Genomic DNA, 109,340 nt, shown 5'->3' on the forward strand with positions numbered 1-109,340 from the left:
GTCGGCAACATGCTTGATTGCGACCGCATTGGTGCCGCCGTTCGCGCTGAGCAACGGCAGGGGCGAGCGAGCGTATTTGACCAGTGGCCCCCATAGTGGCTCGCGGCCGGGAATCGTCCCGAACAAGTAGGGAATTTCGAGCGCCGTCAACGCCATATCGTCACCCGCGGCCGCGAACGCGGCTTCCTCTTGCTCGCGGCGCACCCGGATGTAGGGGTGGTGCCGAGCCAGTTCCAGATCCGGCCAGATTCTGTCGAAATACGCGAAGTAGGAACTGCACACCAACGCTCGGTCAGCACCGCCCTCTTTGGCCAGCCGCACGACTCGCACCGTCGGCTCCACGTTGGCTTGGCGGAAGAATTCGTACGCCGGCCGCGGCGGCACCACGCGGTCGTCCTTGCCGAGTGCGAACACGACCGCGTCGCAGCCGGCGAACGCCGGACGCAGTTCCTCATCGCTGCAGGCGTCGAGGTCAGCCAACTTGACCTCGACACCATCGGGCAGCAGCCCCTCGGCTGGCATGTCGAGGGCAAGCACCGAGACCGTGTGGCCGCGTTCGCAGAGTCGGCGTACGGCGTGGTAGCCGATGAGGCCCGTACCGCCCAGAACAAGCACACGCAGTCCGCTGTCGGACATTCGGATCGGCCTCCTCGTATGCAGCCTTTGGCGGCAAGCGCTGACGTAGGTTTCACACCGTGAGCGCAGTCGAAACCACAGAAGAGTTCGCCGCACGCACGATGGGTGCGATCGACAGTGCGAGTCTGGCCCTTCTGCTATCCATCGGCTGCTCTCGGGCCCGACCCTGAAGGAAGCGATCGAGACGATCGACGCGCAGACCGGCGATGACCGGCCCGCCTTCTACGGCATCAACTGTTCTCATCCGCTCGAATTCCTGCCCGCGATCGAGCCAGGTGACTGGTTCACCCGCGTGCGGTGCCTGCGGCCGAACGCCGCGCTGATGGACAAGATCTCGTTGTGCACCCTCGGCCACCTCGAAGCCGGCGATCCGGTGGCACTCGGTGAGCTCATGGGTCAGGTGGCCCGGCAGCATCAGCACGTCGACATCTGGGGCGGGTGCTGCGGCACTTGGGACACCCACCTCGACCAGATCACGCGCAACGTGCAGGCGGTTCGGTAGCCGGTGCCGTTAGGCTTCCACCGATGTCTGCTCTCGACGCGATCGGCGACTGGCCCGTCGACCACGCCGCAGCGGCCGTCGTCGATCCGTCCGGCGTGCTGGCCGAATTCGGTGATCAGAACCGGGAATTCGCACTGGCATCGGTGACCAAGCCGTTGGTGGCGCGCGCCGTGCACATCGCGGTCGAGGAAGGCGTGCTCGACCTCGACACGGCCGCCGGACCGCCCGGGTCGACGGTCCGTCATCTGCTGGCGCACGCGTCGGGGTTGTCGATGCGCTCTGACGAGCGGATCAACGAACCGGGCCAGCGCCGGGTCTATTCCAACTACGGCTTTCAGGTGCTCGCCGAAGCGGTGCAGGACAAGTCGGGAATCGAGTTCGGCCGCTACATGCACGACGCGGTGTTCGAGCCGTTGGCCATGGACCACAGCCGGCTCGACGGAGGCGCCGAGGCGGCCGGCTACGGCTGCACCTCGACCGTGGCCGACTTGGCGCGGTTCGCCGATGACCTGCTTCGCCCGGTGCTCGTGGCCGCCGAGACCCACGAGCAGGCGACCACCGTGCAGTTTCCCGGTCTCGACGGCGTCTTGCCCGGATTTGGTGTGCAGCGGCCCAACGACTGGGGCCTGGGTTTCGAGATCAGGGACGACAAGTCGCCACACTGGACCGGCTCGTCGAACTCGCCGCGCACCTACGGCCACTTCGGTCAGACCGGCACGTTCATATGGGTCGATCCGGCGGCTGACCTGGCGCTGGTGGTACTCACCGACCGTGGCTTCGACGACTGGGCGCGGTCACGCTGGCCGGAGCTGTCCGACGCGGTGCTGGCGGAGTTTGGTAACGGCTAGCGCGGCACACTAGCGCAACAGGCGTCACACAAGGCACAATAGGCACGCACGACTCAAGCTCATCGGTTACGCCAGGTCGTTGGGGAAGACGTCCCTCGTGGAGCCGAAGGAGCTGAGCATGCGTGCGTCGAACCAGTTCGCCGACGCGACGACGGGCGTGGTGTACATCCACGCCTCACCCGCGGCGGTGTGCCCGCATGTCGAGTGGGCGTTGTCGTCGACCCTGGAATCCCGCGCCAACCTGAAGTGGACGCCTCAGCCGGCGATGCCGGGGCAGCTTCGCGCGGTGACGAATTGGGTGGGGCCGGTGGGCACCGGCGCTCGGCTGGCGCACGCGCTGCGCGCGTGGCCGGTGCTGCGGTTCGAGGTCACCGAAGATCCCAGCCCCGGCGTGGACGGTCAGCGGTTCAGCCACACGCCGCAGCTGGGCATGTGGAGCGGGGCGATGAGCGCCAACGGCGACATCATCGTCGGCGAGATGCGGCTGCGGGCACTCATGGCCGCCGGCGCCGACACACTGCTGGCCGAGCTCGACTCTGTGCTGGGCACCGCGTGGGACGAGGCGCTCGAGCCCTACCGCGACGGCGGCCACGGCGCCGAAGTGAGTTGGCTCAATCGCGGCGTGGGGTAGGCCGGTTCGCCGAGCGTGAGCGCACTGCGAAACTCGCGACTGTTTTTCGCAACCAGCTCACGTTCGTTCGGGTTGCGGCACACAGATTCTCAGTGCGTCGCTGACCGCTGACACTTCTACCGGAAGCGGCATCGCGAAGTCGCCGTCGGCGTAGGCGTTGATGCCCGGGCACTCGACGGTGACCGTCGAGGCCCGATCGGTGGTCACGTCGTCGAGGAGGATGTGCGTGCCCTTGAAGACCGTCGGGAACAGCCGAACAAGCTTTGTGCGCGACGCCGTATGCACCATTGTGATGTCCAGCAGGCCGTCGGCGGGATCGGCGTTGGGACACATCCGCATTCCGCCGCCGTAGCTTTTCGTGTTGCCGAACGCGGCGAGCGTCAGGTCCGCGACGATCTCTCGCTCGCCGTCGAGCACGAGCCGAAACGGCAACAGCCGCAGCTTCGAAAGCTCCGCGACCATCGCGAGGTTGTAGCGCATTCGGCCGTGCGGCCAGCGCATTCGGTTGGTCCGGTCGCTCACCAGCGAATCGAACCCGGCGGCCATCACGGTGCCGAACCATTTCTCAGTACCGTCGCGGCCACGGATCAACCCGAGGTCGACGGTGTCCACCCACCCGTCGGCCACCACATCTGCGGCAGCTTCGGGATTCTTTGTGGGAAGGCGGTATTCGCGGGCGTGGTCGTTGCCCGTTCCGGCCGGGATGATGCCCAGCGGAATGTCGCTGCGTGCCAAAGCCTGCAGCGCCAGCGAGATCACGCCGTCGCCGCCGACGATCACCAGCGCGTCGGTCCCAGCCGTCAAGGCTTCGTCGATGAGCCGACGGGCGTGTGCGGCATCCCGCCCCACGATCCCGACCACGTCGACACCGCGCTTCTGCAGGTGCGCCACCGCCCGTTCGGCCGCGTGCGGCGCATTACCGTGTCCGGACGCGGGATTGGTCAGCAGCGTGACCCGGCTGATCTCGCGCTGCGTCATGGCGGCGGAATCAGCTTGCCCGGGTTGAGGATTCCGGCCGGATCAAGGGTTGCTTTGACGGCCCGCAACACCTCGACGCCGAGGTCGCCGATCTCGTCGCGCATCCACGGCCGATGGTCAGCCCCGACCGCGTGATGGTGCGTGATCGTCGCCCCGGCGGCCACCATCGCGTCGGTCGCGGCTGCCTTCGCCGTACGCCACTGTTCGATCGGATCGCCGCGCTGAGCGGCCACCACCGTGAAGTACAGCGACGCCCCGGTGGGGTAGACGTGCGAGATGTGACACAGCACAAGGGCCGGCGTCCCAGATGCTTCCAGTGATGACGTAAGGGCCTGTGTCACAGCATCTTTCACGTTTCCAATGTTCGACCATGTGGTGGCTGTTTCGAGCGTCTCGCACAGTGCGCCGGCCGCCAACAGCGAGTCACGAAGGTACGGTGCGCTGAATCGGCCGTGTTCCCAGGCCCGCGCGGGCGCTTCGCCCAAAGACGTCGCACCATGCTCCAACAGCACCGCGCGGGTTTCCGCGTGGCGGCTCTCGGCATGTGCGGCGGTGCCCTCGAAGACGGTGATGGCGAGGCAGCCGCCGGTGATCGTCTCTTCGCCGATGCTCTCGGTGGTGGCGAGATTGACGCCCGTCTCGGCTTCGTCCGACAGCCGGATGACGGTAGGGCCGGTGCCGATCTGCGTGACCGCGCGCAAAGCCTCTGCGCCGCTGGCGAAGTCGGGGAACGACCACCCTTCGAAGCGAGTGCACTCGGGTGCCCGATGCACCCGCACCCGTACCCGGGTGATCACACCGAACACGCCTTCCGAGCCGATCAGCAGATGCCGCAGATCCGGTCCCGCCGCCGACTCGGGTGCGCGCCCGAGGTCGAGCGTCCCGGCGGGCGTGACTGCGCGGACGCCGCGGACCATGTCGTTGAACCGGCCGTAGCCGGCCGAGTCCTGGCCCGACGAGCGGGTGGCTGCGAAGCCGCCGATCGTTGCGAACTCGAAGCTCTGCGGAAAATGGCCCAGCGAAAATCCGCGCTCACCGAGCAGGCGCTCGGCGTCGGGTCCGGTCAACCCAGCGCCCAGTACCGCCTCACCGGACACCTCGTCGAGCGAGTGCAGCGCGTCGAGCCGACGCAGATCGAACGCGATCACCGCACCGAATCCGTTCCGCAGCGGATCGAGCCCGCCGACCACACTGGTGCCGCCACCGAACGGGACCACGGCGATGCGCTGCTCCGAACAGTGTCGCAGGATCGCGGCGATCTGGTCCTCGTCGCCCGGCAGCACCACCGCGTCCGGAGCATCCTGTTCGATCTGCTTGCGCCGCAACAGATCCAGTGTCGACTTCCCTCCCGCGTGCAACAGCCGTGCACGGTTGTCGACGAGGACGAACTCCGGTCCGACGATCGCAGTCAATGCGTGGCGGTCGGCGGGGGTCAATGCAGACGACCGCAGCCGCACCTCGTCGATATCGGGGCCGGCGATCTGCGCGTCACCTACCCCGAGTGCCTGCTTGAGCAGAGAGCGGATGCCGTCGGATAGCGGCTTGGCCGCGGCCGGGTCACCCCAGGCGTTCCACGTCATCGGCGGCAGCAGGCCTGGATTCGTCGGCATGCGTTACAGTATTACGGATGCTGTCAACCAGTAACGGCCAGGACATCGGGGAGCGCATCCTCGAGGCCGCCGCCAGCTGCGTCAGCGCCTACGGCATCGACCGCGTCACGCTGGCCGAGATCGCCCGCCGCGCCGGCGTCAGCCGACCGACCGTGTACCGGCGCTGGAGCGACACCCGGCAGATCCTCGCCGCACTGCTGACCTCGCGCGTTGTCGGAGTGTGGCGCGACGTGCCTTCGCACGGGCACGGCAGAGAAGCGCTGGTGCGGCGGATCGTCGCGGTGGCCGACCGATTGCGCCGCGACGAGCTGATCATGTCGGTGTTGCACAGCGACCCGGCATTGGCGATGGTCTACATCACCGAACGACTTGGCACCAGTCAGCAGGTGCTGATCGACGCGGCCGCGGCGGAAATCGAAGCGGCACAACGTGACGGCAGCGTCCGTGCGGGCGATCCGCGAAAGCTCGCGGCGATGGTCTTGTTGATCACCCAGTCGACGATCCAGTCGGCGCAGATCGTCGCGCCGATTCTCGACGAGCGGGAGCTGGCGCGCGAATTGACCCACTCATTGAACGGATACCTGTCCTGATGGCCCATCCCGCCGCACTCAATGCGGCTCGCCGTGGCGCCGATCTCGCTGCGTTGGCCGACGGCGCACCCGTCGACGTTGTCGCGATCGGTGGCGGCATCACCGGAACCGGCGTGGCATTGGACGCGGCCGCGCGCGGTCTGCGCACGGTGCTCGTTGAAAAGCACGACCTGGCGTTCGGCACCAGCCGGTGGAGTAGCAAGCTCGTCCATGGCGGCCTTCGGTACCTGGCGAGCGGCAACATCGGGATCGCCCGGCGCAGCGCCGCCGAGCGCGGAATTCTGATGACGCGCAACGCTCCTCATCTCGTCCGTGCGATGCCGCAGCTGGTGCCACTGCTGCCGTCGATGAGCCGCGCCAACCGCGCGTTGGTGCGTACCGGTTTCCTCGCGGGTGATGCGTTGCGCCGGCTGGCGGGTACCCCGGCGTCGATGCTGCCGCGGTCCCGTCGGGTCGACGCCCGCCGCGCCGTGGAGCTGGTGCCGGCGGTACGACGTGACGGCCTCGACGGTGGACTGCTGGCATACGACGGGCAACTCGTCGACGACGCGCGGCTGGTGGTGGCCGTCGCCCGCACCGCCGCACAACACGGCGCGCGCATCCTCACCTACGTCGCCGCGTCAGACGTCAGCGGGGATTGCGTGCGGCTCACCGACCAACGGACAGGGGAGTCGTTCGTCGTGACCGCACGCGCGGTGATCAACGCGACCGGCGTGTGGGCCGGCGACGTCGACATGTCGATCAAGTTGCGGCCCAGCCGCGGAACCCATTTGGTATTCGACGCCGCGGCCTTCGGCAATCCCGTTGCGGCACTGACGATCCCGATACCCGGCGAGATCAACCGCTTCGTGTTCGCGATGCCCGAGCAGCTGGGCCGCGTCTATCTCGGGCTGACCGACGAGGACGCGCCGGGGCCGATTCCCGACGTGCCACAGCCCAGTTCCGATGAAATCGCTTTCCTGCTCGACACCGTCAACACCGCGCTGCGAGTCGGTCTGAACCGTGACGACGTGATCGGTGCGTACGCCGGACTGCGGCCGCTGGTCGACGCCGGACAAGGCCGCACCGCCGACATCTCCCGCGACCACGCGATCATCGAGTCCGATTCAGGAGCGTTCAGCATCATCGGCGGCAAGCTCACGGAGTACCGGCACATGGCCGAAGACGTTCTTGACCGTGCGGTACAAGCGCGTGGGTTGGCCGCCGGGCCGTGCCGGACGCGCAATCTGCCGCTCGTCGGCGCAGTCGGTGCGGTGACTGCCGGTGTGCCGGCGTCACTTGTTGCGCGCTTCGGCGCGGAAGCACCGGACGTCATCGCAGCGGCCACGTGCGAGCGGCCGCAAGATCCTATCGCCGATGGAATCGACGTCACACGAGCCGAATTCGAGTACGCGGTCACCCACGAGGGGGCGATGACCGTCGACGACATCCTCGACCGGCGCACGCGAATCGGGCTGGTGCAGTCCGACCGCGACCGCGTGATGGACGTGGTGCGCGAATTCCTGGCCGAAGCCGACTGACTCCGCGACGACCTACAGCGGGATGTTCTTGTGGCGGCCTCGCCGCGGCGGGTCTTCAGCCAAGGCCTGCGTCAGCGCGCTGCGCGTGTGCGCCGGGTCGATCTTCGCATCCACCACGCCGATCTCGATCGCGGAATCCACTCCGCCCGCAATCTTTTCGTGCTCGGCGGCCAGCTGCTCATGCAGCGCCTCGCGTTCGTGCTCGGGTGCGGCGGCCAGCCTCTTCTTGTGCAGAATGCCGACGGCAGCCTTTGCGCCCATGACCGCGACTTCGGAGTCGGGCCACGCGAACACCTTGGTGGCGCCCAGCGAGCGCGAATTCATCGCAATGTAGGCCCCGCCGTAGATCTTCCGGGTCACCAGCGTGACCCGCGGAACCGTGCATTCACCGAACGCGTGCAACAGCTTTGCGCCGCGGCGCACCACACCGCCCCACTCCTGGTCGACACCCGGCAGATAACCCGGCACGTCGACGATGCAGATCAGTGGGATACCGAACGCATCGCACAGCCGCACGAAACGTGCTGCCTTCTCGGCGCTTTCGGAGTTCAGGCAGCCGCCGAGACGCAACGGATTGTTGGCCAGCACACCGACGGTCCGGCCCGACAGCCGGCCCAAGCCGATCACCATCGACGGCGCCCACTTGGCCTGGAACTCCTCGAAGGGTGCGTCGTCGTCGAGCAGGGCCAGCACGATCGGGTGCACGTCGTAGGCGCGTCGCGGCGAATCGGGCAGCAGCGCGTGCAGGTCGGTGTCGCCGGCCTCGGCTTTGGAGCGGTCGAAATGCCCCTGCTGGCAGAACAATCCGACCAGCCGGCGCCCACGCTCGTACGCATCGAGCTCGTCGTCGGCCACGATGTGGCACACACCGGACTTCTTGTGGTGCGTGTCGGGACCGCCCAGCGACGCCATGTCGACGTCCTCACCAGTGACGCTGCGCACCACGTCGGGCCCGGTGACGAACACCCGGCTCTCCGGCGCCATCACGATCACGTCGGTCAGCGCAGGGCCGTACGCGGCGCCGCCGGCTGCGAAGCCTACGACCACCGAGATCTGCGGGATGTAACCCGACGCCCGGATCATCGCCTCGAACACCAAACCGACGGCGTGCAAAGCTTTTACACCTTCTGCCAGCCGCGCGCCGCCGGAGTGCCAGATGCCGACGATCGGGCTCTGCTCCTCGATCGCGAGGTCGTAGGCGTCGACGATGTGGCGGCAGCCTTCGACGCCCATCGCGCCGCCCATCACGGTGCCGTCGGTGCAGAACGCAATGGTGCGGACACCGTTGACGGTGCCGGCCGCGGCGAGCACGCCGGAGCGATCCCGCTCGTGCAGCAGCTCGAGGCTCTGGTCGTCGAAGAACGTGGAGAGCCGCAGCAGCGGGTCCCGCGGATCGAGCGATTCGCCGACAGCCTTAGGGGCCATGGTCGTCATCGGTGTCTCCTAGCTGGTTTGAAAAAACCGTCAGTACTTCCCGAAGGCGAGAGCCACGTTGTGCCCGCCGAATCCGAAAGAGTTGTTGATCGCGTACTTGAAATCGCCGACCCGAGGCTCACCGTGGACCACGTCCAGGTCGATTTCGGGATCCTGGTTCTTCAGGTTCAGCGTTGGCGGGATCACGCCGTCGCGCAACGCGAGCACGGTCAGGATCGACTCGACCGCACCGACCGCACCCACCGAATGGCCGAGCGCTGACTTCGGTGCGTATACCGCGGCGTCGTGGCTGCCCAGCGCATTGCGGATGGCCTTGGACTCCGCAAGGTCGCCGACGGACGTGCCGGTGGCGTGGGCGTTGACGTGGTCGATGTCGGTGGGCTGCAGACCCGCGAGCTGGATCGCCCGTGTCATCGCATATCCCGCCTGCTCACCGTTCGGGTCCGGCGCCACGATGTGGTAGCCGTCCGAGGTGATCGCCGCACCCATGATCCGCCCGAGGATGGTGGCGCCGCGGGCTTTCGCGTGCTCCTCGGTCTCGATGACGATCAGCGCACCGGCCTCGCCGAAGACGAACCCGTTACGGTCCTTGTCGAAGGGTCGGCACGCCCCGGCGGGGTCATCGTTGGTGGTGGACAACACGATTCGCATCTGGGCGAAGCCAGCGATTGGCACCGCCTCGATTCTCGTCTCGACCCCGCCGCAGATTGCGACGTCGGCTTCGCCGAGCACGATGTTGCGCCACGCATGAGCAATGCCCTCAGACCCGGAGGCGCAGGCCGACACCGGGGTGATGACCCCGGCGCGGGCCTTGCGCTCCAGCCCCACCGCAGCGGCCGCGGCGTTGGGCATGTATTTCTGCACGGCTAGCGGCGAGACCGCTCGCATTCCCTTCGCGCGCATGTCGTCGTAGCCGAAGACCAGCTCCTCGGTGGAGCCCATCCCGGTGCCGATCGACACCATCAGCCGCCGCGGGTCCACTTCGGGCGATCCGGCGTTGTCCCACACCCGCCGGCTCAGCACCGTGGACATCTTCTGTAGATACGAGAGCCGACGCAGTTCGACCTTCGTCAGTTCTTGGTCGAAATCCTCCAGAAGATGCCCGCCGATGCGCACCGGCAGGTCGTACTCCTCGACGAACGGATCCTCGAGCTTGCGAATACCGCTTTGCCCGTCCAGCAACTTCTTCCAGGTGTCCTCGGCGTCGGTCGCCAACGCGGTCGTCATCGCGATACCGGTGACGACCACGTTGGGCAACCCGTCGCCCGTAGACAGCAGTGCCATCGCTTCTCCGAGAATCCTTCCGCCGCTGTCAGTACTTCCCGAACGCGAGCGCGACGTTGTGGCCACCGAACCCGAACGAGTTGTTGATGGCGTACTGGTAGTCGCCGTAACGGGGTTCACCCGCAACGACATCCAGGTCGATCTCGGGATCGGGGGTTTCGTAATTCAGCGTCGGCGGGATGACTCCGTCACGCAGCGTCAGGACCGTCAGCACGGACTCCAGCGCCCCGACCGCGCCGATGGAGTGGCCGAGTGCCGACTTCGGCGCGTACACCGGCGCGTGCTGGCATCCCGCAACCCGAATCGCGTTGGCCTCGGCGACGTCACCGATCGAGGTGGCTGTGGCGTGAGCGTTGATGTGGTCGATGTCCTTGGGGGACAAGCCCGCAAGCTCCATCGCCCGCTTCATCGCCTTGCCGGCGCGTTCGCCGTCCGGCGCGGGCGCCACCATGTGGTAGGCGTCCGACGTGATGCCGGCACCCATCAGCCGGGCCAGCGGCTTGGCGCCACGGGCCTTCGCGTGCTCCTCGGTCTCGATGACCATCAGTGCACCGGCCTCACCGAACACGAACCCATCGCGGTTCTTGTCGAACGGCCGCGACGCGCCTTCCGGGTCGTCGTTGCGGGTCGACATCGCGCGCATCATCGAGAACGCCGCGATCGGCAGCGCCTCGATGCCGCCCTCGACACCGCCGCAGACGGCGATGTCCGCGTCGCCCATCACGATCTGCCGCCACGCATGTGCGATGGCCTCAGAGCCCGACGAGCACGCCGACACCGGGGTTATGACGCCCGCGCGGGCGCCGAGCTGCAACCCGACCACCGCGGCCGCGCCGTTCGGCATGATCATCTGGACAGCCAGCGGCGAGACCTTGCGGGGACCGCCCTCGTTCATCAGGTCATAGGTCTCGACGATCTTCTCGCCGCCGCCGAGACCGGTGCCGATGACGACCGCGAACCGATCCGGGTCGACTTCCGGGGTGCCTGCGGTCTCCCAAATCCTGCCGCCGAGCAGCTTGGCCATCCGCTGGACGTAGGACATACGCCGCAGGTCAAGCCGGCCCATGTGGTCGTCAACCGGGTCCTTGAGGTGGCCGCCGATGCGGACGGGCAGATCCCACTTGGTGACGAACTCGTCCTCGAGCACGTGGATGCCGCTCTCACCGGCCAACAAACTCTTCCACGTGCTTTCGACGTCGGCCGCGATCGATGTGGTCGCCTCGACGGCGGTTACCACAACGCTGGGGTAACCGCCGTTAGCAGTGGAAGGTTTTGTCATGCGCGCTCCGCTTCGATCTTCGCGCGGATCGCCTCGGCAGCCTCGGGGTTCTCTTCCTCGAGCTTCTGGATGTAGGTGACCACGTCACCGACGGTGCGCAGGCCGGCGAGGTCCTCGTCGGGGATCTTCACGCCGTACTTGTCCTCGGTCTGCACGGCGATCTCCACCATTGACAGCGAGTCGATGTCCAGGTCGTCGACGAACGACTTCTCCGGGGTGACTTCCGACGGCTCGATGCCGGTGACCTCTTCGATGATCTCGGCGAGACCGGCGATGATTTCTTCCTGAGTAGCAGGCACTATGGCTCCTTCTATCGATGGTGCAACTGGTAGAGGTGATACGTCCGTTATGCGGTTGTACTGGCGAGGAGCCGGCTTATAACGCCGCTAACCCGTCCAGGTCTGCGGGTGATTTGACGGCATGCGTGCCGATCCCCCGAAGTTCGCGTTTTGCGATACCCGTGAGCGCCCCGGCGGGCGGGAACTCCACGATCGCGGTGATGTTGCGCTGACGCAGCGTTTCGGTGCAAAGGTCCCAGCGCACGGGCCGAGTCAACTGCGCGACCAACTTGGTCATCGCGTCCTGTGCCGAGGCTACCGGCTGACCGTCGGCGTTGGAGAGCACGACGGCGGTGGGCTCGGCGGTTTGCACGGTTGCGGCGGCCGCGGCATATGCCTGCTGAGCCGGTGCCATGAAGTGCGTGTGGAAGGCGCCGGCCGTGGCCAGCGCACGGACCCGGGCCTTCTCCGGCGGGTTCTCGGCCAGCTTGGCCAGCGCGTCGAGGCGGCCCGCGGCGACGATCTGCCCCGCGGCGTTGCGGTTGGCCGGGACCAGTTCGAGGTCCTCAAGCCGGGCCAGCACGTCAGCCTCGGCTCCGCCAAGGACCGCCGACATTCCGGTCGGCTCCACCGCGCACGCCTTGGCCATCTCGCGGCCGCGGGTCGCGGCCAGCGCGACGGCGTCGTCGGCGGAGATGATGCCGCCGATCGCATAGGCGGCGATCTCGCCCACAGAGTGCCCGGCCAGGATCACCTCGTCGTCGGCCAGCAGGCCGCGCTGGGTCAGTTCGCGATGGGCCAGCAGCGTCGCCGCGACGACGAGCGGCTGGGTGACCGCGGTGTCGGTGATCTCTTCGGCCGACGCGATGGTGCCAAGGCGGACCAGGTCCAGGCCGCTGATATCAGACCATGACGCCAGGGTCTCCGCGGCGCCGGGCAGCTCCAGCCACGACGAGAGCATCCCGGGGGTTTGCGAACCCTGGCCCGGACACAGCAGCGCGATCGTTCGGTGAGCCGACGGATTTTGAGGCACGGATTAAGAGAACACTGTGAAAGTGGTTTTACGCGGTGTAAGAGATTATGAACCTCGTCTTAGGTTTTTGTGGAGCCTCCACAAATCCGCATGTGATGCGACTCCATTGCAATCAAAACGCAACCCTTAACCGGCCCGATGCACCCCGCGAGCCGGCGTGACATGCGCCACAGCGGGGTGATACACCGTGCCGCGGTTCGTGGCCTGCGACGCCAGCCGGCCGACGGTCGCGGCGACCCGCAGCACGTAGGCGTCGCGCGGGGTGGTGGGGTCACGCCCGGTGAAGTCGGTGATGCGCTTGAGCCGATATCGCACCGTGTTCGGATGAACGAACAGTTTCCGCGCGCAGGCCTCGATGGCGCCGCCGGAGTCCAGGTACGCGTCCAACGTCTCCGTCAGGGCGGGGCCGGCGTCGGCCAGCGGCCGCATCACCTCCGCGTCGAGCACGGCGATTGCGGACGCGTCGCCCAGCAGCGCCCGCTCCGGCAGCAGCTCGCGGGCCAGCACCGGCCGAGGCGCACCGCTCCAGCCGGCCACGGCGTTCATGCCGGCGATCGCCTCGGTGGCGCTGGTGTGTGCGGCGGTGAAGGTCGGTGCCGTCGGTCCGATCACCACCGGTCCGTCGGCGAAGACGTCGACGAGCTCGCGCAGAAATTTGTCCGTCGCGCTCAGCGGTCCCGAGATGATCGCGATCAGCCAGGTGCCATGCACATCCGACAGCGCGGCGCGGCCATGGCGTGAGGCGATCTCGCGAACGTCGTCACTGGCAAGGTCGATGCGGTCGGCTCTCGGCAGACCGACCACGACCGTGGCCGGCGCCGTGGTGTCCCAGTTCAATGCCGCCGCCCGGGATTGCAGCTCGGGGCCGGTGTCGCCGCGCACGACGGCGTCGACGAGGTTGGCCTCCATCCGGCTGTCCCAGGCGCCGCGGGCCTCGGCTGCGTCGGCGTACGCGGATGCCGCGGTGAAGGCCAGGTCGCGGCTGTACCGCAGAATTCCGGTCGTCAGCGCGGTCGCCTGCTCCTCGGAGCGGGCCAGCATCGGCACCACTTCTTCGAAGAACTCCATGGTGACCCGGACCATGTCGACGGTTTGCCGCAAGGCGATCCGCCTGGTCAGGTCCTGCGGCACCACCTCGAACGCCTGTACGGTGTAGCTGACGTTGCTCTTGGGGTTACTCATCCACTCGACGAAGTTCACGACCGCGGTCTGCACCACCAGGTGCACGCTGGCCCGTTGTGAGGCCTCGAGTTCGGCGAAGAACGGCAGCCGCTCCTGCATGGCTGCGACCGCCTCGGTGGCGAACCGCCCGGAGTACTGCTTGAGCTTGCGGAGCAGCGATTCCGGGACGTTGTCGAGCAGCTCGAGCGTCGACTTCGGCGGTGCCGGCCGATCATTGTCGGGCATCCCTAAAAGTTACGCTTCTCTGCTGGAGAGAACTTCCAATGGGGCCGAAGCTCCGCTCGGATTTTTTACAGCGCCGCAGCGTTGAACTCGCTGCGACGGATCAAGCCACACCCGGGTCGGACGTCTGTTCCGGTGCCGCGAGCACGTCGTCGATGCGGTACCGGCGAGCAGCCTCGGCGGCGACGGACGCGTCGATCTCGCCGTCACGTGCCAGACCCGCGAGCACGCCCACCGCAATCGACTCGGCGTCGGTGTTGAAGAAACGCCGAGCGGCCGGGCGAGTGTCGGAGAACCCGAAGCCGTCGGTGCCCAACGTGATGTAAGTGCCCGGCACCCACGGCCGGATCTGTTCGCTGACGGCTCGCATCCAGTCGGACACCGCGACGACGGGCCCGCGGGCGTCGGCCAGTGCCTGGGTTACGTAGGGCACGCGCGGTGACTGGTCCGGGTGGCGCAGCCTCTCCTTTTCTATCTCGACGCCTTCACGGTTGAGTTCCCCCCAGCTGGTCACCGACCACACGTCGGCGGCGACGTCCCACTCGTCGGCGAGCAGTTTGGCTGCCCGCAGCGCCTCGGGCATCGCGACGCCCGAGGCCAGGATCTGCGCGGGATACTTATGCTCCGGCGCGGGTCGGTAGCGGTAGATCCCCCGAAGCAAGCCCTCGACGTCCAGGTCCTCAGGCTCGGGCGGCTGTACGTAAGGCTCGTTGTAGATAGTGATGTAGAAGAAGACGTTCTCCGGGTTTTCGCCGTACATCCGGGCGAGCCCGCTTTCGATGATGTGGGCGATCTCGAAGGCGAATGCCGGATCGTAGGACACCACAGCGGGATTGGTGGCCGCCAGCAGCAGCGAGTGACCGTCGTTGTGTTGCAACCCTTCACCCACCAGCGTGGTGCGGCCCGCCGTGGCGCCCAGCGCGAAGCCGCGGGTCATCTGGTCGCCGGCTGCCCAGAAGTTGTCACCAGTGCGCTGGAAGCCGAACATCGAATAGAAGATGTAGATCGGGATCATCGGCTCGTTGTGTGTCGCGTACGAGGTTCCCGCGGCGATGAACGACGCCGACGAACCGGCCTCGTTGATGCCCTCGTGCAGGATCTGGCCGGCCTCACTTTCCTTGTACGCCAACATCAGTTCGGCGTCGACGGAGGTGTAGAGCTGGCCGTTGCGGTTGTAGATCTTGAGCGACGGGAACCACGAATCCATGCCGAAGGTCCGTGCTTCGTCGGGAATGATGGGGACGATCCGCCAACCAATCTCCTTATCGCGCAACAGTTCTTTGAACACGCGGACCGTCGCCATGGTGGTGGCGACTTCTTGGTGGCCCGAACCCTTCTTGACCGACTTGTACGTGTCGCGCGGAGGGAGCGTCAGAGCCTTCGACTTGGTGCGCCGTTCGGGCACGAAGCCGCCCAATGCACGTCGACGATCCAGCAGGTAGCGGATCTCCGGCGCGTCGGGTCCTGGGTGGTAGTAGGGAGGAAGATACGGATTTTCCTCGAGTTCCTTGTCCGAGACCGGAATTCGTTGTGCATCGCGGAAGTACTTGAGGTCTTCCAGCGCCAGCTTTTTCATTTGGTGCGTGGCGTTGCGGCCCTGGAAATGCTTGCCCAGCGAGTAGCCCTTGATGGTCTTCGCGAGGATCACGGTGGGCTGGCCCTTGTGTTCCACTGCCGCGCGGTAGGCGGCATACACCTTGCGGTAGTCGTGGCCGCCGCGCTTGAGGCTCCAGATCTCGTCGTCGGACATGTTCTGCACCAGCGCCTTGGTGCGCGGGTCGCGGCCGAAGAAATGCTCACGGACGTAGGCCCCGTCGTTGGCCTTGTACGTTTGGTAGTCACCGTCGGGCGTGCTGTTCATCAGGTTCACCAGCGCGCCGTCGCGGTCGGCGTGCAGCAGCGCGTCCCATTCCCGGCCCCAGACCACCTTGATCACGTTCCAGCCCGCGCCGCGGAAGAACGACTCGAGCTCCTGGATGATCTTGCCGTTGCCGCGCACCGGGCCGTCGAGGCGCTGCAGGTTGCAGTTGACGACGAACGTGAGGTTATCCAGCGCCTCGAGTGCGGCCACATGCGCGGCGCCGCGGCTCTCCGGCTCGTCCATTTCGCCGTCGCCGAGGAACGCCCACACATGCTGGTCGGAGGTGTCCTTGATTCCGCGGTCGTGCAGGTAGTGGTTGAACCGGGCCTGGAAGATCGCGTTGAGCGGGCCCAGGCCCATCGAGACCGTCGGGAATTCCCAGAAGTCCGGCATCAACCGGGGATGCGGGTAAGACGGCAGCCCGCCGCCGGGATGGCTGTGTTCCTGGCGGAATCCGTCGAGCTGATCGGCCGTGAGCCGGCCCTCCAAGAATGCTCGCGCGTAGATGCCGGGGGAGGCGTGGCCTTGAATGAACACCTGGTCGCCGCCGCCGGGATGGCTCTTGCCGCGGAAGAAGTGGTTGAAGCCGACTTCGTAGAGGGCCGCCGACGACGCATACGTGGAAATGTGGCCGCCGACGCCGACTCCCGGTCGTTGTGCGCGGTGCACCATGATCGCCGCGTTCCACCGGATCCAGCGCCGGTAGCGCCGTTCCACCTCCTCGTCGCCGGGGAACCACGGCTCGAGTTCGGTGGGGATGGTGTTGACGTAGTCGGTGGACGTCAGGGCCGGGATCGCGACGCGTTGTTCGCCGGCGCGTTCCAGCAGGCGCAGCAACAGGTACCTGGCACGCGCGGGACCGGAGCGGGTCAAGACGTCGTCGAATGACTCCAGCCATTCACCGGTTTCTTCCGGGTCGATGTCGGGCAGGTATGCCGCGACGCCTTCCCGGATCACCCGTACTCGGTCGGAATCGCTTGAGCCGCTTGAGTTTTGGGCTAGGTCACGGCGCGCGAACTCGGTGGTCAACGCACTACTCCTCGTCAGGCGGTGCACGGATAACCTCTATCGTGCCCCTATCGTGCCCCACGTGCACCGGCCGCGGAATTTTCGGGTTGTCGCGGGCACCAGCCGGTAACCTCAACCGCTGTGGCGGGGGTCCGCGCGATGCGGCGATGGCGAGTCGGTGCTCTGGCGTCCGGGCTGACTGCCACGGCGGTCATGGTGGTGGTCGGCTGCACCACGATGACGCGCGGAGAACCGACCGTCGACAGCGCCGACGCCCGCAGCTATCGCAGCTGGGTGGCGGAGTCGTCGTCGCAGGCGGCGGCATCGGCGAGCGAGCGAGAGTCCACTCGACAGGAGTCGATGACCGCCGAGGCCGTAGCCAATGCGTGCGAAATGCTCAGTGGCACCAGCGTCGACGCCGTGACGGCCATCAACGCGTATGTCAACGCGGTGGCCACGCGCAACGAGGCGGACGTGGTCGCGAAGGGCCAGGCCGCCGTCGACACACTCAATGGCGGCGCGGACAAGGTGGCGAGCACTCTCAATTCCGCGCTGTTGCCTCATATGCACCACGCGTTCACGGCCTGGGTGGACGCCACCCGCGCGGTCGCCAAGGCCATCGCCGAACGCTATGGCCAGCAGGAATTCAACGCCGAAGTCGACCGGTTCAACAATGCCAACGAGATCGCGCTGGACACCTGCGGCGGTTCGCGCTGAGCAAACTGGCCGATGATGCTAGGGCGCTGCGGCCTGGCGTGCGACGATAGGGCGGACAGGGCTCGCGTATTGAGGAGGTCTCGACGGTGGTGGCGGCGGGTGACGCCCCGAACTACGCCCGCAGGCTGGGCATCCAAAAAGATCAGGTTGTTCAGGAGTTGGGGTGGGACGAGGACGTCGACGACGACATCCGTGCCGACATCGAGGAGGCCTGTGGCTCTGAGCTACTCGACGAGGACGCAGACGAGGTTGTCGACGTCGTGTTGCTGTGGTGGCGCGACGGTGACGGTGACCTGGTGGACAGGTTGATGGATGCGATCACGCCGCTGGCCGATGACGGCATCATTTGGGTGCTCACGCCCAAGACCGGCAAACCGGGTCATGTGGTGCCGGCCGAGATCGCCGAATCGGCTCCGACGGCCGGTCTGATGCAGACGTCCTCGGCGAACCTCGGCGACTGGAGCGCAAGCCGGCTGGTGCAGCCGAAGTCACGGGCGGGGAAACGCTAGTGCTTGAGGTAGGCACTTCTGCGCCTGACTTCACCTTGCGCGACCAGAATCAGCAGCCGGTGACGCTGTCGGACTTCCGCGGTCGCAAAAACGTGCTGTTGGTGTTCTTCCCGCTGGCGTTCACCGGTGTGTGTCAGGGCGAGCTCGACGAGATCCGCGATCATCTGCCCGATTACGAGAACGACGATGTGCAGACGCTGGCGATCTCGGTGGGACCGCCTCCGACGCACAAGGTTTGGGCGACCGAAAGCGGTTACACCTTCCCGGTGCTGTCGGACTTCTGGCCGCACGGCGCGGTGGCGCAGGCCTACGGGGTGTTCAACGAGGACGCCGGCTTTGCCAACCGCGGCACCTTCGTGGTCGACCGGGAAGGGATCATTCGGTTCGCGGAAATGAAGCAGCCGGGCGAGCCGCGCGACCAAAGGCTGTGGAAGGAAGCACTGGCGGCCCTGCCGTCGTGACATCCCGCCCTCCCTTCGGCGAGCGTGCGGGTTTGTACGGCGACACGCCGGTGTTGGGCGGGCGTTAGCGCTCGGTCGTCGATGACGAGCGAGCGGATTTCCACACCGACGGCGCAGCCGGTAGCCTCCCGGCACGGGGCGCGTAGCTCAGTGGTAGAGCACTGGTTTTACACACCAGCGGTCGGCGGTTCGATACCGTCCGCGCCCACCAAGGTTATTGCAGGTCAGCGGTGCTGATCGTGCGCAAGCGATGGTCGGATGCGCGTCCGACAGGTGGCCAAGTTGCCAAGGAGTTGCCAACGGGGTTCATGCACCGCCTTGATGCGGCGGCGCTGTGGCCTCCGGTCGCCTCGGGCGCTGCCACATCGAGTGGAACTCGGCCTCACCGGTCAGCGCTCGCATAAAGGTCTCCGGCTCGGGGATCGTGGCGTTCGGGTTCGGGTTGTAGTCGAGGCGATAGGCAAGCTGATTCGGCGGGGCCACGCGGCTAGTTCTGACGTGGAGGACGCCCGACAACCAATTGCACCGGGGGTTCGGCCACAGTCGCTCCTCGATGAGCGGGCCGAGGACGTCCCAGGTGTTCGCGAACTCGTTTGGCCCGACCGCGATCCTGGGGAATGTCGATGCAATGGCGATGAAGTGCGGTGCGTTGGGGTCGCGTTGGCGCTTCTTCCGGTCGATGGACCGGCGTAGCGATTCCAGTGCAGCGGTGTGGTCGTCGTCGCCGATGCATGGATTCACGGCGTAACCGAACATCTGCCCGACGTGCGGCCCTGCCGCAAACGGCGGACCGCCATTGGCCGCGACGGGTTCCCAGTCGATGTTGTCAGGGTCCGGGAAGTGGAGCATCGGACGCCACGTCGCTCTGATCGGTCGCGGTGCTGCTTCGTCGGTGGTAACGATCTCGCCGAATTCGTTGTCGCACACCTGGTCGCAGAACTCATGGCTCCACAGGTCTTTGACCACATCCTGCGGTGACCCAATGGGCAGCTCGATGCGGACGTTTCGGGCGATGCCGCGCTTCATCATCCGCGACGACAGCGCGGTGTGGATGGTCTCGTTCATCCGGTGCCAAGCGGCGTAGGCCTCCCAATGCCACACCGTGACCTCGACGGTGACCAACCCTTCGGGCACCCGGACTCCGTAGTCGGGGGACATTGGTTGGTCACCGTGGCTTGGTCTCCAGGTGTCCGGCACCAATGGTTCGAGCAGAACAGGGGTAATTCGCGATGCGACGACGCCGCCCACCTCCAGCTCGATCAACGCCTCCTCGTAAGCGTGATCGTCAGGTGGGCGCAGCACCGTGCGGAGCCTCTGGGTGAGCGTCCTGCCGACGCCAGGGGAGGCGTTTGCCATCAGTTGGTAGAGCACGTTTGCGACGTTCATCAAGTAGTACGTCGATTGGGCACTCCCGACACCACGCCACTGAGTGCCGAGCGGGCCGACCGGATCATCCGGCCAGGCTTCGTCCTCTACCAGCTCGAAGATTTGTCGGTAGAAGTCCTGCACCCGTTCGATCAGACGTTGCCCCTGTTCGCCGAGCGCAGCCTCCTCGGCAAGCGTCGCCGCATCACGCTCGTGGAAGCCAGGCCGTGGAGGTTCGACGGGTGTGGTGTCGCCGCTGGACGAGGCAGTGGACATATCGGCATCGTATGGACAAGCGCTGACGAGTTGGGCCTTCCGCGCCGCGTGACCGACTGCGGAGTTCAGATCATCGGGGGGTTCAACCGAACAGCGCCGACCCCGCCGCGTGCAGCTCGGGAGCCTTGACGTGGGTGTAGATGCGCAACGCCACCTCGGGCGAGTGCCCGTGCCAGGCGGCGACCACATGGGGCGCGACGCCACGGTCGAACATCAGGCTGACGCTGGTGTGCCGCAGGCCGTGCAACGTGATCCGGCGCAGCCCCGCGCGCTCGCGCAGTCGGTCGAACGCATCAGACCACCATTCGGGCCGGATCGGTGTGCCGTCCTCGCGCGCGGCCACCAGGCGATCGTCGGACCACCCGACGCCGAGCGCCAGGGCCTCGGTCCGCTGGCGCTGACGCAGAGCCCGCAGCGCCTCGGTCACATCGGCGGGCAGCGGTAGCGTGCGCTTGGACCGCTTGGACTTCGGGTCGTCCTCGACGGTCGCGCCGCCGACGGTCACCCGGCCCTTGCGCACGCGCAGCGTGCCGCTGTCGAGATCGACCGCGCTCCACCGCAATCCGACTACTTCGCTACGGCGCATCCCGTAGAGCGAGCACAGCCACAGCCCGAACAGCCGATCATCGGCCACCGCCGCGCGGAACGTCTCGGCCTCGGCCAGGGTCCAGGCGCGCTCGACGTCGCTATCGTCGTCCTGGCCGTCGGCGTCGTCGGCGTCGCGGTCCTTCGGGCGGTCTGCCAGCGCGACGACATTGCGCGCCAGCACGCCCTGATCGACGTAGCTCTGGACGACCATTCCGAGCGTGGTCAAGCTGGACCGGACCGTTTGCGGTGCCAGGCCGCGCTTCTCGCTGGCGGCGGCGGTGTCGGGCTGTGCAGGCGCGTAGACCCCGCGCCGGGGGCGGGTCACCCGGCCAGTCCGCAGCAGCGCCGACAGCGCCGAGTGCACATCGCCGGGGAGCGCGGCGGCGAGGTCGGCGGCGGTGATCCCGTCGGGGTGCTCGGCCACCAGCGCGACCACGCGACCGGCCAGGCTGTCGGTCTGGTAGTGGCGGTGATCGGTGCGGGCCTCGGTGAGCATCCACGACACCAGGCCATCGACGTCGGCCTTGGTAAGGGCCTGGAGCTTGCGCCCGCCGAGGTGGCGGACAACGGGCTTGAGGTCCATCAAATAGCCGTATTTCGTCACGTGACGTATGCCGCGCCGACCGGCCAGCCACGCCTCGCACGCCTGCTCGACGGTGACGGCGGTCGGGCGGTTGTAGGTACCTGCCGACACCTCGGAAGCGATGCGGCGCAACTCTTTCCGCGCCTCGGTCTTGGTGCGGTAGGTGAACTTTCGCCGGTCGCGTGAGCCGTCGGGCTTGGTGCCGAGGTCGAGCTGGAACCAGTAGGTCACCGTGCCGTTCTTGGCGGTGTGCGTGTTGATCGGCTCAGCTCGCCGGGTGCGCTTGGCGGTCGGTGTGCTGGCCCGCTCGGGCTGGCTGTCGGTGCTCATGTGGTCGAGACTCCTCGGGTCGTGGTCGTTGGTCGGCGCGGGTACGGGTCAGTTGGTGGGGTCGACGGCGGTGGCCCAGTCGCGCCGCAGGAAACCGCGCTGCTTGGCCTGTTTGATCCAGCGGTCAACGGTGGGCAGCGGGCTGCCGAGTTGGTCGGCCACATATTCGCGCGGCGACTCGCCAATCTCGCGCGCCCACAGCAGCAGCTTGGCCACCTGGCGGTAGTGGGCGTCATCGAGCTTTCGCCGGTTCGGCGGCTCGATGTCTGGACGTCGCAGGTCGGTCGGGTCGTAGACGTCACCGGCCAGCGCGACGCCGTGCTCGGTCAACGCGATGAACCGCGCCGCCGCCTTGGCCAGCCGCCGGACAGGTATCTGCCGGATCGTGTCGGGGTCGATGTCGGCGGCGTCGTCGCTGATCAGGTGCAGCTCGACCAGGCGCGGCGCTGGCCCGCTGCTGTCGATCCGCACGCGGTAGTGGTGGCGGTGACCGACCAGCGGAATCTCGATCAGGCCGTCGGTGCTGCCGGGCTCGCCGGTCACGCGCCGGATGGCGTCGGCCATCACGTCACCTTTGATCGCGTCGGGGCCAGGGCGGTCATTCCCGCCCTTGTCGGGGTTATCACTGGGCACACAAAGACGATAACCGAATGCTGTGGCAATTATCAACAATTCGACCCATAGTGGACGCCATGACAACCACCACGACCACAACGTCGCCCACCGCGCCGGGACGGGCGGCGTGCCCGGTCATCCGGCGCGGACCCGTCACCGTCGACTATCTGCGCGTGCACCCGACCGTCAGCGTCGAGCAGGCCGCGCAATTGCTCGGCATCAGCCGGGCTTACGCCTACCAGCTCACTCGCACCGGGGAACTCGACGCGATCACGTTGGGGGAGAAGCGCGTTCGGGTCAAGTCCGCAAGCCTGCTGCGGGTGCTTGGCGAGGACTGACCGACCCCGAAAACGCAGTGCGCCCCGGCCCGACAACGACACCGGACCGGGGCGACTTACCACCGAAGCGAGGACATACCGCCATGCCCAACGACAGTGACCAGCTTACCGACAACGACGGCCAGGAGCCGGAGCACGCCGAGCGCATGGCGGGGGAGCACCTGGCGGTGCTGCTCGGCGTCGAGCCCGCCACTGCGCTGAGCGCCGTAGTGCCCGACGGTCGCGCCAAGCTGATCGCAGACTGGCTGCGCGACACGATCTATCACGGACGAGACCTGATCGACCCGCACACCGGCCAGCCGGACCGCGACCCGTGGCTGTGCGACATCCCGGTCGTGCCGACCGACATGGTGGCCGAGGCGCTGGTCGACAGGGGCGTGGCTCTGCCGACCCGCAAGGAGGTCCGCGCGTTCGCCGAGGCGAGCGGCGACACCGACCCCGACGATGAGTTTCTGCGGGCCGCGTACATTCCCGACCCCGATCTGGACGCCGCCGCGACGTCTGCGGCTGAGAAGCGCATCTGTGGGGTGCCGGAGTCGATCTTCAAGACCCTGAACGCCGACGAGCAGGACAAGGTGTTGGCCCGCAAGGTGATCGCGCCGCCCCAAGCGCCCACGGCGGTCGCGCACTGGCTGGTCCGCGAGAAGTTCAGCAGCCGCAGGCTGATGCCGCCGCCTCCCGGCAGCCCGAACCGCCGCCGCCGCGCGTGGATGCCGATGCTGGTCCGCATCGACCAGGTTTGGTACAGCTACGAGCGCCCCGGCAAGGGCGATCCGCCGCGCTGGGTGGCCCACACCGACCCCGAGTGGATGCGCGGGCGGCTGCGCGAGGTGCTGGAGAAGCTGTGGTACGTCAAGGTCCGCCAGCTCAAGGACGGCAACGAGTATTCGCTCAAGTGGTGGAACCCCGACGATCGCGGCCTGATCCAGGTGGAGAACGCCCTGGCCGACAAGCTTAGCGGCGGGACGGGCACCGCGCCGCGCGAACTGGCCGACATCTACGGTCACCGCCACGGCGTCTACTCCGGCGGCACGCGGGTGCTAGTGCGCAACGGTCTGCTCGATCTGGAGACCGGCCACGTCAGCTCCAACACCTCGCTGTGGTTCTCCCTGACGCGCATCGAGGCCGACTACGACCACCGCGCTGACCCGTACGCCGACAGTCGTTGGCTGCGCATGCTGCGCGCCCAGTGGGGCGATGACCCAGGCTCGATGCTGCTCGCTCAGATGTGGTTCGGCTACGTGATCAGCGGGCGCACCGACTTGCAGAAATTCCTATGGATGTTTGGTGAGCCCGGCAGCGGCAAATCCCAGATCACCCGAGTGCTCGACGCGCTGATCGGCAACACGGTCGAGATCGGCCTGGAGGGCCTCAACGACAAGTGGGGCCTGGAGGACGCCTACGAGACCGGAGCGGCGCTGGCGTTCATCAACGATGCGCGGTTCAACCCGCGCGACTCCAGCCTGGCGATGAACCGGCTACTGGCGATCACCGGCGGTGACCCCGGCATCCGCATCCCGCGCAAGAACCGCCGCGAGATCACCGGGCGGCTGCCGCTGCGCTTCCACGGCGTCAGCAACACCCTGCCCAACCTCAGCGACCACACAGGCGCGCTCAAGGACCGGATGCTGATGCTGGAGACGAGCGTGGCCATCAGGGACACCGCTGACGACATCAAGGACTTGGGCAAGCTGATCGCGGGCGACCCCGACGAGCTGGCGCTGGTGCTGCGGTGGGCGGTGGAGGGGTTGCGGCTGCTCAACGCCGCCGGGGGCCAGTTCGCCCGGCCCGCCCGCGCCGAGGAGATGGCCGACGAGCTGGCGCTGGCCACGTCGAACGTGCTCCAGTTCATCACCGAGTGCGCCGAGCTGGGCAGGGCCGACAAACACCAGCATCGCGGGTGCGGATGCGCCGTCGTGGACGAGGACGCGCTGTTTTACGTGTGGGGCAAGTGGACCGGGAGCAGCAAGACCGGCCAGCACATGTCCAAGGTCGCCTTCCGGCGCGCGCTGAAAACGCTGGGCATCACGACGCCCGACGGTGGCGTGGTCACCCCCGGCCAGAAGCCCAGCACGCCCGGCGGCAAGGCCCGGCGCGTCGTGTACGGCATCGTCGGGGCGGAGACGTCCTACATGGCGGCTGACCGCTTCGGCGGCATCGAGACCGTGCGGCGCGCCTCGACCGACAGCAGCGACGTCGCCGACGGCGACCCCTGGCAAAGGCCCCGCAAGACCGGCTGACGCGGGTCGTGGGCGGTGCGCCCGGCAGTTGGTTATGTGGCGGCGACAGTTGGTTATGTCGCCGCCACAGTCGGTTATGTGGGCGGTGGCGACGTCGGGGCGGGGGCGTCGCGCCGTCGGCGGCACCCGCGCGCGGTCACTGGCGGTCACATAACCAACTTCGGTCGCCACATAACCAGCACATAACCAGGTAACCCGCACCGTCGAGCGCGTTAGCGGTGCGGCGGATCGGGGCAGCTAGAACACCATCCGCGGATTAGCTGAATTTCACATAACCAACATAACCAACATAACCACCTCTTCTATCGCGTGAGGAGAGAAATGGGGGTGTATCTACACAGTGGGGGAGAACAGGTAGTTATGTCGGTTATGTCGGTTATGTGGGCTGTCGGGGGTCGATGACACCGCCCCACCGCTGCGCGCAGCCAGGCGACGGAGCCCGCCCCAACGTCGCGCCGGGCGGTGTCGTCCACGGCCGAATCGACCAACAACCGACTACAAACGAGTTTCCCGACTTTGTAGGGATTGTCAACGCGCGCAACAACATTCGGCAAGAACTGTCAACAAAGTGGGTACAGTGGCCTGCATGAACACCACTGCCCGGCGGCAGCCTCCGCGCCACCGCGACAGCCGCGCCCGTGCGGCCAAGGCGTACGAGATGCACCTGGACGGGCACACCTGGGCCGAGATCGCCGACGAGCTTGGTTTCCGTGGTCGCTCGGGTGCCCAGAAGGCCGTCAATCGGCACCTGGCCGAGACCACGCCCGACCCGTCGAACATCGCTCGCCGCAAGTGGATCGACGGGAAGGTGCGGCTGCGGGCTCGGGTCTCGCGCCAGCTCGCCCTCGCCGAGAAGGCCGAGGACGCGGATGCGGTGGCGGCACTGTCCAAGGCCGTTGATCGCATAGACGACCAGTTGGCCAAGGCTTCGGGGTATTACGCGCCGACCAACGTCAACGTCGCCGTGGATGCCGCGCCCTCGGCGGCGACCGTTGAGTGGCTGCGCCAGGTGTCGGCGGCTGCGGCTGCGGTGAGCAGCGGTGGCCAGCCTGCCGCGCTGGCGTCGGCTGCCGAGGTCATCGACGCCGAAGTGGTCCGGTGACCGCCCCGGCGCGTCCCGCCCCCGACGTCGCTGCTGCCGAGGCGGTGGCTGTGTTGATGATCGAGGTGTCGGAGGGCAGGCTTACCGCCGACATGATGGCCGACCGAGCCGCCGCCCGCATCCGCGAGGTGTTCGGTCGATGCGACGGGCCGACTGATCCGTTGTGGAGCGTCCACGCCGACCTGGCCCGCCAGGTGCTTGGCCACGGTGGCCTGAGCGCCGCCGAGCTGACCGAGTGGCTCGCTGTCCAGCGGCGTCGGGAGACCGGCGCGGAACCGGCCTCGCCGACCGAGGACGACGCCAGCGCCGACACTGACGCGGAGGTTGACCCCTTCGCCGATGTTCCCGACGAGGTGATGGCCGAGGCCGAGGAGGCCGCGCTGGCAGTGATCGAGCGATACCGCCGCGAACAGCGAGAGGACCAGACCGATGACCGATAACCCGCAGCGACGCCAGTTGCTCGACCGCCTCCGCAGCCGGGCCACAGCAGCCAAGAGCACCGAGCCGATCGCCCCCTCCGAGCTGGTCGCCGCGCCCGAGGCTGCGCCGCCCGAGCCTGCACCGCCGCGCCGCGAGCACCTCTACGGCTCGACGTACGCCGTCAAGATGTCCTTCGAGGAGCTGATGAAAACTCGGGGATACCTCGGCGAGCGAGTGCTACAGCAGCGCCGCAGCCTGGCCGCGCCGACCGCCTCCCAGCGGCAGCGTGCCGCCGCCGAGCGCCGCGCCGGATACCGGCCCGGTGAGGTGCTGTGGCCGGACGAATGACCATCCGCCGCAACGGCTTTTACCCCCGCGCGCTGGTGCCATGTCGGCAACTCGGGGTCAGGCCGGACCGTTGCCGGCGTTTGCCTGAGCATCTATCTGCGCAGCTCAAGGACTTGCAAAACGTTAGCCATATATCCGGTGACCGCTGGTGACCCGAGCAAGCGGGTCGCCGATGACGATGCGAAACGCCAGGTCAGGAGCTTTCATGTTCGCCGACACCGAGACCGCCGCGCGCGCCCTGGCCGAGGCCGAGCACATCGCCCAGCAACGCGCCCGCCGAATGCCGACGACCCCGACCGCGCTCGGGCGGCGGCTGATGGGCACCCGCTACCGCATGACCCCGACGGTCTCGATGATCGGTGAGGCGTTCGCCGAGACAATCAAGCAGCCTGATGGGCGGTTGATCGTCTCGGTGCCGCCGCGTGAGGCCAAGTCGACCACGGTCGCCGTTCTCGGCACGGTGTTCGCGCTGGCGTCCGATCCCGATACCGAGGTGATTCTGGCGAGCTACGCCGACAGCCTGGCGCAGGAGCACAGCGCCAGCGCCCGCGCCCTGATCGCCGAGCACGGCGACGCCCTCGGCATCCACCTGGCCGACGACCGGCAGGCTGTGGGGCGGTGGCGGATCGCCGGGCGTCGCGGCGGGCTGCTGGCGACCGGCCTCATGGCCGGAGTCACCGGCCAGGGCGCTGACCTGCTCGTCCTCGATGACATCGTGAAGAACGCCCAGGAGGCCGACTCCGAGACGCATCGCCGCCGCGTGCTGCATGAGTTCCGCTCGACCCTGATGACCCGTATTCACCCCGGCGCGAGCGTGATCATCATCGGTGTGCGCTGGCACCCCCAGGACTTGATCGGCACGCTGCTCGCCGAGGAGCCGGAGCGGTGGACGCACATCAGCGTTCCGGCGATCGCCGAGGCCGGGATACCCGATTCCCTTGACCGGCCCGTCGGCCAGGCGATGACCAGCGCGGTGGGCCGGACCCCTGAGCACTTCGCCGACCTGCGCCGCTCGGTCGGCGAGCGGACCTGGTACGCAGAGTTTCAGGGCGTCCCGGCCTCGCCCGAGGGCAACGTCATCCGGCGCGAGTGGCTGGACCAGTGGCGTCTCCCGGCGATGCCGGTCGCGCCGCTGCGCACTGTCGTGGCGGTCGATCCGAGCGACAGCGGCCACGGCGACGCGGCGGGCATCGTCGCGGCCAGCCTGACCCGCGACGGCGTGGTGGCCATCCACCGCGACATCAGCGAGCCGATGACGCCGGAACGCTGGGCGCGGGCGGCGGTCGAGCTGGCCATCGACACCGGGGCCAGCGAGATCGCCATCGAGACGTTCACCGCGCGCGAGGGTTATACGTCGGTGGTCAACAGCACGCTGCGCCGCTACCGGCTGCCGCACCCGATTCGTGTCACGTCCTGGCCACCGAAGCGCGACACCACTGGGCGGGGGCGCGGTGACGCGCTGGTCCGCAGCACGAAGCTGGTCGCCGGGCTGGAGAACGGCACAGTGCGGCTGGTCGGGCACCTCGACAGCTTCGAGGGCCAGGCGGTGCACTGGCAGGGCACACAACACCAGCCGGACTGCATCGCAGCGGCGGTCATCGCCCACGATGTGCTGGTGCACTCCGTCGGTCTGCTGCACGTCGTCTCGATGGGCGACATCAAGCGCCGTGCCCGCGAGGGCACGTTGCCGCCGCCGCCCGCGTGGATGCGTCGCACGATCGGTGGTCGATAGTGACCGAGACGCCGTGCAGCCCCGACCCCACCGACGTGGCGGTGTGTCACCACGACCCCCGCTGTCTGTATGGGGACAAGGCGGGCAACCTCGCGCGCGGCGGGCGTGAGGAGCTGCGCGCGTTCCTGATGGCCGAGCCCGAGAAGGCCGACAGCCACGGGCGCGGCTGTGGCTGTCACCGTTGCTTGGGCATCGAGCGCCCGATGTCCGAGGCCGACGTCGAGGCTGTGCTGGCGCATTTGTCGCCCCGCATGGCGACGCTCTACGCCCTCGGCAAGGTCGACGTTCGCGGGTGCGAGGAGTGCGGGCGCTGCGGGCATCTGAGCCCGTTGTTCGCCGACTCGGCGGGCTCGGTGCCAGGAGTGCTCGCACAGCGGCGCTGCCCGTACCACGGCTATCCGCTGCGGGCGGTGTGAACGCTGGACTGACGGCATGAGTTGCCCACCAAAGTCGGGAAACTGATTGCCTCGCAACGAGTTTCGGACACGCCGAGCTGCTTCCGGTGTTAGGTAGCTTGCACCCTTAAGTGTCAGACTGGGGTCGTGACGACAGCGACCCAGGACTACATTGCCGCCCATCCGCGCACGCGCTCGATGGCTGGCTGGCGTGCCCGCCTCGGCGCGCTGGCGTCGCGGGGCGAGACCGACGGCCCCCGCGTCGAGGAGTGCAAGGCGGCGCTGGCGTTCTGGCGCACGCGCAGCTTCCTGATCCGCGACATGGGCCTGAGCCCCGAGCGTGCCGACGACTTGCTCGACCAGATCGACTCCGAAGCGCAGACCGAGCCCGAAGCGGTGTCAGCATGATCAACGCCCAGAACCGGACCTACTCCGCGAGCGCTGCCGCCGCGCACCGACCGCCGCGCCGGTACACCCAAGCCGAGAACCGCCAGCGCCGCCGGATCGGCAAGCTGACTACCAACGGCGGCGACTTCAGCCTGGCCCGCGAGATCGCCGAGGTGTGCGAGCCGCTGGCCTGCCGGATCACCGCCGCCGACCGGCCCGCACGCTTCAACCACTGCTCGGGCCTGGCCTCGGTGCCCTGGCTGGCCGAAGCCGTCCACGAAGCGGTCGGCGTCGTCGTCGGCTGGCTCGCCGAGGTCGATGCTCGCCGTCGCACTGCGCACCTGGCCGACGACGAGGGCAAGCGCCGCTACGCGATCACGACTCTGGTGGACCTCGCCCCGCGCCCGCCGTTGCCCGAGATCGACAACGCGGCGCTGGCCGACGGCTCCTGGGTGGGCCAGCTCGTCGCCCTGGCCGACGGGCTCGACGCCCCGCTGGCCGACATGCTCGCCCGGTCCTGGCCGCCCGGTGCCAACGAACTTCGCGGCCAGACCAGCCGTTCCGAACGGCTCGACCGGCTGCTGTGGGAAACCATCGACCGCGCCGCCCTGGCGCTGGAGCGGCGACTGGACCGCGACGAAGCGCGCCCGACACCCGCGCCCGCCGCGCCCGCTGATCCGCGCGCCGAACTCGAATCGCTGGGAGTCTCCCTATGACCGCGCCCGTGCTCGCCCCCGTCCGCTTCGAGCCGCCGGTGCAGAATCCTGCGCCCGGCGGTCTCTACCCGAATGTGGTGTGGACCGACGTCGCCGCCGAGGAGGCCAGCCGCCACTTGACTGGCGTGGAGGTGCGCCCGGTCGGCAACTTCGGCGGCGCGGCATCCTCGGGCGTCTGGGATGCGCCGTGGTGCACACCGCCGCAGCTCGACGGTCCTCGCAAGGACGGCGCGCGCGCCGACGGGCTCGACCCCTTCGACCCGATCGTGGTGTGGGCGTTCGACTCCTGCGACCTGACCGCGCCCAGCCGGGCCGAGGTCGAGCAGCGGGCGGCGCAAACGCTGCGGATGCGCGAGTCGGTGATGGTGGCCCGCCAGTTCGCCGACCGCCTGCTCACCGATGCCGCACCCCAGGTGGTCGATGACGTGGTGACCGCGCTCGCCCACCTCGAAGGCAAGTTCGCCGAGGCCAACGCGGTGGGCTTCGTTCACCTCTCGCCGGAGTGGCTGCCGGTCCTGGTCGGCGAGCACCTGGTCACCAAGTCCGGCGCGAAGTGGCTCACCCCCGCCGGGCACACCCTGATCCTCGACGGCGGCTATCGGGCGGGGCTCGGAGCCACGATGGTCGCCACCAGCGCGCCGCTGTTCGGCTGGCGCGACGCGGCCCAGGTCAGGACCGCGATGGACGAGCGCGCGAACATCTTCGCCGCTGTGGCGGAGCGCAGCGTCCTGGTCGGCTACGAGGCCGCGATCGGCGCGGCCACGGTGACGCCATGACTACCGCGACCGCCACCCTCGACAACGCCGAGCCCGATGCTTACGACGGGCCGCTCTGCCGGGTGTGCGGCGGTCCGACCTGGCTGTGGCGGGGGAGCGTGCACGGCTATACGTGCACGCCGTGCCTGGACCGCTACCTCGACGCGGCGGCGGCGCGGGCTGACGCCAAGCAGCGCAAGGCGCGGGAGCGATTGCGCCACAAGGTGTTTCACGACAATGACTCAACTCCGCTCACTGCGGATCGGCGTCGGGGCGGTGGTGGCCCGCGTTGTGTACCGCGCCGCCGTCCCGGCGTCGATCCAACACCGGGCGATGTCTCGCACCGACCACTAGAAGGAGCACACCGATGACCCGAAGCAAGCCGCTCACCCTGGCCGACCTCCCCGCCAAGAAGCGCGAGCACCTCGAATTGTGCGTCCACGAAGCCGCGCACGCCGTCGCCGGAGTGGTCTACGGCGCGCGGCTGCGCTCTGCCGTCGTCGCCAGTGGCCGGATCATCGGCAATCAGGGCATGACCCGCTTCGAGCCCGATGACTTCCCCGAATACCGCAAGGCCGAGGTCGCCTACTCCGGCTCTTACGGCCAGGCCAAGTTTCGCGCTGGCGGTCGCCGCCCGAGCCAGCGCGAGCTGTACGCGGTGCTCGGCACCTGTGGCTACAAGGACGAGCGTTCACTGGTCGCCGCCGCCGCCGCGAGCGCGACCGGCGATCACAGCGCCCGCGACGTCGTGCCGCTGCTGGAGCGCTGCTGGCCAGCGGTGATCACTCTGGCTCAGCAGTTGCGCCGCAGCGGCGAGGTCCGCCACGACGACGTGCTCGCCGCGCTCGGCGTCACCGACGGCGGCGGGCTTACCAGCGTGCAGCTCGCCAGTCTCCGGTCGGGCTCCCGGTCGGTGCCGCCGATCGCCCCGAAGCAACCCGCCCCCGCCTGACCTTCTGCACTACCCGCGCTGCCAACAACCACGGGTCTGACCTCACCCAACGACAGCACGACCCGAGGGAGCCCGAAATGACGACAACAACGACGACGACGACAGCCGAACGCTGGGCGGTGGACTACTGCCCGAAGTGCAACCCGCTCGGCCACCACGCCGAGAGCCCCATCCGCGCCGCTACGCTGACCGAGCCCTACGCGGTGACCGCCGGACGTGGGCGCTGGGCGCTGTGCAAATACCAGTGCGCGGAATGCGGTCACACCTGGCAGCGGGCCGACCTGTGGACCGCCAAGAGCGCGGGCCTGCCCGCTGCCTGAACGGCCCCGAACACCCGTTCGTCGTGTTGCCGCCAAGTTGCCAAGACACGGCGAAACACTGTGGACACGGCGGCATCAGTCGGACACGTCCACGGCGCTGACCTGGACGTCCTGGACACCGTAGAACGCATGTTCACTTTCTCCGGTCCCTTTACACACCAGCGGTCGGCGGTTCGATACCGTCCGCGCCCACTTAGACCACTAGGCGGCAGTCAGCCGAAAGATCGGAATGGTCCGGCCTACCTGTGCCGTCTTCGCCTTGTAGTCGGCGAAGCCTTCGTAGTACTGCTCGGCGAGCCTGTAGAGGTGTTCGTAGTCGGCGGGATCGGTGACCTCCTCAGCGCGGAACGCCTCCCCGCCGAATTCGCATTCGGGATGCGCTTTGAGGTTGTAGTACCACTGCGGATGCTTGTCGCGCCCGTAGTTCGACGCGACCACGATCACGTCGTCGCCGTCGTGAAAGTAGGCCAGTTGCGTCTGCCGCGGCTGGCCGGTCTTGGCGCCTCTGGTCTTGAGGGTTGCCGACGGCACGTTGAACATGCCCCAGCTCACCCGACCCTTGGTGACGCGGCTGAGCCACGGGTCAGTTTTCGACGCAATGTTTCGTGCGAGGAACTGACCGGCCGACGAACGCGCAAAGTTGTTCAGCGCGCGTCTGAGCGCGGTGTCGGGCGGGGTGGGGTCGACGTGACGCAATGGCATGGACTGACGTTACCCGGCTCGCTTGTCATCGAGCCTGCGCGTAGAGCGCGGTTCATCGCTGCAACGCGATCTGTGCGCAGTGTCGACGAGGTCACCGACTACCGAGCTGCCGGCGGAGCGAAGAACTCCAGGGCTATGCCGTCGGGGTCACGGAAGCTCAACCCGGATCCGTAGCCGGCGTCGACGATCCCGCCGTGGCTGATTCCGAGCTGGTTGAGCCGTTCCATCCACTTCTCGAGTTCACGGCGATCGGCCACACCGAAGCCGACATGGTCCAAGCCGACCCGGAACTCGGTGAACCGCTCGTCGGGCACGCCGCGCTCATGTTGGTGGATGCCCAGCAGCGTGCCGCCGTCGAGCAGCCACACCAGGTGCCGGAATCCGGCGTCGGTGTGCTCGTCGAGCACCGGCTCTGCATCGAGCAGCCGTCGATACCAGGGACCACTGACTTTCATGTCCTTGACGGTGAGCGCGACGTGCGCGAGACCCGGAAAACTAGACAACACGCCGACCCTTTCTGTGCCGAGAACGCATGTCCCGCAGATACATCTGATAGCCCAGCAGCCACAGCCGCCGCGGAATCACCTTGTCCGCCAACCGCAGTCCGGTCAGCAGCAGTTCGAACCGGCGCTGCTGCGCGGCGCTCCACGGCAACCGCATGTGAGCCCGGAATTCAGGGGGCAGAAAGCCGGTGGTGGCGAACAGGTTCAGCGGACCGCCGACTACTCGCAGCGGCCAGGGCAGAAAGGCCAAACTGGCCACGCCGTAGAGGTGCTCGCGCACTGGCGGGTCGATCCTCAGCTCGTCCAGCGAACGCTTCCAGTACTCGTCGAACGCGGCCCGGTCCGCCGGCCACATGCTTTCCGGCACTTGCAACGTGGTGCCGAGCCGTCTGGCGTCGCGGTACACCGCGTCGGCGGCGTCGTCGTCGAGCGGCCCGTACAGAAACTCGTGCTGATCGACGAAGTAGCGGTACAGGCACGCCGCTACCCACAGTTGCAGCTTGGGGTCAAAAGCGTTGTAGCGCACCGGGCTTTGCTTCGTAGAGCGCACCTGCGCGTGGGCGGTGTCGACGGCGCGCCGGATCACCTCGCGGTCCTCATCGGTGCCGACGGTCGCCGCCGCCAGATAAGTCCCCGTGGTGCGGGCTCGTTTGAACGGATGCTTGTACACGTTGCCAGAGTCGACCGGACTCTCCAGCAGCCCGTAGCCCACGGCCGGCGCCGACAGCTGCATGACCACGTTCGCCGCCGGCAGCAGCAATGCGGCGGGGTTCAACAAATCGGCGACTCGCTGCGGGCGGCGCTTCACAAAAAGTAGTACACCACGATGTGAGACGCTGCCGGAATGTTTGGGCACAAGGCCGTCGGCATCTCCGCCGGCTGGCTCGCGGACCTGGTGTTCGCCGACCCACAGCGTCTCCATCCGGTCGCAGGGTTCGGTGCAACCGCGGCGGCTTTGGAGGGTGTCACCTACCGCGATGCGCGCTGGGCCGGGGTGGCGCACGTCAGCTTGCTGCTCGGCGCGGTAGCGGTAGTCGGCCTGACCGTCGACACCCTGGCGGGCCGGGTCAGGTGTGCGACGACCGCCGCTGCGACCTGGGCGGCGCTCGGCGGAACGTCGCTGCTGCGGACGGCATCGCAGATGGCCGGGACGCTGGAGCGGGGTGACCTCCGGGGCGCACGCCACCTCCTGCCGTCGCTGTGCGGTCGTGACCCCGAAGCTCTGGACCGCGACGGGCTGGCCCGCGCGGCGTTGGAATCGTTGGCGGAGAACACATCTGACGCGCATGTCGCGCCGCTATTCTGGGCAACCCTCGGCGGGCTGCCCGGTGCGCTGCTCTACCGGTCGGTCAACACACTCGACGCGATGATCGGCTACCGTTCGCCCCGCTATGCTCAATTCGGTTGGGCCGCAGCCCGATTAGATGACCTCGCCAACATGATCCCCGCCAGGGTGACCGCGGCGCTCGTCGTCGTATGCGCTCCGTTGGCCGGTGGATCGCCGACGCGCGCCGTGCGGGCTTGGCGACGCGACGCCGGCCGGCACCCGAGCCCCAACGCAGGTGTGGTGGAAGCGGCGTTCGCCGGCGCGCTCGGAATACGGCTGGGTGGCCCTACCCGCTATCCGCACGGACTCGACATCCGGCCCGTCCTCGGTGACGGGGCACCGCCCGGCGTACCGGACCTGCGCCGCGCGATCCGATTGTCGCGGATGGTGCAGACGGCTGCGGCGCTTTTGGCGGTGGCCGGCGCGAGCCGTATCGACCGGCTCTGTCAGCGCCTGCGGCCGTAGCGGTCGGCGAGTTTCTCCTCAGCCGTCACCGGCGCCGTCCGCTGTTCCGAGCTTTCCCGTCGACGCTGCCGGACCTCCGCATAAATGAAGTAGCCCAATCCGATCGGCGCCAGAATCCCGAACGCGATCCACTGGATCCCGTACGACAAGAACGGTCCGGCATCCAAATGCGGCAGCGGCAGCACGCCGAGTCCGCCCGGCTGGTTCTCCACGAGTTGCAGGTACGGAGCCGCCAACGCGACCCCGGTCAGCTCGCTCACCTGCTGTGTGTTGATCGAATACACCTGAGCCAGACCGCTTTCGACGATCGGCGCCTTGTCGGCTCGCTGCTCCGAATCACGCAGCCGAGCCGTGATGGTCACCGGTGTCGGGGGCGCAGCAGGAATGGGCGGCACCCGCGAGCCTTCCAGCGGCCGCAGATAGCCGCGATTCACCAGGACGACAGGTCCGCCGTCGACGGCGAAGGGTGTCAGCACCTCGAACGCCGGCTGCCCGTCGACCACTCGTAGGCGCGCGAGCACCGTCTTGTCGGCCACGTAGTGGCCGGTTGCCGTCACGCGTCGCCACTGCGCCGAATCTGCCTGCGGCAGAACCGAATTGAGCGGTACCGGGTCCGCCTTCAGCGAGGCCGCGATCTGGTTGTTCTCACGCGACGTCTTGGTGTTCTTGCCCAGCTGCCACGGCGCCAAGACGGTGAAGCACAAGTAGGCGAACGCCGCGACCACCACGGCCAGCACAAGCCAACCCGGCCGGAAAACGAACGCCCAGCGTCGCATCAGCGCCTCACGCCCCGCGTGGCCAACTGTTGGTCGACCCACTCATGCAGGCCGGGCAGCGACGCCTCGATCACTTCGAACGTCTCCTCGAAGTCGGCGTGCGCGCCGTAGTACGGATCCTCGACGTCCAGCGCGTGCGCGCCCGACCGCGGGTCGAACGAGCGCAGCAGCCTGATTCGTTCGCTCGGCACCCCCAAATGAGCGAGCATCCGGGCGTGATTGCGGCCCAGCGCCACCACCAGATCGGCGGCCAGGTGGTCGTCGTCGAGTTGGGCTGCGCAGTGCGCGGTGGGATAACCGTGGGCACGCAGCACCCGGCTCGCGCGTTCGTCGGCCTCGCAGCCCACGTGCCAGTCGCCAGTGCCGGCGCTGCTCACGCGCACGTGCTCGTCCAGGCCCCGCTCGCGAAGCTGATGAGCGAACATCTTCTCGGCCATCGGCGACCGGCAGATGTTGCCGGTGCACACGAACGTCACGTGCAAGCGCTCAGACACCGAGCACCTCGCGCAGTGCAATCACCAATTGCGGCCGTGCGGTCACCCGTCCATTCTCTCTGATCGCCGCGCACTACTGTTTCTGCTGTGCGGTACCACGGCGACCAGGCGGCGACGCCCGGAATGCTGGACTTCGCGGTCAACGTCCGCGGCGCCGCGCCACCGGCGTGGTTGCTCGACCGGTTGGCCGCCCGCCTGGCGGATCTGGGCCGGTATCCGAGCCAGGACGACGAACACTCGGCACGGGCTGCGGTAGCCGCCAGGCACGGCCGCGACGCCGCCGAGGTGATGCTGCTGGCCGGCGCCACCGAGGCATTTTCGCTGATGGCCAACTTGCGATCGCGTCTTGCCGCGGTGATCGCGCCGTCGTTCACGGAACCCGCGGCCGCGCTGACGGCCGCCGGCGTTCCCGTCGTCCACGTCGTGCTGGCCCCGCCGTTCGGCCTTCGCGGCGCCGTGGTGCCCGACGAGGCCGACCTCGTGGTCGTCGGCAACCCCACCAATCCGACGGCGGTCCTGCACGGCCGCGAGCTGATCGAGGCCCTGCGCCGGCCGGGCAGGATCGTCGTGGTCGACGAGGCGTTCGCCGATGCCGTTCCCGGCGAGCCGCAGTCGCTGGCGCGTGAGCCGCTGCCCGACGTGGTGGTGCTGCGCAGCCTGACCAAGACGTGGGCGCTTCCGGGCCTGCGGGTGGGCTACGCGCTGGGCGCCCCCGAAGTGCTGGAGCGGCTGGCCGTCACCCGCCCGCACTGGCCGTTGGGCACGTTACAACTCGAGGCGCTGACGGCCTGCAACTCCGCAGCCGCTGTGATGGAGGCCGCGAAGGCGGCGGCCGGGTTGGTGGCGATGCGCGCGGAAATGGTCGACGCGCTGACCGCATCCGGGTTGCGGGTGATCGACGGCGACGCACCGTTCGTGCTGTTCGAGGTCCCTGATGCACACTTGGCCCGAAAGCGGCTGCGCGAGAAGGGGATTGCCGTGCGTCGCTGCGACACCTTCGAAGGTCTCGACGGGCAGTACCTGCGTGCCGCGGTGCGACCGGAATGGCCAACGCTGGTCGCCGCGCTTGCGGAGATCCTGACGTGAGTGTGCTTCTGCGTGACGTCATCGACGTGCTGGAGCAGGCGTATCCGCCGCGGCTCGCGGAGGAGTGGGATTCGGTGGGTCTTGTGTGCGGCGACCCCGACGATGTGGTGACCGACGTCGTCGTCGCCGTCGACGCCACCCCCGCGGTGGCTGCCGAGGTACCCGACGGCGGCCTGCTGCTGGCGCATCACCCGCTGCTGTTGCGGGCGGTCGACACCGTCGCGGCCAGCACCCCCAAGGGGGCGCTAGTGCACTCCCTGATCCGCACCGGCCGCGCACTGTTCACCGCCCACACCAACGCCGACTCGTCGTCGCCGGGGGTGTCCGACGCGCTGGCGCAGGCCATCGGTGTGCAGGTGGACGGCGTGCTGTCTCCGATGTCGGACGGTCCGGCGCTGGACAAGTGGGTGGTGTTCGTGCCGCCGGAGAACGCCGACGCGGTCCGCACGGCGATGTTCGCCGCCGGCGCCGGGCAGATCGGTGACTACTCGCACTGCAGCTGGAGCGTGACCGGTACCGGCCAATTCCTGCCGCATGAGGGGGCTAGGCCCGCCATCGGCAGCATCGGATCGGTCGAAAAGGTCACCGAGGATCGGGTGGAGGTGATCGCGCCCGCATCGGCCCGCCCTGCGGTGCTGTCGGCGATGCGTTCCGCACACCCGTACGAGGAACCGGCGTTCGACGTGTTCGCGCTCGCGCCGCTGCCCGGCGACGTCGGCCTCGGCCGGACCGGTCGGCTTCCCACCCCAGAGCCGTTGCGCGCGTTCGTATCCCGGGTTCGGCGGGGCCTGCCTGCGACGTCGTGGGGGGTGCGCGCAGCGGGAGATCCGGACCGGACGGTATCGCGGGTGGCGGTCTGCGGGGGAGCGGGTGACTCGCTGCTCGACGCGGTGGCTCGCGCCGGAGTCGACGTCTACGTCACCGCCGATCTGCGCCACCACCCCGCAGACGAACATCGTCGGGTATCCGACGTCGCACTCATCGACGTCGCGCACTGGGCCAGCGAGTTCCCGTGGTGCGCTCAGGCGGCCGACGTATTGCGCAGTTCTTTCCGCGAGTCGCTGACCGTGGGGGTTTCGGACATTCGCACCGACCCTTGGAACGTCGAGGAGGTGAGTTCATGAAAGCTGCTGTGGATCAACAACGTTCGCTGGCCGAGATCGTCGAGATCGACGCCGAGTTGGCACGCGCCGCGCACCGTCGCTCGCGGCTCCCCGAGATCGAGCGTTATGAGGAACTGCAGTCGCAGCAGCGCAGCGCCAACGATCGCCTCGCCGCACTGGAGCTTGCGCTCGATGACCTGCAAACACAGATCAGTCGTTTCGAGGGTGAGATCGAAGCGGTACGGCAACGGGAAGAACGGGACCGCAAGCTGCTGGCATCACCGGGAACGGATGCCAAGCAGCTCAACGACTTACAGCATGAGTTGGAGACGTTGCAGCGCCGTCAGGCCAGCCTCGAGGATTCGCTGCTGGAGGTGATGGAGCGCCGAGAGGAGCTACAGCTCGACCAGAAACGCGAGCTCGCCGAAATCGACCGACGGCAGGCCGAGCTCGGCGTCGTCCAGCAGTCTCGCGACCAGGCGCTGGCCGAGATCGACCGAATCGCCGAAGAGCGAGCACAGCGCAGGGCGCAGCTTGTCGCGAGCCTGGATCCCGAACTCGCGGCGCTGTACGAGCGGCAACGGTCCACGGCCGGGGTGGGTGCCGGATTGCTGCAGGGACGACGGTGCGGAGCGTGCCGCATCGAATTGGACCGCGGCGAACTTGCCCGCATCTCTGCGGCCGCCGAAGACGAGGTCCTGCGCTGCCCCGAATGCCGGGCGATCCTGTTGAGGGTCGCATGAAGGTGATCGTCGAGGCCGACGGCGGCTCACGCGGCAATCCGGGCCCTGCCGGTTTCGGCTCGGTGGTGTGGTCGGCTGATCACTCGACCGTGCTGGCGGAAATCAAGGAAGCGATCGGCACCGCCACCAACAACGTCGCTGAGTATCGCGGATTGATCGCGGGACTCACCGAGGCGGTGCGGCTGGGTGCCCGCGACGTCGAGGTGGCACTGGACTCCAAGCTCGTGGTCGAGCAGATGTCGGGGCGCTGGAAGGTCAAGCACCCGGATCTAGCCGAGCTGCATCGCGAGGCGCGCGAGCTTGCCGCCCGGTTTGACACCATCTCGTACAGATGGATTCCGCGGGAACAGAATTCGCATGCGGACCGGCTGGCGAATGAGGCGATGGACGCGGCCGCGGAGCTCACCGATCCGCCGCCGCGACAGCCACACGAGACTGCGGTGTCGTCGTCTCCTGCCCGCTGGACCGGTGCGCAGGGAGCTCCGACGCGCATGTTGTTGCTGCGCCACGGCCAAACCGAGTTGTCGGTGCAGCGCCGCTACTCGGGCCGCGGCAATCCGCCGTTGACTGATATCGGTCGGCGCCAAGCGGAAGCGGCTGCCGAGTATCTGGCTGAGCGCGGCGGCATCGCCGCCGTGGTGACCTCTCCGTTGCAGCGCGCCTACGACACCGCGGCCACCGCGGCCAAGGCGCTCGGCGTCGACGTCGTGGTCGACGACGACCTCATCGAAACCGACTTCGGCGCCTGGGAGGGGCTGACATTCGCCGAGGCGGCCGCACGCGACCCGGAATTGCACCGAAAATGGCTGGGCGACACCAGCATCGCCCCGCCGCGCGGCGAAAGCTTCGCTAGCGTGCAGCATCGCATTCGTCGGGCCAAAGACCGGATCATCGCCGAAAACGGCGGTGCCACAGTGCTTGTGGTGTCGCACGTGACGCCGATCAAGACCATGCTGCAGCTGGCACTCGGGGCCGAATCCAGCATCCTGTACCGGCTGCACCTCGATTTGGCGTCGCTGTCCATCGCCGAGTTCTACCCCGACGGCAATGCGTCGGTCCGGTTGGTGAACCAGACCGACTATCTTCGCCATCTGCGCTAGCGCGGCGTCAGATGCACAGGCATGTGCCGCACGCCGGTGTGCTTGTTGCTGCGGACATACTCCACCGGTCCGGCAGGTGACACCTCGGCGACGCGGTCCAGCAACGCGTCGAACACGACGCGAATCTCCATCCGCGCCAGAGCCGCGCCCAGGCAGAAGTGGGTACCCCGTCCGAATGCCAAGTGGGCGTTCGGGTTTCGGGTGATGTCGAAGGTGTAGGGGTCGGCGAACACCGATTCGTCGCGGTTGGCTGACGCCCACCACAGCGTGACCTTGTCGCCGGCTTTGATCCGCTGACCGCCGATCTCGACGTCACGGGTGGCGGTGCGGCGGTTGTACGGCGTCGAGGACGCCCACCGCAGAATCTCCTCTACGGCTCGAGGCAGCAACGAGCGGTCGTTGCGCAGCCTTTCCATCGCCTCCGGGTGCTCGCTGAGCGCCATCATGCCGATCGCAATCGAGTTGCGGGTGGTCTCGCTGCCCGCCGCGATGATCAGCGAGAAGAACATGTGCTGTTCCATCTCGGACAGTGGCTCGTCGTCGATCAGCCCGTGCGACACCACCGACAACAGATCGTCGGCAGGGTCGCGGCGCTTGCGCTCGAGCAGCATCGTGCCGTACGCGAACATCTCCGCGGACGCCTGCTGGGTTCGGGCGGTAGCCTCGCCGACTTCGCGGTCGTCGTAGTCCAGGGTGACGTTGGCCCAATTCAGCAGCTGGTGGCGGTCCTCTTGAGGCACACCGACCAGCTGCGCCACCGCCTGCAGCGGCAACTCCGCCGCCACGTCGACCAGAAAGTCGCAGTCGGCCTTGGCCACCGCCGCGTCGACGATCTGACTCGCGCGCCGGCGTAGGTCTTCCTCGATGGCCGCCAAGGTCTTGGGCGCGACGCTGGGCGTCAGCAGCCGGCGGAATTTGGCGTGCCGGGGGTCGTCCATCATGTTGAGCAGGACGCCGATTGCCCAGTCGCGCGCCATGTCCTCGAGCGTCGTGCCGCCCCCCTCGCGGTCGCCGCCCGTCTCCGACGAGAACGTCGCCGGGTCGGCCGCGGCGGCGACGATGTCGGTGTAGCGGCTGAGCACCCAGAACCCTTCGCCGCCCGGCGTGTGCGGCGTCGGCGGATGAAACCACACCGGCGAGACGCGCCGAAGTTCGTCGAACCAGTGGTACGGAAAACCGGCCGCGAACCGGTCGAGGTCGGTCAGGTCGATCTCGTCGTGCATGCAGATACGGTCTCACAACGGCGTGTGACCGCTGTTTTTGTTGTTACCAGTGATACGGTCCGCGCCTGTGGCAGAGCTCAACCGGCGCAGGTTCATGGCTGGGCTTGCCGTCGCGATCGTGTCGGGTGTCGGCATCGCCCGCTGTGAAGTAAGTACGGCACCGCGCGTGCTGGCAGCGGCAAAGGATCCCGCGCCGGTGCCTGCGCCGGCCCGGTTGCCCGGGCTGCTGCCGCCGCCTCCGCCGGCGTCGCGAATCACGTTGCCCGGCAACGGGGCATTGTGGAGTCTGCCCGGCAACGGCGACGCGTTGGCGCTGACCCTCGACGACGGCGTGGATAGCGACGTCGTGCGGATGTACACCCAGTTCGCGAAGGACACCGGGCTGCGATTCACGTATTTCGTCAACGGCCGCTACAGCTCGTGGACGGACAACAAGGACCTGTTGCGGCCGCTGGTGGAGTCGGGCCAGATCCAGTTGGGCAATCACACCTGGTCGCATCCGGACCTCGCGACGCTGCCGGTGAAGCGGGTGATCGACGAAATCGGCCGCAATCACACGTTTTTGAAGAAGACGTACGGCGCGAACGCCCGACCGTACTTGCGGCCGCCGTACGGCAGCCGCAATCCCCGCGTCGACCAGGCCGCCGCCGCACTCGGCTACACCGTGATGACGTTGTGGTCAGGCGACTTGGGCGACTCCAACGTCGTCACCGAGGACTACATCGTCAAGCGGGCCGACAAGTACTTCACCCCACAGACCATTGTGATCGGCCATCTCAACCACAAGCCGGTCACCCATGTCTACGGCCAGCTCGTCGACATGATTCGCGACCGTCAGCTCCGGTCCGTCACGCTGAATGACGTCTTCTTGAAGCCGTCGTCGGCGATCGTGTAGGAACGCCGCCGATTAGGTGCAGGGCACTCCGTGTGTGCCGCCGACCCAGTGGCCTGGCGATCCCGCGGTCATCGGGAAGCCGCCGATGTCGGTGGCCACTTCTATGATCGAAAGCATGTTCGAACCCGTGCGGAGTGCGCCGGTCGAGACGTTTTCAGGCGTCGACGACGCGGGCGTCGTGGCGGCGATCGGGGCTGCTGCGGTGGAGGAGAACGCCGCGTGTGCGCGCCGGTTGGTCGCGATGGGGGAGTTGTATGCGCGGCGCGCGCCCGAGGATGACGACGACCGCGCCTGCTGGCTGATCGACGGATATGAGAGCTTGACCGCAGAGGTGGCCGCGGAGTTAGGCATCAGCCGCGGCCGAGCGCGCGGGCAGTTGCGGTACGCGATCGAGTTGCGCGACAAGCTGCCGCAGCTGGCGAAGGTGTTCGTGACCGGGGCGATCGACATGCGGATGGTGATCACGATCGTCAACCGGGTGCAGTTGATCACCGACACGCAGTTGATGGCGAGGGTAGATGCCGAGCTGGCGCGACGGGCTCCGGGCTGGATGCGGTTGTCGGGGCCCAAGCTCGAGGCGCGCATCGATTGGTGGGTGGAGCGCGTGGATCCTGCGGGGCGGCGCCGCCCGCACGAGCGCCCCGAGGACCGCCATGTGGTGTTCATGCCGGCGACTGGCGGGTTGGAGTCGATGTATGCGCAGGTTCGTGCCACAGACGGAGCCCTTATCGATGCGCGCCTGGACGAGTTGGCCGCGACGGTGTGCCCGGATGATCCACGCACTGCCGATCAGCGCCGCTCCGATGCGCTGGGCGCGATGGCTGCCGGACTGGACGGGTTGCGCTGCGAGTGCGGCTCGCAGGAGTGCAGCGCGACCGCCCGGCCCACCGGTGTGAGCGTGGTGATCCAAGTGCTCGCCGAGCAGTCCACCGTCGACGGCACGTCCGATACCCCGGGCCACATACCCGGTCGGGGGGTGGTGCCGGCGGCCGTGGTGCGCGAGTGGGCATCGCAGGCCCGGCTCAAGCCGTTGGCGGTTCCGGGTCCGAATACCACCGCGGAGGCGGGGTATCGGCCCTCGGCAGGGTTGGCGGCGTTCATCCGGGCGCGCGATCTGACGTGTCGGTTCCCGGGTTGTGACGCCCCGGCAGTGATCTGCGATGTCGACCACACGATTCCATGGCCGTCGGGTCCGACGCATCCGTCGAATTTGAAACTGCTGTGCCGTGGGCATCACTTGCTGAAAACGTTCTGGGTCGGGGCGGGCGGTTGGGCCGACAAGCAAGCACCTGACGGCACGGTGACCTGGAGGGCGCCGTCCGGACGCACCTACACCACCACACCCGACGGTGCGGCGTTGTTTCCCGTATTGGGCACGCCCACAGGCGAATTCGCGGTCAAGCCAACCGTCGCCGACGACGCCGGGCCGGGTCGGGCGCTGATGATGCCGCGACGCCGACGTACTCGCACACAAGAACGCCGCGAACGTATTGACGCCGAACGGCGAATCAACGAGCAACTCATCAAGCGCCAGCGATGGCTGTTCGCCGAACTCGAAAAGCGCCGACAAGCCAAAGCCGACGACGACCCGCCACCCTTTTGAGGCTCGCGGATTACTCGCTCGACCCAGTACGTTGATAGGGCGGACGAGTTGGCCGGGCGGCCGCGGGTCGTAGCAATACGGCTCGAGGAAAGTCCGGACTTCACAGAGCAGGGTGGTTGCTAACGGCAACCCGAGGTGACTCGCGGGAAAGTGCCACAGAAAACAGACCGCCACCGCTTGCGGTGGTAAGGGTGAAACGGTGCGGTAAGAGCGCACCAGCATTCCGGGTGACCGGGATGGCTAGGTAAACCCCACCCGAAGCAAGGCCAAGAAGGCCGTGGCGAAAGCCGCGGCTGCGCGTGCGTCCGAGGGTTGCTCGCCCGAGCACGCGGGTAGGCCGCTTGAGGCACCCGGCGACGGGATGTCCAGATGGATGGTCGCCGCCGCGCCGCCGTGGTCAGCCGCGACGGTGCGGAACAGAATCCGGCTTACAGGCCAACTCGTCCCTCTACAACGCCTTCGAAACGGCCTGGGCAAGCGCCTTCAGCGCCGGCCTCAACTGCTCGCGGCTGCGACGCGCGATCTCGGTTTCGCGTTCGTAGAGCAGCCCGTAGGTGAACGTGTCCTCACCGGCGGCGTGCGCGGCCTGCGCCTGCTGAGCCAGATGCGTCCGGCTGACCACGCTGTCCTGGTGGTCGCCCAGTAGCGATTGGATGTTCTTCGCCGCCTCGGACACCTTCTTCGACCCGGTGGCCGCAGCGGTATACCGTAACCGCTTGGCGCTCTTGCGAATTCGATGCAGCGCCTCGTCTCGGTGCTCGACCGCGGCCTTCTCGGCCCGCTTGGCCTGCTTTCGCACCCGCTTGTAGCCGGACTCGATGGTCGCATCCGGCGACGACTCCTCGTCCTCCGCGGGCGGAGGCGGCTCAGCGGCCACCAGCCCTTCCAGCGCGTCGAGCAACCTGAAGTACCGCTGAGAACGCATGGCGGCGAGCGACTTTCGCCATCCCGACCGGTACCGCCGGCGAGCCCCTTCCACCAGCCGCTCCCGCACGGGCCCGCGCACCAGCTCGTCGGGCAGCTCGTCGAGCGCCTTCTCGTACCGTTCGGCGAGCACCTCGGCGTCCCGGGCAACCCCCAGTACGCTCGCCAACTGGCGCAGTTCGTCGAGGATCCACGCGTCGTCGGACAACCCGAACGACGACTCCGCCGCCTGCAACAAACTGCGGATCTTGCGGGTAGTCACCCGCATCTGGTGCACCGAGTCGTAGACGTCCGCGCGCACCGCGCGATCCCACATCAGCAGGTTCTCGACCTCCTCGGCCACCGCGCGGTGCACCGGATCGTCGACGGCAGGCACCACGGGCCGTTCCGGCGCCGAACCGTCCAACACGCGCGCCAGCTTCGACCCGTGGCCCGCCGGCTGCGCTCCGGCGTCCAGCAACCGATTGGCCAACCGGTCCAGCAGCGCACTGTCCGCCGCCCCGTTGCTCAGCGCCTCCTCGGCCAGTTCCAGCTCCCACTCGCGCCAGTGCTGTTGCGACTCATCGCCGTTGGCCTGGGCCGTCACCTCGTCGTCGGCGAATTCCGCCAGCGGTGTCCCGTCTGCCCCGTACAAATGCTCGACGGTCCGGTTCGTCGTGATCCGCGCGACCGGCTGCAGCGGACGGTCGCGCACGATCGCCAACACCACGTCGCGCAGCTCGGCCGGAACCTCGTCACTGTCGCCGAGCGGTGCTCGTACTTCGGTTCGGGAGTCGGGCCCGGCGGGCAGCTTCAGGTGCCAGCCGGCATCGGAGCCGCCGGTGCGCCGGCGCAACGTGATGCGGTGGGCGGCAAGGTCGCGCCCGGGGGTGTCGTAATAGACGGCGTCGAGTCTTTGTGGAGACTCTCGCTCCACCCGCGTCACCGCGGCAAGACCTTCGAACGACGGAGACACCGTCGTGTCGACGACGTCGAACTTGCGCTCAACCTCCAGATGTTTGGAGGCGCCTTCCGATGGTGCCATCACGCACAGCGTGCCACACCAAGGTGAACGCTAGAAGCTGTGCTCCTCGGCCGGAAACACCCCGGCTGCCACCTCGTCGGCGTATTGCCTTGCCGCACGCGACAATTCGGCACCGACCTCGGCGAAGCGCTTCACGAACCGGGCTGTCTTGCCGGATGTCATCCCGGCCATGTCCTGCCAGACCAGCACCTGCGCATCGCAGTTGGGGCCCGCGCCGATCCCGATCGTCGGAATGGTGAGCTTGCCGGTGATCTGAGTGGCCAGCTCGGCAGGCACCATCTCCATCACCACCGAGAATGCACCGGCCTCGGCAACGGCGATCGCGTCGGCGATGGTCTGTTCGGCGGCATCGCCCCGACCCTGCACTCGGAAACCACCGAGCGTGTTCACACTCTGCGGGGTGAAGCCGATGTGGGCCATCACCGGAATGCCGGCCGCGGTCAGGTAGGCGATCTGTTCGGCCACCCGCTCGCCGCCCTCGAGCTTGACCGCATGCGCGCCGGCCTCCTTCATGAAGCGGGTAGCGCTGGCCAACGCCTGCTGCGGCCCGGCTTCATAGCTGCCGAACGGCATGTCGGCGACCACCAACGCGTGCGGTGCCCCCCGGACCACACCGCGCACCAGTGGGATCAGCTCGTCGAGAGAAATCGGCACGGTGGTGTCGTAGCCGTACACCACATTGGCGGCCGAGTCGCCGACCAGCAGCACCGGAATGCCGGCTTCGTCGAAGATGCGCGCAGTGGAGTAGTCGTAGGCCGTGAGCATCGCCCACTTGTGGCCTTCGGCCTTCATTTTCTGCAGGTGATGAACGCGGGTTTTGGGACGGGACTGGGCGGCACCATAGACCGTCTGCTCAACAGACATCGTTGTCCTTAAACATCGCCGGATCGATCCTCGTGGCCCGCTATCGGGTCCCCGGGTTCGCTGACCAGTACAGTCTGCCACTCGGCAGATTCCCGCTGCACACCACCGCAAAGTGGGCTTCCTCACATGTCGGGTACGGACCTACCATCGGCCACATGCAAAGGCTCAGCGGACTCGACGCCAGCTTCCTTTACCTCGAGACGGCGCAGCAGCCACTGCATGTCTGCTCGATCCTGGAATTGGATACCTCGACAATCCCGGACGGCTACCGTTTCGAGCGGTTCAAGGACGAATTCGCCACGCGCATCAGGGGATTGCCGACGTTCCGGGAGAAGGTCGTCGACAGCCCGTTCAACCTCGACCACCCCGTGTGGGCAGAAGACGAAGACTTCGACCTCGAACGGCACGTACACCGCATCGGCTTGCCCAGCCCAGGAGGCCGCAAGGAACTCGCGGACTTCTGCGGCCACATCGCGTCGGTGCCGCTGGACCGCAGCCGTCCGCTGTGGGAGGCGTGGGTGATCGAGGGACTCGACGGGACCGATCCCACGCACGGCGGTCGGCTTGCGGTCATGACGAAGGTGCACCACGCCGCCGTCGACGGCGTCAGCGGGGCGAATCTGATGTCGGTGCTGTGCGACACCGAGCCCGACGCGCCGCCACCCGATCGTGTGCAGGGGGCCGGCGGCGTCAACCAGCTCGAGCTCGCCGCGTCGGGACTCGTGCGGTTCGCCACCCGGCCGCTTCAGCTGGGAAAGGTCCTTCCGCTGACCGCCGCGAGCGTGGTCGAGACCGTGCGGCGCGGGCTCAGCGGTCAGTCGATGACGGCGCCGTTCAGCGCGCCGAAGACCCCGTGGAATGCGAAGATCACCGGCCACCGCAACGTGGCCTGGGCTCAGCTGGACCTCGACGACCTCAAGACGGTCAAAGACCGGTTCGGCGTCAAGCTCAACGACGTGGTGATGGCGCTGTGCGCCGGGGTGCTGCGCGGGTTTCTCGCCGGACGTGGTGAGCTGCCGACGGAGCCGTTGGTCGCGACGGTGCCCGTATCTGTGCGTGGAAAGACGCACCGACCCGGCCGCAACCAGGTGTCCGCGATGTTCTCGCGGCTCGAGACGCACATCGAGGACCCGGGGGAGCGGCTGAAGGCGATCGCCGCGGCGAACTCGACCGCCAAAGAACACTCGTCGGCCATCGCTGCCTCACTTCTGCAGGACTGGACCGAGTTCGCCGCGCCGGCGGTGTTCGGCATCGCGATGCGCGTTTACACCAGCAGCCGGCTGACGGACAGCAGACCCGTCCACAACCTCGTGATCTCCAACGTGCCCGGGCCGCAGACGCCGCTGTACTTCGTCGGTGCGGAGATCACCGCGATGTATCCGCTCGGGCCCATCTTCCACGGCTCGGGCCTGAACATCACGGTGATGTCGCTGAACGGCAAGCTCAACGTCGGCCTGCTGTCGTGCCCCGAGTTGCTGCCCGACCTGTGGGATCTGGCCGACGGCTTCGATGCCGGGCTCAAGGAATTGCTGGCAGCGAAACCCTGATCGGTGGTGCGGCGCTTCGGCGCGCCGTCATGGCAGCATGTGGTGCCATGAGCCGAACTCGCCGCCTTGCCGGTGTCGCTCGTACGGCGACGATGTGGATCGCGGTTGCTGCGGCCGCCGTCCTCGCCGTCAGTTGCAGCCGCCTGGTCGATGGCCACGCCAAGATGGCCCTGCCCAAGGTGGGTGCGCCGATCTCCTGGGACAAGTGCGTGTTCACGTCCCCGAACGTCAGCGCGCTGTTGGCCAGCGCGCAGTGCGGCAAGCTCGGCGTGCCGATCGACTACTCCAAACCTGACGGCGACACGGCGGCGCTTGCGCTGGTGAAGTTTCCGGCCACCGGCAAGAAGATCGGTTCGCTGGTGATCAACCCCGGCGGTCCGGGCGAGTCGGGAGTCAATGCCGCCCTGGCGATGATTCACAACCTGCCCCAGCCGCTGCGGGAACGGTTCGACCTCGTCGGCTTCGACCCGCGCGGTGTCGCGTTCTCCAAACCGGCACTGTGGTGCAACTCCGACGCCGACAACGACAAGATCCGCGCCGACCCGCAGGTGGACTACAGCCCGGCCGGCGTTGCCCACATCGAGCAGACCACCAAGGAGTTCGTGCAGCGTTGCGTCGACAAGATGGGCAAGGAGTTCTTGGCCAATGTCGGTACGGTCAACGTGGCCAAGGACCTCGACATGCTGCGCGCCGCTCTGGGCGACCAGAAACTGACCTATCTCGGCTATTCGTACGGCACCCGTATCGGCTCGACGTATGCAGAGCTGTTTCCCCAGAACGTGCGCGCGATGGTGCTCGACGGTGCGATCGATCCCAACGCCGATCCGATGGAAGCAGACATCCGCCAGGCCGAGGCATTCCAGAAAGCGTTCGACGACTACGCGGCCGATTGCGCGAAGTCGCCCGACTGCCCTCTGGGCACCGATCCCGACAAGGCCGTCGAGGTCTACCACAGCCTGGTGGACCCGCTGGTCGAAAAGCCGGCTGACACCGCCGATCCGCGCGGGCTGTCCTATCCCGACGCGATCGTCGGCACCATCCTGCCGCTGTACTCGCCGACGCTGTGGCCGAATCTGACAGCGGCGCTCCAGGAACTGAAGAACGGCAAGGGTGACAAGCTGCTCGCGCTGGCCGACCAGTACATGGGACGCGACGAAAACGGCCACTACACCAACTCCACCGACGTTCGCCAAGCGGTGAATTGCGTTGACCGGCCGCCGGTCACGGACCGCGCCAAGGTGGTCGAGCAGGACCGCCGGATCCGTGAGGTCGCCCCGTTCATGAACTACGGCGAATTCACCGGCCACGCCCCGCTGAGCACCTGCGCGTTCTGGCCCGTCCCGCCGACGAGCCGGCCGCACCAGATTTCGGTGCGGGATCTTCCGCCGACGCTGGTGATTTCGACGACCGGCGACCCCGCGACCCCGTATCAGGCCGGCGTCGATTTGGCCAATCAGCTGCACGGCTCCCTGCTGACATTCGACGGCACTCAGCACACCGTTGCGCTGGAAGGCAATCCGTGCGTCGACGAAATCGTCACCCGTTATCTGATCGACCTGACGGTTCCGCCGCCCGGGGCGCGGTGCTGACGGGGTGAAGCGGTCGCCTCGGGCGGCGGCTGCAGTGACCGTTGTCCTCGCGGTGACGTCGTGCACACACGTCGTCACCGGGCGAGATATGCGGGCGCATCCCGCGCTGGGTGCGCGCATCCAGTGGGAGTCGTGCAACTTCCCGTCGTCCGACGACCTTCCGCGCAGCGCCGACTGCGGCGAGTTGGCCGTGCCGATCGACTACGAGCACCCCGAGGACGGCGTCGCCACGCTGGCCGTGATCCGGTTCCGGGCCGCCGGCAACAAGATCGGGTCACTGGTGATGAACCCCGGCGGCCCCGGCGGTTCCGGGGTCCAAGCCGCCACCTGGATGCTGCGCGACGTGCCACCACCGTTGCGTGAGCGCTTCGACTTCGTCGGCTTCGACCCACGCGGCGTCGGCGAATCGCGACCGGCTGTCTGGTGCAACTCCGACGCCGAAAACGACACAGAGCGCGCCGATCCGCAAGTCGACTACAGCCCGGCCGGTGTGGCCCGCATCGAAGACGACACCAAAAAGTATGTCCGCCGCTGCCTGGACAGGACCGGCAAGAAGTTCCTGGCCCACGTCGGCACCGCCTCTGCCGCCAAAGACCTCGATGTCCTGCGTGCGGCGCTGGGCGACGACAAGCTGAGCTACGTCGGGTTCTCCTACGGCACCGAGTTGGGAACTGCATACGCACAAGCTTTTCCGCAGCGCGTCCGGGCGATGGTGCTCGACGGAGCCGTGGATCCGGCGGTGTTGCCGATGGATTCGCTGCTGCGTCAGGCCGAAGCGTTTCAGAAGGCGTTCGACGACTTTGCCGCCGACTGCGCGAAATCGCCGGACTGCCCGCTGGGAACCGACCCGGCCAAGGCTGTCGACGTCCTGCATTCGTTCGTCGACCCGCTGGTGGAAAAACCCGCACAGACCAAAGATCCGCGCGGGCTCAGTTACTCGGATGCGCTGACGGGTGTGACGTCGGCGCTGTACTCGCAGAGCACGTGGGATCAGCTCACCTCCGGTCTGAGTGCCCTGCGCCGCGGCGACCCGGCTGACGACCTGCTCGAGCTCGCCGACGAATACCTCGGGCGCGACCCCAGCGGCCACTACGACAACTCGTCTGATGCGTTCAACGCGATCTCCTGCGTGGACAACCCGTTCCCGACGGACTCGCCGCCGTGGATCTCCTTCGACGAACAGCGCCGGGTGATCTCGCCCTGGGACAGCTACGGCACCTTCACCGGTGACGCGCCAAGGGGAACGTGCGCGTTCTGGCCGGTGCCGCCGACCAGCCGGCCCCACAGCGTGTCCGCGCCCGGCCTGCCGCCGGTTCTCGTCGTGTCCACCACAGGCGATCCGGCGACGCCCTACCAAGACGGAGTGCATTTGGCCCAGCAGCTGCACGCTGGGCTGTTGACGGTCGAAGGCACTCAGCACACGGCCGCGTTCTACGGCGACAACTGCGTCGACGACATCGTCACCAGCTATCTGATCGACCTGACCCTGCCCAAGTCGGACGCTCGATGCTGACCACCCATGCCGGCTAGGTAACGTTTCGCTACCACGATGGGCACTGGTGGGGCGGGGATGACGGGGGGCATGCGACCATGATCGCCATGTTGCGGCGGACACCTTTGTGGTTGACGCCGCTCGCTTTCCTCACGATGTTCGTCACGGTCCTGCCGACGGCAATGGCTGCACCGCCTGCGGACAACACGAATTCTGTTGTGCCACAACCTAACTGGGGCAGCTGCCAGCAGTGGTTGAGTGACACCAGCGGTCTGCCGACCGCGCGCTGCGCGACGGTGTCTGTGCCGGTGGATTACAGCAAGCCCGGTGGCGCCCAAGCGCAGCTCGCGGTGATCAAGGTCCCCGCCCGCGGTCAGCGGCTCGGCGTGCTGATGATCAACCCGGGCGGCCCCGGTCAATCCGCCGTCGACGTCGTCGCCGGAATGGCCGTGTCGTTCGGCGACAACGAGATAACCCAGCACTTCGACCTCGTCGGCTTTGATCCGCGCGGCGTCGGCCACTCCACCCCGGAAGTGCGCTGCCGCACCGATGCCGAATTCGACGCCTACCGCCGGGAGCCGATGGTCGACTACAGCCCGGCCGGCGTCGCGCACATCGAGGACATCTACCGCCAGCTCGCCGCGCAGTGCCTGAACCGGGTCGGTGCGGATTTCCTCGCCAACGTCGGCACCGTCAACGTCGCGCGCGACATGGACGTCGTCCGGCAAGCGCTCGGCGAAGCGCAACTGAACTACCTCGGCTACTCGTACGGCACGCAACTCGGCACCGCCTATGCGCAGGCATTCCCGCAGAACGTGCGCGCGATGGTGCTCGACGGCGCAGTGGATCCCAAGCTCGACGCCGTCGAGAAGAACGTCCGCCAGATGGCCAGCTTCCAGCAGGCGTTCAACGACTTCGCTGCGGAATGCGCGACGATGACGGCCTGCGCGCTCGGCAGCGATCCGACCAAGGCGGTCGACCGCTACCACGCGCTGGTCGACCCGCTGGCCACCAAGCCGGGGCCGACCCTCGACCCGCGCGGCCTGTCCTACCAGGACGCGATCACGGGTACGGCCAACGCCCTCTACACGCCGCGCTACTGGGAGTTCCTGGCCAACGGCCTGGCCGCGCTCGGCCAGGGCACCGCCGCAGAAGAGCTGCTGCTGCTGGCCGACGACTACTGGGGCCGCAACAAGTCCGGCCAGTACGGCAACCTGCAGGACGCGTTCACGGCTGTCCGGTGCGTCGACTACGTGACGCCCACGGATTCGGCGTCGTGGGTGGAGGCCGACAGGCGCATCCGCCAGGTCGCGCCGTTCATGAGCTACGGGCAGTTCACCGGCTACGCCCCGCGCGACGTGTGCGCGTTCTGGCCGGTGCCGCCGACCACCACGCCCGCGCCGGCGACCTCGCCCGGCCCGAACAAGGTCGTCGTCGTCTCCACCACCCATGACCCGGCGACGCCGTATCAGGCCGGTGTCGACCTCGCCCGCCAGCTCGGCGCGTCGCTGATCACGTTCGACGGCACCCAGCACACGGTGGTGTTCAAGGGCGTGCAGTGCGTCGACTCAGCAGTGGTGAACTATCTGGTCGATCTGACTGCGCCCGGGGATCGGCACTGCTAGCGCGCGCGTAACACAGAATTAACAGCCGCTGCCTACGCTGCCGTCATGGACCGTCAGAAGGAATTCGTGCTGCGCACGCTGGAAGAACGCGACATCCGCTTCGTGCGGCTGTGGTTCACCGACGTGCTCGGATTCCTCAAGTCCGTGGCGATCGCACCCGCCGAGTTGGAAGGCGCCTTCGAAGAAGGCATCGGTTTCGACGGCTCGGCGATCGAAGGCTTCGCCCGAGTGTCCGAATCCGACTGCGTGGCCCGCCCTGATCCGTCGACGTTCCAAGTCCTGCCGTGGACCACCAGCAGAGGCGAGCACCACTCGGCGCGGATGTTCTGCGACATCACGATGCCCGACGGATCGCCCTCATGGGCCGACTCCCGCCATGTGCTGCGCCGGCAACTCGCGAAGGCCAGCGATCTCGGGTTCTCCTGCTACGTGCATCCCGAGATCGAATTCTTTTTGCTCAAGAGCCTCGACGACGGCGCCCCGCCCGAACCCGCCGACACCGACGGCTACTTCGACCAGGCCGTCCACGAGGCCGCGCCGAACTTCCGCCGCCACGTGATCGAGTCGCTCGAATCCATGGGCATCTCAGTGGAATTCAGCCACCACGAAGGCGCGCCGGGCCAGCAGGAGATCGACCTGCGCTACGCCGACGCGCTGTCGATGGCCGACAACGTGATGACCTTCCGCTACCTGGTCAAGGAAGTCGCGATCAACGAGGGCGTGCGGGCGACGTTCATGCCCAAGCCGTTCGGCGAATATCCCGGCTCGGCCATGCACACGCACATGAGCTTGTTCGAGGGCGAGGTCAACGCGTTCCACAGCCCCGACGACCCGCTGCAACTGTCCGACGTCGCCAAGTCGTTCATCGCCGGCATCCTCGAGCACGCGACCGAGATCAGCGCCGTCACCAACCAGTGGGTGAACTCCTACAAGCGGCTCGTGGTGGGCGGAGAGGCGCCGACGGCGGCGTGCTGGGGCGCGGCCAACCGGTCGGCGCTGGTGCGGGTTCCGATGTACAGCCCCCGCAAGACGTCGTCGCGGCGCATCGAGGTGCGCAGCCCCGACTCGGCGTGCAACCCGTACCTGACGTTCGCCGTGCTGCTGGCCGCAGGTCTGCGCGGGGTGGAGAAGGGCTACGCGCTCGGACCGCAAGCCGAAGACAACGTCTGGAGCCTGACGCCCGAAGAACGCAGTGCGATGGGCTACAAGGAGCTGCCGGGCAGTCTCGGCGTTGCGCTTTCCGAGATGGAGAACTCCGAGCTGGTCGCGGAAGCGTTGGGCGAGCACGTGTTTGACTTCTTCCTGCGCAACAAGCGTGCGGAGTGGGAGAACTACCGCCGCCAAGTGACGCCGTACGAGCTCAAGACCTACTTGTCGCTGTAACGCTCGGTAGTGTCGGGGGCGTGACGAGACCAGCGACCCAGCGGCCGAAGCTGCCCAGTCCCGGTCGGCTTGGTCTGATGGCAGAGCGCGCGCACGACGATCTGGCTCGGCTCGGCTGGACCACCGAGGACCACGTCGAGCTGCTCTGGTCGCTGTCGCGCGCCCCGGACGCCGATGCCGCTCTGCGCACCATGGTGCGGCTGGCCGACGCGCTCGGGTCCGACTACGACGATCTGCACCCCGCGCTGCTCAAAGACCGGTCGCTGCGAGGCCGGCTGTTCGCGTTGCTGGGCTCGTCGCTGGCCCTGGGCGATCACCTGGTGGCCAACCCACAGGCCTGGCGGCTGCTGGCTGGCAACGTGACACTTCCGTCCGCCGCTGACCTGCGCGACCGGTTCTTGGAGGTGGCGCGCGAAACATTCAGCGCGGAAACGCTTTCGGAGCTGCGCACGTTGTATCGCAACCGGCTCATGGTGCTCGCCGCGCTCGACGTCGCGGCGACGGTGGAGAACGAACCGGTGCTGCCGTTCGCGACCATCGGTGCCCACCTGTCGGATCTCGCCGACGCCGCGCTGGCCGCCGCCCTGGAAGTGGCCACGCTGCGGGTGTGTCAGGACGACGCCAGCCGGCCGCGGCTGGCCGTGATCGCGATGGGCAAATGCGGTGCGCGCGAACTGAATTACGTCAGCGACGTCGACGTGATCTTCGTCGGCGAGAAAGCCGACTCAACCGAGACGCGGGTCGCAGGGGAGATGATGCGGCTGGCGTCGGAGACGTTCTTCGAAGTGGACGCCGCACTGCGCCCCGAGGGACGGCACGGCGCGCTGGTCCGCACGCTCGATTCGCATGTCACCTACTACAAGCGGTGGGCCAAGACGTGGGAATTCCAGGCTCTGCTGAAGGCACGGCCGGCGGCGGGTGACGCCGAGCTCGGCGAGCAGTACATGGCCGCACTGATGCCGATGGTCTGGACCGCTTGCGAGCGTGAGGATTTCGTCGCCGAAGTGCAAGCCATGCGGCGGCGCGTCGAGGAACTCGTGCCCGCCGACGTGCGCGACCGCGAACTCAAGCTCGGTACCGGCGGGCTGCGCGACGTCGAGTTCGCGGTGCAGCTGCTGCAACTGGTGCACGGTCGCAACGACGAGAGTTTGCACGTGTCATCGACGGTCGACGCGCTGGCCGCATTGGGCGCCGGCGGTTACGTCGGCCGCGACGACGCGGCGAATCTGACTGCGTCTTACGAGTTTCTGCGGCTGCTCGAGCACCGGCTTCAGCTGCAACGGCTCAAGCGCACCCACATGTTGCCCCGGTTCGACGACGACGAGGCGATGCGCTGGCTGGCCCGCGCCGCGCACATGCGGCCCGACGGCCGCCACGACGCACTCGGCGTGCTGCGCGAGGAACTCAAGCGGCAGAACATGCGGGTGTCGCGACTGCACGCGAAGCTGTTCTACCAGCCACTGCTGGAATCCGTCGGCCCGGAACTCTCCCTGGGGTTGAGCGCCGAGGCCGCCGAGCGGCAGATCGCCGCGCTGGGCTATCAGGCACCGCAGAACGCGCTGACCCACCTGGCGGCCTTGACCAGTTTCAGCGGAAGGCGCGGACGCGTGCAGTCCGTGCTGCTGCCCACCCTGCTCGACTGGCTCTCCGACACGCCAGATCCCGACAGCGGCCTGCTGGCGTATCGCAAACTCTCCGAAGCGCTTTCGGATCAGCGGTGGTTCTTGGCGACGCTGCGCGACGAGGGCGCGGTGGCCAAGCGGCTGATGCACGTGCTCGGCACGTCGGCTTATGTGCCGGAGTTGTTGATGCGCGCTCCGGAAGTGATCCAGTCGTACGCCGACGGTCCGGCCGGCCCGAAGCTGCTCGACGTGGAGCCCGATCAGGTGGCGCGCTCGCTGCTCGCGGCGGCGTCCCGGCACGCGGACCCGGTGAAAGCCATTGCCGCAGCGCGTAGTCTGCGTCGGCGCGAGTTGGCTCGCATCGCGTCGGCGGATCTGCTTGGCCTGCTCGACGTGCGGGAGGTGTGCGCGGCGCTGACGTCGGTGTGGGTGGCGGTGCTGCAGTCGGCGCTGGACGCGGTCACCCGCTTCAACACGCCGCAAAGCGGTGAGCCGCCCGCGCGGGTGGCGGTGATCGGTATGGGCCGGCTCGGCGGCCATGAGCTCGGCTACGGCTCCGACGCCGACGTGATGTTCGTCTGCGAACCGGTCGGCGGCGCCCAGGAATCGACGGCGGTGCGGTGGTCCACGACGATCGCCGAACAGGTTCGCGCGCTGCTGGGCACACCGAGCATCGACCCGCCGCTCGAGGTGGACACCGGGCTGCGGCCTGAGGGGCGCAGCGGCCCACTGGTGCGCACGCTGAATTCCTACGCGGCGTACTACGCGCAGTGGGCGCAGCCGTGGGAGATCCAGGCACTGCTGCGGGCGCATCACGTGGCCGGCGACCAAGACCTGGGCCGGCGGTTCCTGGTGATGGCCGACAAGACGCGCTACCCCCCGGATGGTGTTTCGCCGCAAGCGGTCCGGGAGATCCGCCGCATCAAGGCCCGGGTGGACGCGGAGCGGCTGCCACGCGGCGCCGACCCCAACACGCACACCAAACTCGGCCGCGGCGGACTCGCCGACATCGAGTGGACGGTGCAGCTGCTTCAACTGCGTCACGGGCACAAAATGCCTGAGCTGCATAACACTTCGACGCTGGAGACGCTCGACGCGATCGGCGCGGCCGAGCTGATCCCGTCAAGCGACGTCGACATGCTCCGCGAGGCATGGCTCACCGCGACGCGAGCCCGCAACGCGCTGGTGCTGGTGCGGGGCAAGCCGAGCGACCAATTACCAGGGCCCGGTCGACTGCTCAACGCGGTGGCCGTTGCGGCGGGATGGCCCACTCCGGACGGCAGTGCTTTTCTGGACCACTACCTGCGCGTCACCCGCCGCGCAAAAACGGTGGTGCGCAAGGTTTTCGGCAGTTAGCGGCGGAATCTGGCGAGCAAGCTCGGTCGCCGCTGGCCGACGGGCGGCGCGGTGCCTGCGACCACGCGCCGGCGGCGCATCGTGTCGACGGCGTATGGGCCCGGGCCGATGAACAGGATGAGAAAGAACGAAAAGCAGAAGAGGATCGCCAACTCGCCGTTATTGCCGCCGATGCGTTGGTCGAAGGGCCAGAACACCTTCGGCCCTTCGTTGAACGGCCAGTGCTGCCAGAAGTAAGCCACCGCCATCGTGCCCGATGCCAGGAAAGCGGCTGGGCGCGTGAACAATCCGACGAGCACCAACAGCCCGGTGACGAACTCGATGAGACCGGCCCACCAGCCCGGCCAGGTGCCGACGGGCATCTTCATCGAGAGCGGCCAGCCGAACAGGATCATCGACCCATGCAGGGTGAACAGTAAGCCGATGATGATTCTGAAGAGGCTGATGATCTTGGGTGCATGGACGTTGAGCCTGGCATCCAGATTCGGTGACGTCATGGCGCAGAGATTACGCGAGTTCGAGCATGACCGTCACGGGTCCGTCGTTCACGAGTGCGACGTCCATGTGCGCTCCGAACACGCCGGTTTCAACCGTGGCGCCGAGTTCGCGCAGCGCGTCGGCGAACGCGTCGACCAACGGTTCCGCCACGGCACGCGGCGCCGCAGCGTTCCATGACGGCCGGCGGCCCTTCTCGGTGTTGGCATACAGCGTGAACTGGCTGACCACCAAGATCGGTGCGTTCACGTCTGCCGCGGATCGCTCGTCGTCGAGGATGCGCAATTGCCAGAGCTTTTCGGCCAACCGCTGCGCTGTCTGCTGCGTGTCGCTGTGCGTGACACCGACAAGCGCCAGCAGGCCTTGTCCATCCGGGCGGATCTGTCCGACCACTTCGCCGCCGACCGAGACGCTGGCCGACGCGACCCGCTGTACGAGAACGCGCATGGTGGTACTGATTACCAGACCCGTCACCGCGATCGCCTACGCTACGCAGACACCGCTACGTGGAAGGACCTCGATGACGTCTCGGCTGGTGTCGGTTGTCGCTGTTGCGCTGGTTCTGTTCGGCGCCGTCGCTTGTGGCGGTTCCAAATCGAATTCACCGTCGTCAACTTCGACGACATCGCCGACGACATCGCCGGGTGCGAGCTCACAGCCGTCGAAACCGGCGGGTTTGGTCGTCGACCTGACCGTTGCCGACGGCGTCGCGAATCCACGCAACGCCTCGTTCGACGCGAAGGCGGGAGAGCCGATCACGTTCCACGTCACCAGTGACGCCGCCGACGAGCTGCACGTGCATTCCGTGCCGGACCACACCTTCGAGGTAGCTGCGGCACCCAACCAAACGTTCACCTTCACTGTCGACGTACCCGGCCGGGTGGAAGTCGAGCTGCACCACCTCAACGTCGTCGTCGCCACGATCAACGTCCGCTAGTTCGCGGTAGGTCCCGGTTTGTGAGCACGCTGGCGGCGCGGGCGGCCTACCTGCGCGGCGCTCTGCTCAGCGCGTGCTCGGCGCTGCTGACCGTGGTGGCGCACGTCAGCGCCGGCGGCGAGGCACCGGGCGGTTCGCCGTCTGTCATGGTGCTGCTGGTGTGCGGCTGCGTCGGTGCCGCGGGTAGCGGGCGGACCCCGGAAAGTCGCTATGCGAAATTCGCCGTCCTGCTTCTCGGATTGTCTGCGGGGCAGGTGGCGGGACACCTGACGTTGGCGACGTTCGGTAGCCATCATGGCTCCTCCGGTGCGGCGATGACCGCGCCGATGCTCACTATGCACGCGGCCGCGGTGATCGCGATGGCCCTGCTGATCGGCTTGGTCGAATACCTCTACGTCGTCTGCTCGACGGTGCTGTGCTGGCTGCGGCTCTTCGCCTTCCTGGCCCGCCCGGCCGAAGCCGCGCAGGTCCGCCGGTTCACCAATGTGCTTGTCCTACAAGAAGACCTGTCGCGTAGCGGCCTGAGGATGCGAGCACCACCGCTCGCGGTGTTCTTTCCCTGACACCCATTCCTTCGCCCAGCACCCTTCACCGACAGGCACTTCTATGACCACAACACCTGACGATGCCGTTCGTCCTCGCAGCCTGCGACCGCTGCTGCTGCGCTTGCACTTCTACGCCGGAATCTTCGTCGGCCCTTTCATACTCATCGCCGCGATCACAGGACTTCTGTATGCGGCGATTCCTCAAGTCGACTCCATCGTGTTCCGCCACGAGTTGACCGTCGACCACGTCGGCTCTCACCGCCTTCCGCTGGCGGATCAGCTGATCGCCGCGCGGCTCGCTCATCCCGAGGGCACGGTGACGAGCGTTCGTCCACCGGCGGCCGCTGACCAGACCACTCAGGTGACATTGGCGGTGGACGACGTCCCGCAGGACTACGCCCGATTGGTGTTCGTGGACCCGTACACCGGCGAGGTGCGTGGCGCGCTCACCACCTATGGCCAGTGGATGCCGCTGCGGGCCTGGTTCGACGAACTGCACCGCACTTTGCATCTGGGAGCGTTCGGCCGCAATTACAGCGAACTGGCCGCCAGCTGGCTATGGGTCATCGCGTTGGCCGGCACGCTGTTGTGGTTGAGCCACCGCAGGCAAACAGGCAAGCTGGCCCGTATCGCCGTGCCCGACCGGGCGACCAGGGGCCGTGGTCGAACGCTGTCCTGGCATGGGGCCGTTGGTATCTGGGTGTTGTTGGCGTTGCTCGGCCTCTCCGTCACCGGCATCACGTGGTCGCGCTACGCCGGTGAATCCGTCAACCAACTGCAGAAGCACCTGAACACCACGGAGCCGACAGTCGACACCGCACTTGGCCGGCATCAGCACGCAGCGGCCGACGCGACGTCCGGCGGGGACGCCCTGCTGCGGGGCGCGGACGTCGCGCTGAGCACCGCGCACCAGGCGGGGCTGTCCTCCCCGATGTGGATGTATCCGCCGTCGGGGATGGGCCAAGCCTGGAAGGTGGCGGAGAACAAGCGCGACTGGCCCACCCGCTACGACGCGATCGCCGTCGACCCCCACAGCGGAGCGATCACCGACCGGGTGAACTTCGCCGACTGGCCTTTCCTCGCCAAACTGACGGATTGGGCCATCGGCGCCCACATGGGCATCCTGTTCGGGGTAGCGAACCAGATCTTGTTGGCGCTCACGGCAATCGGCTTGATCACCGTGGTCGTGCGCGGCTATGTCATGTGGTGGCGCCGCCGGCCGACACGCGGCTCGGCCTGGGCAGTGGGCCGGCCACCCATTCGTGGGGCGCTGCGCGAGGCGTCGCGAGTCACCGCCACGGCCGTCGTCGCGGCGGCAGTAGTGGTCGGCTGGTTCCTGCCGCTGTTCGGGGTCAGCCTGCTGGCGTTCTTGGTCGCCGACCTCGCCGTCGGCGCGGTGAAGCGGCGATGTGTCGGGAATCACATCGACGCCGAAAGTGTTGTCGGGGACAGGAAGTGAGCAACATGTTCGGTGAGCAGACGCGCTTCGCGCAGGACTACAAGGACGCGGTCGACGCCGTGCTGGAGGCCCTTTCCGCCTCCGGCGACGAACGGCGCCGCCACCTCAGTGACGCGAAAGCGGCGGTCGGCAAGGCTCTGCATGAAGCGTCCAGGAATGAGCAATGGCACCTAGCCGAGCACCTTCGCCAGTCGATCAAGGAGGTGGAGGTCGCGTAAGCGATGCGAGGAGGGGATGACCATGACTGAGGCAAGCGAATACTGCAAGAACTGCGGTCACGCCAAGGAGGCGCACGGCGACTCAGTGGGCAAGTGCCAAGAGATGTCTCATCACCACCAGTGCATCTGCCGTCACTTCTTGAGCTGGTTCGGCAGCACGAGGCGAGCTGAACCGGCGGCGGCCGCACAGCGCTGACCGACGCGCCGCTGATCGCCCGGTCAACGGTGAGGGTCTTTCGTGGCCCCGCCGTCGGCCGGGCCATTCGGCGTCGCGGTGTATTGGTTAGGAAAGCGCACGGCGGGGTACGCCGTCGCACGAGGAATTGCCACCTCAGACGGCCTCAGTGAAACCGGACTCGATCGCGGTCTTGATGTTGCGCCCGGCGTCTACGGCTGCAGAACCCGACACCGCGAGGAGTATCCGAGTGAGTCTCGTCGACGCGGCGGTGAACGTCGCCAAAGACCGTTTACAGCCGCTCGTCGAAAAAGCCGTGCCGGCGTTAGGCCGCCGCGCCGCCTCCCAGGCGGTGACGATCGCGCGCCCGGAGCAGACCGTCAAGGACTTCTTTCACGACCCGGCAAGTCTGTCAGCACTGCTCGGCGATATCGCCGACGTCGAGTCCACCGGCGATCGCCGATTCCGGTGGACCTTCCGCGCCGGCCCGCTCACCGGCAGGGGGTGGGATTGCCTCCTGGTCGACGACGACGGCCGCATGCGTTTCGTCGACGCCGGCGCGCAGGGCATGGGCAACGAGTTGATCGTTGATTTCAGTGCCGCGCCGCACGACCGCGGCACCGAGGTCACCTTGCGGGTGAAAAGTCCTGCGCCAGCGTTGTTTTCGAGCGCGTTGGCGTTCAAGGCGCTCTACCGCGCGCGGGCGTTGCTGCAAACCGGAGAGATTCCCACGCTCGAGCACAACCCAAGCGCACGCCCGTCGGCGCGATAACAGGACCCAGGGAGGAACGCTGATGCGAGCGCTTTGTTGGAACGGTGTGAACGACCTGTCGGTCGAGACGGTTGACGACCCGACGATCATCAACCCTCACGACGTCATCGTGCGGGTTCGACTGACCACCACGTGCGGTTCGGATCTTCATTTCATCGACGGTTACCTGCCGGGGATGCGGGAGGGTGATGTGTTCGGCCACGAGTTCATGGGTGAGGTGGTCGAAGTCGGGCGGGAAGTGAGCAAGACCCACGTCGGTGACCGCGTGGTGGTGCCGTCGTTCGTCGCCTGCAACCACTGCACGTACTGCGAGCGGGGCCTGTATTCGCTGTGCGACACCAGCAACCCGAATGCCGAACTGCTGCAACCGATTCTGGGCTATCCGTGTGGGGGCGTGTACGGCTATACACATCCGTTCGGCGGCTACGCCGGCTCGCACGCCGAGTACATCCGGGTGCCTTTCGGAGACGCGAACTGCTTCGCGATTCCCGACTATGTGACCGACGAGCAGGCTCTTTTCATGTCCGACGCCGTGCCAACCGGCTACATGGGCGCCGACTTCTGCGACATCAGTGCGGGCGACACCGTCGCGGTGTGGGGAGCGGGCGGCGTCGGGCTCATGGCCGCACGCAGCGCGCTGCTGTCCGGCGCCGATCGGGCGATCGTCATCGACCGGATACCGGAACGACTCGCCTTGGCCCAAAGGCTGGGCGCCGAAACCATCGACTACACCGCGGTCGACAGCGTGCAAGAAGCCCTGCGCGACTCCACCGGCGGCCGTGGGCCCGACGCCTGCATCGACGCCGTCGGCATGGAGGGCCACGGCACCGGCCTTCAGCAGGTTTACGACCGGGCCAAGCAGATGCTGCGAATGGAGACCGACCGGGCCAGCGCGTTACGGCAGGCAATCCACGCCTGCGGCAAGGGCGGCACAGTCGTCGTCCTCGGCATCTACGGGCTGACCGACAAGTTCCCGATGGGAATCGTCACCAACAAGGGACTGACGCTGAAATCGGCACAGCAGCACGGGCAACGCTACATCGCGCAGTTCTTCGACTATGTGCAGCAGGGCGACCTGGATCCGTCGGTCTTGATCACCCACGACATGCCGCTGGACGACGGTGTTCGCGCCTACGACATGTTCAAGAACAAAAAAGACGGCTGCATCCGCGTGGCGCTACGGCCCTAGTGCGTAGCGTGGGCGCAATCATGACCGCGACCCAGGCCGACTACCTCGTCGTGGGAGCGGGCGCCATGGGCATGGCGTTTGTCGACACGCTGCTGGCCGAGACCGACGCGACCGTCGTCCTGGTCGACCGCGGTCATCAGCCCGGCGGCCACTGGACCTCGGTCTACCCGTTCGTGCGCCTGCACCAGCCGTCGGCGTACTACGGCGTCAACTCGTGCGCGCTGGGTACCGACCGCATCGACGAAAGCGGCTGGAACGCCGGCTTCTACGAGCTCGCGACCGGCAGCGAGGTGTGCGCCTACTACGAGCGCGTGATGCGTCAGCACCTGCTCCCGACGGGGCGGCTCGCCTATTTCCCGATGGCGGAATACTTGGGCGACAATCGCTTTCGCACACTTGACGGCGCCGAGCATGCGGTGAACGTGAGCCGTCGGCTCGTGGTCGCCACCTACCTGGAGACGATCGTGCCGGCGATGAGAGGGGTCCCGTTTCCGGTGGCCGACGGCGTCGACGTGGTACCTCCCAACGAGCTGCCGCGGCGCGCACCTCGGAACGATCACTACACGATCGTGGGTGCCGGCAAGACCGGAATGGACGCGTGCTTGTGGCTGATGCGCAACGGGGTGTCGGCCGACCGGCTGCGCTGGATCATGCCGCGCGATTCCTGGCTGCTCAACCGCGCCAACGTGCAACCCGGCCCGTTGTTCGCCGACCAGCTGAAGGCCAGCATCGCGGCGCGCATGCAAGCGATCGCCGCCGCGACCTCGATCGAGGACCTGTTCGCTCGGCTCGAACGGGCCCAAGTTCTGCTGCGCTTCGACACCTCGGTGTGGCCCACGATGTACCACTGCGCCATCGTCTCGCTCGCCGAACTCGAGCAGCTGCGCAGCATCGGCGATGTAGTGCGCCTCGGTCACGTGCAACAGGTGGCGCCTGACCGGCTCGTCCTCGAGCACGGCTCCCTGCCGGCACAGCCTTCGCTGTACGTGGACTGCACGACCGGCGGGCTGCCCCGGCCGCCGTCAGTGCCAGTATTCGACGGCGAGCGGATCACGCTGCAGAGTGTGCGCGGCTGTCAGCAGGTGTTCAGTTCGGCGCTGATCGCGCATGTCGAGGCGGCGTATCCCGACGACGACTCACGCAACGCATTGTGCGAGCCCATCCCGCACCCCGACGAGCCAATCGATTGGCTGCGAATCACCATGTCCGACAACGAAAATCAGCTGCGCTGGCTGCAGGACAGCGCCCTGACCGAGTGGCTGGAAACCGCCCGGCTCAACGTCCTGCAGGGGTTGTTCGCCGACCTGCCAGACAAACCGCGTGTCCGGGAAAAAGCCATCGGGCTCATTCGAACGACGTTGCAGGCCAGCAACCGCCGGCTGGCTGAACTGATGGACGGCGCGGTGGCGGCGCGCTGACTCAGACGTCGAAGTACAGCGCGAACTCGTACGGATGCGGCCGGATCTGCACCGGCTCGATCTCTTCCGTGCGCTTGTAGTTGATCCACGTCTCGATCAGGTCGGGCGTGAAAACGCCACCCTCCGTGAGGTATTCGTGATCCTCCTCGAGGCGGTCGATCACCGCGGACAGCGACGTGGGCGCCTGGGGGATGTTTGCGGCCTCGTCCGGCGGCAGCTCGTAGAGGTCCTTGTCCACCGGAGCGTTGGGCTCGATCTTGTTCTTGATGCCGTCGAGCCCGGCCATCATCATCGCCGAGAACGCCAGGTACGGGTTGCCCGAGCTGTCAGGGCAGCGGAACTCCAGCCGCTTGGCCTTCGGGTTGTTGCCGGTGATCGGAATGCGCACACACGCCGAGCGGTTGCGCTGGCTGTACACCAGATTGATCGGCGCCTCGTACCCGGGCACCAGCCGCTTGTATGAGTTGACGGTCGGGTTGGTGAACGCCAGCAGCGAGGGCGCGTGGTGCAGGATGCCGCCGATGTAATGGCGCGCCGTATCCGACAGGCCGGCATAGCCGGACTCGTCGTAGAACAGCGGCTCGCCGTCCTTCCACAGCGACTGATGGGTGTGCATGCCCGAACCGTTGTCGCCGAACAGCGGCTTCGGCATGAACGTCACCGTCTTGCCGTGCTGCCACGCGGTGTTCTTGACGATGTACTTGTACAGCTGCATGTCGTCGGCCGCGTGCAGCAGTGTGTTGAACTTGTAGTTGATCTCGGCCTGGCCGCCGCTGCCGACCTCGTGGTGGCTCTTCTCCAGGACGAACCCGGCGTTGATCAGGTTCGTGGTCATCGCGTCGCGCAGGTCGACGTACTGGTCGTTGGGCGCGACAGGGAAGTAGCCGCCCTTGTGGCGAACCTTGTATCCGCGGTTCGGGCTGCCGTCGGCATTGGTGGGCTCGCCGGTGTTCCACCAGCCCGAGATCGCGTCGACCTCGTAGAACGCGCCGTTGGCACGGTTCACGTCGAACGACACCGAGTCGAAGATGTAGAACTCGGCCTCGGCGCCGAAGTAGGCAGTGTCGGCGATGCCGGTGCTCTTGAGGTAGTTCTCGGCCTTGCGGGCGACATTGCGGGGGTCACGCGAGTAGGGCTCCAGCGTGAACGGATCGTGCACGAAGAAGTTCAGGTTCAGCGTCTTGGCGGCGCGGAACGGGTCGATCTTGGCGGTTCCGGGGTCGGGCAGCAGCAGCATGTCGGACTCGTGGATGGACTGGAAGCCGCGGATCGACGAACCGTCGAAAGCCAGTCCCTCTTCGAACACCGTCTGGTCGAACGACGACGCAGGAACGGTGAAGTGCTGGACGATGCCGGGCAGATCGCAGAACCGGACGTCGACGTATTCGACCTCCTCGTCGGCGATCAGCTTGATCACGTCATCGGGTGTCATATCTGCCACTGTTGGAGGTCTCCTTCGTTTCTCTAACCCGCGGCCGACGCTAGGGAGCCGATGTTGCACGCCAGTCAACCGTATGTTGCGCCGACGTTACGCAATGGAACAGCGGGGCCCTATGGTGGGGCGCATGGCGGTGGGTAGCGACATCGCGGTGGCCTCGTTCGGTCGCCGGCTCGCGGCGCTGGTGGTCGACTGGTTCATCGCCTACGGCTTGGCCGCCCTGGCCGTGGGAGTGGGCTTGCTGACGCAGGCCGCGTTGTCAACCGCCGTGCTCGCCGTGTGGTTCATCATCGGCGTGGTCTTCGTCCGGCTTTTCAGCTTCACGCCGGGCCAGTTCGCGCTCGCCCTGATGGTGGTGTCCACCGACCACCGACGTCATGTGGGCCTCGGCCGCGCAGTGCTGCGGGGGCTGCTGATCGCGTTGGTGGTGCCGCCGCTGTTCGTCGACTCGAACGGCCGGGGACTGCAGGACCGGCTGACTGCCACCGCCGTGGTCCGGCGCTAGCAGCCAAGAGCGCGAGAACTCAGCGCCGACGGACCGTGCGCTGCACGTTGCGCATCTTCGCCTGGCTGGGCAGCGGCCCCTTCGGCATCTGCGCCGCGCCCGCACGGGCGCCCAGTGCGACGAGCCGCGACTCCAGCGAATCCATCTGCTTGGCCGTGATGTTGGCCGGCAGCTTCGTCAGGTGGCGCTCCAGCTTGGCCAGCGGCACCTGACCCTCGCCGTTGCCGACGATGACGTCGTAAATCGGAACGTCGCCGATGAGCCTGGCCGTGCGCTTCTTCTCTTGGGCCAGTAGCGGTTTGACCCGCGTCGGTGACCCCTCCGCGACCAGGATCACGCCCGGGCGCCCGATCACCCGGTGCACCGCGTCGAAGTGGCCCGTCGCCGCCACCCCGGGCGTCACCCGCCACTTGCCGCGCATGTTCTCCAGAGCCCACGCAGCCGCGCCGGTCTGTCCCTCGGCCTTGCTGTATACCGATTTCTGGGCACGCCGGCCGAAGATGATGAATGCGACCAGGGCGCCAAGCACCACCCCGAGCGGAATAAGCGTCAACCCGGCGAGGCCGCCGATGTAGAGGCCGGCGGCCACCGCGACGCCGACGATCAGCACGAATGCGCCGATCATGTACGGCAGTAGCCGCTTGTCCTCTTTGCGCTGCATCTGGAACGCCTGCCACAGCTGGCCTCGGCGCTCTTTCGCGGCGGCCTTGCGGGCTGCTTTCGCCTCGGCTTTGGCGGCCTTGATGGCGTTGGGATCGCGGGTCTTGGCCATGCAGCCAAGAATACGGGTCGGGCTTACGTCCGGGCGCGGCCCGCGATCGCCTCCCGATACAGCTTCCCGGCCCGGTACGACGAACGCACCAGCGGCCCGGCCAGCACCCCGGCGAAGCCCAGGCCGGTCGCGAACTCGGCGAGCTCGACAAACTCGTCGGGGTGCACCCAGCGGTGCACCGGGTGGTGGCGCACCGACGGGCGCAAATATTGGGTAATCGTGACGATGTCGCAGCCGGCGTCGCGCAGGTCGGCCAGCGCTGTGCGGACCTCATCCGAGGTCTCACCCAGGCCGAGAATCAAGTTGCTTTTGGTGACCAGCCCGTCGTCACGCGCGGCGGTCAGCACGTCGAGGCTGCGCTGGTAGCGGAATGCGGGCCGAATGCTCTTGAAAATGCGGGGGACCGTTTCCACGTTGTGCGCCAACACTTCTGGACGTGCCTCGAACACCTGCGCCAGCAGCCCCGGCTCGCCGTTGAAGTCCGGGATCAGCAACTCGACGCCGGTGCCGGGGTTCAGTTCCTTGATCTGTCGCACAGTCTCGGCGTAGAGCCAAGCGCCGCCGTCGGGCAGATCGTCGCGCGCCACCCCGGTGACCGTGGCATAGCGCAGACCCATCGCAGCCACGCTTTCGGCGACCCGCCGCGGCTCGTCGCGGTCCAGCTCGGCAGGCCTGCCGGTGTCGATCTGGCAGAAATCGCAGCGGCGGGTGCACTGCTCGCCGCCGATCAGAAACGTCGCCTCGCGGTCTTCCCAGCATTCGTAGATGTTGGGGCAGCCGGCTTCCTCGCACACCGTGTGCAAGCCCTCGCGGCGGACCAAGTTCTTCAGCTCGGTGTATTCCGGGCCCATCTTCGCGCGGGTCTTGATCCACGGCGGCTTGCGCTCGATCGGTGTCTGCGCGTTGCGCACCTCGAGGCGCAGCAGCTTCCGCGGGGCGGTCATGGCATCGATGCTAGTGCCGGGCGGCCGTCCAGGACGGCGCACACCGCGTCGGCAACCCGGTGCCGCACGTCGTCGGCGCCGACGCGGCGCCCGAGTTCCCGACTGATCGAGGTGACACCCGCATCGCTGATCCCGCACGGGACGATCGACGAGAACGCCGCCAGGTCGCAGTCACAATTCAGCGCGAAGCCGTGCATGGTGGTGGCGCGCTGCACCCGCACTCCGATCGCGGCGACCTTGCGGTCCGGGGACCGCAGCCACACTCCGGACCGGCCGTCGACCCGACCGGCGGCCAAGCCGAGCTCAGTGCACACGCCGATCAACGAATCCTCAAGGCGTCGAACATAATTCACTACATCGATGGGGTCGGCCAACCGGATGATCGGATAGCCGACCAGCTGGCCGGGCCCGTGCCAGGTGATCTTGCCCCCGCGGTCGGTGTCGACGACGGGCGTGCCGTCTTGCGGGCGTTCGTGCGGCGCCGTGCGTTTCCCGGCGGTGTACACCGGCGGATGCTCGAGCAGCAACAAAACATCCGGTCCGCCGTCGGCCCGGGCGGCGACCAGCTCACGCTGCAGCTGCCAGGCCTGCTCGTAACCGAGCGTGCCCAACTGACGCACCTCGATCGGTGCGGCGCTGGCCCGGATCGAACGCATGCCTCGACGGTACTAGCGCACAGCGGCACCCGACACCGCGTACGACAGCGCCTCGCCGATCGTGTTGTGGTGGAACGTGAAACCCGCGCGCTCCAACGCCGCCGGGATGGCCCGCTGACCGGCAAGCAATCCCTCGTCGGCGAACTCGCCGAGCAGCCGCCGCAAGACAAACGCAGGCAGCGGCAGCGGAGTGGGGCGGTTCACCGCACGGCCCAGCGCGGCAGTGAACTCGGCGTTGGTGACGGGCGCGGGCCCGGTGAGATTCACGGGACCCGACAGCTCGTGTGACATCAGGAACAGCAGCGCCCGCACCTCGTCCTCGAGGCTGATCCACGGCATGTACTGGCGACCGTTGCCCAGCCGGGCGCCCAGGCCCAGCGAAAAGATCGGCCGCAGCCGGCCGAGCAGCCCGCCGGTGGGGGAGAGCACCAGCCCGGTTCGCGCCAGCACCACACGGGCCCCGGCCTGCTGTGCGGGCAGGGTGGCCGCCTCCCAGTCCTCGCACAGCTGAGCGAGGAAACCCGTTCCGGCAGGGGCGGTTTCGTCGACCACCCGATCGCCGGTGTTGCCGTAATACCCTACGGCGCTGGCATTGATCAGCACCTTCACCCCCGCCTCGGCGACCGCGGTCGAGATCACCTCGGTGGGTGCGATCCGGCTGTCACGCAGTTGCTGCTTGTAGGCGCCCGACCACCGTTTGTCGCCGACTCCCGCGCCGCACAGGTTCACCACTGCGTCGACGCCGTGCAGCGCCGCCGGGTCGAACTCGCCGGCTTGGGGATTCCAGTGCAGCTCGTCGGCGTTGGCCGGGGCGCGGCGCACGATCCGCACGACGCGGTTGTCCGACGCGCGCAGCGCGGAGACCAGTGCCGACCCAATCAGTCCCGACGACCCGGCGATCGCTATCAGTGCATCGGCCACGGTTTCGCGTCCCGTCAGAGTCCCAGGTCGGCCTCGAACGCTCCCTCTTCCAGCCGGCGTCTGATCGTCGTCAAGAACCGTCCTGCGTCTGCGCCGTCGATCAACCGGTGGTCGTAGGTGAGCGGCAGGTAGCACACCGAGCGAATGCCGATCGACTCGTTGCCGAGTTCGTCGACGATCACCCGCGGGCGCTTGACGATCGCGCCCGTGCCCAGCATCGCCGCCTGCGGCGGGACCAGGATCGGGGTGTCGAACAAGGCGCCCTGGCTGCCGATGTTGGTGATCGTGAACGTACCTCCGGACAGCTCGTCTGGCTTCAGGTCGTTGCTGCGGGCGCGCGCGGCGATGTCGGCGATCGCACGGGCCAGCCCGGCCAGCGACAAGTCACCGGCGTTGTGGATCACCGGCGACAGCAGGCCTTGCTCGGTGTCGACCGCGATGCCCAGATGCTCGGCGTCGTAGTAGGTGATCTCTTTGGTTTCCTCGTTGTAGCTGGCGTTGATGTTGGGGTGGATCTTCAGCGCGTCGATCACCGCTCGCGCGATGAACGGCAGGAATGTCAGGTTGACGCCTTCGCGTTCAGCGAACTCGTTTTTGGCGCGTGCCCGCAGCGCCACGATCTTCGTCATGTCGACTTCGTGGGTCTGCGTGAGTTGCGCTGTGGCTTGCAGAGATTCGCGCGTTTTCTTCGCGGTGATCTGACGGATGCGGCTGGCTTTCTGGGTGGTGCCGCGCAGATGCGCCAATGCCGGCGCAGGCTTTTGCTCGGCCGCCGCGGGCGCCTTGGCCGGTTGCGCCTTGGGCTGCTCTTCGGCGGCCGGCTCCTTCGCCTTCTCGGCGGCGGCCAGCACGTCCTGCTTGCGGATCCGTCCGCCGACCCCGGTGCCTTTGACCTTCGCAAGATCGACGTTGTGCTCGGCAGCGAGCTTGCGCACCAGCGGAGTGACGTACGGTTTGCCGTCACCGTCTGACGACGCCGCGGGTTCCTTTTCAGGTTCAGGTTCTTCCGCGGGCTCGGGTTCGGGCTCCGCTTGCTTCTTCGGCTCTTGTTTGGGTTCTGGCTTCGGCTCCGGTTGCGGCTCCGGCTCGGGCTTTTTCTCTTCGGGTTCGGGCTTTTTGTCTTCTGGCTTCTGGCCGCCGTCGGCGCCGGGCTCGCCGATTTTGGCCAGCTCACCGCCGACCTCGACGGTGTCGTCCTCTTCGGCGGTGACCGACAGCAGCGTTCCCGAAACCGGGGAGGGGATTTCCGTGTCGACCTTGTCGGTGGACACCTCGAGCAGCGGCTCGTCGGCCTCGACTCTGTCACCGACCTTCTTCAGCCAGCGGGTGACCGTGCCCTCGGTGACCGATTCGCCGAGTTCGGGCATCTTCACCGAGGTCGCTTGGCCTCCCGACGAGGCCGCCGGCCGGGTATCGGGTTCAGGCTCGGTTTCCCCGGACTCCTGCGTCTCCTCGGCGGCCGGCTCGGGCTGCGCGCTCGGCTCCTCGGCCGGCTTCTCCTCTTCGGCGCTTTCGCCGGTTTCGTCGTCACCGCCCTCGTCGCCGCCGGACTCGCCGTCCTCGCTGATGACCGCGAGCTCACCGCCCACCTCGACGGTGTCGTCCTCCTGCGCGACGATCTTCTTCAGCACGCCCGACGCCGGGGATGGAATCTCGGTGTCGACCTTGTCGGTGGACACTTCGAGCAGGGGCTCGTCGCGTTCGACCGTGTCGCCCTCTTGCTTGAGCCAACGGGTCACGGTGCCTTCGGTCACGCTCTCACCGAGTGCTGGCATCTGCACGGAGAAGGCCATCTTTGTTGACTCCTCGAGCTCAGTCGGACGCGTCGACCTCTGGCTTACCACATCATCTTTGCCCACAACGCCCACTGCTGAACCCCTCGGGGTCCTCCGACCACGTGGCACTATCGGAAGACGACGCGACAGGGAGCCGTTTTCGTTGGGATTGTTCGACAGATTTCGCAACGCGGGTCGCCGCGGCTCCGCCCGCCAGCGCGCCTACGATGCCGACTCATGACCTTCGTCCGCAGCGGTGACGTGGACATCGCCGTCTACGAGCAGGGCAATTCCGACGGCCCGACCGTGGTGCTGGCGCACGGCTGGCCCGACTCGCACGTGCTGTGGGACGCGGTGGTGCCGCTGCTGACCGACCGCTTCCGCGTGGTCACATACGACAACCGCGGAGTGGGCCGCTCGTCGTCGCCCCGCAAGATCGCCGACTACACGATGGCCCGCTACGCCGACGACTTCGCCGCCGTGCTCGACGCCGTGAGCCCGGGCCGCCCAGTGCACGTGCTGGGCCACGACTGGGGCTCGATCGCGGTGTGGGAGTACCTGTACCGCGACGACGCGGCCAGCCGCGTGGCGTCTTTCACGTCGGTGTCCGGACCGAGTCTCGACCACCTCGCGGCCTATGTGCTGGGAAACCTGCGGCGTCCGTGGCGAATTCGGCGCTTCTTGTGGGCGCTGGACCAAGCCGTGCGGATCTCGTATCCGATCCCGTTCTCCGTCGGCGCGCTGATTCCCGCGGTCGTGCGACTCATCTGTACCGAGCGCAATTTCAGCCGGCTGATCAGCGTGACTGAAGGCACGCCGCGCTCGCGGATGCACCATGCCGACACATTCGCCAGGGACGCCGCGAATTCGATGAAGGTGTATCCCGCCAACTTCTACCACGCGATCGCCAACGTGCGGTACGACCATTACGTCGACGTGCCCGTCCAGCTGATCGTCAACGCGCGAGATCAGTTCGTGCGCAAGCATTCTTACGACGACGAGTCACGCTGGGTGTCGCGGTTGTGGCGCCGCGACATCAAAGCCGGTCACTGGTCGCCGTTCTCGCATCCGCAGGTGCTCGCCGCGTCGGTGGGTGAGCTGGTCGATGTCGTGGAGGGGCGGCCGCCGTCGCGGGCGATGCGACGTGCCGAAGTCGGCCGGGCGAGGAAGGAATTCGGCGACACACTCGTGTCGGTCACCGGCGCAGGCAGCGGGATCGGTCGGGCAACGGCACTCGAATTCGCCCGGCTGGGAGCCGAATTGGTGGTCAGCGACATCGACGAGGCCACAGTGCGGGAGACCGCGGCGCAGATCGCTGCCCAGGGCGGGATCGCGCACGCTTACACGCTGGATGTGTCCGACGCAGCTGCCGTCGAAGCGTTCGCCGACGAGGTGTGCGCCGAACACGGACTGCCCGACATCGTGGTGAACAACGCCGGTGTGGGTCAGGCCGGCCGATTCCTGGACACTCCGGCCGAGGAATGGGATCGCGTGCTCGACATCAATCTGGGCGGTGTGGTGAACTGCTGCCGCGCTTTCGCGCGCCGGTTGGTGGAGCGGGGCACTGGCGGGCACATCGTGAACGTCGCCTCGGCGGCTGCGTTCGCTCCGCTGCAGTCGCTCAACGCCTATTGCACCAGCAAGGCGGCGGTGTACATGTTCTCCGACTGCCTGCGCGCCGAACTCGACGCCGCCGGAGTGGGTTTGACCACGGTGTGCCCCGGGCCGGTGCAGACCAACATTGTCGGTACCGCGCGGTTCGACGCGCCGCCCGGCAAGGATGCCATTGTCTCCGGCCGGCGCAAGCAGTGGGAAAGGTTCTTTGCCGCAAGGCATTACGGTCCCGATAAGGCGGCGAAGGCGATCGTCTCGGCAGTGCGGAAGAACAAGCCGATCCGTCCGGTGACACCAGAGGCCTACCTGCTGTACGGCACCTCCCGCGTTGCCCCGCAAGCGCTTCGCAGCACGGCCCGCGGCCAGGTCATCTGAGCCCTGAGCCCTGAGCCGCTGAGCCGCGACGGTCAGCCGTTGGCGGCGATGTCCTCGAGGACCGCGAACATCGTGCGCGTCGGCACACCGGTGCCACCCTTGCCGGTGTAACCCCACGGTGCGCCGGTGTTGTACGCCGGCCCCGCGATGTCCAGATGCGCCCACTGCACCCCGTCGGCGACGAACTCGCGCAAAAACGTTCCCGCGACCAGCATTCCGGCGTAGCGCGATCCGCTGACGTTGGCCAGGTCGGCGACCGTGGACTTGAGGTCATCCTTGAGTTCCTCGGGCAGCGGCATCGGCCAGGCGTTCTCGCCGACCTGCTGACTGATTGCGGCCACCCGGTCGCGGAACTGATCGCTGCCCATCACTCCCGGGGTACGCGCACCGAGCGCGACGGTCTGCGCGCCGGTCAGTGTCGACGTCTCGATGAGATAGTCGGGGTTGTCCTCGCAGGCACGCACAATCGCGTCGGCCAGGATCAGCCGCCCCTCGGCGTCGGTGTTGAGCACCTCCACCGTGGTGCCGCCGTACTGGGTCAGCACGTCGCCGGGCCGCTGCGCGGTGCCCGACGGCATGTTCTCGGCCATCGGCACCGTGGCGATGACATCGATCGGCAACCGTTGGCGCGCCGCGAGCACCGTGGTCGCGATGACCGCAGCGGCCCCGCCCATGTCGGAGGTCATGTGGTGCATGTTCTGTGCGGGCTTGATCGAGATGCCCCCCGTGTCGAACGTGATGCCCTTGCCGATCAGCGCGACGGTCTTGCCGCCGCGGCGTTTTGCGCTGCGGTACGTGAGCCGGAGCAGCCGCGGCGGACGAGACGAGCCCTTGCCCACGCCGATGATGCCGCCGTAGCCCTTGCGGGCGAGCACCTTCTCGTCGAGCACCTCGACCGCCAACCCTGTGTCAGTCGCCAAAGCTGCTGCGCGGGAAGCAAATTCGTCTGGAAACAGATGACTGGGCGGGGTGTTGACGAAGTCGCGGGCGGTGGCGACCGCTGCCGCGATCGCAGTGGCGCGCTCGGCTTCGGCCTTGGTCGACGCCTTGGTGTCGGCTGCCAGCACCGTGATCTTGCGCAGCCCCGGCTCCTTCGGCGCCGTTTTGGCGCTGCGGAACTCGTTGAACTTGTAGGCGCCCAAGATCAGCCCTTCGACGGCGGCCCCCAGATCCAGCGCCGACAGCGTCGTGATCACGGTCTGGGCCTTGTCCAGCGATCGGGCGGCGACTCCGGCGGCGCGGCGCACCTTGTCGGCCGGCCAGTCGTCTTTGCGTGGCCCCAGGCCGACGGTGAGGACGCTGGCCACCGGCAGTGCAGGCACCACGACGCGGTGGAGCTGCCCTTCGCCGCCGGTGGCTCCGAGCGCCGCCAGCGCGTCCTCGATGGCGCGGACCGCGTCGGCGTCCAGATACGGTTGCGTGGCCAGTACCGTCGCGCGCTCGTCGGCACTGGCGACCGGCACGACCAGTACGGAGCCGGGCGCACCCCGCTTGGGCAACGACGAACTGACAGCGACCGAGGGTGGTTGGTACCCGAATTGTGTGCTCACGGCCGTCAACCCTAGCGGTCAGCTGAGGCGACGCAGCTGATAAGCCGTCACCGGGGCGTGAAACCTTTTGAGCGTCAACGGCTCCAGCGCGACGGTGGCTTCGTCCGGCAGTTGCTCGTGCAGGATCTGCGTGACGAGGATCTGGCGAGGCTTGGCTGCGGCCACCAGCCGGGCAGCAAGGTTCACCACGTTGCCGAAGTAGTCGCCGTTGATGGCCAGCATGTCGCCGTAGCTCAGCCCGGCGCGCACCTGCAAGCCGGCCTGCTGCGCCTTGGGGTGGTGAACCAGATCCAGCGCGGTCTGGGCGAGACGTTGCGGCGTCGGGCTGACCCACATCACCTCGTCGCCGATGAACTTCACCACCCGGCCGCCGCTGGCGTGCACAACGTCGCTGACCGTGGCGTTGAACTGAGTCAACAACATCGACAGCTCAGCCGGCGGCAGCACCTGCGTGAGCGCGGTGAAACCGGACAGGTCGGCGAACCCCACGCCGCACGCCACGCTGTTGGCTGTCGGATCACGGATGACGCCTTCGAAGTAGGTTCGCGCGCTGACGAGGTGATGGCGGTGAACCACGTCGATCAAGGCGGACAGGCGGGGAATGAATTCTGCGACCGCGCGGTACGCCTGCGCGGTGGCGAGCTCGTCGTGCCCACGCGTGGGCCACCTCGTCGACGGCCACGCCCAGCGCCTCGGCGGCCGTGCCCAAGCTGTAGACGGGCGGCCCGGACCACTGCAGCACGTCGCCGGCCAGGCCGAACAGCCGGCCGCGGCGTTCTGCCTCGACCATCTCCTCGGTGGTGAATCCGAGGCTGTCGAGGTACTTGATCAGACCGGCGCGGTCGCGGGCATTCGCAATTCCGGCGGCTTCGAGCGCGTCGAAATCCACCACCGGTCTAGGGTATCGGCCGTGACGGACATCCAGCACGGGCCGCTTGAAGACCGCCATCGCGAACTGGGCGCCACGTTCGCCGAATTCGGTGGCTGGCTGATGCCCGTGTCGTACGCCGGAACGGTGACCGAGCACAACGCCACCCGCCAGGCCGTCGGGCTGTTCGACGTCAGCCACCTGGGTAAGGCGTCGGTGCGCGGGCCTGGCGCCGCCGAGTTCGTCAACTCCGCATTCACCAACGACCTCCGTCGCATCCGCCCGGGCAAGGCGCAATACACGTTGTGCTGCAACGAATCCGGCGGTGTGGTCGACGACTTGATCGTCTACTACGTCGCTGACGACGAACTGTTCCTGGTACCGAATGCCGCCAACACCGCGGTGGTGGTCGCTGCCCTCAAAGCTGCTGCGCCCGAAGGGATCTCAGTGACGAACGAGCATCGATCATATGCCGTGCTGGCAGTGCAAGGTCCGCGCTCGGCCGATGTGCTCGCCGGACTGGGATTGCCCGTGGACATGGATTACATGGGATTCGTCGACGCGCAGTTCGATGGCGCGCCGGTGCGGGTGTGCCGCACCGGCTACACCGGCGAGCACGGGTACGAGTTGCTGCCGCACTGGGACGCCGCGTCAGCGGTTTTCGACGCGCTGGTCGAGGCAGTGCGCGCAGCTGGGGGCGAGCTGGCCGGTCTGGGCGCACGCGACACGCTGCGCACCGAGATGGGCTATCCGCTGCACGGCCACGAGCTGTCACTTGAGATTTCGCCGCTGCAGGCTCGGTGCGTGTGGGCGATCGGCTGGCAGAAGGACGCGTTCTGGGGCCGCGACGCCCTGCTCGCCGAGAAGCAAGCGGGGCCGCGCCGCGTGTTGAGGGGGCTGCGCGCGACCGGTCGCGGCGTGCTGCGGCCCGAGTTGACCGTGCTGTCCGGTGACACGCCTGTGGGCGTCACCACGTCCGGAACGTTCTCTCCCACACTGAAACTCGGCATCGGGCTGGCGTTGCTCGACACGTCCGCGGGCATCGAGACCGGACAGCGTGTGGACGTCGACGTTCGCGGCCGCAGACTGGAGTGCGAGGTGGTCGATCCGCCGTTCGTCGACGCAAAAACCCGGTAGCGCCCGGACGTACAATCGCCGCATGGAAACCGGCCCTCTCGAGTTCACCGTCGAACGCAACCCGCATCCGGCGAGCGACGAGCAGCGGACCGCGATCATGACGAATCCGCCGTTCGGGCTGCATCACACGGATCACATGGTGTCGATCGACTACACCGACGGTGACGGCTGGCATAACGCGCGGGTGATGCCGTACGGGCCGATCGAGCTGGACCCGTCGGCGATCGTGCTGCACTACGCGCAAGAGGTGTTCGAGGGCCTGAAGGCCTACCGCTGGGCCGACGGGTCCATCGTCTCGTTCCGGCCGGAGGCCAATGCCGCCCGGCTGCGGTCGTCAGCGCGGCGGCTGGCCATTCCGGAGCTGCCCGACGAGGTGTTCATCGAGTCGCTGCGCCAGCTGATCGCCGTCGACGGCGCGTGGGTGCCGCCGGCCGGCGGGGAAGAGTCGCTGTACCTGCGGCCGTTCGTCTTCGCCACCGAGCCGGGACTCGGCGTGCGGCCCGCCAAGCAGTACCGCTACATGGTGATCGCGTCACCGGCCGGGGCCTACTTCCCGCGCGGCATCAAGCCCGTCAGCGTGTGGCTGTCCACCGAGTACGTCCGCGCAGCACCAGGGGGCACGGGTGCCGCGAAGTTCGGCGGCAACTACGCCGCCTCGCTGCTGGCCCAGGCCGAAGCCGCCGCCAACGGGTGCGATCAGGTGGTGTGGCTGGACGCCGTCGAGCGGCGCTACGTCGAAGAGATGGGCGGCATGAACCTGTTCTTCGTGTTCGGCAGCGGCGGCTCGGCGCGGCTCGTGACCCCCGAACTGACCGGCACGCTGCTGCCCGGCATCACGCGAGATTCGTTGCTGCAATTGGCCACCGACGCCGGATTCACCGTCGAAGAGCGCAAGATCGACGTCGATGAGTGGCAGAAGAAGACCGCGGCAGGGGAGATCACCGAGGTGTTCGCGTGCGGCACCGCAGCGGTGATCACGCCGGTGTCGCAGGTCAAGTACAGCGACGGCGAGTTCACCATTGCCGATGGGCAGCCGGGCGAAGTGACGATGGCGCTGCGCGACACGCTCACCGGCATCCAGCGCGGCACGTTCTCCGACACGCACGGCTGGATGGCGCGGCTCGATTAACCAATAGCCAGGCCCAGCGCCGTCAGCGTGGTGGTCAACTCGATTGCCCCGCCGAGAACGTCGCCGGTGACGCCGCCGAACCGGCGCACGGAGTGCGCGACCAGCAGCGCGGAGACGGCGAGCGCCGCCACTACGACGATCGGCCCTTGCCAGAGCAGTGGGGTGGCCAGTGCCGATCCAGCTGCCGCGACGAGCGTCCAGGCCACGACCACCGGCAGCGGCTGCGTGCCTGCCACCAGCCGCCCCAGCACGCTGCCCTGCGCCGCCGGTACGCCGCGCCGAGCCGCCCACACCGCGGCGAGCCGCCCGGTCGTCACCGCCGTCACCACCGCGGCAGGCGAGATGTCGGCGTACGCCAATCCCTGTGCGACCACCACGACGACGACCGCGGCCACCCCGAACGGCCCAGCCGAGCCGTCGCGCATCACCGCCAGCGCGCGCTCGGGCGGCCCGTAGCAACCCAGCGCGTCGGCGGTATCGGCTAGCCCGTCGACATGCAGGCCCCGAGTGGCGGCCAACAGCGCCGCGACCGTCAGCAGACCCGCCAGTGGGCTGTGCTGCCCGAACGCCCACTCAGCCGCCCAAAGCACCCCCGCTGCGAATGCGCCGAGCGCAACACCCACCACCGGAAGAGCGGTGAGCGTGCCGCGCCCCACCGTTGTCCCGCGCAGCGGCACCACCGTCGCGAATCCGAAAGCGCTTGCGACAGAACGGATCACGAGTTCGACGAGACCGAGGCTTCGTCGAACGTCGCCATCGACGCCAGCGTGGCGACCGCTGCCCGCAGGATTGGTAGCGCCACCAGCGCGCCGGTGCCCTCGCCGAGCCGCATGTTCAATTCGAGGATCGGTTCCAGTCCGAGTCGCGTCAGCGCCAGCGCGTGCGCTGGTTCGGTGGAGCGGTGCCCGGCTCGCCACCACTGCCGCGCACCCGGCGCGAGCAGATCGGCCACCAGCGCGGCGGCGGTCACCACGACGCCGTCGAGCAGCACCGGCGTGCGCCGCACCGCAGCCTGCGCATAGAAGCCGGCCATTGCAGCGAGATCCGCACCGCCGCAGTGGGTCAACAGCGCGACCGGATCACCGGCGTGGTGTCGTGCCCGGTACATCGCATTGCGCACGGCGGTGGTCTTGCGCATCCAGGCGGCGTCGTCGATCCCGGTGCCGCGTCCCACCGCCGCCACCGGCTCGGTGCCGGTGATTGCCGTGACCAAAGCCGTTGCGGGCGTGGTGTTTCCGATGCCCATATCGCCGGCGATCAGCAGGTCTGCGCCTGCGTCCACCTCCTCGTCGGCGATCCGCCTGCCAGCTTCGATCGCGGCCCGGGCCTCATCGGTGGTCAGCGGGTCCTCGACCGCGAGGTTGCGGCTGCTGCGGCGGACTTTGTGCGCACCTACCTGCGGGCTCAGCGGCGTTTCGCAATCGACGGCGATGTCGACCACCCGCACGCCGGCGCCGGCGGCTGCGGCGAGCGCGTTGACTGCGGCGCCACCGGCGGCCATGTTCGCCACCATCTGGGCGGTGACCTCCGGCGGGTACGCCGACACCCCGGCCGTCGCCACACCGTGGTCGCCGGCGAAGACCACGACCCGAGCGCGTTCGAATTGCCTTGGCGGGCAGAGACCTTGACAGCTAGCCACCCACACCGACAGTTCCTCGAGTCGGCCGAGCGAGCCGGGCGGTTTGGTCAGCGAATTCTGACGCTTGCGGGCCGCCGCGGCGACCTCGGCGTCGGGCGCAGCGATGTCGGCGAAGTCCGTCATTTCACCGCCACCGGTTGTCCCGCTATCACCAGCACCACGCGGTCGCACACGTCGGCGAGGCGTTGATTGAGCAATCCGAGTTCGTCGGCGAATCGCCGGCCGGATTCGGTGGCGGGCACCACGGTGAGGCCCACCTCGGGGCTGACGACGACCAGTGGCGCGGTGAAAGCCTCCACGGCAGAGAGTAATTCGTCAGCGTCAGCCCGATCGAGGTCGGCCGCCAGCCAGCCGCCGACGTCGTCGACCAGAGTTGCGGTGGTGGGGTTGCGGCGCAACAGCGTTGCGACGTCGGACGTTTCGACCGTCGACCAGTGCTGCGGCCGACGGCTCCGATGCTTGGCGACGCGCTCGGACCATGTGGGATCGAAGTTGGAAGCGGGCCCGGTGGCGATATAGCAGACACGTTCTTCTGCGGTCACGGATTCGGCGATCGCCGCCTCCGCCCATCGTGATTTGCCCGACCGGATTCCGCCGAGCACCAGTGTGCGCACGGCGCTTAGGTTACGGGGTCGCCGCGCTTGACTTGCGGCCGCGGTGCCCGCATCCGGCGCAACTGTGACGCGCGGCTCGCGGCGTAAAACCCCAGCCGCCAACCTGATTCGGTGTTCTTCGGGAACTTTGCGTCGACCAGCTTCTTCACTTTGCGGCTCAAGAGCACCGCGTCGACAAGCATGATCACCACCAACACCAGCATGCCGAGGGAAATCAGCGCGTTCATCTGCGGCGTCGGAATTGCCAGCATCAAAAACACCATGCCGAACGCGACCGGCATGAAAATGCCGAGGAGGTTGCGCCGGGCGTCGACCACGTCGCGCACGTAGCGGCGCACCGGTCCCTTGTCGCGGGGCAGCAGATAGCCTTCGTCGCCCGCCATCATCCGCTCCCGCCGCTGCGCCGACCGCTCGCGCTGCTCGGCGCGGACCTCCCGGCGTTCGGCGCGGGTCAGTTTGCGCCCCGCCACCTCCTTGCGCCGCCGCCTGGCCTCTGCAGCCGTCATCGGGGCGGGCGCCACCGGTCCGCGGCGTCTGGCGGCGTCACGCTTAGGCGTCGGCCGGCCTTTCGGTGCGGTGGTCTTGCGGGCTCCCTGCTGCGCGGCCGAGTCGAGGTCCGACTCGGCGGCATCACCGGCCGGCGGCTCTTGCGTCGACGGCTTCCTGCGGCCCAGCAGACTCACGCCGCCAGGGTACTTGCCCTTACAGTGCGGTGATCATGCGTGTGCTGATCGCTCCCGACTGCTTCGGCGACTCGCTGTCGGCCGTGCACGCCGCCGACGCGATCGCCGCCGGCTGGGCGCGGGCCCGACCTGACGACGAAGTGATCCGCGCGCCCCAATCCGACGGCGGCCCAGGGTTTGTCGACGTGCTCGCCGCCCGGCTGGGCGAGCGCAGGACGACGTGGGTCTCGGGTCCACTGGACGGTGACGTCGCGGCGAGCTGGGTGTTCGACGCCCCGACGGCGTACCTGGAATGCGCGCAGGCGTGCGGCCTGGCGCTGCTCGGCGGGCCGCCGACTCCGCAGACCGCGCTGGCGGCGCACACCCGCGGGGTGGGCCAGCTGATCGCCGCCGCGCTGGACGCCGGAGCCGGCCGCATTGTCGTCGGCCTTGGCGGCAGCGCCACCACCGACGGCGGTCGAGGCATGGTGGAAGCGCTCGCCGCGGACGTCAGTAGCACAGAAAGCTCCAGATTGGCGCGTGCGCGGGACCGGCTGGCCGGCACCGAGTTGATCGCGGCCACCGACGTCGAGCACCCGCTTCTGGGCGCGATGGGTGCCGCGCACGTGTTCGGCCCGCAGAAGGGTGCCGACGCACGCACCGTCGCCGTGCTCGAAGAGCGCCTGACCAGCTGGGCCGACGAACTGGACGCCGTGGCCGGCCGCCGTATCCGCGACCTGCCGGGTGCCGGCGCGGCGGGCGGGCTCGGGGCCGCGCTGCTGGCACTGGGCGCACGCCGGGAATCCGGCGCTGCGGTGATCGCCGCGCACACCGGGCTGGCACACGACCTCGCGGCCGCCGATCTCGTCATCACCGGGGAAGGCCGGTTCGACGATCAGTCGCTGCACGGCAAGGTGATCAGCGCGCTGGCCGCAGCGGCCGGCGGTACCCCGGTTCTGGTCTTGGCCGGGCAGGTGACCCTCGACGAGGTGACGCTGCAGCGGGCCGGCGTCGCCGCGGCATATTCGCTGGCTGAGTACGCGGGCTCGGTGGACGTGGCCATCGCCGACGCGGCGAACCAGTTGACGGGAATGGCTCACAGGGCTGCGCTGGAATACGGGAATAGCGGCTGAACAAGGTACCGTTGAACACGTGAGCTCGAAGGTTCGGGCGAGTCAAGCTTGTTGAGGAGACGCAATGACTGTTCAGGGCGAGTCGGCTACCGGCACGGCCACCCATGGCGTGATCCTGACCGACGCGGCGGCCGCCAAGGCCAAGGCGCTGCTCGACCAGGAGGGCCGTGACGACCTGGTCTTGAGGATTCAGGTGGAGCCCGGTGGCTGCGCGGGCCTGCGGTACAGCCTCTACTTCGACGACCGGTCGCTGGACGGCGATTTGACCGCCGAGTTCGGCGGTGTCACGTTGACGGTGGACCGGATGAGCGCGCCGTACATGCAGGGCGCCACCATCGACTTCGTCGACACGATCGAAAAGCAGGGCTTCACCATCGACAACCCGAACGCCACCGGATCGTGCGCGTGCGGGGACTCGTTCAACTGACGGTCAGTACTGACCCACGCCGCGCAGCAGGTACTGGCACACCAGCACCTGATCCCCCTGGGACAGCAGCTGCGCGGTGGCCTGTTCCTGGCGCTTCTGCGAACCCCTGGTGAGCGGGACGACCTGCATCGAGAACAGCACCTGCGCCTGGTACTGCGACAGGTAGACGATCTTGTCGATCGAGGTCACCTCGACGTTCGAGAACTGCTTGCGAAACGTGTCGGACAGCAGCCGCGCCAACGCCTGGTCTGACCGCTTGTCCTTGACCTTGTCGTAGAGCCCGCACAGCGTATTGCGGGCGACGGTGTCCGAATCGCCTCTCTCCAGGGCGGTGAGGTAGTTCTGGATCACAGATTTGGCCGCAGTTTCGCTGATCCGTCCGCCCGCAGCGGTGCTGCCGTCGCCGGAGCCCTCGTTGACCGCGTACACCACCGCTGTGACTGCGCCGGCCACCACGGCGAGCACCACCAGCACCGCCAGTACCAGCTGCCAGCGTCGCCGGCTCGGATACGGCACCGGCGGCGGCAGCGCACCGGGGTACACCGATGCGGCGGCGGGCTGATCTGGCCTGGGGGACGGGTCGCTATAGTTCGACGGACTAAGGGCAGGGTCGGAGTACTGCTGGTACGGGCCGGCCATGGTACGCAGGCTAGCGTGAAAAGGATGACCACGTGACGATTGCCGTGACCGGCTCCATTGCGACCGACCACCTGATGCGCTTCCCGGGCAGGTTCTCCGAGCAGCTGCTCGCCGACCATCTGCAGAAGGTTTCGTTGAGCTTTTTGGTCGACGATCTGGTGGTGCACCGCGGCGGCGTGGCCGGCAACATGGCGTACGCGATCGGCGTGCTCGGCGGCGATGCCGTGCTGATCGGTGCCGCCGGCATGGATTTCGCGGACTACCGCGAGTGGTTGCAAGAGCACGGCGTCAACTGCGACCACGTGCACATCTCGCAGTCAGAACACACCGCAAGGTTCGTCTGCACCACGGATCTCGAGATGGCCCAGATCGCGTCGTTCTATCCGGGCGCGATGTCGCAGGCCCGGCACATCTCCCTGGAGAAGGTCGTCTCCGCCATCGGCACACCGGATTTGGTGATCATCGGTGCCAACGACCCCGACACCATGTTCCTGCACACCGACGAGTGCCGCAGGTTGGGGCTGGCGTTCGCCGCCGACCCGTCACAGCAGCTGGCCCGCCTTTCCGGCGAGGAAATCCGCAGGTTGATCGACGGGGCCACCTACCTGTTCACCAACGACTACGAATGGGATCTGCTGCTGCAGAAGACCGGGTGGACCGAAGACGACGTGCTGGCGCAAGTCGATCTGCGCGTTACGACATTGGGGCCCAAGGGAGTTGACCTGGTAAGCCGCGACGGCAGCTCATTGCACGTGGGCGTGGTACCCGAGACCAGCAAGGTCGATCCGACCGGGGTCGGCGACGCCTTCCGGGCGGGCTTTCTCACCGGCCGCAGCGCCGGACTCGGGCTGGAGCGCTCGGCGCAACTCGGCTCTTTGGTTGCGGTCTTGGTGTTGGAGACCAACGGAACCCAGCAATGGCACTGGGATCGCGAGGCCGCGTTGTCGCGGCTCGCCGGCGCGTACGGCCAGGACGCGGCTGACGAGATTGCCTCAGCGCTTTAGATCTGGACCGGATACTGGGGTTCGCTGATCTGCGGCACGATGCTGCCCTCGACGAAGATCGCATGCCACAGCATGAAGATCAGCACCGTCCACAGCCGGCGGCTGTGATCGCTGGTGCCGGCCAGGTGCTCGTCGAGCATCCGGCGCACCGCGCCGACGTCGATCAGCTCGTCGGCCTGCGTGGTGGCGATCATCTGGTGCGCCCAGTCGAGTAGCTCACCGGCCTGCAACCAGTGCCGAATCGGCACTGGGAAACCGAGTTTCGGCCGGTGCAGCACATGCGCGGGCACGATCGGCTCCAACGCGCGCCGCAGCGCGTACTTGGTGGTGGTGCGGGTGATCTTCTGCCGCATCGGAAGCCGCGATGCGACCGCGAACACCTCCGGATCCAAGAACGGCACCCGAAGCTCCAGCGAATTGGCCATGGTCATCTTGTCGGCCTTGACCAGAATGTCGCCCCGCAGCCAGGTGAACAGGTCGAGATGTTGCATGCGGGCCACCGGATCCCAGTCACGGGACTGCTCGTACACCGAGGCGGTGACGTCGGTGTGGGTCCATTCCGGCCGGAAGTTCTTCAGCACCGCACGCAGCGCAGGATCGGAGAAGCTGCGCGCGTTGCCGTAGTAGCGCTCCTCGAGGGTTTGCGATCCCCGATGCAGCAGGCTCTTGCCGCGCATGCCTTCCGGCAGCGGTGCGGACACCTTACGCATCGACCGGCGCACCTTCCCGGGAAGGTACTCGAAAGGCTTGAGCGACAAAGGTTCTCGATAGATCGTGTAGCCGCCGAACAGTTCATCGGCGCCCTCGCCCGACAGCACCACCTTGACGTGTTTGCGTGCTTCGCGGGCGATGAAGAACAGCGGCACCAGCGCCGGGTCGGCCACCGGTTCGTCGAGATACCAGACGATCTCGGGCAACGCTTCGACGAACTCGGCGGGGGAGACGACCTTCGAGACGTGCCGGGCGCCGATCGCCTCGGCCGACGCCACCGCGACGTCGACCTCCGAAAACCCTTCGCGCTCAAAGCCTGTGGTGAACGTGATCAGCCGCGGATTGTGACGGATGGCCAGCGCGGCGATGGCCGTGGAGTCGATGCCGCCGGACAGGAAGGCGCCCACAGTGACGTCGGCGCGCATGTGCTTGGCCACCGAGTCCTCGAGCACGGCGGTGATCTCGTCGTAGCGGGCCTGTTCGCTCCCGTTGACGAACGGCACCGCGGCGAACCTCGGCTGGAAGTAGCGGGTGCTCTGCGGCGGCTGCCCAGGGCGGATGACGGCGTAGCAGCCCGATTCCAGGCGTCGGATACCGCGGTGCAGCGTCTCCGGCTCGGGCACGTACTGCAGCACCGTGTAGTGCTGCACGGCGCGTTCGTCGAGCGTGAGGTCGGCGCCCAGCACGCCGGCGAGCTCCTGAAGGCATTTCTTCTCGCTGGCCACCGCGGTGCCGCCCGGTCCGGTCGCCATGAACAGCGGCTTGATACCGAACGGGTCACGTGCGCAGAACAGTTCGCCTCGTGCGGTGTCCCACAACGCGAACGCGAACATCCCGCGCAGCCGCGAGAGCGCGTCGGCGCCCCAGTAGTGATAGGCCGCAATGATCGCCTCGCCGTCGCCGTCGGTGTGAAACACCGCGCCGTGCTCGGCGGCCAGCTGCGCCCGCAACTCCAGGTAGTTGTAGATCTCTCCGTTGAACACCAGCACGTATCGGTCGGCTTCGTCGGCCGGCCCCCAGCGCAGCGGCTGATGGGAGTGCTCGATGTCGATGATCGACAGCCGGTTGAACCCGAACACCACCTGCGTAGACGACCACGTGCCCGGCTCGTCAGGGCCCCGGTGGCGCATCAGATGCGACGCTTCGGCGACCTCGTCGACCAGCTCGGCGGTGCCTCCGGCCGACGGGTCACGCACCAGGGCCAGCAGTCCGCACATCGCGCCAAGTATGGCACCGCGGAGTTGCCCGGTCGCCTCACTGCCTCGACAAGGGGTGGTCTACGCTGCGTAGTAGCAACATCCCAACCGTTCGCCCTGACCACCACAGGAGGCGCCCACGTGAGACGGCTGCGGCTTCTCGGCTTGACGGTCATGCTCAGTGTGGCAGCCGTCACGCTGTCCGGGTGCAACGCCTACGACGCGCTGAAATTGGGCTGGCCGGACGGCATCACGCCCGAAGCCCACGACAACATGAAGCTGTGGATCGGCTCGCTGATCGCCGCGTTCGTCGTCGGGATCATCGTCTGGGGCCTGACGTTCTGGAGCGCGGCGTTCCACCGCCACAAGAAGGGCCAGACCGAGCTGCCGCGGCAGTTCGGCTACAACATGCCTCTCGAGCTGGTGCTGACGGTCACGCCGTTTCTGATAATCGCGGTGCTGTTCTACTTCACCGTCGTCGTGCAGGAACGGATGCTGAACAAGGACCCAGACCCCGAGGTGGTCGTCGACGTGACGGCGTTCCAATGGAACTGGAAGTTCGGCTACCAGAGCGTGAACTTCAAGGACGGCACCTACCGCAAAGACCTCGCCGACAACGAGCGCAAGCTGGCTCAGGCCTCGAAGCCGGAAGGTAAGGACAAACACGGCGAGGAGCTTGTCGGGGCGATCCGCGGCAAGAATCCCGAGGACCGCAGCTACCTCAACTACGACAAGGTCGAGACGCTGGGCACCAGCGACGAGATCCCGGTCCTCGTGCTGCCCGCGCACAAACGCATCGAGTTCCAGCTGGCCTCGGCCGACGTGGTGCACTCGTTCTGGATCATCGACTTCCTGTTCAAGCGCGACGTGCTGCCCGACCCGGACGCCAACCACACCGACAACAAGTTCCAGGTCTCCGAGATCGAGAAGACCGGCGCGTTCGTCGGGCGCTGCGCGGAGCTGTGCGGCACCTACCACGCGATGATGAACTTCGAAGTGCGCGTGGTGGAGCCCAACGACTTCAAGGCCTACCTCGACGCCCGGCTGGCCGGAAAGACCAATTCGCAGGCGCTGCAGACGATCGGGCTGCCGCCTGCGGCCATCACCACCAAACCGTTCGACACGCGCCGGGGTGAACAGTCCCTGTCGGCGCCGAAGTAAGGACACGCCATGCATATCGAAGCCCGGCTGTTCGAGATCCTGACGGCCTTCTTTGCGCTGGCAACAGTGGTCTATGCGTTTCTCACCGCGTATTTCTTCTCGGGCGGCGTCGAGTGGGCGGGCGTGACCGCACTGGTGATGACCACCGGACTGACGTTGATCATCGGAACCTTCTTCCGGTTCGTCGCGCGTCGGCTCGACACCCGGCCCGAAGACTACGAAGACGCCGAGATCGCCGACGGCGCAGGGGAATTAGGCTTCTACGCGCCGCACAGCTGGTGGCCGATCATGGTGGCACTGGCCGCCTCGGTGGCCGCGGTGGGGGTGGCGTTGTGGCTGCCGTGGCTGATCGTCGCCGGCGTGGTGTTCGTGCTCAGCGCGGCGGCCGGTCTGGTGTTCGAGTACTACGTCGGGCCCGAGAAGCACTAGCGGCCGTCCCAAGGTCACAATCCGGCTCCAAGTTCCGGCCGGGAGGCTGCGGGAGGAGTCGACCGCCCGGTGCCGTTGGGTAGTGTTGCCACGGGCATTCTGCGTGGCCCGCGCACCTGTAGAGCGGTAACTGAGAAGGAATCTAGAGATGAGCGGGCCGAATCCCCCAGGGCCTGAGGAGTCTTTCGGGGATGAGCCAGGCGGCGAGACCACCGACACAGGATTCTCCCGGGCTTATTCGGCTCCCGAGTCCGAACAATTCACCAGCGGCCCCTACATTCCCGCCGACCCGGCGCTGTACGACTACGACGTTTACGACGCGCCCGGATACGAGGAGCCGCCGCCGCCGCGCTGGCCGTGGGTGGTCGGCATAGCCGCCATCCTGGCCGCCGTCGCGCTGGTGGCCTCGGTGTCGCTGCTGGTGTTTCCCAGCCTCACGTCCAACCAGGCCGCGCCCTCCACCACGAAACCCTCGACGCCGCCGGTGCAGGACGAGATCAGCAAGTCGACGCCGCCTCCGCCGCCGCCGACCAGTGAGCCGCCTCCGCCGCCGCCCCCGACCGAGACGATCACCGTGACGTCCGAGGCGCCGCCGCCTCCGCCGCCGCCGAGCTCGGAGGCGCCCCCGCCGCCGCCGGCACCGTCGGCCGCACCGAGCAGCAGCGCACCCCCGCCGCCGCCGACCACTACGACCACCACCCCGGCCGGTCCGCGGCAGATCACCTACTCGGTGACCGGCACCAAGGCGCCCGGCGACATCATCACGATCACGTTCACCGACGCGTCCGGCCGCAGCCGCACCCAGCGCAACGTGTACATCCCATGGTCGTTCACACTCACCCCGATCTCGAATTCGGAGGTCGGTTCGGTCGAGGCGTCCAGCTTGTTCCGGCTGAGCAGGCTGAACTGCTCGATCACCGCCAGCGATGGGACAGTCCTGTCCCAACGAACCGACAACTCCCCAGTGACGAGCTGCTGATGGACCGATCCGATACCGTTTTTCGCACCCTGCTGATCGCCTGCGCGGTGGTCTGGCTTGCCGTGATCGGAGTCAGCGTCGCGGCGATCGTCGCGCTCGTCGAACTCGCCTCCGGTAGGGCGGGGGACCAGGCCGCCGACTCCGGCACGCCGTGGGGTCTCTACGTCGTCATCGCAGTCTCGGCGGTTTTCATCTTGGCGTCAATTCCGTTGCTGCTGAGGGCCCGTCGTGAAGCACAGCTGGAACCACCGCGCCGCGCGCCGGCGCCACCTCCTCCGGCGTATCCGCCCGTCGAGGCGACCACCGAGAAATTACGCGTGTTCGGGTCGGTCACCGACCCGGCACAGCGGCAAGCCGGGGGTGACCCTGCGGCGGCGTCGTCCAGAGTCGGTGGCCTGTCCGATGACGAGATGGACCACGTGTGGCTTCGCTTCACGCTGTCGATGGCCACGGCGATCGGCGCGGCGACCTTGGCGGTCGCGACGGCTACCTATTTTCTGGGCGTCCAGCAGGACAGTTCTGCATGGGCCGCGCTGACACTGGCGGGCATCATCACCGTGCTGATGCCGCTGATTCCATGGCGGCAGCTGCGTCGGCTGGACGCGTCAGTGGTGTCCGTTCGGTGACTCGCCGTCCCGCGACCCGTTCAACCCGTTGACGCTTTCCTGACGCTCGCGCACCGCGATGAGCGCCCGCTGTTCGGCGGCGTGCTGCGCCTCGGCCAGCGCCTGCTGCTCCGCCGGCGGGTCGGCCGTCAACAGGCTGCCCAGGCCAGGTGCACCGCCCAGGCCCAGCTTGTTCATCCGCTTGGGCACCGGGGCGCCCTGGTACTCCAGCGGAATGGGGTGGCCGTGCTCGTCGACCGGTCCGAGCGGCTGATGCAGTTCGATGTACGCGCCGTGCGGCAGCCGCTTGATGATGCCGGTTTCCACCCCGTGCTCGAGCACCTCACGGTCGCTGCGCTGCAGCGCAATTGCCCAGCGGTAGGCAATGAAGTACACGATCGGCGGCAGCACCACCATTCCGATCCGGCCGATCCACGTGGTGGCGTTCAGCGAAATGTGGAACTTCAGCGCGATGATGTCGTTCATCGCGCTCATGGTCAGCACCATGTAGAACGCGATCGCCATCGCGCCGATCGCGGTGCGCACCGGCACGTCGCGCGGCCGCTGCAGCAGGTTGTGGTGAGCGTCGTCCTTCGTAGCCTTCTTCTCGATGTAGGGCCACAGCGGGAGCAGCACGAACACCAGGCCCATGAGCAGCGCCACCCAGACCGGCGCGGGGATGGTGTAGTGGCCGATGTAGATCTCCCATGGCGGGAAGATGCGAGCCAATCCCTCGGTCCACATCATGTAGAAGTCGGGCTGCGAGCCTGCGGACACCTGCGACGGCTTGTACGGGCCGAGCTGCCAGATCGGGTTGATCTGCAGCAGGCCGCCCATCAGTCCCAGGATGCCGACGACGATCGCGAAGAACGCGCCCGACTTGACCGCGAACACCGGCAGAATCCGCACCCCGACCACGTTTTGTTCCGTGCGGCCCGGGCCGGGGAACTGCGTGTGCTTCTGGTACCAGACCAGCGCGAGGTGAACACCGATGAGCGCCAAGATGATTGCCGGGAACAGCAGCACATGCACGACGTACAGCCGCGGGATCAGGATGTCGCCGGGGAAGTCACCGCCGAACAGCGCCCAATGCAGCCAGGTGCCGATCACCGGCATTCCCAACGTGATCGAGCTCAGCGCGGCGCGCAGGCCGATGCCCGACAGCAGGTCGTCAGGCAGCGAGTAGCCGAAGTAGCCTTCGAACATCGCCAGGATCAGCAGCAGCGACCCGATCACCCAGTTCGCTTCGCGTGGCTTGCGGAACGCGCCGGTGAAGAAGATGCGTGCAAGGTGCACCATGATCGCCGCCGCGAACATCAATGCGGCCCAGTGATGGATCTGCCGCACGAACAATCCGCCGCGGACCTCGAAGCTGATGTCCAGCGCGCTCTCGTACGCACGCGACATCTGCACGCCGTTGAGTGGTTGGTACACACCGTGATACGTGACTTCGGTCATCGACGGGTCGAAGAACAGCGTCAGGTAGACGCCGGTCAGCAACAGCACGATGAACGAATACATCGCGATCTCGCCGAGCAGGAACGACCAGTGGGTGGGGAAGACCTTGTTGATCTGGCGCTTCATCCCCGCGGCGAGGTGGTAGCGCTGATCCATCGCCTCCGCCTGATGGGCGGCGATGTCACCGAGTTTCGGGGGTTTCAGTGAAGGACTCATGTTGTCTTCCGTTCCCAGAATGCCGGCCCAACGGGCTCGATGAAGTTGCCGTTGGCTACCAGATACCCGTCCTTATCGACCGTGATCGGCAGCTGCGCCAATGCCCTGGCGGCAGGGCCGAAGATGGGCTTGGCGAAGTGCAGCAGGTCGAATTGCGACTGATGGCACGGGCACAGGATGCGGTAGGTCTGCTGCTCGTAGAGCGAGGCGGGGCAGCCCAGGTGCGAGCAGACCTTGGTGAACGCGAAAAGGTCGCCGTAGTTGAAGCTTTCCTGCCCTTGGCGTTTGACGACCTTGTGCATGTCATTGGGCTTGATCCGGATGAGCATCACCGGATTGCGAACGCCCATCGCGATTTCCGTGAGCTTCTCGTGCGACTCGACGGTGCTGCCGTCGCCGTCCGACTCCCGCCACGGGAACACGGTCATCATGCCGCCCGCGTCGAGGTCCTCCGGCCGCACCTTGATGAACGGCGACTCACCCGGCCGGCCCGTGGCAGTCGCCAAAAAGATCGTCTCGCCCTTGTACCGCGGCGTCCATCCCGACGTCCACAGCACCGCGGTGGGCCCTTCGGAGGTTTGCACCACCGGCTTCCACGGATTCTTGATGAGGCCACCGATGAACGCCACCACGGTGCCCAACCCGAAGGCGCCCAGGGCGACTCCGAACGAGGTCTTGATCACCTTGCGGCGGCCAATCGTCGAAGCGTCCAAGGTCTCGGTCAGCTCGGCCACGATGGTCTTGCGATTGACCTCGGACGACGGCCCGTCGTGGCGGTCCTGCACCACGATCTCTTCCGGGATGAACCGCTTCTGGTAGAGCACGGCGCCTATGCCGATCGACAGGATCGACAAGCCGAACGTCAGCCCGTACAGAGGCGTGGTCAAGGTGTAAAGCAGGCTGCCGGGAGCGTTCTGCGGCTTCCACTCCCACGGCCAGAACAAGAAGATCAGCAGAAGCGCCAGACCGGAGAAGCCGCCGAGCAGCAGCCAGAACGCGACCCCCCGCTCCGCGCGCTTTTCGGCGCGCGTGCCCTCCACCGGCCAGCGCGGCTCCTTGTAGAGGACCTCGACACCGTCGAGTTTGGTGCCGAGCCGCACCAGCTCGTCGCGGTCCATCTCATTGAGCTCTTGATCGCTGGGCACCTTCGGCGTTTCCGTCATGTTGAGCGTGCTCCGATCCACAGGGCGGCGGCGATAACTCCCACGATTCCTATCAACCACATCGCCCAGGCTTCCGACGTCGGCCCGAACCCACCCAGGCCGTACCCGCCCGGGTTCGGGACCTCAGAAGCCATCTTCACGTAGGCGATGATGTCCTTTTTCTCCTCCGGCGTGAGCTGGCGGTCGGAGAACTTCGGCATGTTCTGAGGTCCGGTGAGCATCGCAGTGTAGATCTGTGCCGGGTTCGGCTCGGCCAGGTCCGGGGCATACTTCCCCGACGAAAGCGCACCCCCCTTCCCGGTGAAGTTGTGGCAGGACGCGCAGTTCAGCCGGAACAGGTCGCCGCCACGGGCGACGTCGTCGCCGATCAGCGACTCCATCGCGATCTTGCCGTTCTGGTCGCGCGGCACCGTCGGACCGCCGCCGTTGGCCTGTACGTAGGCCATCAGCGCGTCGATCTGGTTCTCGTCGAAGGCTGGCGGCTTGCGGGGCGCCTGCTGATTCTGGCTGGCCAGCGGCATGCGCCCGGTGGACACCTGGAAGTAGACCGCCGCCTCACCGACGCCGACCAGGCTGGGGCCGCGCTCAGCGATGCCCTGCAGGTTCGCCCCGTGGCAAGACACACAGGACGTCTCGTAAAGCTGCTTGCCGTTGCGCACCAGCGCCTCTTGGGACTGGTCGGCGACGGCCACCTGCGGCTTGGGGGTGAGCGTGGCGGCCAAGCCACCGGCAATGAACAGCGCGGCCAACAGCAGCAGGCCGGCCGACAGCCGTCGGCGCAGCCGCCGACGGGACCGGCTGGTCGGGCCGAACCGGGCAGAAGCCGTCTTGCTCTTCGCGTCCGCGCCTGACAACTGGGCTCCCTTCACCTTCCCTGTGCTGCGGGTCATCGGACGAAGTAGATGGTGGCGAACAACGCGATCCAGACGATGTCGACGAAGTGCCAGTAGTACGAGACGACAATCGCCGCGGTGGCCTGCGCAGGAGTGAACTTGCTCAGTGTGGTGCGGATCAGCAGCAAGATGAACGCAACCAACCCGCCGATGACGTGCAAGCCGTGAAATCCGGTGGCCAGGTAGAACACCGAGCCGTAGGCGCTGCCGGGGATGGTGGTGCCGTGCTGCACCAGGTGGATGTACTCGTAGCCCTGGCCGGCGATGAAGAAGGCGCCCATCAGGAACGTGACCACATACCAGCGGCGCAGCCCGAACACGTCCCCGCGCTCGGCGGCGAACACGCCCATCTGGCAGGTGAACGACGACGCGATCAGCACCAGCGTCACCGGAACCGCCTGGTACAGGTTCAGTTCGGTGGGCGGCGGCGGCCAGTTGCCTGCGGCCTGGGCACGGGCAGTGAAGTACATCGCGAACAATCCAGCAAAGAACATGAGTTCGCTGGAAAGCCAGACGATCGTGCCGACACTGACCATGTTCGGCCGGTTCAGGGAATGTACTCGCGACGTGATCGCGGTTCCGGAGGTCCCTACAGCGCTCGTCACAAAAGAAGTATGACGCTTTGTAGTTGTCGGATTCCAGCGGGGGACCCTTTTGGTCACAAAGTGATCGCACGTGGGACCATCTGCGCGTGACGGCATTGTCGTGGCCGCAGGTGCTCGCAGCGCTGACCTCCGGGAATGAGCTCCAACCCGGAGGCGCGGCCTGGGCTATGGAGCAGGTGATGACGGGCGCGGCCACCCCCGCTCAGATCGCCGCGTTCGGTGTCGCGATGAAGATGAAGGGCCCTACCGCCGCCGAAGTCCGTGAGCTCGCCGACACCATGCTGGCACACGCGCGCAGACTGCCGGGGACGCAGCTGGGGTCGGACGCCGTAGACGTCGTCGGCACCGGGGGCGACGGGTCCAACTCCGTCAACCTGTCGACGATGGCTGCAATCGTGGTGGCTGCCAACGGTATTCCGGTGATCAAGCACGGCAACCGCGCCGCGTCGTCGCGCAGCGGCGGCGCAGACGTGCTGGAGGCGCTCGGCGTGCGCATCGACCTGTCGCCCGACGACGTCGCGCGCAGCCTCACCGAGGTGGGCATCGGGTTCTGCTTCGCGCCGCTGTTTCACCCGTCGTTCCGCCACACCTCTGTCGCGCGGCGCGAGGTCGGCGTCCCCACGGTGTTCAATCTCCTTGGGCCGCTGACCAATCCGGCGTTGCCGCGAGCCGGTCTGGTCGGTTGTGCGTTCGACGAGCTGGGCGAGGTGATGGCCGGCGTGTTCGCCGAGCGCGGGTCCAGCGTGTTGGTGGTCCGCGGCGACGACGGCCTCGACGAGCTCACCACGACCACCACGAGCACGGTCTGGCGGGTGCGGGCCGGGACGGTGACCAAGCTGAGCTTCGACCCCAGCGAGTTCGGGATCGCCAAGGCCGAGTTGGCGCACCTGCTCGGCGGCGACGCCGAGCAGAACGCCGAGGTCGCCCGATCGGTGCTGGCCGGCGCCGCCGGCCCGGTGCGCGACGCGGTGCTGCTCAATGCCGCCGGGGCGATGGTGGCGCACGCCGGGCTAGCCGGCGACGTCGAGTGGCGTTCCGCCTGGGAGTCGGCGTTGCAGCGGGCCGCTACCGCGATCGACTCGGGGGCGGCCGAACACCTGCTCGCGCGTTGGGCGCGGTTCACACAGAAGGTCTAGCGTCCCTTCGAACGCTTGAATGTCTTGCTCCGCAGCCAGTTTGGCCGAGCGCGCAGCCGCGGCCCAGGCCGCCCACGGGCCCGCGCTGGCCATCGGGACCGCATAGCCGCGTTCGGTCCGCACAATCCGCACGCCGGGCCTCTCGAGCCATCGGGCGATCAGCGCGGACTCTTCGACTAGCGCGCCACCGAGCGGCGCGTCGGCCGGCAGAACCGTCTGCGCACCCGCGCACGCCGCGTCGACCACCGGCATCGGCGGCACGCCGCGTGGCGCGGTGACGGCGGCGGCCAGTTGGGCGTGCCGGATCACCGCGATGTGCCAGCCGCCCTCGCCGTCGGGCGCGGCTGCGACGAGCTCGGGGATCTCGGCGAACGCGCGCAGCCGCTGTGCCCGCCACAGCACCTCGACCGCCGCGGCCGCGTGATCCCGCAGCCGGCCGGCTGATTCGTAGTGGCCTCGCGCGGCGAGTTCGGCGATCCGCTCCGCGATCGCCGCCAGCGCTGCGTTGTCGCGGCCGTCGATCAGCGCTTCGGCGCGTCGCGGAGCGTCGGCGTAGTCGGCAGCCGAAAGCCCGCGGGTCGCCGGGCAGGGTGACACCTCCCGTTCGGGGCAGCTCGGGCCGTGGGTGGCGGAGCGGCCCAGCCGTGTGCTGCAGGTGCGCACTCCGGTGAACCGCGCCAGCAGTGCAGCGGCGTCGGCGGCGTCGGTGCGGGAGCGAAACGGGCCGACGACGCGGCTGCTCCGCGGTTCCCGGACCACGGTCAACCGCGGGAACGCCTCGTCGGACAGCGTCAGCCACCACCAGCGGCGCGGGAACCGTGAGCGCCGGTTGTAAGGCGGCGCGTGCGCGGCCAGCAGCCGCAGCTCGCGCACCCCGGCCTCCAGCGCATGCGCGCACTCGACCACGTCGACGCCGGTGGCCAGCGTCACCATCTCGCTGATCCGCGCCCGGCTATCGGCGCCGGTGAAGTACTGGCTGACACGGCGTTTGAGGTTCACCGCGGTGCCGATGTAAAGAACTTCTGCTGCCGGGCCGCGGAACAGGTACACCCCCGGCCGCGGCGGCACGCCGTCGGCCAGCACGCGTTTACGTCGTTGCGCCGCAGTGACATTCGGCAGATACGCCCGCAGGTCGGTGTAGGTGTGCACGCCCTGGTTGCCCACCCGCTCGATGAGCGCGTGCAACACGTCGACGGTGGCGCGCGCGTCGTCGAGCGCGCGGTGGGTGGGCTGACACGAAACCGAGAACAGCTTGGCGAGCGCGGCCAGCCGCACGCTGGGCGCCTCCTCCCGCGACAGCACCCGTCGGGCCAGCCGCACGGTGCACAGCACCGGCGCACGTGGCCATGTGATGTCGCAGCGCCGCGCCGCAGCCTTGAGGAAACCGACGTCGAATCCGGCGTTGTGGGCGACCAGCACGGCGCCGCGGGCGAACTCGAGGAACATGGGCAGGACTGCGTCGATTTTCGGTGCGTCCGAGACCATCGCGCTGGTGATGCCGGTCAGCTGCACGATCTGCGGTGGGATCACGCAACCGGGGTCCACCAGCGTCGCGAACTCGCCGAGCACCACGCCGCCCCGCACCTTGACCGCCCCGATCTCGGTGATCGCGTCGGTGGCCCGCCCGCCGGTGGTCTCGAGATCAACCACCACGAACGTGGTTTGAGCCAGCGTCACTTCCGCCGCAGGGTCCACGTCGGCGAAGCTGAGCTGCTCCATGACCATTGACGCTAGGCAGGGGCACTGACACCGCCCGGGATTTGCGCGGAACCTGTCGGTGGGTGTCGCTACCGTCGCGGCCATGATCATTGACTGCGACGACTGCGCCGTGCGGGGCGCCGCCTGCAAGGAATGCGTGATCAGTGTTCTGATCGGTGTTCCGGGCTCACTTCAAGACGACGAGTGCGCGGCGCTGGAAGCGCTTGCCGAAGCGGGGCTTGCGCCGCGGCTGCGGCTGGTTCCGATTCGGCGGCGGGAAGACCCTGGCGTTGCGTGACTTCTAAGATTGCCTCTTAGATTCGCCTGCCTGTTGGACAAGGTGGATGCCGTTTCGTAACCTATCTGAGACCTAAGCAGCTACGGGCCTCGGCCACGGCACTCGAAGGATTCTCCGACTTTGAGATCTGATCGTGCGCGGTGGATCAGCCGCCGTTCCAGGCGATCGATAATCGTTGCGACAGCAGTACTTTCATTATTCGGCAGCATCCTCGCGGGCAGCGGGCATGCCGATCCGGCTGACGACGCGTTGGCCAAACTCAACGAACTGTCACGGCAGGCTGAGCAGACCACCGAAGAGATGCACACGGCCCAGCTTGATCTGGACCGCAAGCTCGCCGCGCAGAAAGCCGCCGAGCAGAAACACGACGCCGACGTGGCGGCCGTCGAGTCCGCCAAGGCGCAACTGACGGGATATCAGGCCACGGTCGACAAGCTGGCCGCGGCGATGTACATGGGCGGCCACACCGACAGCTTCAGCGCGATGATGACCGCCGATTCGCCGCAGCACCTCATCGACCAGATGACCGCACAAGAGGTGGTGGCCAGCGAGATGTCGGCGCAGATGGCCAGCTACCGTTCGCTGAGCCAGAAGGCCGCCGCGGCCGAGGCGGCGTCGGCCAAGTCCGCTGATGCGGCCCGCGTCGCCGCCGAGCAGGCCGCCGCAGTGCGCGCCGACGTGCAGGCCAAGCAAAGCAAGCTGCAGACGCAGATCGCGGTGGTCAAGTCGCAGTACCTGGCGCTCAGCCCCAACCAGCGGGCCGCATTGGGCGCTCCGCCGCAGGCGCAGGCCACGCTGCCCGACGCGCCGGAGGCGCTGCCGAACCTGCCGCCGCCGGACGTCTCGATCAACGCGATGCCCGCTCCCGAGGGCGCCGTGCCGCCCAACGGCGACGTCGCCGCGCCGGGCGGCTCGCCGGAGGCCGCGATCGTCGTGCAGGCTGCGCTGAGCCGAATGGGTTCGCCGTACTCGTGGGGCGCCGAGGGCCCCAACGCGTTCGACTGCTCGGGCCTGGTGAAGTGGGCATTCCAGCAGGCCGGTGTCTCGCTGCCGCATTCCAGCCAGGCGCAGGCCGCCGGCGGGCAGCCGGTGTCGCTGTCGGACATGCAGCCCGGTGACGTCGTCACCTACTACGGCGACGCGTCGCACGTCGGCCTCTACATCGGCGACGGGATGATCGTGCACGCGTCCACCTACGGCACACCGGTGAAGGTGGCGCCAGTGGGCAATGCGCCGATCTACAACGTCCGCAGGTACTGAGCACCCGCACCGGCGCCTGCTGACCGCCGCTCTGGGCCTGATCTTGGTCGGCCAGATCGTAGCGGCCGCACTGTTGCTCGGCCGCTCACCCGCACCGACCGCCGCTCCTGCGCACATGATGCGGCTCGTCGACCGCGGCGCGCCCGCAGAACTGCCGGGCCGCATCGCCGCGGAGATGCCCGACGCCGTCGCCGCGGTGTCGGCTTTCTGGGGCGACGACTGGCCCCGCGAAATCGTCGTCGTCACCACCGGCAGCGACACCGACTTCGCCAGCCAGACCGGGCAGCCGAACCGCGACTGGACCGGAGTGGCCGCGGTCGCGGTGGCCGACCACGTGGACGTCGGCCGGCGCGAAGCGTCCGGGCAGCGGATCGTGTTCGCCCCCGGCGCCGCTGCGATGAGCCGGCACGCCTTGCGGATTGTGTTGCGCCACGAGCTTTTTCATTACGCCGCCCGAGCCGATACGACGCTCGACGCGCCGCAGTGGCTGACCGAGGGCGTCGCCGACTACGTCGCGCGCGGCCCTGCGACGCCGCCCGGGCAGACCGCGGTGCCGGCACGGCTGCCGTCGGACGCAGAACTCGACTCGGTCGGCGCGGGCCGGTCGGCGGCCTACGACCGCGCTTGGTGGTTCGCGACGTTCATCGCCGACGCGTACGGCACGCCTGCGCTGCGCCGGCTCTACCTATCGGGTGGAGACCCGCAGGCCACGCTGGGAGTGGGATGGGACGTGCTGCTTGCGCGCTGGCAGCGCTGGCTCGCTGGGTAGATTGGTCAGCCGTGTCGCGGGTCCTGCTGGTCACCAACGACTTTCCTCCGCGTCCCGGCGGCATCCAGGCCTATCTCGAGGCGCTGACGCATCACCTGGCCCAGACGGCTGCGCACACGCTGACGGTCTATGCGCCGCACTGGAAGCGCGCGGAAAGCTACGACCGGAACGCCCCGTTCGACGTCATCCGCCACCCAGGGACGCTGATGCTGCCGGTTCCCGACGTCGACGCGCGGATGCGCGCACTGATTGCCGAACGGGGCATCGAGACCGTGTGGTTCGGGGCAGCCGCGCCGCTGGGGCTGCTGGCGCGGCGTGCCCGCAAGGCCGGTGCGCGGCGGGTGCTGGCCAGCACGCACGGGCACGAAGTGGGCTGGTCGATGTTGCCGGTGGCGCGTTCGGCGCTGCGCCGCATCGGCGAGGACAGCGACGTGGTGACCTACGTGAGCCGCTACACCCGCGACCGGTTCGCGTCGGCGTTCGGCCCCAGGACGTCGCTGGAACACCTGCCGCCGGGCGTCGACGCGGACCGGTTCCGTCCCGACCCGGCCGCGCGAGCGGAGATGCGCACGCGCTACGGGCTGGGGCAGCGGCCGGTGATCGTCTGCCTGTCGCGGCTGGTGCCGCGCAAAGGCCAGGACATGTTGATCCGCGCGCTCCCGGCGATCCGGTCGCGGGTCGACGGCGCGGCGCTGGTGATCGTCGGCGGCGGCCCGTATCTGGACAGGCTGCGCCGGCTCGCCCGCGGCACCGGCGTCGACGAGCACGTGACATTCACCGAAGGTGTGCCGGCCGCTGAGCTGCCCGCCCATCATGCGATGGCAGACGTGTTCGCGATGCCCTGCCGCACCCGTGGCGCCGGACTCGACGTGGAGGGGCTGGGCATCGTGTACCTGGAAGCGTCGGCGACGGGAGTGCCCGTGGTGGCCGGCCGGTCCGGGGGAGCACCCGAGACAGTGCAGGAAGGCCGCACCGGGTTCGTCGTCGACGGTCGCTCGACCGACCAGATCGCCGACGCGCTCAGCCGCATCCTGGCCGACAGGGATCTGGCGGATCGCATGGGCGCGGAAGGGCGGCGCTGGGTGCTGGACCGCTGGAACTGGACTCGGCAGGCCGCGCGGCTCGCCGAACTGCTCTAGGCACCGGCTAACCTTTCGTCATGCGTCAGTACTTCTCTCGCTGGAAGCAGCCGACGAGGAGGGACATCACCGCCGCCATCCTGGTGTGCGGCCTGGCGGTGATCGGCATTTCCTGGGGCGTCAACGAAGCGGAGAAGCACTCTCAAGAAGCCAAGAAGGCCAAGTACGAGAACTGCTTGCACGAAGCCGAGGCCAAGCACGTTCTCCCGCTGGCGAGCCTCGACGAGATCGAGGCGTGCAAGTACCAGGCCGGCTTCAAGTAGGCCGCGTCAGCGGTAAAGCGCCTCGATCTGGTCGGCGAACTTCTCCGCGACCACCTTGCGCTTGACCTTCAGCGTCGGCGTCAGCTCGCCCGTGTCCACGGTGAAATCGACCGGCAGGATCGTGAACTTGCGGATCGCCTCCGCCTTGGAGACGGCGCGGTTCGCCTCCTTGACCGCAAGATCGATTTCGGCGCGCAGGTCCGGGTCGTCGGCGAGTTCTTCCACCGAAGCGCCGGCCGACTTGCCGTGGTGCTGCTTCCACACGTCGAACGCTTCCGGATCGAGCGCGATCAGCGCGCCGATGAACGGCTTCGCGTCGCCGACGGCCATCGCCTGGCTGATCAGCGGGTGCGCGCGCAGCTGGTCCTCGAGCACCGCCGGGGCGACGTTCTTGCCGCCCGCGGTGACGATGATCTCTTTCTTGCGGCCGGTGATCGACAAGAAGCCGTCGGCGTCGATGCTGCCCAGATCGCCGGTGTGAAACCAGCCCTCAGCGTCGATCGCCTCGCGGGTGGCCTGCTCGTTGTGCCAATAGCCGGCGAAGACCACCCCGCCTTTGACCAACAGCTCGCCGTCGTCGGCCAGCGCAATGCTGTTGCCGGGCAACACTTTTCCTACAGTGCCGACCTTCAGGTCACCAATCCGGTTCACGGTGATCGCGGCGCTGGTCTCGGTGAGGCCATAGCCCTCGTAGATCGAGACGCCGACACCGCGGTAGAAGTGGCCCAGCCGCGCGCCCAGCGGCGCGCCGCCCGAGATCGAGGCCCGGCAGTTTCCGCCCAGCGCGGCGCGCAGCTTGCCGTAGACCAGGCGGTCGAACAACGCGTGCTGGGCACGCAGCAGCAGCGACGGCCCGCCGCTGTCTTGGCCTGTTCTGCTCCTCACGTCCGCGGTCGCCTTGCTCCAGTCGATCGCGGTCTTGGCGGCCAGGTCGAAGATCTTGCCCCGGCCGGAGTCGCGGGCGTTGAGTTCGGCTGTGTTGTAGACCTTTTCGAACACACGTGGTACCGACACCACGACGGTCGGCTTGAACACTCCGAGCATCGGCACCAAGTTCTTGATGTCGCTGGTGTAGCCCAGAGTCACCTTGTTGGCGAACGCGGTCATCGACAGCGCGCGGGCCAACACGTGAGCCAGCGGCAAAAAGATCAGCAGCCGCTCACCCTTGCGCAGCAGCGTGGGAAAGCACGCCGACGCTCCGCGGATCTCGTGCACCAGATTCGAGTGCGTCAGCTGCACGCCCTTGGGTCGGCCGGTGGTGCCCGAGGTGTAGATCAGCGTGGCCGGATCAGAGGCGCGCAGCCCGGCCAGCCGGACGTCGAGCTCGCCGGCGTCCACGGAGCTGCCGGCCTCAGAGAGCTCGTCGAGCGCCGACCGGCCCGATGACTCGATTCGCAGCACCTTGCGCAGCGACGGCAGCTCGTCGGCGAGTTCCTTGACGGTCTGGGCGTGCGCTTCGTTCTCGGTGAACGCAAGCACTGCCCCGGAGTCCTCCAGCACCCAGCGCACCTGGTCCGGTGAGCTGGTCTCGTAGATCGGCACAGTGACCGCCCCGACCGACAGGATCGCGTAGTCGAGGATCACCCACTCGTAGCGGGTGGCCGACAGGATCGCCACCCGGTCGCCGGCGTTGACGCCCTCGGCGATCAGTCCCAAGGCAGCCGCGCGGATCTGCGCGGCGGCCTGTGCGCACGTCACGTCCGTCCACGCCCCGTCGACGAGCCGTTGGAAGATCACGTGATCGGGGTCGCGTCGCTCGTGCTCGAACACCGAGCTGGCAACATTGTCGTCTTCCGCGACGGAAAACGACGCCGGAAGGCTCACTTCACGCACGATCACGGACCTTCTTTCAGCGGCGGGTGACTATCGTGTTCAGCCTAGCGAGCAGGTAGTGGACGGGATTCATCGCCGGATTGAGAGAGGCCATGCACAGCATCCAGATTGCCGACGAGACGTTCGTCGCCGCGGAGCCGGCCGACGTCGGACGGGCGGTGTCCGACCCGGGCAAGTGGCGGCGCTGGTGGCCGGATCTGTGGCTGGATGTGGTCGAGGATCGCGGTGAAAAGGGCATCCGCTGGACGGTCACCGGCGCGCTCACCGGCACGATGGAGATCTGGCTGGAGCCGATGCTCGACGGCGTGATGCTGCACTATTTCCTGCACGCCGAGCCCGCCGGCGCGGCGGCGTGGCAGCTGGCGCGGATGAACTTCGCGAAGCTCACCCACCAGCGCCGGGTGGCGGGCAAGGAGATGGCGTTCGAGGTCAAACGCACGCTAGAAGCTTCCCGGCCGGTGGGGGCGTCGCGCACGCCCTGACTTGGGTACCTTTTGAAGGTGGCAGATTCCACGGCGCAGACCATCTACATCGACGCCGACCCGAAGACCGTGATGGACGTGATCGCGGACATCGAGGCCTACCCGCAGTGGGTGTCGGAGTACAAACAAGCCGAGGTGCTCGAAGCCGACGCCGACGGCTATCCCAAGACAGCGCGACTGGTGCTGGACGCAGCCGTGCTCAAGGACACGATGGTGCTGGCGTACGACTGGCCGGCCGATCACACCTCCGTGCGCTGGCATCTGGTGTCGAGTTCGCTGCTGCGAGCTCTCAACGGCGCATACCACTTGTCGCCCAAGGGTTCCGGAACCGAGGTCACGTACGAGCTGTCGGTGGACCTACTCATCCCGATGATCGGATTGCTCAAACGCAAAGCCGAGCGTAGGTTGACCGACACCGCACTGAAGGACCTCAAGAAACGAGTCGAGGCTGAGTGAGTCACCGCCCGCCGCGCAGCGGATCAGCCTCTTCGTCGGCAAAGGGGGAGTAGGCAAGTCGACCCTCGCCGCGGCCACTGCGGTCAGTGACGCCCGCGGCGGCTTCCGCGTCCTGCTGGTATCCACCGATCAGGCCCATTCGGTGGGCGACGTCCTCGGTGTCCCGGTGGTCCCGACGGGCGCGCGCGAGGTCACCCGGGTGCTGGAAGACGACGTCGACGCCGGCGGGGGCTTCCTCGATGCGCTGGCCCTTGACACGCTCGCGCTGCTGGAGGCGCGCTGGCGGCAGGTGGCCACCCCGCTGGGCAAGCGGTTTCCCGATTCGGAGCTGGGTGACGTCGCGCCGGAGGAGTTGTCGGCGTTGCCCGGTATCCAGGAGGTGCTCGGCCTGCACGAGGTCGGCCAGCTCGCCGAGTCGGGGCGGTGGGACCACGTGGTTGTCGACTGCGCGTCGACCGCCGACGCGCTGCGGATGCTGACGCTGCCGGCCACGTTCGGCATGTACGTCGAGCGGGCCTGGCCGCGCCATCGGCGGCTGGCGCGTGCGGGCGAGGATGCCGGCGCAGCGGCTGTGGTCAGCGTGCTGGAACAGATGGCCGCCGGGATGGAGTGGCTGACCGCGCTTCTGACCGACGAATCGCGGGTGGGTGCGCACCTGGTGCTGACGGCCGAGCGGGTGGTCGCCGCCGAGGCGGTGCGCACGCTCGGCGCGCTGTCGTTGACGGGTGTGCGGGTCGACGAGCTGATCGTGAATCAGGTTCTGATAAAGGATAATTCGTACGAGTACCGCAATCTGCCGGAGCATCCGGCCTTCGACTGGTACACCGAACGCATCGCCGAGCAGCAGGCCGTACTCGACGAACTCGCGAGCAAGATCGGCGACGTCGAGCTGGTGCTGGCACCTCATCTGGCCGGCGAGCCGATCGGTCCCAAGGCGCTGCTGCAATTGCTCGACAACGTGCGCCGCCTCGACGGATCGCCGCCGCCGGGGCCGATCCGGCCGGTGGTGGACCGGGAGTCCGGCTCGGGTCTCGATGCCGTGTACCGGATGCGGTTAGAGTTGCCGCAGGTCGACCCCGGCTCGTTGACGCTGGGCCGAGTCGACGACGACCTGATCATCGGCTCCTCGGGAATGAGGCGTCGAGTTCGGCTGGCGTCTGTGCTGCGGCGGTGCGTGGTCACCGACGCCTCGCTGCGGGGGAGTGAGTTGACGGTGCGATTTCGACCGAACCCGGAGGTGTGGCCCGCGTGAGTGGAATGCACCCCGAGATTGCGCCGGAGTTGCGGGCGCTGGCTCAGGCCGTGCTCGACCGCATCGATCCCGCGGTGCGTGCCGCTGCGGCGATTGCGTCGGGCCGTGGCGGCGCGCCCGGCAAATGTCAGCAGGTGTGGTGCCCGGTATGCGCGCTGGCCGCGCTGACCTCCGGAGAGCAGCATCCCCTGCTCGACGTCATCGCCGAACACAGTGTGGCGCTGCTGACGGTGGTGCGCGCGATCCTCGAAACCAACGGCGCAACCAACGGAGACGCGGACGGCACGCCGCCGCCCGATGGAGACGGTCCGCCAGGCGACGGCCCGCCGCCTGCCCCCGGCCGGTATCAGCACATTCCCATCAGCGTCGAAGACCCTCCAGAATAGGTAGAGTTACCCGAAAGCGCGCCCCGAGCCAGGAGTGTCCATGTGGTATTGGCTGTTCAAGTACATCTTCATGGGACCTCTGTTGTTGCTTCTGGGGCGACCGAAAACCGAAGGGCTTGAACACATTCCGGACTCCGGCCCGGCGATTCTGGCCAGCAACCACCTCGCCGTGGCCGACAGCTTCTATCTGCCGCTCGTCGTCAAGCGTCGCATCACGTTCCTGGCCAAGGCCGAGTACTTCACGGGCACCGGCCTGAAGGGATGGTTCACCCGCTGGTTCTACACGGTGGCGGGTCAGGTCCCGATCGACCGCAGCAATGCCGACGCCGCGCAGGCCGCGCTCGACACCGCCAAACGACTGCTGGACGACGGGAAGCTGCTCGGCATGTATCCCGAGGGCACGCGCTCCCCGGACGGCCGGTTGTACAAGGGCAAGACTGGACTGGCCCGGCTCGCGCTGGAAACCGGGGTGCCGGTGATTCCCGTCGCGATGATCGGTACCAACGTCGTCAACCCCCCGGGCAGCAAGATGTGGCGATTCGGCAAGGTCACCGTCCGCGTCGGCAAGCCGTTGGACTTCAGCCGGTTCGAGGGTCTGGCCGGCAACCGCTTTATCGAGCGCGCGGTCATCGACGAGGTGATGTACGAGCTGATGCAATTGTCCGGTCAGGAGTACGTCGACCTGTACGCGGCGGACATCAAAGAGGGCAAAGTCGCCGACGGCGTCGCCCGCTCGACCGCCGCATAGGACCGTCCGCTGGCCGAGTTGTGGCACTCGTTTTGGCAGAGCCTCGTCGACAGGGGGCGGCTGCCGCTGCTGTTCTGCCTGCTCGCGTTCATCTCGACGTTCTTCGTCACGCGCACGATCGTGCGCTACATCCGGCGTCACGCCGATAGCGACGCACCACGCAAGTGGTGGCAGCCGCGCAACCTCGGCCACGGCGGCATGCACATCCACCATGCGGTGATCGGCGTGGTGCTGGTGATGGTCTCGGGAGTGACCATGGTGACGCTCGCGGTCGACGGCGGAGTACCCGAATTCACCGCTGCCGCAGTGGTTTTCGGTATCGGGGCGGCGCTGGTGCTCGACGAGTTCGCGCTGATTCTGCACCTGAGCGACGTGTACTGGGCCGAGGACGGCCGCACGTCGGTGGATGCTGTGTTCGCCGCTGTCGCGGTCGCCGGGCTGCTGGTGCTGGGCTTCAACCCGTTGTCGTTCTTCGACATCGGGATGTGGCGCGACGACAACTCGGTGCCCGCCCGCGTGACCGTGGTGATGATGGCGGTGGCGACGCTCGCGCTGGCGGTGGTGGTACTGCTCAAGGGCAAGGTGTGGACCGGGCTGGTGGGCATGTTCATTCCGCCGCTTCTGGTGCTCGGGGCAATCCGGCTGTCGCGCCCGCATGCCCCGTGGGCGCGGTGGCGCTACACCAACAGGCCGCGCAAGATGTACCACGCACTGGAACGGGAGCGGCGGTTCCGCCGACCTGTGGTGCAGGCCAAGCTGTGGGTGCAGGACGCGGTGTCGGGCATGCCGCGATTTCCCGACGACGCCCGGGTCGACGAGCAGCTGGACCGCGAGATCCACGCCGCCAAGCCGCCGCAGAGCGCCCGCCGGCACGAGGAGCACATGAGGCTTCCCGCGTGAGGTACTTCTACGACACCGAGTTCATCGACGACGGCCGCACCATCGACCTCATCTCGATCGGCGTGGCCGCCGAGGATGGCCGCGAATATTACGCGGTGTCAACCGAATTCAACGAGCAGCTGGCCGGGCGTTGGGTGCGCAACCACGTACTGCCCAAACTGCCGCCGCCGTCGTCGCCGCTGTGGCGCTCGCGGGCAGCGATCCGCAACGACCTCGAGGACTTCTTCGGCATCGACAGGGCAGAACCGATCCAGCTGTGGGCGTGGATCGGCGCCTACGACCACGTCGCGCTGTGCCAGTTGTGGGGTCCGATGACCGCGCTGCCGCCCGCGATGCCCAAATTCACCCGCGAGCTTCGCCAGTTCTGGGAGGATCGCGGGTCGCCGACGCTGCCGCCGAAACCCGCCGACGCGCACGACGCGCTGGTGGACGCCCGGGAGGCTTTGCGGAGATTCCGACTCATCGCCACCGCCGAAGGCGGTTCAGCTGGAGCGGCATCGTTACCATAGACGAGTGAACTGGACCGTCGACATCCCGATTGACCAGCTGCCTGCGTTGCCGCCGCTGCCGGCGGAGCTGCGCGCCCGGCTGGACGCCGCGCTGGCCAAGCCCGCTGCTCAGCAGCCGAGCTGGCCAGCCGACCAGGCCAAAGCGATGCGGACGGTCCTCGAGAGCGTGCCGCCCATCACCGTCCCGTCGGAAATCCGCAAGCTGCAGGGCCTGCTCGCCGACGTCGCGCAGGGCAAGGCGTTTTTGCTGCAGGGCGGCGACTGCGCCGAGACGTTCGTCGACAACACCGAGCCGCACATCCGCGGCAACATCCGCGCGCTTCTGCAGATGGCGGTGGTGCTGACCTACGGCGCCAGCATGCCGGTGATCAAGCTGGCCCGGATCGCGGGCCAGTACGCCAAGCCGCGGTCCAGCGACATCGACGCGCTCGGCCTGAAGTCCTACCGCGGCGACATGATCAACGGTTTTGCACCGGAAGCGGCGGCGCGTGAGCACGATCCGTCACGACTGGTGCGTGCCTACGCTAACGCCAGCGCGGCGATGAACCTGGTGCGCGCGCTCACGTCGTCGGGCTTGGCGTCGCTGCACCTCGTGCACGACTGGAACCGCGAGTTCGTCCGCACGTCCCCGGCGGGCGCCCGCTACGAGGCACTGGCCAGCGAGATCGACCGCGGGCTGACGTTCATGAGCGCGTGCGGCGTCGACGACAGGGCGCTACAGACCGCGGAGATCTACGCCTCCCACGAGGCGCTGGTGCTGGACTACGAGCGGGCGATGCTGCGGCTCGCAGAGGACGAGGCGGGGGAGCCGGCGCTGTATGACCTGTCGGCGCATTACGTGTGGATCGGGGAGCGCACCCGCCAGCTCGACGGCGCGCACATTGCGTTCGCGGAGGTGATCGCGAACCCGATCGGTGTGAAGATCGGCCCGACGATGACGCCCGAACTCGCCGTCGAGTACGTCGAGCGGCTGGATCCGCACAACAAGCCGGGCCGGCTCACGCTGGTTTCGCGGCTGGGCAACAACAAGGTGCGCGACCTGCTTCCGCCGATCATCGAGAAGGTGCAGGCCACCGGTCACCAGGTGATCTGGCAGTGCGACCCGATGCACGGCAACACCCACGAGTCGTCCAACGGGTACAAAACCCGCCACTTCGACCGGATCGTCGACGAGGTGCAGGGCTTCTTCGAGGTGCACCGAGCACTGGGCACGCATCCGGGCGGCATCCATGTCGAGATCACCGGTGAGAACGTGACCGAGTGCCTCGGTGGGGCGCAAGACATTTCGGACATGGACCTGGCCGGGCGCTATGAGACCGCATGCGATCCGCGGTTGAACACCCAGCAGTCGCTGGAGCTGGCATTCTTGGTCGCGGAGATGCTGCGCGACTAGGCCTTTCGCCGGCCCGCTTCGCTTCGCCGAGCGTGCTTCGCTTCGCCGAGCGTGCGCTCACTGCGAAAAATCCGCCGAAATTTCGCAGTGGATTCACGTTCGGCGTTGGCAGCGGCCGTATTTGGTGCGATGGGCACGTCCTTCGCGCGCTTACGATCTTCAAAGTGGGTGTGGTGCCGAGTCGGTCTTAGATCGTCAACTGGGACGTCGAACACTTAAATGACGCCAGTCGACACTGGAGTGCCACCGCCCGGTAGTGGGAAGACGCGTTCAGCAACGTTCATCGTGCCAGCTTTGCGACGGGAGGAGCGGTGTGGGAAGGCGCGGCTGCTGACGCGGCTCAGGAACGCAGTTATCGAGATTTGTTGACGGTCCGCGGTCTAGCTGACAGGTTGCACGAGGCAGGAGAAACCGCGCGGCGTGGAGCGGAGGAGCTGGACTTCGCAACGCGACGAGCTCTCCTGGCGATAGGTGAAGCCGAGGCGGCAGGATTTGCTGTCCGCGAGGATCTTTCGGTCGTGAGCCGGCAACACGGCGGCGATCCCGCTTTCCAAGCGCAGCGCTCAGTTTTGGCTGCGCAGCATGCCGCCACGATCGCAACTCGCGCCGCTGAACTCAGCACCCTCGACAGGGAAATTGCTGCGAAGCTCGCCGCCGGCACCGCGCCTCTGAACGACGCCGTGTTCCCGGAAGCGCCGAGCGTTCACGGTGTCGACTACAAGACGGCGCCTCCGCCGAGCCAGCCATACCCGGTGAACGAAGTGCTCGCGGAGCAACGGACCTCGACGGCAACCGAGTTCTGCTTCGGCGTGGCTACTACGACGCAAAGACTCGACAGGGATTTGGGTGGGACAAGATGTATTGGAAACACGGGATTGTCAACATCAATGTGTTCAAGGAC

The 109,340-nt window shown here is 67.6% G+C and carries 108 protein-coding genes, 1 tRNA gene, 1 other RNA gene and 3 pseudogenes (1 of these 113 only partly in view); 70 read left to right on the forward strand and 43 right to left on the reverse strand.

Features of this window, described 5'->3' with window-relative positions; all coding sequences use genetic code 11:
- On the reverse strand, nucleotides 1-636 hold the 5' portion of the coding sequence (locus AC5Y39_RS16205; protein ID WP_500019595.1) for an NAD-dependent epimerase/dehydratase family protein. It extends 333 nt beyond the left edge of the window; only the first 636 of its 969 coding nucleotides appear in the window; its start codon is at nucleotides 634-636; the stop codon falls past the left edge of the window.
- Between the two features lie 187 nt (nucleotides 637-823).
- Here AC5Y39_RS16205 and AC5Y39_RS16210 point away from each other — a divergent pair, with 187 nt between their 5' ends.
- The 3 genes from AC5Y39_RS16210 to AC5Y39_RS16220 all read left to right on the forward strand — a co-directional run bounded on the left by AC5Y39_RS16210 (nucleotide 824) and on the right by AC5Y39_RS16220 (nucleotide 2,617).
- A complete protein-coding gene (locus AC5Y39_RS16210; RefSeq protein WP_500019813.1) occupies nucleotides 824-1,138 on the forward strand; it encodes a homocysteine S-methyltransferase family protein in 315 nt (104 codons plus the stop codon).
- Nucleotides 1,139-1,161: 23 nt separating this feature from the next.
- Nucleotides 1,162-1,986, forward strand: a complete 825-nt coding sequence (locus AC5Y39_RS16215) for a serine hydrolase domain-containing protein (RefSeq protein WP_500019597.1) — start codon at nucleotides 1,162-1,164, stop codon at nucleotides 1,984-1,986.
- A gap of 118 nt (nucleotides 1,987-2,104) precedes the next feature.
- The gene (locus AC5Y39_RS16220) at nucleotides 2,105-2,617 is read left to right on the forward strand and encodes a DUF3145 domain-containing protein (protein WP_500019599.1); all 513 of its coding nucleotides are present in this window, start codon (nucleotides 2,105-2,107) and stop codon (nucleotides 2,615-2,617) included.
- A gap of 57 nt (nucleotides 2,618-2,674) precedes the next feature.
- On the opposite strand, the gene AC5Y39_RS16225 is transcribed toward AC5Y39_RS16220, so the two are convergent.
- Nucleotides 2,675-3,595 (reverse strand): diacylglycerol kinase, encoded by a 921-nt coding sequence (locus AC5Y39_RS16225; protein ID WP_500019601.1) that lies wholly within the window; start codon nucleotides 3,593-3,595, stop codon nucleotides 2,675-2,677.
- Nucleotides 3,592-5,175: an FAD-binding oxidoreductase gene (locus AC5Y39_RS16230; protein WP_500019815.1), complete on the reverse strand. Its 1,584-nt coding sequence runs from the start codon at nucleotides 5,173-5,175 to the stop codon at nucleotides 3,592-3,594. Before AC5Y39_RS16230 ends, AC5Y39_RS16225 begins: the two co-directional genes overlap by 4 nt.
- 47 nt (nucleotides 5,176-5,222) lie before the next feature.
- On the opposite strand from AC5Y39_RS16230, the gene AC5Y39_RS16235 reads away from it, so the two are divergent.
- Both AC5Y39_RS16235 and AC5Y39_RS16240 read left to right on the forward strand, forming a co-directional pair.
- On the forward strand, nucleotides 5,223-5,795 hold the full coding sequence (locus AC5Y39_RS16235; RefSeq protein WP_500019604.1) for a TetR/AcrR family transcriptional regulator: 573 nt from the start codon (nucleotides 5,223-5,225) through the stop codon (nucleotides 5,793-5,795).
- Nucleotides 5,795-7,315: a glycerol-3-phosphate dehydrogenase/oxidase gene (locus AC5Y39_RS16240; RefSeq protein WP_500019607.1), complete on the forward strand. Its 1,521-nt coding sequence runs from the start codon at nucleotides 5,795-5,797 to the stop codon at nucleotides 7,313-7,315. The genes AC5Y39_RS16235 and AC5Y39_RS16240 overlap by 1 nt, the downstream gene beginning before the upstream one ends.
- Nucleotides 7,316-7,327: 12 nt before the next feature.
- Here the strand turns inward: AC5Y39_RS16240 and AC5Y39_RS16245 are convergent, their stop codons facing one another.
- The 7 genes from AC5Y39_RS16245 to aceE all read right to left on the reverse strand — a co-directional run bounded on the left by AC5Y39_RS16245 (nucleotide 7,328) and on the right by aceE (nucleotide 16,917).
- On the reverse strand, nucleotides 7,328-8,749 hold the full coding sequence (locus tag AC5Y39_RS16245; RefSeq protein ID WP_500019609.1) for an acyl-CoA carboxylase subunit beta: 1,422 nt from the start codon (nucleotides 8,747-8,749) through the stop codon (nucleotides 7,328-7,330).
- 30 nt (nucleotides 8,750-8,779) lie between these two features.
- Nucleotides 8,780-10,033, reverse strand: coding sequence for a 3-oxoacyl-ACP synthase KasB (gene kasB, locus AC5Y39_RS16250; protein WP_500019611.1), 1,254 nt, complete (start codon nucleotides 10,031-10,033; stop codon nucleotides 8,780-8,782).
- Nucleotides 10,034-10,061: 28 nt separating this feature from the next.
- Nucleotides 10,062-11,312: a 3-oxoacyl-ACP synthase KasA gene (gene kasA / locus AC5Y39_RS16255; protein ID WP_500019613.1), complete on the reverse strand. Its 1,251-nt coding sequence runs from the start codon at nucleotides 11,310-11,312 to the stop codon at nucleotides 10,062-10,064.
- Nucleotides 11,309-11,611, reverse strand: a complete 303-nt coding sequence (acpM, locus tag AC5Y39_RS16260; protein ID WP_499912082.1) for a meromycolate extension acyl carrier protein AcpM — start codon at nucleotides 11,609-11,611, stop codon at nucleotides 11,309-11,311. Before acpM ends, kasA begins: the two co-directional genes overlap by 4 nt.
- Nucleotides 11,612-11,687: 76 nt before the next feature.
- Nucleotides 11,688-12,593 (reverse strand): ACP S-malonyltransferase, encoded by a 906-nt coding sequence (locus AC5Y39_RS16265; protein WP_500019817.1) that lies wholly within the window; start codon nucleotides 12,591-12,593, stop codon nucleotides 11,688-11,690.
- Between the two features lie 156 nt (nucleotides 12,594-12,749).
- Nucleotides 12,750-14,030 (reverse strand): PucR family transcriptional regulator, encoded by a 1,281-nt coding sequence (locus AC5Y39_RS16270; RefSeq protein ID WP_500019615.1) that lies wholly within the window; start codon nucleotides 14,028-14,030, stop codon nucleotides 12,750-12,752.
- Nucleotides 14,031-14,130: 100 nt separating this feature from the next.
- Complete coding sequence (gene aceE / locus AC5Y39_RS16275; protein ID WP_500019617.1) at nucleotides 14,131-16,917, reverse strand: pyruvate dehydrogenase (acetyl-transferring), homodimeric type; 2,787 nt, start codon at nucleotides 16,915-16,917, stop codon at nucleotides 14,131-14,133.
- A gap of 120 nt (nucleotides 16,918-17,037) precedes the next feature.
- On the opposite strand from aceE, the gene AC5Y39_RS16280 reads away from it, so the two are divergent.
- The 4 genes from AC5Y39_RS16280 (at nucleotide 17,038) to AC5Y39_RS16295 (ending at nucleotide 18,794) form a co-directional block, all read left to right on the forward strand.
- The gene (locus AC5Y39_RS16280; RefSeq protein WP_500019619.1) at nucleotides 17,038-17,613 is read left to right on the forward strand and encodes an Rv2240c family protein; all 576 of its coding nucleotides are present in this window, start codon (nucleotides 17,038-17,040) and stop codon (nucleotides 17,611-17,613) included.
- Nucleotides 17,614-17,699: 86 nt separating this feature from the next.
- Nucleotides 17,700-18,122 carry a DUF3052 domain-containing protein gene (locus tag AC5Y39_RS16285; protein ID WP_500019621.1) on the forward strand — a complete coding sequence of 141 codons (423 nt, stop codon included), beginning with the start codon at nucleotides 17,700-17,702 and terminating at the stop codon, nucleotides 18,120-18,122.
- On the forward strand, nucleotides 18,122-18,583 hold the full coding sequence (locus AC5Y39_RS16290; protein ID WP_500019622.1) for a peroxiredoxin: 462 nt from the start codon (nucleotides 18,122-18,124) through the stop codon (nucleotides 18,581-18,583). Before AC5Y39_RS16285 ends, AC5Y39_RS16290 begins: the two co-directional genes overlap by 1 nt.
- 136 nt (nucleotides 18,584-18,719) lie before the next feature.
- Nucleotides 18,720-18,794, forward strand: a tRNA-Val gene (locus AC5Y39_RS16295).
- A gap of 95 nt (nucleotides 18,795-18,889) precedes the next feature.
- On the opposite strand, the gene AC5Y39_RS16300 is transcribed toward AC5Y39_RS16295, so the two are convergent.
- The 3 genes from AC5Y39_RS16300 to AC5Y39_RS16310 all read right to left on the reverse strand — a co-directional run bounded on the left by AC5Y39_RS16300 (nucleotide 18,890) and on the right by AC5Y39_RS16310 (nucleotide 22,358).
- Nucleotides 18,890-20,224 carry a hypothetical protein gene (locus tag AC5Y39_RS16300; RefSeq protein WP_500019624.1) on the reverse strand — a complete coding sequence of 445 codons (1,335 nt, stop codon included), beginning with the start codon at nucleotides 20,222-20,224 and terminating at the stop codon, nucleotides 18,890-18,892.
- An 82-nt stretch (nucleotides 20,225-20,306) separates the two neighbouring features.
- Nucleotides 20,307-21,725 carry a tyrosine-type recombinase/integrase gene (locus tag AC5Y39_RS16305; RefSeq protein ID WP_500019626.1) on the reverse strand — a complete coding sequence of 473 codons (1,419 nt, stop codon included), beginning with the start codon at nucleotides 21,723-21,725 and terminating at the stop codon, nucleotides 20,307-20,309.
- Nucleotides 21,726-21,773: 48 nt separating this feature from the next.
- Nucleotides 21,774-22,358 carry a hypothetical protein gene (locus AC5Y39_RS16310; protein WP_500019628.1) on the reverse strand — a complete coding sequence of 195 codons (585 nt, stop codon included), beginning with the start codon at nucleotides 22,356-22,358 and terminating at the stop codon, nucleotides 21,774-21,776.
- A 59-nt stretch (nucleotides 22,359-22,417) separates the two neighbouring features.
- Here AC5Y39_RS16310 and AC5Y39_RS16315 point away from each other — a divergent pair, with 59 nt between their 5' ends.
- The 13 genes from AC5Y39_RS16315 (at nucleotide 22,418) to AC5Y39_RS16375 (ending at nucleotide 32,045) form a co-directional block, all read left to right on the forward strand.
- The gene (locus tag AC5Y39_RS16315; protein WP_500019630.1) at nucleotides 22,418-22,678 is read left to right on the forward strand and encodes a helix-turn-helix domain-containing protein; all 261 of its coding nucleotides are present in this window, start codon (nucleotides 22,418-22,420) and stop codon (nucleotides 22,676-22,678) included.
- Nucleotides 22,679-22,761: 83 nt separating this feature from the next.
- Nucleotides 22,762-24,918, forward strand: a complete 2,157-nt coding sequence (locus AC5Y39_RS16320; protein ID WP_500019632.1) for a hypothetical protein — start codon at nucleotides 22,762-22,764, stop codon at nucleotides 24,916-24,918.
- A 586-nt stretch (nucleotides 24,919-25,504) separates the two neighbouring features.
- The gene (locus AC5Y39_RS16325; protein WP_500019634.1) at nucleotides 25,505-26,020 is read left to right on the forward strand and encodes a hypothetical protein; all 516 of its coding nucleotides are present in this window, start codon (nucleotides 25,505-25,507) and stop codon (nucleotides 26,018-26,020) included.
- Nucleotides 26,017-26,460, forward strand: coding sequence for a flagellar hook-length control protein (locus AC5Y39_RS16330; RefSeq protein ID WP_500019636.1), 444 nt, complete (start codon nucleotides 26,017-26,019; stop codon nucleotides 26,458-26,460). Before AC5Y39_RS16325 ends, AC5Y39_RS16330 begins: the two co-directional genes overlap by 4 nt.
- Nucleotides 26,450-26,788, forward strand: coding sequence for a hypothetical protein (locus AC5Y39_RS16335; protein WP_500019638.1), 339 nt, complete (start codon nucleotides 26,450-26,452; stop codon nucleotides 26,786-26,788). The genes AC5Y39_RS16330 and AC5Y39_RS16335 overlap by 11 nt, the downstream gene beginning before the upstream one ends.
- A gap of 205 nt (nucleotides 26,789-26,993) precedes the next feature.
- Nucleotides 26,994-28,520 carry a terminase large subunit domain-containing protein gene (locus AC5Y39_RS16340; RefSeq protein ID WP_500019640.1) on the forward strand — a complete coding sequence of 509 codons (1,527 nt, stop codon included), beginning with the start codon at nucleotides 26,994-26,996 and terminating at the stop codon, nucleotides 28,518-28,520.
- Nucleotides 28,520-28,936: a hypothetical protein gene (locus tag AC5Y39_RS16345; protein ID WP_500019642.1), complete on the forward strand. Its 417-nt coding sequence runs from the start codon at nucleotides 28,520-28,522 to the stop codon at nucleotides 28,934-28,936. Before AC5Y39_RS16340 ends, AC5Y39_RS16345 begins: the two co-directional genes overlap by 1 nt.
- Nucleotides 28,937-29,062: 126 nt before the next feature.
- Entirely contained in the window at nucleotides 29,063-29,323 is a 261-nt protein-coding gene (locus AC5Y39_RS16350) for a hypothetical protein (protein ID WP_500019644.1), read from the forward strand.
- Nucleotides 29,320-30,018, forward strand: coding sequence for a hypothetical protein (locus tag AC5Y39_RS16355; protein WP_500019646.1), 699 nt, complete (start codon nucleotides 29,320-29,322; stop codon nucleotides 30,016-30,018). The genes AC5Y39_RS16350 and AC5Y39_RS16355 overlap by 4 nt, the downstream gene beginning before the upstream one ends.
- The gene (locus AC5Y39_RS16360) at nucleotides 30,015-30,794 is read left to right on the forward strand and encodes a hypothetical protein (RefSeq protein WP_500019648.1); all 780 of its coding nucleotides are present in this window, start codon (nucleotides 30,015-30,017) and stop codon (nucleotides 30,792-30,794) included. The genes AC5Y39_RS16355 and AC5Y39_RS16360 overlap by 4 nt, the downstream gene beginning before the upstream one ends.
- On the forward strand, nucleotides 30,791-31,144 hold the full coding sequence (locus tag AC5Y39_RS16365) for a hypothetical protein (RefSeq protein ID WP_500019650.1): 354 nt from the start codon (nucleotides 30,791-30,793) through the stop codon (nucleotides 31,142-31,144). Before AC5Y39_RS16360 ends, AC5Y39_RS16365 begins: the two co-directional genes overlap by 4 nt.
- On the forward strand, nucleotides 31,141-31,725 hold the full coding sequence (locus AC5Y39_RS16370; RefSeq protein WP_500019652.1) for a hypothetical protein: 585 nt from the start codon (nucleotides 31,141-31,143) through the stop codon (nucleotides 31,723-31,725). The genes AC5Y39_RS16365 and AC5Y39_RS16370 overlap by 4 nt, the downstream gene beginning before the upstream one ends.
- A gap of 77 nt (nucleotides 31,726-31,802) precedes the next feature.
- The gene (locus tag AC5Y39_RS16375) at nucleotides 31,803-32,045 is read left to right on the forward strand and encodes a hypothetical protein (RefSeq protein ID WP_500019654.1); all 243 of its coding nucleotides are present in this window, start codon (nucleotides 31,803-31,805) and stop codon (nucleotides 32,043-32,045) included.
- Between the two features lie 201 nt (nucleotides 32,046-32,246).
- On the opposite strand, the gene AC5Y39_RS16380 is transcribed toward AC5Y39_RS16375, so the two are convergent.
- The 3 genes from AC5Y39_RS16380 to AC5Y39_RS16390 all read right to left on the reverse strand — a co-directional run bounded on the left by AC5Y39_RS16380 (nucleotide 32,247) and on the right by AC5Y39_RS16390 (nucleotide 34,058).
- Complete coding sequence (locus AC5Y39_RS16380; RefSeq protein WP_500019656.1) at nucleotides 32,247-32,747, reverse strand: nitroreductase/quinone reductase family protein; 501 nt, start codon at nucleotides 32,745-32,747, stop codon at nucleotides 32,247-32,249.
- 98 nt (nucleotides 32,748-32,845) lie between these two features.
- Entirely contained in the window at nucleotides 32,846-33,250 is a 405-nt protein-coding gene (locus AC5Y39_RS16385) for a VOC family protein (protein ID WP_500019658.1), read from the reverse strand.
- On the reverse strand, nucleotides 33,243-34,058 hold the full coding sequence (locus AC5Y39_RS16390) for an oxygenase MpaB family protein (protein ID WP_500019660.1): 816 nt from the start codon (nucleotides 34,056-34,058) through the stop codon (nucleotides 33,243-33,245). Before AC5Y39_RS16390 ends, AC5Y39_RS16385 begins: the two co-directional genes overlap by 8 nt.
- 36 nt (nucleotides 34,059-34,094) lie before the next feature.
- On the opposite strand from AC5Y39_RS16390, the gene AC5Y39_RS16395 reads away from it, so the two are divergent.
- Nucleotides 34,095-35,042 carry a cobalamin biosynthesis protein gene (locus tag AC5Y39_RS16395; protein ID WP_500019662.1) on the forward strand — a complete coding sequence of 316 codons (948 nt, stop codon included), beginning with the start codon at nucleotides 34,095-34,097 and terminating at the stop codon, nucleotides 35,040-35,042.
- Here AC5Y39_RS16395 and AC5Y39_RS16400 read toward each other — a convergent pair.
- Both AC5Y39_RS16400 and AC5Y39_RS16405 read right to left on the reverse strand, forming a co-directional pair.
- Nucleotides 35,024-35,818 (reverse strand): SURF1 family cytochrome oxidase biogenesis protein, encoded by a 795-nt coding sequence (locus AC5Y39_RS16400; protein ID WP_500019664.1) that lies wholly within the window; start codon nucleotides 35,816-35,818, stop codon nucleotides 35,024-35,026. The genes AC5Y39_RS16395 and AC5Y39_RS16400 overlap by 19 nt on opposite strands.
- Entirely contained in the window at nucleotides 35,818-36,312 is a 495-nt protein-coding gene (locus tag AC5Y39_RS16405) for a low molecular weight protein-tyrosine-phosphatase (protein WP_500019666.1), read from the reverse strand. The genes AC5Y39_RS16400 and AC5Y39_RS16405 overlap by 1 nt, the downstream gene beginning before the upstream one ends.
- An 87-nt stretch (nucleotides 36,313-36,399) precedes the next feature.
- Here AC5Y39_RS16405 and cobC point away from each other — a divergent pair, with 87 nt between their 5' ends.
- Genes cobC through AC5Y39_RS16425 form a run of 4 tightly spaced genes read left to right on the forward strand, consistent with a single transcriptional unit; the run spans nucleotide 36,400 to nucleotide 40,344 of the window.
- Nucleotides 36,400-37,398, forward strand: coding sequence for an Rv2231c family histidinol phosphate aminotransferase CobC (cobC, locus tag AC5Y39_RS16410; RefSeq protein WP_500019668.1), 999 nt, complete (start codon nucleotides 36,400-36,402; stop codon nucleotides 37,396-37,398).
- Entirely contained in the window at nucleotides 37,395-38,522 is a 1,128-nt protein-coding gene (locus tag AC5Y39_RS16415; protein WP_500019670.1) for a Nif3-like dinuclear metal center hexameric protein, read from the forward strand. The genes cobC and AC5Y39_RS16415 overlap by 4 nt, the downstream gene beginning before the upstream one ends.
- Nucleotides 38,519-39,244, forward strand: coding sequence for a zinc ribbon domain-containing protein (locus AC5Y39_RS16420; RefSeq protein WP_500019672.1), 726 nt, complete (start codon nucleotides 38,519-38,521; stop codon nucleotides 39,242-39,244). Before AC5Y39_RS16415 ends, AC5Y39_RS16420 begins: the two co-directional genes overlap by 4 nt.
- On the forward strand, nucleotides 39,241-40,344 hold the full coding sequence (locus tag AC5Y39_RS16425) for a bifunctional RNase H/acid phosphatase (RefSeq protein WP_500019674.1): 1,104 nt from the start codon (nucleotides 39,241-39,243) through the stop codon (nucleotides 40,342-40,344). The genes AC5Y39_RS16420 and AC5Y39_RS16425 overlap by 4 nt, the downstream gene beginning before the upstream one ends.
- On the opposite strand, the gene AC5Y39_RS16430 is transcribed toward AC5Y39_RS16425, so the two are convergent.
- Nucleotides 40,341-41,567, reverse strand: a complete 1,227-nt coding sequence (locus AC5Y39_RS16430; protein WP_500019676.1) for a cytochrome P450 — start codon at nucleotides 41,565-41,567, stop codon at nucleotides 40,341-40,343. The two genes, AC5Y39_RS16425 and AC5Y39_RS16430, sit on opposite strands and share 4 nt — an antisense overlap.
- 94 nt (nucleotides 41,568-41,661) lie before the next feature.
- On the opposite strand from AC5Y39_RS16430, the gene AC5Y39_RS16435 reads away from it, so the two are divergent.
- From AC5Y39_RS16435 to rnpB, 3 genes are all read left to right on the forward strand, one after another.
- Entirely contained in the window at nucleotides 41,662-42,462 is an 801-nt protein-coding gene (locus tag AC5Y39_RS16435; RefSeq protein WP_500019819.1) for a polysaccharide deacetylase family protein, read from the forward strand.
- A 115-nt stretch (nucleotides 42,463-42,577) separates the two neighbouring features.
- Complete coding sequence (locus AC5Y39_RS16440; protein WP_500019678.1) at nucleotides 42,578-44,065, forward strand: HNH endonuclease signature motif containing protein; 1,488 nt, start codon at nucleotides 42,578-42,580, stop codon at nucleotides 44,063-44,065.
- A gap of 44 nt (nucleotides 44,066-44,109) precedes the next feature.
- Nucleotides 44,110-44,512, forward strand: an RNA gene (gene rnpB / locus AC5Y39_RS16445) — RNase P RNA component class A.
- Nucleotide 44,513: 1 nt separating this feature from the next.
- On the opposite strand, the gene AC5Y39_RS16450 is transcribed toward rnpB, so the two are convergent.
- Together AC5Y39_RS16450 and panB are read right to left on the reverse strand one after the other, a co-directional pair.
- The gene (locus AC5Y39_RS16450; RefSeq protein ID WP_500019823.1) at nucleotides 44,514-46,022 is read right to left on the reverse strand and encodes a CYTH and CHAD domain-containing protein; all 1,509 of its coding nucleotides are present in this window, start codon (nucleotides 46,020-46,022) and stop codon (nucleotides 44,514-44,516) included.
- A gap of 21 nt (nucleotides 46,023-46,043) precedes the next feature.
- Entirely contained in the window at nucleotides 46,044-46,877 is an 834-nt protein-coding gene (panB, locus tag AC5Y39_RS16455; protein WP_500019705.1) for a 3-methyl-2-oxobutanoate hydroxymethyltransferase, read from the reverse strand.
- Between the two features lie 155 nt (nucleotides 46,878-47,032).
- Here panB and AC5Y39_RS16460 point away from each other — a divergent pair, with 155 nt between their 5' ends.
- The 6 genes from AC5Y39_RS16460 (at nucleotide 47,033) to AC5Y39_RS16485 (ending at nucleotide 57,491) form a co-directional block, all read left to right on the forward strand.
- On the forward strand, nucleotides 47,033-48,424 hold the full coding sequence (locus AC5Y39_RS16460; RefSeq protein ID WP_500019707.1) for a WS/DGAT/MGAT family O-acyltransferase: 1,392 nt from the start codon (nucleotides 47,033-47,035) through the stop codon (nucleotides 48,422-48,424).
- 47 nt (nucleotides 48,425-48,471) lie between these two features.
- Nucleotides 48,472-50,013 carry an alpha/beta hydrolase gene (locus AC5Y39_RS16465; RefSeq protein WP_500019709.1) on the forward strand — a complete coding sequence of 514 codons (1,542 nt, stop codon included), beginning with the start codon at nucleotides 48,472-48,474 and terminating at the stop codon, nucleotides 50,011-50,013.
- Between the two features lie 4 nt (nucleotides 50,014-50,017).
- Entirely contained in the window at nucleotides 50,018-51,526 is a 1,509-nt protein-coding gene (locus AC5Y39_RS16470; protein WP_500019711.1) for an alpha/beta hydrolase, read from the forward strand.
- A 77-nt stretch (nucleotides 51,527-51,603) separates the two neighbouring features.
- On the forward strand, nucleotides 51,604-53,130 hold the full coding sequence (locus tag AC5Y39_RS16475; RefSeq protein ID WP_500019713.1) for an alpha/beta hydrolase: 1,527 nt from the start codon (nucleotides 51,604-51,606) through the stop codon (nucleotides 53,128-53,130).
- 45 nt (nucleotides 53,131-53,175) lie between these two features.
- Entirely contained in the window at nucleotides 53,176-54,513 is a 1,338-nt protein-coding gene (locus tag AC5Y39_RS16480) for a glutamine synthetase family protein (RefSeq protein ID WP_499912132.1), read from the forward strand.
- A gap of 77 nt (nucleotides 54,514-54,590) precedes the next feature.
- Complete coding sequence (locus AC5Y39_RS16485; protein ID WP_500019825.1) at nucleotides 54,591-57,491, forward strand: bifunctional [glutamine synthetase] adenylyltransferase/[glutamine synthetase]-adenylyl-L-tyrosine phosphorylase; 2,901 nt, start codon at nucleotides 54,591-54,593, stop codon at nucleotides 57,489-57,491.
- Here the strand turns inward: AC5Y39_RS16485 and AC5Y39_RS16490 are convergent.
- Together AC5Y39_RS16490 and dtd are read right to left on the reverse strand one after the other, a co-directional pair.
- Nucleotides 57,488-57,988 (reverse strand): DoxX family protein, encoded by a 501-nt coding sequence (locus AC5Y39_RS16490; protein ID WP_500019715.1) that lies wholly within the window; start codon nucleotides 57,986-57,988, stop codon nucleotides 57,488-57,490. The two genes, AC5Y39_RS16485 and AC5Y39_RS16490, sit on opposite strands and share 4 nt — an antisense overlap.
- Nucleotides 57,989-57,998: 10 nt before the next feature.
- Nucleotides 57,999-58,433 (reverse strand): D-aminoacyl-tRNA deacylase, encoded by a 435-nt coding sequence (gene dtd, locus AC5Y39_RS16495; RefSeq protein WP_500019717.1) that lies wholly within the window; start codon nucleotides 58,431-58,433, stop codon nucleotides 57,999-58,001.
- Nucleotides 58,434-58,506: 73 nt separating this feature from the next.
- Here dtd and AC5Y39_RS16500 point away from each other — a divergent pair, with 73 nt between their 5' ends.
- From AC5Y39_RS16500 to AC5Y39_RS16535, 8 genes are all read left to right on the forward strand, one after another.
- Nucleotides 58,507-58,923, forward strand: coding sequence for a cupredoxin domain-containing protein (locus AC5Y39_RS16500; RefSeq protein WP_500019719.1), 417 nt, complete (start codon nucleotides 58,507-58,509; stop codon nucleotides 58,921-58,923).
- 20 nt (nucleotides 58,924-58,943) lie between these two features.
- Nucleotides 58,944-59,486 (forward strand): hypothetical protein, encoded by a 543-nt coding sequence (locus AC5Y39_RS16505; protein WP_500019721.1) that lies wholly within the window; start codon nucleotides 58,944-58,946, stop codon nucleotides 59,484-59,486.
- A 43-nt stretch (nucleotides 59,487-59,529) separates the two neighbouring features.
- Nucleotides 59,530-60,927 carry a PepSY-associated TM helix domain-containing protein gene (locus tag AC5Y39_RS16510; RefSeq protein ID WP_500019723.1) on the forward strand — a complete coding sequence of 466 codons (1,398 nt, stop codon included), beginning with the start codon at nucleotides 59,530-59,532 and terminating at the stop codon, nucleotides 60,925-60,927.
- Nucleotides 60,924-61,145, forward strand: coding sequence for a hypothetical protein (locus tag AC5Y39_RS16515; RefSeq protein WP_500019725.1), 222 nt, complete (start codon nucleotides 60,924-60,926; stop codon nucleotides 61,143-61,145). Before AC5Y39_RS16510 ends, AC5Y39_RS16515 begins: the two co-directional genes overlap by 4 nt.
- Before the next feature lie 22 nt (nucleotides 61,146-61,167).
- On the forward strand, nucleotides 61,168-61,341 hold the full coding sequence (locus AC5Y39_RS16520; RefSeq protein WP_500019727.1) for a hypothetical protein: 174 nt from the start codon (nucleotides 61,168-61,170) through the stop codon (nucleotides 61,339-61,341).
- 229 nt (nucleotides 61,342-61,570) lie between these two features.
- Nucleotides 61,571-62,092 carry a hypothetical protein gene (locus tag AC5Y39_RS16525; protein ID WP_500019729.1) on the forward strand — a complete coding sequence of 174 codons (522 nt, stop codon included), beginning with the start codon at nucleotides 61,571-61,573 and terminating at the stop codon, nucleotides 62,090-62,092.
- A gap of 22 nt (nucleotides 62,093-62,114) precedes the next feature.
- Nucleotides 62,115-63,281 carry a zinc-dependent alcohol dehydrogenase gene (locus tag AC5Y39_RS16530; RefSeq protein WP_500019731.1) on the forward strand — a complete coding sequence of 389 codons (1,167 nt, stop codon included), beginning with the start codon at nucleotides 62,115-62,117 and terminating at the stop codon, nucleotides 63,279-63,281.
- A 20-nt stretch (nucleotides 63,282-63,301) separates the two neighbouring features.
- Nucleotides 63,302-64,699, forward strand: coding sequence for an NAD(P)-binding protein (locus tag AC5Y39_RS16535; RefSeq protein ID WP_500019733.1), 1,398 nt, complete (start codon nucleotides 63,302-63,304; stop codon nucleotides 64,697-64,699).
- 1 nt (nucleotide 64,700) lies between these two features.
- Here AC5Y39_RS16535 and glnA read toward each other — a convergent pair whose 3' ends face one another.
- Entirely contained in the window at nucleotides 64,701-66,140 is a 1,440-nt protein-coding gene (gene glnA, locus AC5Y39_RS16540) for a type I glutamate--ammonia ligase (protein WP_499911568.1), read from the reverse strand.
- 124 nt (nucleotides 66,141-66,264) lie between these two features.
- Between glnA and AC5Y39_RS16545 the strand changes: the two genes are divergently transcribed.
- The gene (locus AC5Y39_RS16545) at nucleotides 66,265-66,642 is read left to right on the forward strand and encodes an RDD family protein (RefSeq protein ID WP_500019734.1); all 378 of its coding nucleotides are present in this window, start codon (nucleotides 66,265-66,267) and stop codon (nucleotides 66,640-66,642) included.
- Between the two features lie 19 nt (nucleotides 66,643-66,661).
- Here AC5Y39_RS16545 and AC5Y39_RS16550 read toward each other — a convergent pair whose 3' ends face one another.
- From AC5Y39_RS16550 to sucB, 5 genes are read right to left on the reverse strand one after another with little or no spacing between them, the layout of a single operon-like run.
- Nucleotides 66,662-67,414 (reverse strand): DUF4191 domain-containing protein, encoded by a 753-nt coding sequence (locus tag AC5Y39_RS16550; protein WP_500019736.1) that lies wholly within the window; start codon nucleotides 67,412-67,414, stop codon nucleotides 66,662-66,664.
- Between the two features lie 23 nt (nucleotides 67,415-67,437).
- Nucleotides 67,438-68,358, reverse strand: coding sequence for a lipoyl synthase (gene lipA / locus AC5Y39_RS16555; protein WP_500019738.1), 921 nt, complete (start codon nucleotides 68,356-68,358; stop codon nucleotides 67,438-67,440).
- Nucleotides 68,355-69,014, reverse strand: coding sequence for a lipoyl(octanoyl) transferase LipB (gene lipB, locus AC5Y39_RS16560; protein ID WP_500019740.1), 660 nt, complete (start codon nucleotides 69,012-69,014; stop codon nucleotides 68,355-68,357). The genes lipA and lipB overlap by 4 nt, the downstream gene beginning before the upstream one ends.
- Before the next feature lie 12 nt (nucleotides 69,015-69,026).
- Nucleotides 69,027-69,935, reverse strand: coding sequence for a TIGR01777 family oxidoreductase (locus tag AC5Y39_RS16565; protein WP_500019742.1), 909 nt, complete (start codon nucleotides 69,933-69,935; stop codon nucleotides 69,027-69,029).
- 14 nt (nucleotides 69,936-69,949) lie between these two features.
- Nucleotides 69,950-71,728: a 2-oxoglutarate dehydrogenase, E2 component, dihydrolipoamide succinyltransferase gene (sucB, locus tag AC5Y39_RS16570; protein ID WP_500019744.1), complete on the reverse strand. Its 1,779-nt coding sequence runs from the start codon at nucleotides 71,726-71,728 to the stop codon at nucleotides 69,950-69,952.
- Nucleotides 71,729-71,947: 219 nt separating this feature from the next.
- On the opposite strand from sucB, the gene AC5Y39_RS16575 reads away from it, so the two are divergent.
- Nucleotides 71,948-73,699, forward strand: a complete 1,752-nt coding sequence (locus AC5Y39_RS16575) for an SDR family oxidoreductase (protein WP_500019746.1) — start codon at nucleotides 71,948-71,950, stop codon at nucleotides 73,697-73,699.
- A gap of 32 nt (nucleotides 73,700-73,731) precedes the next feature.
- Here the strand turns inward: AC5Y39_RS16575 and AC5Y39_RS16580 are convergent, their stop codons facing one another.
- A complete protein-coding gene (locus AC5Y39_RS16580) occupies nucleotides 73,732-75,249 on the reverse strand; it encodes a leucyl aminopeptidase (RefSeq protein ID WP_500019748.1) in 1,518 nt (505 codons plus the stop codon).
- An 18-nt stretch (nucleotides 75,250-75,267) separates the two neighbouring features.
- Nucleotides 75,268-76,198 (reverse strand): annotated as a pseudogene (locus AC5Y39_RS16585) (adenylate/guanylate cyclase domain-containing protein).
- On the opposite strand from AC5Y39_RS16585, the gene gcvT reads away from it, so the two are divergent.
- On the forward strand, nucleotides 76,160-77,254 hold the full coding sequence (gene gcvT, locus AC5Y39_RS16590) for a glycine cleavage system aminomethyltransferase GcvT (RefSeq protein WP_500019750.1): 1,095 nt from the start codon (nucleotides 76,160-76,162) through the stop codon (nucleotides 77,252-77,254). The pseudogene AC5Y39_RS16585 and the gene gcvT overlap by 39 nt on opposite strands.
- Before the next feature lie 22 nt (nucleotides 77,255-77,276).
- Nucleotides 77,277-78,383: a branched-chain amino acid aminotransferase gene (locus tag AC5Y39_RS16595; RefSeq protein ID WP_500019752.1), complete on the forward strand. Its 1,107-nt coding sequence runs from the start codon at nucleotides 77,277-77,279 to the stop codon at nucleotides 78,381-78,383.
- On the opposite strand, the gene AC5Y39_RS16600 is transcribed toward AC5Y39_RS16595, so the two are convergent.
- The 4 genes from AC5Y39_RS16600 to AC5Y39_RS16615 are packed head-to-tail and all read right to left on the reverse strand — an operon-like array spanning nucleotide 78,380 to nucleotide 81,319.
- Nucleotides 78,380-79,102, reverse strand: coding sequence for an adenosylcobinamide-GDP ribazoletransferase (locus AC5Y39_RS16600; protein ID WP_500019754.1), 723 nt, complete (start codon nucleotides 79,100-79,102; stop codon nucleotides 78,380-78,382). The two genes, AC5Y39_RS16595 and AC5Y39_RS16600, sit on opposite strands and share 4 nt — an antisense overlap.
- Entirely contained in the window at nucleotides 79,099-80,145 is a 1,047-nt protein-coding gene (gene cobT, locus AC5Y39_RS16605; RefSeq protein WP_500019756.1) for a nicotinate-nucleotide--dimethylbenzimidazole phosphoribosyltransferase, read from the reverse strand. The genes AC5Y39_RS16600 and cobT overlap by 4 nt, the downstream gene beginning before the upstream one ends.
- On the reverse strand, nucleotides 80,142-80,636 hold the full coding sequence (locus AC5Y39_RS16610) for a bifunctional adenosylcobinamide kinase/adenosylcobinamide-phosphate guanylyltransferase (protein ID WP_500019758.1): 495 nt from the start codon (nucleotides 80,634-80,636) through the stop codon (nucleotides 80,142-80,144). The genes cobT and AC5Y39_RS16610 overlap by 4 nt, the downstream gene beginning before the upstream one ends.
- Nucleotides 80,637-80,641: 5 nt before the next feature.
- On the reverse strand, nucleotides 80,642-81,319 hold the full coding sequence (locus AC5Y39_RS16615) for a DUF3043 domain-containing protein (protein WP_500019760.1): 678 nt from the start codon (nucleotides 81,317-81,319) through the stop codon (nucleotides 80,642-80,644).
- Nucleotides 81,320-81,354: 35 nt separating this feature from the next.
- Between AC5Y39_RS16615 and AC5Y39_RS16620 the strand changes: the two genes are divergently transcribed.
- Together AC5Y39_RS16620 and AC5Y39_RS16625 are read left to right on the forward strand one after the other, a co-directional pair.
- The gene (locus tag AC5Y39_RS16620; protein ID WP_500019762.1) at nucleotides 81,355-82,431 is read left to right on the forward strand and encodes a glycerate kinase family protein; all 1,077 of its coding nucleotides are present in this window, start codon (nucleotides 81,355-81,357) and stop codon (nucleotides 82,429-82,431) included.
- Nucleotides 82,432-82,495: 64 nt separating this feature from the next.
- A complete protein-coding gene (locus tag AC5Y39_RS16625; protein WP_499911610.1) occupies nucleotides 82,496-82,858 on the forward strand; it encodes a HesB/IscA family protein in 363 nt (120 codons plus the stop codon).
- A 3-nt stretch (nucleotides 82,859-82,861) separates the two neighbouring features.
- On the opposite strand, the gene AC5Y39_RS16630 is transcribed toward AC5Y39_RS16625, so the two are convergent.
- The gene (locus AC5Y39_RS16630) at nucleotides 82,862-83,497 is read right to left on the reverse strand and encodes an Rv0361 family membrane protein (RefSeq protein ID WP_500019764.1); all 636 of its coding nucleotides are present in this window, start codon (nucleotides 83,495-83,497) and stop codon (nucleotides 82,862-82,864) included.
- A gap of 32 nt (nucleotides 83,498-83,529) precedes the next feature.
- Here AC5Y39_RS16630 and AC5Y39_RS16635 point away from each other — a divergent pair, with 32 nt between their 5' ends.
- Nucleotides 83,530-84,501: a carbohydrate kinase family protein gene (locus AC5Y39_RS16635; RefSeq protein ID WP_500019766.1), complete on the forward strand. Its 972-nt coding sequence runs from the start codon at nucleotides 83,530-83,532 to the stop codon at nucleotides 84,499-84,501.
- On the opposite strand, the gene asnB is transcribed toward AC5Y39_RS16635, so the two are convergent.
- Nucleotides 84,498-86,429 (reverse strand): asparagine synthase (glutamine-hydrolyzing), encoded by a 1,932-nt coding sequence (asnB, locus tag AC5Y39_RS16640; protein ID WP_500019768.1) that lies wholly within the window; start codon nucleotides 86,427-86,429, stop codon nucleotides 84,498-84,500. The genes AC5Y39_RS16635 and asnB overlap by 4 nt on opposite strands.
- Before the next feature lie 153 nt (nucleotides 86,430-86,582).
- Between asnB and ctaC the strand changes: the two genes are divergently transcribed.
- The 4 genes from ctaC (at nucleotide 86,583) to AC5Y39_RS16660 (ending at nucleotide 89,603) form a co-directional block, all read left to right on the forward strand.
- Nucleotides 86,583-87,569: an aa3-type cytochrome oxidase subunit II gene (ctaC, locus tag AC5Y39_RS16645; protein WP_500019827.1), complete on the forward strand. Its 987-nt coding sequence runs from the start codon at nucleotides 86,583-86,585 to the stop codon at nucleotides 87,567-87,569.
- 9 nt (nucleotides 87,570-87,578) lie between these two features.
- Complete coding sequence (locus AC5Y39_RS16650) at nucleotides 87,579-87,998, forward strand: cytochrome c oxidase subunit 4 (RefSeq protein ID WP_500019770.1); 420 nt, start codon at nucleotides 87,579-87,581, stop codon at nucleotides 87,996-87,998.
- 148 nt (nucleotides 87,999-88,146) lie between these two features.
- A complete protein-coding gene (locus AC5Y39_RS16655; protein WP_500019772.1) occupies nucleotides 88,147-88,977 on the forward strand; it encodes an MmpS family transport accessory protein in 831 nt (276 codons plus the stop codon).
- A complete protein-coding gene (locus AC5Y39_RS16660) occupies nucleotides 88,977-89,603 on the forward strand; it encodes a DUF2561 family protein (RefSeq protein ID WP_500019774.1) in 627 nt (208 codons plus the stop codon). Before AC5Y39_RS16655 ends, AC5Y39_RS16660 begins: the two co-directional genes overlap by 1 nt.
- On the opposite strand, the gene qcrB is transcribed toward AC5Y39_RS16660, so the two are convergent.
- Genes qcrB through ctaE form a run of 4 tightly spaced genes read right to left on the reverse strand, consistent with a single transcriptional unit; the run spans nucleotide 89,583 to nucleotide 93,917 of the window.
- Entirely contained in the window at nucleotides 89,583-91,256 is a 1,674-nt protein-coding gene (qcrB, locus tag AC5Y39_RS16665; protein ID WP_500019775.1) for a cytochrome bc1 complex cytochrome b subunit, read from the reverse strand. The genes AC5Y39_RS16660 and qcrB overlap by 21 nt on opposite strands.
- Nucleotides 91,253-92,419, reverse strand: coding sequence for a cytochrome bc1 complex Rieske iron-sulfur subunit (qcrA, locus tag AC5Y39_RS16670; RefSeq protein ID WP_500019777.1), 1,167 nt, complete (start codon nucleotides 92,417-92,419; stop codon nucleotides 91,253-91,255). The genes qcrB and qcrA overlap by 4 nt, the downstream gene beginning before the upstream one ends.
- Complete coding sequence (gene qcrC / locus AC5Y39_RS16675) at nucleotides 92,416-93,309, reverse strand: cytochrome bc1 complex diheme cytochrome c subunit (RefSeq protein WP_500019779.1); 894 nt, start codon at nucleotides 93,307-93,309, stop codon at nucleotides 92,416-92,418. The genes qcrA and qcrC overlap by 4 nt, the downstream gene beginning before the upstream one ends.
- Nucleotides 93,306-93,917 (reverse strand): aa3-type cytochrome oxidase subunit III, encoded by a 612-nt coding sequence (gene ctaE, locus AC5Y39_RS16680; protein ID WP_500019781.1) that lies wholly within the window; start codon nucleotides 93,915-93,917, stop codon nucleotides 93,306-93,308. The genes qcrC and ctaE overlap by 4 nt, the downstream gene beginning before the upstream one ends.
- Nucleotides 93,918-94,003: 86 nt before the next feature.
- Between ctaE and trpD the strand changes: the two genes are divergently transcribed.
- A complete protein-coding gene (trpD, locus tag AC5Y39_RS16685) occupies nucleotides 94,004-95,053 on the forward strand; it encodes an anthranilate phosphoribosyltransferase (RefSeq protein WP_500019783.1) in 1,050 nt (349 codons plus the stop codon).
- On the opposite strand, the pseudogene AC5Y39_RS16690 reads toward trpD, so the two are convergent.
- Nucleotides 94,991-96,862: pseudogene (locus AC5Y39_RS16690) on the reverse strand (DEDD exonuclease domain-containing protein); the annotation flags it as partial. The gene trpD and the pseudogene AC5Y39_RS16690 sit on opposite strands and share 63 nt — an antisense overlap.
- Here AC5Y39_RS16690 and AC5Y39_RS16695 point away from each other — a divergent pair.
- The 5 genes from AC5Y39_RS16695 (at nucleotide 96,855) to AC5Y39_RS16715 (ending at nucleotide 100,480) form a co-directional block, all read left to right on the forward strand.
- The gene (locus AC5Y39_RS16695; protein WP_500019785.1) at nucleotides 96,855-97,049 is read left to right on the forward strand and encodes a hypothetical protein; all 195 of its coding nucleotides are present in this window, start codon (nucleotides 96,855-96,857) and stop codon (nucleotides 97,047-97,049) included. The pseudogene AC5Y39_RS16690 and the gene AC5Y39_RS16695 sit on opposite strands and share 8 nt — an antisense overlap.
- A gap of 120 nt (nucleotides 97,050-97,169) precedes the next feature.
- Entirely contained in the window at nucleotides 97,170-98,309 is a 1,140-nt protein-coding gene (gene ripC, locus AC5Y39_RS16700; protein ID WP_500019787.1) for a peptidoglycan hydrolase RipC, read from the forward strand.
- Nucleotides 98,278-99,078: a hypothetical protein gene (locus AC5Y39_RS16705; protein ID WP_500019789.1), complete on the forward strand. Its 801-nt coding sequence runs from the start codon at nucleotides 98,278-98,280 to the stop codon at nucleotides 99,076-99,078. The genes ripC and AC5Y39_RS16705 overlap by 32 nt, the downstream gene beginning before the upstream one ends.
- Before the next feature lie 11 nt (nucleotides 99,079-99,089).
- Nucleotides 99,090-100,217, forward strand: a complete 1,128-nt coding sequence (locus AC5Y39_RS16710) for a glycosyltransferase family 4 protein (RefSeq protein WP_500019791.1) — start codon at nucleotides 99,090-99,092, stop codon at nucleotides 100,215-100,217.
- Nucleotides 100,218-100,237: 20 nt separating this feature from the next.
- Nucleotides 100,238-100,480: a hypothetical protein gene (locus AC5Y39_RS16715; protein WP_499911641.1), complete on the forward strand. Its 243-nt coding sequence runs from the start codon at nucleotides 100,238-100,240 to the stop codon at nucleotides 100,478-100,480.
- 6 nt (nucleotides 100,481-100,486) lie between these two features.
- On the opposite strand, the gene AC5Y39_RS16720 is transcribed toward AC5Y39_RS16715, so the two are convergent.
- Nucleotides 100,487-102,313: an AMP-dependent synthetase/ligase gene (locus AC5Y39_RS16720; protein WP_500019793.1), complete on the reverse strand. Its 1,827-nt coding sequence runs from the start codon at nucleotides 102,311-102,313 to the stop codon at nucleotides 100,487-100,489.
- Nucleotides 102,314-102,405: 92 nt separating this feature from the next.
- On the opposite strand from AC5Y39_RS16720, the gene AC5Y39_RS16725 reads away from it, so the two are divergent.
- The 9 genes and pseudogenes from AC5Y39_RS16725 to AC5Y39_RS16765 all read left to right on the forward strand — a co-directional run.
- Complete coding sequence (locus AC5Y39_RS16725) at nucleotides 102,406-102,795, forward strand: polyketide cyclase / dehydrase and lipid transport (RefSeq protein WP_500019795.1); 390 nt, start codon at nucleotides 102,406-102,408, stop codon at nucleotides 102,793-102,795.
- Between the two features lie 18 nt (nucleotides 102,796-102,813).
- Entirely contained in the window at nucleotides 102,814-103,251 is a 438-nt protein-coding gene (locus AC5Y39_RS16730) for an SRPBCC family protein (protein WP_500019797.1), read from the forward strand.
- Nucleotides 103,244-104,503: an ArsA family ATPase gene (locus AC5Y39_RS16735; protein ID WP_500019829.1), complete on the forward strand. Its 1,260-nt coding sequence runs from the start codon at nucleotides 103,244-103,246 to the stop codon at nucleotides 104,501-104,503. The genes AC5Y39_RS16730 and AC5Y39_RS16735 overlap by 8 nt, the downstream gene beginning before the upstream one ends.
- Complete coding sequence (locus tag AC5Y39_RS16740) at nucleotides 104,500-104,889, forward strand: hypothetical protein (protein WP_500019799.1); 390 nt, start codon at nucleotides 104,500-104,502, stop codon at nucleotides 104,887-104,889. Before AC5Y39_RS16735 ends, AC5Y39_RS16740 begins: the two co-directional genes overlap by 4 nt.
- 40 nt (nucleotides 104,890-104,929) lie before the next feature.
- Nucleotides 104,930-105,637 (forward strand): lysophospholipid acyltransferase family protein, encoded by a 708-nt coding sequence (locus tag AC5Y39_RS16745; protein ID WP_500019801.1) that lies wholly within the window; start codon nucleotides 104,930-104,932, stop codon nucleotides 105,635-105,637.
- 18 nt (nucleotides 105,638-105,655) lie between these two features.
- A complete protein-coding gene (locus AC5Y39_RS16750) occupies nucleotides 105,656-106,537 on the forward strand; it encodes a hypothetical protein (RefSeq protein ID WP_500019803.1) in 882 nt (293 codons plus the stop codon).
- A complete protein-coding gene (locus AC5Y39_RS16755; RefSeq protein ID WP_500019805.1) occupies nucleotides 106,534-107,046 on the forward strand; it encodes a polyadenylate-specific 3'-exoribonuclease AS in 513 nt (170 codons plus the stop codon). The genes AC5Y39_RS16750 and AC5Y39_RS16755 overlap by 4 nt, the downstream gene beginning before the upstream one ends.
- A gap of 4 nt (nucleotides 107,047-107,050) precedes the next feature.
- Complete coding sequence (locus AC5Y39_RS16760; protein ID WP_500019807.1) at nucleotides 107,051-108,439, forward strand: class II 3-deoxy-7-phosphoheptulonate synthase; 1,389 nt, start codon at nucleotides 107,051-107,053, stop codon at nucleotides 108,437-108,439.
- A gap of 311 nt (nucleotides 108,440-108,750) precedes the next feature.
- Nucleotides 108,751-109,340, forward strand: a pseudogene (locus AC5Y39_RS16765) (hypothetical protein); the annotation flags it as partial.

The organism is Mycobacterium sp. NGS39 (assembly GCF_059812765.1).

Bases quoted from the DNA above. Each gene is read 5' to 3' on its own strand.
- cobT (WP_500019756.1), bottom strand. From the start codon at position 80,145: ATGACGGACTTCGCCGACATCGCTGCGCCCGACGCCGAGGTCGCCGCG.
- AC5Y39_RS16240 (WP_500019607.1), top strand. From the start codon at position 5,795: ATGGCCCATCCCGCCGCACTCAATGCGGCTCGCCGTGGCGCCGATCTC.
- AC5Y39_RS16545 (WP_500019734.1), top strand. From the start codon at position 66,265: ATGGCGGTGGGTAGCGACATCGCGGTGGCCTCGTTCGGTCGCCGGCTC.
- AC5Y39_RS16235 (WP_500019604.1), top strand. From the start codon at position 5,223: ATGCTGTCAACCAGTAACGGCCAGGACATCGGGGAGCGCATCCTCGAG.
- AC5Y39_RS16745 (WP_500019801.1), top strand. From the start codon at position 104,930: ATGTGGTATTGGCTGTTCAAGTACATCTTCATGGGACCTCTGTTGTTG.
- kasA (WP_500019613.1), bottom strand. From the start codon at position 11,312: ATGACAAAACCTTCCACTGCTAACGGCGGTTACCCCAGCGTTGTGGTA.
- AC5Y39_RS16420 (WP_500019672.1), top strand. From the start codon at position 38,519: ATGAAAGCTGCTGTGGATCAACAACGTTCGCTGGCCGAGATCGTCGAG.
- kasB (WP_500019611.1), bottom strand. From the start codon at position 10,033: ATGGCACTGCTGTCTACGGGCGACGGGTTGCCCAACGTGGTCGTCACC.
- AC5Y39_RS16370 (WP_500019652.1), top strand. From the start codon at position 31,141: ATGACCCGAAGCAAGCCGCTCACCCTGGCCGACCTCCCCGCCAAGAAG.
- AC5Y39_RS16225 (WP_500019601.1), bottom strand. From the start codon at position 3,595: ATGACGCAGCGCGAGATCAGCCGGGTCACGCTGCTGACCAATCCCGCG.
- lipA (WP_500019738.1), bottom strand. From the start codon at position 68,358: ATGACCGCCCCGCGGAAGCTGCTGCGCCTCGAGGTGCGCAACGCGCAG.
- AC5Y39_RS16480 (WP_499912132.1), top strand. From the start codon at position 53,176: ATGGACCGTCAGAAGGAATTCGTGCTGCGCACGCTGGAAGAACGCGAC.
- panB (WP_500019705.1), bottom strand. From the start codon at position 46,877: ATGTCTGTTGAGCAGACGGTCTATGGTGCCGCCCAGTCCCGTCCCAAA.
- AC5Y39_RS16395 (WP_500019662.1), top strand. From the start codon at position 34,095: ATGTTTGGGCACAAGGCCGTCGGCATCTCCGCCGGCTGGCTCGCGGAC.
- AC5Y39_RS16650 (WP_500019770.1), top strand. From the start codon at position 87,579: ATGCATATCGAAGCCCGGCTGTTCGAGATCCTGACGGCCTTCTTTGCG.
- AC5Y39_RS16510 (WP_500019723.1), top strand. From the start codon at position 59,530: ATGACCACAACACCTGACGATGCCGTTCGTCCTCGCAGCCTGCGACCG.
- AC5Y39_RS16215 (WP_500019597.1), top strand. From the start codon at position 1,162: ATGTCTGCTCTCGACGCGATCGGCGACTGGCCCGTCGACCACGCCGCA.
- AC5Y39_RS16490 (WP_500019715.1), bottom strand. From the start codon at position 57,988: ATGACGTCACCGAATCTGGATGCCAGGCTCAACGTCCATGCACCCAAG.
- AC5Y39_RS16725 (WP_500019795.1), top strand. From the start codon at position 102,406: ATGCACAGCATCCAGATTGCCGACGAGACGTTCGTCGCCGCGGAGCCG.
- AC5Y39_RS16465 (WP_500019709.1), top strand. From the start codon at position 48,472: ATGAGCCGAACTCGCCGCCTTGCCGGTGTCGCTCGTACGGCGACGATG.
- AC5Y39_RS16355 (WP_500019646.1), top strand. From the start codon at position 29,320: ATGATCAACGCCCAGAACCGGACCTACTCCGCGAGCGCTGCCGCCGCG.
- AC5Y39_RS16660 (WP_500019774.1), top strand. From the start codon at position 88,977: ATGGACCGATCCGATACCGTTTTTCGCACCCTGCTGATCGCCTGCGCG.
- AC5Y39_RS16530 (WP_500019731.1), top strand. From the start codon at position 62,115: ATGCGAGCGCTTTGTTGGAACGGTGTGAACGACCTGTCGGTCGAGACG.
- AC5Y39_RS16655 (WP_500019772.1), top strand. From the start codon at position 88,147: ATGAGCGGGCCGAATCCCCCAGGGCCTGAGGAGTCTTTCGGGGATGAG.
- AC5Y39_RS16535 (WP_500019733.1), top strand. From the start codon at position 63,302: ATGACCGCGACCCAGGCCGACTACCTCGTCGTGGGAGCGGGCGCCATG.
- sucB (WP_500019744.1), bottom strand. From the start codon at position 71,728: ATGGCCTTCTCCGTGCAGATGCCAGCACTCGGTGAGAGCGTGACCGAA.
- AC5Y39_RS16435 (WP_500019819.1), top strand. From the start codon at position 41,662: ATGGCTGGGCTTGCCGTCGCGATCGTGTCGGGTGTCGGCATCGCCCGC.
- AC5Y39_RS16460 (WP_500019707.1), top strand. From the start codon at position 47,033: ATGCAAAGGCTCAGCGGACTCGACGCCAGCTTCCTTTACCTCGAGACG.
- ctaC (WP_500019827.1), top strand. From the start codon at position 86,583: ATGCTCAGTGTGGCAGCCGTCACGCTGTCCGGGTGCAACGCCTACGAC.
- AC5Y39_RS16300 (WP_500019624.1), bottom strand. From the start codon at position 20,224: ATGTCCACTGCCTCGTCCAGCGGCGACACCACACCCGTCGAACCTCCA.
- AC5Y39_RS16705 (WP_500019789.1), top strand. From the start codon at position 98,278: ATGCGCCGATCTACAACGTCCGCAGGTACTGAGCACCCGCACCGGCGC.
- AC5Y39_RS16400 (WP_500019664.1), bottom strand. From the start codon at position 35,818: ATGCGACGCTGGGCGTTCGTTTTCCGGCCGGGTTGGCTTGTGCTGGCC.
- AC5Y39_RS16325 (WP_500019634.1), top strand. From the start codon at position 25,505: ATGAACACCACTGCCCGGCGGCAGCCTCCGCGCCACCGCGACAGCCGC.
- lipB (WP_500019740.1), bottom strand. From the start codon at position 69,014: ATGCGTTCGATCCGGGCCAGCGCCGCACCGATCGAGGTGCGTCAGTTG.
- AC5Y39_RS16365 (WP_500019650.1), top strand. From the start codon at position 30,791: ATGACTACCGCGACCGCCACCCTCGACAACGCCGAGCCCGATGCTTAC.
- AC5Y39_RS16340 (WP_500019640.1), top strand. From the start codon at position 26,994: ATGTTCGCCGACACCGAGACCGCCGCGCGCGCCCTGGCCGAGGCCGAG.
- AC5Y39_RS16270 (WP_500019615.1), bottom strand. From the start codon at position 14,030: ATGCCCGACAATGATCGGCCGGCACCGCCGAAGTCGACGCTCGAGCTG.
- AC5Y39_RS16550 (WP_500019736.1), bottom strand. From the start codon at position 67,414: ATGGCCAAGACCCGCGATCCCAACGCCATCAAGGCCGCCAAAGCCGAG.
- AC5Y39_RS16715 (WP_499911641.1), top strand. From the start codon at position 100,238: ATGCGTCAGTACTTCTCTCGCTGGAAGCAGCCGACGAGGAGGGACATC.
- AC5Y39_RS16320 (WP_500019632.1), top strand. From the start codon at position 22,762: ATGCCCAACGACAGTGACCAGCTTACCGACAACGACGGCCAGGAGCCG.
- AC5Y39_RS16500 (WP_500019719.1), top strand. From the start codon at position 58,507: ATGACGTCTCGGCTGGTGTCGGTTGTCGCTGTTGCGCTGGTTCTGTTC.
- AC5Y39_RS16620 (WP_500019762.1), top strand. From the start codon at position 81,355: ATGCGTGTGCTGATCGCTCCCGACTGCTTCGGCGACTCGCTGTCGGCC.
- asnB (WP_500019768.1), bottom strand. From the start codon at position 86,429: ATGTGCGGACTGCTGGCCCTGGTGCGTGACCCGTCGGCCGGAGGCACC.
- AC5Y39_RS16245 (WP_500019609.1), bottom strand. From the start codon at position 8,749: ATGACGACCATGGCCCCTAAGGCTGTCGGCGAATCGCTCGATCCGCGG.
- AC5Y39_RS16315 (WP_500019630.1), top strand. From the start codon at position 22,418: ATGACAACCACCACGACCACAACGTCGCCCACCGCGCCGGGACGGGCG.
- AC5Y39_RS16440 (WP_500019678.1), top strand. From the start codon at position 42,578: ATGTTCGAACCCGTGCGGAGTGCGCCGGTCGAGACGTTTTCAGGCGTC.
- AC5Y39_RS16430 (WP_500019676.1), bottom strand. From the start codon at position 41,567: ATGCACGACGAGATCGACCTGACCGACCTCGACCGGTTCGCGGCCGGT.
- qcrC (WP_500019779.1), bottom strand. From the start codon at position 93,309: ATGACCCGCAGCACAGGGAAGGTGAAGGGAGCCCAGTTGTCAGGCGCG.
- AC5Y39_RS16475 (WP_500019713.1), top strand. From the start codon at position 51,604: ATGATCGCCATGTTGCGGCGGACACCTTTGTGGTTGACGCCGCTCGCT.
- AC5Y39_RS16630 (WP_500019764.1), bottom strand. From the start codon at position 83,497: ATGGCCGGCCCGTACCAGCAGTACTCCGACCCTGCCCTTAGTCCGTCG.
- AC5Y39_RS16695 (WP_500019785.1), top strand. From the start codon at position 96,855: ATGATCATTGACTGCGACGACTGCGCCGTGCGGGGCGCCGCCTGCAAG.
- AC5Y39_RS16375 (WP_500019654.1), top strand. From the start codon at position 31,803: ATGACGACAACAACGACGACGACGACAGCCGAACGCTGGGCGGTGGAC.
- AC5Y39_RS16575 (WP_500019746.1), top strand. From the start codon at position 71,948: ATGACCTTCGTCCGCAGCGGTGACGTGGACATCGCCGTCTACGAGCAG.
- AC5Y39_RS16425 (WP_500019674.1), top strand. From the start codon at position 39,241: ATGAAGGTGATCGTCGAGGCCGACGGCGGCTCACGCGGCAATCCGGGC.
- qcrB (WP_500019775.1), bottom strand. From the start codon at position 91,256: ATGAGTCCTTCACTGAAACCCCCGAAACTCGGTGACATCGCCGCCCAT.
- AC5Y39_RS16305 (WP_500019626.1), bottom strand. From the start codon at position 21,725: ATGAGCACCGACAGCCAGCCCGAGCGGGCCAGCACACCGACCGCCAAG.
- AC5Y39_RS16360 (WP_500019648.1), top strand. From the start codon at position 30,015: ATGACCGCGCCCGTGCTCGCCCCCGTCCGCTTCGAGCCGCCGGTGCAG.
- dtd (WP_500019717.1), bottom strand. From the start codon at position 58,433: ATGCGCGTTCTCGTACAGCGGGTCGCGTCGGCCAGCGTCTCGGTCGGC.
- qcrA (WP_500019777.1), bottom strand. From the start codon at position 92,419: ATGACGGAAACGCCGAAGGTGCCCAGCGATCAAGAGCTCAATGAGATG.
- AC5Y39_RS16220 (WP_500019599.1), top strand. From the start codon at position 2,105: ATGCGTGCGTCGAACCAGTTCGCCGACGCGACGACGGGCGTGGTGTAC.
- AC5Y39_RS16380 (WP_500019656.1), bottom strand. From the start codon at position 32,747: ATGCCATTGCGTCACGTCGACCCCACCCCGCCCGACACCGCGCTCAGA.
- AC5Y39_RS16485 (WP_500019825.1), top strand. From the start codon at position 54,591: ATGGCAGAGCGCGCGCACGACGATCTGGCTCGGCTCGGCTGGACCACC.
- AC5Y39_RS16335 (WP_500019638.1), top strand. From the start codon at position 26,450: ATGACCGATAACCCGCAGCGACGCCAGTTGCTCGACCGCCTCCGCAGC.
- AC5Y39_RS16520 (WP_500019727.1), top strand. From the start codon at position 61,168: ATGACTGAGGCAAGCGAATACTGCAAGAACTGCGGTCACGCCAAGGAG.
- AC5Y39_RS16595 (WP_500019752.1), top strand. From the start codon at position 77,277: ATGGAAACCGGCCCTCTCGAGTTCACCGTCGAACGCAACCCGCATCCG.
- AC5Y39_RS16625 (WP_499911610.1), top strand. From the start codon at position 82,496: ATGACTGTTCAGGGCGAGTCGGCTACCGGCACGGCCACCCATGGCGTG.
- AC5Y39_RS16230 (WP_500019815.1), bottom strand. From the start codon at position 5,175: ATGACGTGGAACGCCTGGGGTGACCCGGCCGCGGCCAAGCCGCTATCC.